This window comes from Nitratireductor sp. L15S-10, from assembly GCF_045011005.1.
GTDB lineage: Bacteria > Pseudomonadota > Alphaproteobacteria > Rhizobiales > Rhizobiaceae > Nitratireductor.
Genome location: NZ_CP120674.1, coordinates 3,551,575 through 3,665,089, shown reverse-complemented (window position 1 = coordinate 3,665,089; position 113,515 = coordinate 3,551,575). Strand labels below are relative to the sequence as shown.

At 60.6% G+C, this 113,515-nt stretch carries 104 protein-coding genes, 1 pseudogene and 1 riboswitch (2 of these 106 running past the window's edge); of the genes and pseudogenes, 52 read left to right on the top strand and 53 right to left on the bottom strand.

Translation table 11 applies throughout. The features are described from left to right. Positions 1–457, bottom strand: the 5' portion of a protein-coding gene (gene nth / locus P2W41_RS17405) for an endonuclease III (protein ID WP_404933898.1). 284 nt of this gene lie to the left of the window's left edge; only the first 457 of its 741 coding nucleotides appear in the window; its start codon is at positions 455–457; its stop codon lies off the left edge, out of view. 21 nt (positions 458–478) lie between these two features. On the opposite strand from nth, the gene P2W41_RS17400 reads away from it, so the two are divergent. The 3 genes from P2W41_RS17400 to P2W41_RS17390 all read left to right on the top strand — a co-directional run bounded on the left by P2W41_RS17400 (position 479) and on the right by P2W41_RS17390 (position 2,938). After that, positions 479–964 (top strand): DUF2244 domain-containing protein, encoded by a 486-nt coding sequence (locus tag P2W41_RS17400; RefSeq protein ID WP_404933897.1) that lies wholly within the window; start codon positions 479–481, stop codon positions 962–964. A gap of 106 nt (positions 965–1,070) precedes the next feature. Continuing rightward, positions 1,071–1,955 carry a methylated-DNA--[protein]-cysteine S-methyltransferase gene (locus P2W41_RS17395; RefSeq protein WP_404933896.1) on the top strand — a complete coding sequence of 295 codons (885 nt, stop codon included), beginning with the start codon at positions 1,071–1,073 and terminating at the stop codon, positions 1,953–1,955. 86 nt (positions 1,956–2,041) lie between these two features. Beyond that, complete coding sequence (locus P2W41_RS17390) at positions 2,042–2,938, top strand: ribokinase (RefSeq protein WP_404933895.1); 897 nt, start codon at positions 2,042–2,044, stop codon at positions 2,936–2,938. A 25-nt stretch (positions 2,939–2,963) separates the two neighbouring features. Here the strand turns inward: P2W41_RS17390 and P2W41_RS17385 are convergent, their stop codons facing one another. Then, entirely contained in the window at positions 2,964–3,905 is a 942-nt protein-coding gene (locus P2W41_RS17385) for a nucleoside hydrolase (RefSeq protein ID WP_404933894.1), read from the bottom strand. A 114-nt stretch (positions 3,906–4,019) separates the two neighbouring features. Between P2W41_RS17385 and P2W41_RS17380 the strand changes: the two genes are divergently transcribed. The 3 genes from P2W41_RS17380 to P2W41_RS17370 all read left to right on the top strand — a co-directional run bounded on the left by P2W41_RS17380 (position 4,020) and on the right by P2W41_RS17370 (position 6,117). Continuing rightward, positions 4,020–4,445, top strand: a complete 426-nt coding sequence (locus tag P2W41_RS17380) for an Hsp20 family protein (RefSeq protein ID WP_292898760.1) — start codon at positions 4,020–4,022, stop codon at positions 4,443–4,445. A 108-nt stretch (positions 4,446–4,553) separates the two neighbouring features. Then, positions 4,554–4,811, top strand: coding sequence for a DUF1150 family protein (locus P2W41_RS17375; RefSeq protein WP_292898762.1), 258 nt, complete (start codon positions 4,554–4,556; stop codon positions 4,809–4,811). Between the two features lie 250 nt (positions 4,812–5,061). Then, on the top strand, positions 5,062–6,117 hold the full coding sequence (locus tag P2W41_RS17370) for a C45 family autoproteolytic acyltransferase/hydolase (protein ID WP_404933893.1): 1,056 nt from the start codon (positions 5,062–5,064) through the stop codon (positions 6,115–6,117). A gap of 53 nt (positions 6,118–6,170) precedes the next feature. Here P2W41_RS17370 and ptsN read toward each other — a convergent pair whose 3' ends face one another. From ptsN to lptC, 6 genes are all read right to left on the bottom strand, one after another. Continuing rightward, positions 6,171–6,635 carry a PTS IIA-like nitrogen regulatory protein PtsN gene (ptsN, locus tag P2W41_RS17365; RefSeq protein ID WP_007008118.1) on the bottom strand — a complete coding sequence of 155 codons (465 nt, stop codon included), beginning with the start codon at positions 6,633–6,635 and terminating at the stop codon, positions 6,171–6,173. 70 nt (positions 6,636–6,705) lie between these two features. Next, positions 6,706–7,281, bottom strand: coding sequence for a ribosome hibernation-promoting factor, HPF/YfiA family (gene hpf, locus P2W41_RS17360; RefSeq protein WP_292898768.1), 576 nt, complete (start codon positions 7,279–7,281; stop codon positions 6,706–6,708). 223 nt (positions 7,282–7,504) lie between these two features. Further along, positions 7,505–8,998, bottom strand: coding sequence for an RNA polymerase factor sigma-54 (gene rpoN / locus P2W41_RS17355; RefSeq protein ID WP_404933892.1), 1,494 nt, complete (start codon positions 8,996–8,998; stop codon positions 7,505–7,507). 96 nt (positions 8,999–9,094) lie between these two features. Next, positions 9,095–9,829 (bottom strand): LPS export ABC transporter ATP-binding protein, encoded by a 735-nt coding sequence (gene lptB, locus P2W41_RS17350; protein WP_292900002.1) that lies wholly within the window; start codon positions 9,827–9,829, stop codon positions 9,095–9,097. Positions 9,830–9,904: 75 nt separating this feature from the next. Continuing rightward, positions 9,905–10,462, bottom strand: a complete 558-nt coding sequence (locus P2W41_RS17345) for an LptA/OstA family protein (protein ID WP_404933891.1) — start codon at positions 10,460–10,462, stop codon at positions 9,905–9,907. Between the two features lie 44 nt (positions 10,463–10,506). Beyond that, positions 10,507–11,211: an LPS export ABC transporter periplasmic protein LptC gene (gene lptC / locus P2W41_RS17340; RefSeq protein ID WP_292898774.1), complete on the bottom strand. Its 705-nt coding sequence runs from the start codon at positions 11,209–11,211 to the stop codon at positions 10,507–10,509. Between the two features lie 363 nt (positions 11,212–11,574). On the opposite strand from lptC, the gene sppA reads away from it, so the two are divergent. The 10 genes from sppA to P2W41_RS17290 all read left to right on the top strand — a co-directional run bounded on the left by sppA (position 11,575) and on the right by P2W41_RS17290 (position 21,986). Continuing rightward, complete coding sequence (sppA, locus tag P2W41_RS17335; RefSeq protein ID WP_404933890.1) at positions 11,575–12,537, top strand: signal peptide peptidase SppA; 963 nt, start codon at positions 11,575–11,577, stop codon at positions 12,535–12,537. 75 nt (positions 12,538–12,612) lie between these two features. After that, the gene (locus tag P2W41_RS17330; protein WP_007008125.1) at positions 12,613–12,903 is read left to right on the top strand and encodes an integration host factor subunit beta; all 291 of its coding nucleotides are present in this window, start codon (positions 12,613–12,615) and stop codon (positions 12,901–12,903) included. Between the two features lie 66 nt (positions 12,904–12,969). Further along, positions 12,970–13,296 carry a LapA family protein gene (locus tag P2W41_RS17325; protein WP_404933889.1) on the top strand — a complete coding sequence of 109 codons (327 nt, stop codon included), beginning with the start codon at positions 12,970–12,972 and terminating at the stop codon, positions 13,294–13,296. 99 nt (positions 13,297–13,395) lie between these two features. Then, positions 13,396–14,424 carry a class I SAM-dependent methyltransferase gene (locus P2W41_RS17320; protein ID WP_404933888.1) on the top strand — a complete coding sequence of 343 codons (1,029 nt, stop codon included), beginning with the start codon at positions 13,396–13,398 and terminating at the stop codon, positions 14,422–14,424. Next, positions 14,421–15,281 (top strand): RNA methyltransferase, encoded by an 861-nt coding sequence (locus tag P2W41_RS17315; RefSeq protein WP_292898783.1) that lies wholly within the window; start codon positions 14,421–14,423, stop codon positions 15,279–15,281. The genes P2W41_RS17320 and P2W41_RS17315 overlap by 4 nt, the downstream gene beginning before the upstream one ends. After that, positions 15,278–15,775: a signal peptidase II gene (lspA, locus tag P2W41_RS17310; RefSeq protein ID WP_404933887.1), complete on the top strand. Its 498-nt coding sequence runs from the start codon at positions 15,278–15,280 to the stop codon at positions 15,773–15,775. The genes P2W41_RS17315 and lspA overlap by 4 nt, the downstream gene beginning before the upstream one ends. 63 nt (positions 15,776–15,838) lie before the next feature. Further along, positions 15,839–16,834 (top strand): MDR family oxidoreductase, encoded by a 996-nt coding sequence (locus P2W41_RS17305; protein ID WP_404933886.1) that lies wholly within the window; start codon positions 15,839–15,841, stop codon positions 16,832–16,834. A 67-nt stretch (positions 16,835–16,901) separates the two neighbouring features. Further along, entirely contained in the window at positions 16,902–19,196 is a 2,295-nt protein-coding gene (locus tag P2W41_RS17300) for an ATP-binding protein (RefSeq protein WP_404933885.1), read from the top strand. Between the two features lie 425 nt (positions 19,197–19,621). After that, positions 19,622–20,497, top strand: a complete 876-nt coding sequence (locus P2W41_RS17295; protein WP_404933884.1) for a GNAT family N-acetyltransferase — start codon at positions 19,622–19,624, stop codon at positions 20,495–20,497. 208 nt (positions 20,498–20,705) lie between these two features. Then, a complete protein-coding gene (locus P2W41_RS17290) occupies positions 20,706–21,986 on the top strand; it encodes a hypothetical protein (protein WP_404933883.1) in 1,281 nt (426 codons plus the stop codon). Between the two features lie 157 nt (positions 21,987–22,143). Here P2W41_RS17290 and P2W41_RS17285 read toward each other — a convergent pair whose 3' ends face one another. Then, positions 22,144–24,429 carry an NADP-dependent malic enzyme gene (locus P2W41_RS17285; RefSeq protein WP_404933882.1) on the bottom strand — a complete coding sequence of 762 codons (2,286 nt, stop codon included), beginning with the start codon at positions 24,427–24,429 and terminating at the stop codon, positions 22,144–22,146. Positions 24,430–24,655: 226 nt separating this feature from the next. On the opposite strand from P2W41_RS17285, the gene mutS reads away from it, so the two are divergent. Next, positions 24,656–27,304: a DNA mismatch repair protein MutS gene (gene mutS, locus P2W41_RS17280; RefSeq protein ID WP_404935013.1), complete on the top strand. Its 2,649-nt coding sequence runs from the start codon at positions 24,656–24,658 to the stop codon at positions 27,302–27,304. A 15-nt stretch (positions 27,305–27,319) separates the two neighbouring features. Here the strand turns inward: mutS and P2W41_RS17275 are convergent, their stop codons facing one another. Further along, positions 27,320–28,279, bottom strand: coding sequence for a small ribosomal subunit Rsm22 family protein (locus P2W41_RS17275; protein ID WP_404933881.1), 960 nt, complete (start codon positions 28,277–28,279; stop codon positions 27,320–27,322). Between the two features lie 134 nt (positions 28,280–28,413). Between P2W41_RS17275 and P2W41_RS17270 the strand changes: the two genes are divergently transcribed. From P2W41_RS17270 to P2W41_RS17245, 6 genes are all read left to right on the top strand, one after another. Continuing rightward, on the top strand, positions 28,414–31,212 hold the full coding sequence (locus P2W41_RS17270; RefSeq protein WP_292898799.1) for a [protein-PII] uridylyltransferase: 2,799 nt from the start codon (positions 28,414–28,416) through the stop codon (positions 31,210–31,212). A gap of 160 nt (positions 31,213–31,372) precedes the next feature. Beyond that, a complete protein-coding gene (murJ, locus tag P2W41_RS17265) occupies positions 31,373–32,935 on the top strand; it encodes a murein biosynthesis integral membrane protein MurJ (RefSeq protein WP_292898801.1) in 1,563 nt (520 codons plus the stop codon). Positions 32,936–33,001: 66 nt separating this feature from the next. Continuing rightward, the gene (locus tag P2W41_RS17260; protein ID WP_404933880.1) at positions 33,002–34,195 is read left to right on the top strand and encodes an acyltransferase family protein; all 1,194 of its coding nucleotides are present in this window, start codon (positions 33,002–33,004) and stop codon (positions 34,193–34,195) included. Between the two features lie 72 nt (positions 34,196–34,267). After that, positions 34,268–35,335: a tryptophan--tRNA ligase gene (gene trpS, locus P2W41_RS17255; protein WP_404933879.1), complete on the top strand. Its 1,068-nt coding sequence runs from the start codon at positions 34,268–34,270 to the stop codon at positions 35,333–35,335. Positions 35,336–35,427: 92 nt separating this feature from the next. Next, entirely contained in the window at positions 35,428–35,919 is a 492-nt protein-coding gene (locus tag P2W41_RS17250; protein ID WP_007008142.1) for a universal stress protein, read from the top strand. 92 nt (positions 35,920–36,011) lie between these two features. Beyond that, positions 36,012–36,587: a NifU family protein gene (locus P2W41_RS17245; protein ID WP_229450350.1), complete on the top strand. Its 576-nt coding sequence runs from the start codon at positions 36,012–36,014 to the stop codon at positions 36,585–36,587. 97 nt (positions 36,588–36,684) lie between these two features. On the opposite strand, the gene P2W41_RS17240 is transcribed toward P2W41_RS17245, so the two are convergent. Next, positions 36,685–37,308: a L,D-transpeptidase gene (locus P2W41_RS17240; RefSeq protein ID WP_292898809.1), complete on the bottom strand. Its 624-nt coding sequence runs from the start codon at positions 37,306–37,308 to the stop codon at positions 36,685–36,687. Positions 37,309–37,498: 190 nt separating this feature from the next. Here P2W41_RS17240 and cueR point away from each other — a divergent pair, with 190 nt between their 5' ends. Next, positions 37,499–37,888, top strand: coding sequence for a Cu(I)-responsive transcriptional regulator (gene cueR / locus P2W41_RS17235; RefSeq protein WP_292898810.1), 390 nt, complete (start codon positions 37,499–37,501; stop codon positions 37,886–37,888). 38 nt (positions 37,889–37,926) lie between these two features. Further along, positions 37,927–38,427, top strand: a complete 501-nt coding sequence (locus P2W41_RS17230) for an MmcB family DNA repair protein (protein WP_292898811.1) — start codon at positions 37,927–37,929, stop codon at positions 38,425–38,427. A 3-nt stretch (positions 38,428–38,430) separates the two neighbouring features. On the opposite strand, the gene P2W41_RS17225 is transcribed toward P2W41_RS17230, so the two are convergent. The 8 genes from P2W41_RS17225 to P2W41_RS17190 form a co-directional block, all read right to left on the bottom strand. After that, positions 38,431–39,048 (bottom strand): 2-hydroxychromene-2-carboxylate isomerase, encoded by a 618-nt coding sequence (locus P2W41_RS17225; RefSeq protein WP_292898812.1) that lies wholly within the window; start codon positions 39,046–39,048, stop codon positions 38,431–38,433. A gap of 61 nt (positions 39,049–39,109) precedes the next feature. Then, positions 39,110–39,655 carry a thioesterase family protein gene (locus tag P2W41_RS17220; RefSeq protein WP_404933878.1) on the bottom strand — a complete coding sequence of 182 codons (546 nt, stop codon included), beginning with the start codon at positions 39,653–39,655 and terminating at the stop codon, positions 39,110–39,112. A gap of 153 nt (positions 39,656–39,808) precedes the next feature. Then, positions 39,809–42,028 (bottom strand): 3-hydroxyacyl-CoA dehydrogenase NAD-binding domain-containing protein, encoded by a 2,220-nt coding sequence (locus P2W41_RS17215; protein ID WP_404933877.1) that lies wholly within the window; start codon positions 42,026–42,028, stop codon positions 39,809–39,811. A gap of 22 nt (positions 42,029–42,050) precedes the next feature. Next, the gene (locus P2W41_RS17210; RefSeq protein ID WP_404933876.1) at positions 42,051–43,259 is read right to left on the bottom strand and encodes an acetyl-CoA C-acetyltransferase; all 1,209 of its coding nucleotides are present in this window, start codon (positions 43,257–43,259) and stop codon (positions 42,051–42,053) included. Positions 43,260–43,306: 47 nt separating this feature from the next. After that, positions 43,307–44,413, bottom strand: a complete 1,107-nt coding sequence (locus P2W41_RS17205; protein WP_404935012.1) for an acyl-CoA dehydrogenase family protein — start codon at positions 44,411–44,413, stop codon at positions 43,307–43,309. An 83-nt stretch (positions 44,414–44,496) separates the two neighbouring features. Then, on the bottom strand, positions 44,497–44,739 hold the full coding sequence (locus P2W41_RS17200; protein ID WP_007008152.1) for a hypothetical protein: 243 nt from the start codon (positions 44,737–44,739) through the stop codon (positions 44,497–44,499). A gap of 71 nt (positions 44,740–44,810) precedes the next feature. Continuing rightward, complete coding sequence (locus P2W41_RS17195; protein WP_404933875.1) at positions 44,811–46,607, bottom strand: acyl-CoA dehydrogenase C-terminal domain-containing protein; 1,797 nt, start codon at positions 46,605–46,607, stop codon at positions 44,811–44,813. 235 nt (positions 46,608–46,842) lie between these two features. Next, positions 46,843–47,310, bottom strand: a complete 468-nt coding sequence (locus P2W41_RS17190; protein WP_292898822.1) for a MerR family DNA-binding transcriptional regulator — start codon at positions 47,308–47,310, stop codon at positions 46,843–46,845. A gap of 437 nt (positions 47,311–47,747) precedes the next feature. Here P2W41_RS17190 and P2W41_RS17185 point away from each other — a divergent pair, with 437 nt between their 5' ends. The 3 genes from P2W41_RS17185 to P2W41_RS17175 all read left to right on the top strand — a co-directional run bounded on the left by P2W41_RS17185 (position 47,748) and on the right by P2W41_RS17175 (position 53,471). Then, on the top strand, positions 47,748–51,464 hold the full coding sequence (locus P2W41_RS17185; protein ID WP_404935011.1) for a peptidoglycan-binding protein: 3,717 nt from the start codon (positions 47,748–47,750) through the stop codon (positions 51,462–51,464). 303 nt (positions 51,465–51,767) lie between these two features. Further along, complete coding sequence (locus P2W41_RS17180; RefSeq protein ID WP_404933874.1) at positions 51,768–52,688, top strand: sulfite exporter TauE/SafE family protein; 921 nt, start codon at positions 51,768–51,770, stop codon at positions 52,686–52,688. A 3-nt stretch (positions 52,689–52,691) separates the two neighbouring features. Then, the gene (locus P2W41_RS17175; protein ID WP_292898828.1) at positions 52,692–53,471 is read left to right on the top strand and encodes a TIGR02186 family protein; all 780 of its coding nucleotides are present in this window, start codon (positions 52,692–52,694) and stop codon (positions 53,469–53,471) included. Here P2W41_RS17175 and pdeM read toward each other — a convergent pair whose 3' ends face one another. From pdeM to phnC, 9 genes are all read right to left on the bottom strand, one after another. Beyond that, positions 53,472–54,179: a ligase-associated DNA damage response endonuclease PdeM gene (pdeM, locus tag P2W41_RS17170; RefSeq protein WP_404933873.1), complete on the bottom strand. Its 708-nt coding sequence runs from the start codon at positions 54,177–54,179 to the stop codon at positions 53,472–53,474. Next, positions 54,176–56,707 carry a ligase-associated DNA damage response DEXH box helicase gene (locus P2W41_RS17165; protein WP_404933872.1) on the bottom strand — a complete coding sequence of 844 codons (2,532 nt, stop codon included), beginning with the start codon at positions 56,705–56,707 and terminating at the stop codon, positions 54,176–54,178. The genes pdeM and P2W41_RS17165 overlap by 4 nt, the downstream gene beginning before the upstream one ends. Before the next feature lie 84 nt (positions 56,708–56,791). Then, on the bottom strand, positions 56,792–57,424 hold the full coding sequence (gene phnN, locus P2W41_RS17160) for a phosphonate metabolism protein/1,5-bisphosphokinase (PRPP-forming) PhnN (RefSeq protein WP_404933871.1): 633 nt from the start codon (positions 57,422–57,424) through the stop codon (positions 56,792–56,794). Further along, positions 57,421–58,560 (bottom strand): alpha-D-ribose 1-methylphosphonate 5-triphosphate diphosphatase, encoded by a 1,140-nt coding sequence (locus tag P2W41_RS17155; protein ID WP_404933870.1) that lies wholly within the window; start codon positions 58,558–58,560, stop codon positions 57,421–57,423. The genes phnN and P2W41_RS17155 overlap by 4 nt, the downstream gene beginning before the upstream one ends. Before the next feature lie 2 nt (positions 58,561–58,562). Beyond that, positions 58,563–59,270, bottom strand: coding sequence for a DUF1045 domain-containing protein (locus tag P2W41_RS17150; protein WP_292898838.1), 708 nt, complete (start codon positions 59,268–59,270; stop codon positions 58,563–58,565). Positions 59,271–59,382: 112 nt separating this feature from the next. Beyond that, the gene (phnE, locus tag P2W41_RS17145) at positions 59,383–60,930 is read right to left on the bottom strand and encodes a phosphonate ABC transporter, permease protein PhnE (RefSeq protein ID WP_404933869.1); all 1,548 of its coding nucleotides are present in this window, start codon (positions 60,928–60,930) and stop codon (positions 59,383–59,385) included. A 2-nt stretch (positions 60,931–60,932) separates the two neighbouring features. Next, positions 60,933–61,901 (bottom strand): phosphonate ABC transporter, permease protein PhnE, encoded by a 969-nt coding sequence (gene phnE / locus P2W41_RS17140; protein ID WP_292898842.1) that lies wholly within the window; start codon positions 61,899–61,901, stop codon positions 60,933–60,935. 66 nt (positions 61,902–61,967) lie between these two features. Beyond that, a complete protein-coding gene (phnD, locus tag P2W41_RS17135) occupies positions 61,968–62,876 on the bottom strand; it encodes a phosphonate ABC transporter substrate-binding protein (RefSeq protein ID WP_292898844.1) in 909 nt (302 codons plus the stop codon). 87 nt (positions 62,877–62,963) lie between these two features. Beyond that, positions 62,964–63,806: a phosphonate ABC transporter ATP-binding protein gene (phnC, locus tag P2W41_RS17130; RefSeq protein ID WP_404933868.1), complete on the bottom strand. Its 843-nt coding sequence runs from the start codon at positions 63,804–63,806 to the stop codon at positions 62,964–62,966. Between the two features lie 210 nt (positions 63,807–64,016). On the opposite strand from phnC, the gene P2W41_RS17125 reads away from it, so the two are divergent. Further along, positions 64,017–64,424, top strand: a complete 408-nt coding sequence (locus tag P2W41_RS17125) for a GFA family protein (protein WP_404933867.1) — start codon at positions 64,017–64,019, stop codon at positions 64,422–64,424. Positions 64,425–64,446: 22 nt separating this feature from the next. On the opposite strand, the gene P2W41_RS17120 is transcribed toward P2W41_RS17125, so the two are convergent. Both P2W41_RS17120 and P2W41_RS17115 read right to left on the bottom strand, forming a co-directional pair. Beyond that, complete coding sequence (locus P2W41_RS17120; RefSeq protein ID WP_404933866.1) at positions 64,447–65,403, bottom strand: NAD(P)H-dependent flavin oxidoreductase; 957 nt, start codon at positions 65,401–65,403, stop codon at positions 64,447–64,449. A 101-nt stretch (positions 65,404–65,504) separates the two neighbouring features. Continuing rightward, entirely contained in the window at positions 65,505–66,647 is a 1,143-nt protein-coding gene (locus P2W41_RS17115) for an aminotransferase class I/II-fold pyridoxal phosphate-dependent enzyme (protein ID WP_404933865.1), read from the bottom strand. 230 nt (positions 66,648–66,877) lie between these two features. Here P2W41_RS17115 and P2W41_RS17110 point away from each other — a divergent pair, with 230 nt between their 5' ends. Next, entirely contained in the window at positions 66,878–67,876 is a 999-nt protein-coding gene (locus P2W41_RS17110; RefSeq protein ID WP_292898854.1) for a hypothetical protein, read from the top strand. 1 nt (position 67,877) lies between these two features. Here the strand turns inward: P2W41_RS17110 and P2W41_RS17105 are convergent, their stop codons facing one another. Both P2W41_RS17105 and P2W41_RS17100 read right to left on the bottom strand, forming a co-directional pair. Further along, positions 67,878–69,473 (bottom strand): cisplatin damage response ATP-dependent DNA ligase, encoded by a 1,596-nt coding sequence (locus P2W41_RS17105; RefSeq protein ID WP_292898856.1) that lies wholly within the window; start codon positions 69,471–69,473, stop codon positions 67,878–67,880. Continuing rightward, a complete protein-coding gene (locus P2W41_RS17100; protein WP_404933864.1) occupies positions 69,473–70,483 on the bottom strand; it encodes a ligase-associated DNA damage response exonuclease in 1,011 nt (336 codons plus the stop codon). Before P2W41_RS17100 ends, P2W41_RS17105 begins: the two co-directional genes overlap by 1 nt. A 112-nt stretch (positions 70,484–70,595) precedes the next feature. On the opposite strand from P2W41_RS17100, the gene P2W41_RS17095 reads away from it, so the two are divergent. Then, positions 70,596–71,570, top strand: a complete 975-nt coding sequence (locus P2W41_RS17095) for a methyltransferase domain-containing protein (RefSeq protein WP_404933863.1) — start codon at positions 70,596–70,598, stop codon at positions 71,568–71,570. An 85-nt stretch (positions 71,571–71,655) separates the two neighbouring features. Here P2W41_RS17095 and bfr read toward each other — a convergent pair whose 3' ends face one another. The 9 genes from bfr to phnG form a co-directional block, all read right to left on the bottom strand. Continuing rightward, positions 71,656–72,141, bottom strand: a complete 486-nt coding sequence (gene bfr, locus P2W41_RS17090) for a bacterioferritin (protein WP_292898862.1) — start codon at positions 72,139–72,141, stop codon at positions 71,656–71,658. Continuing rightward, positions 72,107–72,421 carry a (2Fe-2S)-binding protein gene (locus tag P2W41_RS17085; protein WP_292898864.1) on the bottom strand — a complete coding sequence of 105 codons (315 nt, stop codon included), beginning with the start codon at positions 72,419–72,421 and terminating at the stop codon, positions 72,107–72,109. The genes bfr and P2W41_RS17085 overlap by 35 nt, the downstream gene beginning before the upstream one ends. Before the next feature lie 292 nt (positions 72,422–72,713). Next, entirely contained in the window at positions 72,714–73,328 is a 615-nt protein-coding gene (locus P2W41_RS17080; RefSeq protein WP_292898866.1) for a DapH/DapD/GlmU-related protein, read from the bottom strand. Continuing rightward, positions 73,325–74,032 carry a phosphonate C-P lyase system protein PhnL gene (gene phnL / locus P2W41_RS17075; RefSeq protein WP_404933862.1) on the bottom strand — a complete coding sequence of 236 codons (708 nt, stop codon included), beginning with the start codon at positions 74,030–74,032 and terminating at the stop codon, positions 73,325–73,327. Before phnL ends, P2W41_RS17080 begins: the two co-directional genes overlap by 4 nt. Before the next feature lie 2 nt (positions 74,033–74,034). Then, entirely contained in the window at positions 74,035–74,811 is a 777-nt protein-coding gene (gene phnK / locus P2W41_RS17070) for a phosphonate C-P lyase system protein PhnK (RefSeq protein ID WP_404933861.1), read from the bottom strand. 34 nt (positions 74,812–74,845) lie between these two features. After that, on the bottom strand, positions 74,846–75,736 hold the full coding sequence (locus P2W41_RS17065) for an alpha-D-ribose 1-methylphosphonate 5-phosphate C-P-lyase PhnJ (protein ID WP_292898872.1): 891 nt from the start codon (positions 75,734–75,736) through the stop codon (positions 74,846–74,848). Further along, positions 75,733–76,848 (bottom strand): carbon-phosphorus lyase complex subunit PhnI, encoded by a 1,116-nt coding sequence (locus P2W41_RS17060; RefSeq protein WP_404933860.1) that lies wholly within the window; start codon positions 76,846–76,848, stop codon positions 75,733–75,735. Before P2W41_RS17060 ends, P2W41_RS17065 begins: the two co-directional genes overlap by 4 nt. Before the next feature lie 3 nt (positions 76,849–76,851). Beyond that, on the bottom strand, positions 76,852–77,463 hold the full coding sequence (gene phnH, locus P2W41_RS17055; protein ID WP_404935010.1) for a phosphonate C-P lyase system protein PhnH: 612 nt from the start codon (positions 77,461–77,463) through the stop codon (positions 76,852–76,854). Then, complete coding sequence (gene phnG / locus P2W41_RS17050; protein ID WP_292898876.1) at positions 77,460–77,927, bottom strand: phosphonate C-P lyase system protein PhnG; 468 nt, start codon at positions 77,925–77,927, stop codon at positions 77,460–77,462. The genes phnH and phnG overlap by 4 nt, the downstream gene beginning before the upstream one ends. A gap of 144 nt (positions 77,928–78,071) precedes the next feature. Between phnG and phnF the strand changes: the two genes are divergently transcribed. The 9 genes from phnF (at position 78,072) to P2W41_RS17005 (ending at position 88,425) form a co-directional block, all read left to right on the top strand. Next, positions 78,072–78,815, top strand: coding sequence for a phosphonate metabolism transcriptional regulator PhnF (gene phnF / locus P2W41_RS17045; RefSeq protein WP_404933859.1), 744 nt, complete (start codon positions 78,072–78,074; stop codon positions 78,813–78,815). Between the two features lie 123 nt (positions 78,816–78,938). Then, the gene (locus P2W41_RS17040; protein ID WP_404933858.1) at positions 78,939–80,165 is read left to right on the top strand and encodes an ABC transporter substrate-binding protein; all 1,227 of its coding nucleotides are present in this window, start codon (positions 78,939–78,941) and stop codon (positions 80,163–80,165) included. A 48-nt stretch (positions 80,166–80,213) separates the two neighbouring features. Beyond that, positions 80,214–81,893 carry an ABC transporter permease gene (locus P2W41_RS17035; RefSeq protein WP_404933857.1) on the top strand — a complete coding sequence of 560 codons (1,680 nt, stop codon included), beginning with the start codon at positions 80,214–80,216 and terminating at the stop codon, positions 81,891–81,893. A gap of 12 nt (positions 81,894–81,905) precedes the next feature. Then, the gene (locus P2W41_RS17030; protein WP_404933856.1) at positions 81,906–82,547 is read left to right on the top strand and encodes an ATP-binding cassette domain-containing protein; all 642 of its coding nucleotides are present in this window, start codon (positions 81,906–81,908) and stop codon (positions 82,545–82,547) included. After that, positions 82,547–85,006, top strand: coding sequence for an ATP-dependent helicase HrpB (gene hrpB, locus P2W41_RS17025; RefSeq protein ID WP_404933855.1), 2,460 nt, complete (start codon positions 82,547–82,549; stop codon positions 85,004–85,006). Before P2W41_RS17030 ends, hrpB begins: the two co-directional genes overlap by 1 nt. 38 nt (positions 85,007–85,044) lie before the next feature. Further along, positions 85,045–86,379: an ActS/PrrB/RegB family redox-sensitive histidine kinase gene (locus tag P2W41_RS17020; protein ID WP_404933854.1), complete on the top strand. Its 1,335-nt coding sequence runs from the start codon at positions 85,045–85,047 to the stop codon at positions 86,377–86,379. 53 nt (positions 86,380–86,432) lie between these two features. Beyond that, positions 86,433–86,999 carry an ActR/PrrA/RegA family redox response regulator transcription factor gene (locus tag P2W41_RS17015; protein ID WP_292898888.1) on the top strand — a complete coding sequence of 189 codons (567 nt, stop codon included), beginning with the start codon at positions 86,433–86,435 and terminating at the stop codon, positions 86,997–86,999. A gap of 155 nt (positions 87,000–87,154) precedes the next feature. Beyond that, positions 87,155–87,802: a helix-turn-helix transcriptional regulator gene (locus P2W41_RS17010; RefSeq protein ID WP_292898890.1), complete on the top strand. Its 648-nt coding sequence runs from the start codon at positions 87,155–87,157 to the stop codon at positions 87,800–87,802. After that, on the top strand, positions 87,769–88,425 hold the full coding sequence (locus P2W41_RS17005) for a thermonuclease family protein (protein WP_404933853.1): 657 nt from the start codon (positions 87,769–87,771) through the stop codon (positions 88,423–88,425). Before P2W41_RS17010 ends, P2W41_RS17005 begins: the two co-directional genes overlap by 34 nt. Before the next feature lie 24 nt (positions 88,426–88,449). Here P2W41_RS17005 and P2W41_RS17000 read toward each other — a convergent pair whose 3' ends face one another. After that, positions 88,450–90,105 (bottom strand): lysine--tRNA ligase, encoded by a 1,656-nt coding sequence (locus P2W41_RS17000; RefSeq protein WP_404933852.1) that lies wholly within the window; start codon positions 90,103–90,105, stop codon positions 88,450–88,452. Positions 90,106–90,250: 145 nt separating this feature from the next. Here P2W41_RS17000 and P2W41_RS16995 point away from each other — a divergent pair, with 145 nt between their 5' ends. Together P2W41_RS16995 and P2W41_RS16990 are read left to right on the top strand one after the other, a co-directional pair. Further along, complete coding sequence (locus tag P2W41_RS16995; RefSeq protein ID WP_292898896.1) at positions 90,251–90,664, top strand: tellurite resistance TerB family protein; 414 nt, start codon at positions 90,251–90,253, stop codon at positions 90,662–90,664. Between the two features lie 61 nt (positions 90,665–90,725). Further along, positions 90,726–91,550, top strand: a complete 825-nt coding sequence (locus P2W41_RS16990; protein WP_292898898.1) for a sterol desaturase family protein — start codon at positions 90,726–90,728, stop codon at positions 91,548–91,550. On the opposite strand, the gene P2W41_RS16985 is transcribed toward P2W41_RS16990, so the two are convergent. Next, positions 91,544–92,479 (bottom strand): transporter substrate-binding domain-containing protein, encoded by a 936-nt coding sequence (locus P2W41_RS16985; protein ID WP_292898900.1) that lies wholly within the window; start codon positions 92,477–92,479, stop codon positions 91,544–91,546. The two genes, P2W41_RS16990 and P2W41_RS16985, sit on opposite strands and share 7 nt — an antisense overlap. 73 nt (positions 92,480–92,552) lie before the next feature. Here P2W41_RS16985 and P2W41_RS16980 point away from each other — a divergent pair, with 73 nt between their 5' ends. Both P2W41_RS16980 and P2W41_RS16975 read left to right on the top strand, forming a co-directional pair. Continuing rightward, complete coding sequence (locus P2W41_RS16980) at positions 92,553–93,443, top strand: autoinducer binding domain-containing protein (RefSeq protein WP_404933851.1); 891 nt, start codon at positions 92,553–92,555, stop codon at positions 93,441–93,443. A 235-nt stretch (positions 93,444–93,678) separates the two neighbouring features. Continuing rightward, positions 93,679–95,619 (top strand): glycosyltransferase family 2 protein, encoded by a 1,941-nt coding sequence (locus P2W41_RS16975; RefSeq protein WP_404933850.1) that lies wholly within the window; start codon positions 93,679–93,681, stop codon positions 95,617–95,619. On the opposite strand, the gene ppk2 is transcribed toward P2W41_RS16975, so the two are convergent. Beyond that, positions 95,596–96,495 (bottom strand): polyphosphate kinase 2, encoded by a 900-nt coding sequence (gene ppk2, locus P2W41_RS16970; RefSeq protein WP_404933849.1) that lies wholly within the window; start codon positions 96,493–96,495, stop codon positions 95,596–95,598. The two genes, P2W41_RS16975 and ppk2, sit on opposite strands and share 24 nt — an antisense overlap. Before the next feature lie 147 nt (positions 96,496–96,642). On the opposite strand from ppk2, the gene P2W41_RS16965 reads away from it, so the two are divergent. Then, entirely contained in the window at positions 96,643–97,845 is a 1,203-nt protein-coding gene (locus P2W41_RS16965; RefSeq protein ID WP_292898906.1) for an ATP-binding protein, read from the top strand. A 105-nt stretch (positions 97,846–97,950) separates the two neighbouring features. Further along, positions 97,951–98,667 carry a phosphate signaling complex protein PhoU gene (phoU, locus tag P2W41_RS16960; protein ID WP_292898907.1) on the top strand — a complete coding sequence of 239 codons (717 nt, stop codon included), beginning with the start codon at positions 97,951–97,953 and terminating at the stop codon, positions 98,665–98,667. A 63-nt stretch (positions 98,668–98,730) separates the two neighbouring features. On the opposite strand, the gene P2W41_RS16955 is transcribed toward phoU, so the two are convergent. Further along, the gene (locus tag P2W41_RS16955; RefSeq protein ID WP_292898909.1) at positions 98,731–99,117 is read right to left on the bottom strand and encodes a RidA family protein; all 387 of its coding nucleotides are present in this window, start codon (positions 99,115–99,117) and stop codon (positions 98,731–98,733) included. A gap of 119 nt (positions 99,118–99,236) precedes the next feature. On the opposite strand from P2W41_RS16955, the gene P2W41_RS16950 reads away from it, so the two are divergent. Continuing rightward, positions 99,237–100,163 carry a LysR family transcriptional regulator gene (locus P2W41_RS16950; RefSeq protein ID WP_404935009.1) on the top strand — a complete coding sequence of 309 codons (927 nt, stop codon included), beginning with the start codon at positions 99,237–99,239 and terminating at the stop codon, positions 100,161–100,163. Positions 100,164–100,170: 7 nt separating this feature from the next. Here the strand turns inward: P2W41_RS16950 and P2W41_RS16945 are convergent, their stop codons facing one another. Beyond that, a complete protein-coding gene (locus P2W41_RS16945) occupies positions 100,171–100,686 on the bottom strand; it encodes a GcrA family cell cycle regulator (RefSeq protein WP_292898911.1) in 516 nt (171 codons plus the stop codon). Positions 100,687–101,061: 375 nt separating this feature from the next. Between P2W41_RS16945 and P2W41_RS16940 the strand changes: the two genes are divergently transcribed. The 3 genes from P2W41_RS16940 to P2W41_RS16930 are packed head-to-tail and all read left to right on the top strand — an operon-like array spanning position 101,062 to position 104,175. Then, positions 101,062–102,255 (top strand): aspartate aminotransferase family protein, encoded by a 1,194-nt coding sequence (locus tag P2W41_RS16940; protein WP_292898913.1) that lies wholly within the window; start codon positions 101,062–101,064, stop codon positions 102,253–102,255. 19 nt (positions 102,256–102,274) lie between these two features. Then, the gene (gene argF, locus P2W41_RS16935) at positions 102,275–103,192 is read left to right on the top strand and encodes an ornithine carbamoyltransferase (RefSeq protein WP_292898915.1); all 918 of its coding nucleotides are present in this window, start codon (positions 102,275–102,277) and stop codon (positions 103,190–103,192) included. Continuing rightward, a complete protein-coding gene (locus tag P2W41_RS16930) occupies positions 103,174–104,175 on the top strand; it encodes an Hsp33 family molecular chaperone (RefSeq protein ID WP_292898930.1) in 1,002 nt (333 codons plus the stop codon). Before argF ends, P2W41_RS16930 begins: the two co-directional genes overlap by 19 nt. Here the strand turns inward: P2W41_RS16930 and apaG are convergent. Next, positions 104,168–104,560 (bottom strand): Co2+/Mg2+ efflux protein ApaG, encoded by a 393-nt coding sequence (gene apaG / locus P2W41_RS16925; RefSeq protein WP_292898932.1) that lies wholly within the window; start codon positions 104,558–104,560, stop codon positions 104,168–104,170. The two genes, P2W41_RS16930 and apaG, sit on opposite strands and share 8 nt — an antisense overlap. A 191-nt stretch (positions 104,561–104,751) precedes the next feature. On the opposite strand from apaG, the gene P2W41_RS16920 reads away from it, so the two are divergent. After that, positions 104,752–105,357 carry a CDP-alcohol phosphatidyltransferase family protein gene (locus P2W41_RS16920; protein WP_292898934.1) on the top strand — a complete coding sequence of 202 codons (606 nt, stop codon included), beginning with the start codon at positions 104,752–104,754 and terminating at the stop codon, positions 105,355–105,357. A gap of 8 nt (positions 105,358–105,365) precedes the next feature. Here P2W41_RS16920 and P2W41_RS16915 read toward each other — a convergent pair whose 3' ends face one another. Then, entirely contained in the window at positions 105,366–106,556 is a 1,191-nt protein-coding gene (locus P2W41_RS16915) for an O-succinylhomoserine sulfhydrylase (protein WP_404933848.1), read from the bottom strand. Positions 106,557–106,605: 49 nt separating this feature from the next. Beyond that, a riboswitch (SAM riboswitch) is annotated at positions 106,606–106,683 on the bottom strand. Positions 106,684–106,766: 83 nt separating this feature from the next. Between P2W41_RS16915 and P2W41_RS16910 the strand changes: the two genes are divergently transcribed. Continuing rightward, the gene (locus tag P2W41_RS16910) at positions 106,767–107,858 is read left to right on the top strand and encodes a 2'-deoxycytidine 5'-triphosphate deaminase (protein ID WP_292898938.1); all 1,092 of its coding nucleotides are present in this window, start codon (positions 106,767–106,769) and stop codon (positions 107,856–107,858) included. A 9-nt stretch (positions 107,859–107,867) separates the two neighbouring features. On the opposite strand, the gene P2W41_RS16905 is transcribed toward P2W41_RS16910, so the two are convergent. From P2W41_RS16905 to P2W41_RS16885, 5 genes and pseudogenes are all read right to left on the bottom strand, one after another. Continuing rightward, positions 107,868–108,665 carry an ion transporter gene (locus P2W41_RS16905; protein ID WP_292898940.1) on the bottom strand — a complete coding sequence of 266 codons (798 nt, stop codon included), beginning with the start codon at positions 108,663–108,665 and terminating at the stop codon, positions 107,868–107,870. A 208-nt stretch (positions 108,666–108,873) separates the two neighbouring features. Then, positions 108,874–110,784 carry a PhoX family protein gene (locus P2W41_RS16900; RefSeq protein WP_404933847.1) on the bottom strand — a complete coding sequence of 637 codons (1,911 nt, stop codon included), beginning with the start codon at positions 110,782–110,784 and terminating at the stop codon, positions 108,874–108,876. Between the two features lie 154 nt (positions 110,785–110,938). After that, a pseudogene (locus tag P2W41_RS16895) lies at positions 110,939–111,240 on the bottom strand (ligand-gated channel); the annotation flags it as partial. A 63-nt stretch (positions 111,241–111,303) separates the two neighbouring features. Then, on the bottom strand, positions 111,304–112,632 hold the full coding sequence (locus P2W41_RS16890) for an aspartate aminotransferase family protein (RefSeq protein ID WP_404933846.1): 1,329 nt from the start codon (positions 112,630–112,632) through the stop codon (positions 111,304–111,306). Positions 112,633–112,645: 13 nt separating this feature from the next. Then, positions 112,646–113,515, bottom strand: partial view of a MurR/RpiR family transcriptional regulator gene (locus P2W41_RS16885; protein ID WP_404933845.1) — the 3' portion only. 15 nt of this gene lie beyond the right edge of the window; 870 of the gene's 885 nt are visible here — the last part of the coding sequence; its start codon lies off the right edge, out of view; the stop codon is at positions 112,646–112,648.

Sequence of the window (113,515 nt, the reverse complement as noted above, 5' to 3'; positions counted from 1 at the left end):
ATGACATATTCAGCACCACATTGGCCGTCTTGCGGCCCACGCCCGGCAGGGTGACGAGCGCCTCGCGGCTGTCGGGCACCTGCGATCCGTGATCGCGGATCAGTGCTTCGCTGAGGGCGATGACGTTCTTCGCCTTGTTGCGCCATAGCCCGATGGTGCGGATGTACTGCCCCACCTTTTCCTCGCCGAGAGCCAGCATTTTCTCCGGCGTGTCGGCGACCTTGAAGAGATCGCGCGTCGCCCTGTTGACACCTGCATCGGTGGCCTGCGCCGAGAGCACGACGGCCACGAGCAGCGTGAAGGCATTCACATGCTCAAGCTCGCCCTTCGGCTCCGGGCGCTGGACCGAGAAGCGACGGAAGATCTCGTGGACCTCCTCGGGTGAATAGGCGGTTCTGCGTTTGCGGGAGCGAGCGGGTTTTCGGGCCGCGGCAATTTTCTTCTTGGGCTTTTCCATGGTGCTTCTATAATCGGGATCATGGCCGAAACAAACAGTGCAGACGCTCCCGTCTTTCAGGCGTTGCTGACGCCTTATCGCTCTCTGGGTACGCGCGGCTTCACGATTCTCATGGCCGTTCTGCTGCTCGTCTGGCTGACCATCGGTGCGGTGTTCCTGAAGCTCGGCGCCTGGCCGGTGTTCGGGTTTTTCGGGCTCGATGTACTGGCCATCTATGTGGCCTTCCGGCTGAACTACCGTGCTGCCCGTGTCCGCGAGGAGGTGCGGCTGTCGCGCACCAGTCTCGATATCCGCAAGGTACTGCCCTCCGGCAAGGCCGAGGAGCACCATTTCAACCCGTTCTGGACGCGGTTTCGCATAGAACGGCACGACGAGATCGGCATTATCGACATGACGGTCGAGATGCGTGGCAAGCGGGTGGGGCTCGGCAGTTTCCTGAATCCGGATGACCGGGAGAGTTTCGCCGCCGCTTTCGGAGAGGCGCTCGCCACCGCCAGGGGCCGGTGAACTCGGCAGGAAACGGGTGGTTGACTGGCCCGAAACGCGGCATGGTCATGCTCAGGAAAAATGTCATGTGGCACCAGCGCAAAGGCGGGTGCCGGGAGTTAACACCATGAACGTGCAGACAGCCCTGTTGCAGCGCGATGTGACCCCGGAAGGCAGCGACTACGAGGTCGTGCGCCGGGTGATTGAGAAGATCAGTCTCGACTATCGGGATCAGCCCTCGCTGGAGGAAATTGCCCGGGAGGTCGGCGATACGCCGAACGGACTGCAGAAACTGTTCACCCGCTGGGCGGGGCTGACGCCCAAGGCGTTCTTGCAGGCAGTTACACTGGATCATGCGCGCCGGCTGCTCGATTCGGGCATGCCGCTGCTCGACGCGGCACTGGAGCTCGGCATGTCAGGACCGGGGCGACTGCATGACCTGTTTGTAACGCATGAGGCGATTTCGCCCGGTGAATACAAAGCGCGGGGCGCGGGCCTGACCATGCGCTACGGTTTTCATCTCTCGCCCTTCGGTCAGGCGCTTGTCATGGTCACGGAGCGCGGTCTTGCCGGGCTTGCCTTCTGCGATCCGGGCGATGAGCGCGCGGCATTCGAGGATATGGCCTCACGCTGGCCGAACGCCGATTACGAGGAAGACATGGCCGCCACCGCACCCTATGCGGCACGGGTGTTCGATCCGTCGCGCTGGCGCACGGAAGAGCCGCTGCGTGTGGTCCTGATCGGCACGGATTTCCAGGTGCGGGTGTGGGATGCGCTTTTAAAAATTCCGATGGGCCGGGCCTGCGCCTATTCCGATATCGCCGAGCGGATCGGCAAACCCAGCGCCTCACGCGCCGTTGGTGCGGCGGTGGGAGCGAACCCGGTTTCCTTCGTGGTGCCATGCCATCGCGCGGTCGGCAAATCCGGCGCGCTGACGGGCTATCACTGGGGTCTGACCCGCAAACGCGCGATCCTTGGCTGGGAAGCGGGACAGCTTTGCCAGGCCGATTGATCGAGCCTTGGATGTTGGAGTTCGAATGGATTTCACCATGCTGAAAAATGGTCTAGGTTCCCCGCGAATCTGCGTGGGAGTGTGCCTTGATCATCGTCATCGGTTCCATCAATCTCGATCTGATCGCAACCGTTCATCGCCTCCCGAAGCCGGGGGAGACGGTGCCTGGCGACACGTTCGTCACCGCACCGGGTGGCAAGGGGGCAAACCAGGCACTTGCCGCAAGGCGCGCCGGCGCGCGCACCCGCATCGTTGGGGCTGTGGGCAACGATCCGTTTGCCGGTGAGGCGCTGGAGCTTCTGAAAGCGGCGGGCGTCGATCTTTCCGCCGTACATCAGGCCGGAAGCGCCACGGGCACGGCACACATTCTCGTTGACCGCGAAGGTGAAAACACCATTGCCGTGGTGCCGGGCGCCAATGCCGACGTTCTGCCGGGGCATGTGGCGCAGGCAGCGCTCGCAGCCGGAAACCACGTGCTCCTGCAGTTGGAGGTTCCCATCGAAACCGTGGCCGCCTCAATGGAGGCTGCGCGGAAGGCGGAAGCGATTTCCATTCTCAACACGGCGCCCTATCGACCTGAGGCAGCGGGTCTTCTCACAGCGGCCGATTACGTTGTAGCAAATGAGACCGAGTTCGATCTTTATGCCGATGCACTCGACCTGGGCGGCGAAGGGCGCCGCGCGCGTATGGAAGCATTCGCGGCGAAGACCGGACGCACCGTCATTGTTACGCTGGGCGGTGAAGGAGCGTGGGCTGCCACGCCTGACAGTTTCGTGACCTGCCCTTCAATGAAAATCACGCCCGTTGATACGGTCGGTGCCGGCGATACGTTTTGCGGCTATCTGGCGGCGGGACTTTCCGAGGGACTTGACCTCGAGGCAGCGCTGCGGCGCGCAACGGTGGCCGGAGCGCTTGCCTGCCTGAAGCCGGGCGCGCAGCCGGCCATCCCGCTACGCAAGGATGTCGACGCGGCACTCGCGTGAGTGCTTTTTCCATCGGCGGCGCGGTTTATAACCGCGCGAGGCGTTCTGTCAGAAGCGTGAAGAAGCCGTCAGCGTCGATGTCGCGCATCACAAGGGCATTTTTCGGCCGGTCGGTCACCTGCCACCAGTCGATCACCGTCATGCCCATGGTGAGTTCGGAGCCAGTCTCCACGGTCACGTTGCAACTGCGTCCCTGGAAGAGCTCAGGCTTGAGAAGGTAGGCAATGACGCAGGGGTCATGCAAAGGCCCGCCATCTGTGCCGTATTTCTCTTCGTCGAAGCGTTCGAAGAACTCCAGCAATTCGGCACAGGCTTTGCCGACCCTGGTGCCGAGGCCGCGAATGGCTGCGATGCGCGCGCGTGTGGTGAGTGCCTTGTGGGTGACATCCAGCGGCATCATGACAATGGGGACGCCGGAGCGCAGCACCACATCAGCCGCATGCGGATCGACATAGATGTTGAATTCTGCCGTGGGCGTGACATTGCCACCCTCGAAGAAACCGCCACCCATCAGGACAATTTCGCGGATGCGGGAGGCGATGCGTGGCTCGCGGTTGAGCGCCAGCGCGATATTGGTGAGGGGCCCGAGAGGGCACAGGGTGATTTCGCCCTCGTCGTGAGCCATCAGCGCCTCAATGATGAAATCCACCGCATGTTTTTCCTGGAGCGGCATCTGCGGCTCGGGCAGTTCAGGCCCATCGAGCCCGGTCCGGCCGTGAACATGTTCTGCTGTTACGAGATCGCGAACCAGCGGGCGGATCGCCCCGGCGAAAACTCCTGTCTCGGGTTTGCCAGCGAGTTCGCAAATTTTGCGTGCATTCTTCTCCGTCAGGGCCAGCGGAACGTTGCCGGCGACGGCGGTGATGCCAAGCACATCCAGTTCCGGACTGCCCAGTGCCAGCAATATGGCCAGCGCGTCGTCCTGGCCCGGATCCGTGTCGATAATGATCTTTCGCGCTGACGTCATACAGAAGCTCCAAAATGCTTGAAACGCGTGTTTTGAGCGACCATATCAGTTGGGAAGAGAAAAATGCCAACCGGGTTTTTCTCTATCCACGTCGCTCTTTGAGGACTGTTTGAAATGACGCGTATGACTCCTTTTTCGAACCCGCTTCTGCTTGGGTTCGACAGTATGGAAAAAACGCTCGAGCGCATTGCGAAATCGGGCGATGGCTATCCGCCTTACAATATCGAGCGCATTCGCTCGGAAAGCGAGCAGGGCGTTAAGCTGCGTATAACGCTGGCCGTCGCAGGCTTCAGCTCAGACGATCTGGATGTTACGACGGAAGAAAACCAGCTCATAATTCGCGGCCGGCAGGCGGACGAAGGCGAACGCGAATATCTTCACCGTGGTATTGCGGCACGCCAGTTCCAGCGCATGTTTGTGCTTGCCGAAGGGATGCGTGTTCTGAGTGCCGAACTGAAAAACGGCCTCCTGTCCATCGATCTCGACCGCCCCGAACCCGAGCGGCTTGTACAAAAAATAAACATTTCCGTGAAAGACTGACATACTGGTCTTATTCGGGAGGAACCCGGGCGGGCTGACCCGTTCCGGAACCTTGGGCTCTTCAGCGGGTTGGTTTCTCAGGGAAACGCCTGCGCTAAGGAGGCTTGCATGACCGAACATGAGCATAAATTGGCAATTACTCAGCAGCAGCTTGCACACATCGGCGAAGGCGCGGTGGCTTACATGCGCGAGATGAAGGCCGAGGATTTGCAGGGCAAGTTCCCCGGGATGCCTGATTTGAAGCCGGGCACACGGTTATGGGCGCTTTTCGGTGCCGATGGCCAGCCGATCCTGCTGGCGGATGCACGCGATGCGGCGCTCGCAGGCGCGATGCAGAACGATTTGGAGACTGTCAGCCTCCACTAGAACATTTTGCAGTCAGGTGGAAACACCTGGCGTCCGCACAAATGCGGAAAATCTGATGGATAAAGCGGAGCAGCCTTTCCGTGAAACGGTGAACCGCTCCTGGGCCGGACATTGAGGACGAAGCAGGGCGCGTTGGAGACCACGCGCCCTGACGCTTGTCTGTCCCGATCGCTTCCGGGTCTTGACAGCAGAGCCAATCTTCCAGGCAATGGTGTCGCGCCTTTCGCGCACCAGAAATGGAGGAGAGGCCATGCGGGCTAGCAAGACCGGATTTCCGCTTATCGATGTTTGGGGCAGGCCGGAGGAACGCGGCCGTCAGATAGGCGGCGCCTTCGGCGAGCGTATCGACCAGACGCTTTCCCTCTACAAGGCGTATTTCGCGCGGCCCGACGATGAACTCCTGCCGGTGGCGGCCCATTTTCGCAGTGTTGTCGAAAGGTTCGACCCTCAGTACACGGCCGAAATAGACGGTATCGCCGAGGGCGCGGAGGTCGATCCTTTGTGGATTTATGCCCTCAATGCACGCAGCGAGCTTCTTGCTGCACTTTCAGCCTCAGAATGCACGGTGGTGCACTACACTGGCACACCCTTTGCCGGGCAAAACTGGGACTGGTCGGAAAAGCTCGAGGATCTGGTCGTTTTGATCCGCTCAGAAGACGAGCGGGGTCGGCGCTTTTTGACCATGACCGAGCCAGGTATCCTGGCAAAGGTTGGTTTGAATGACGCGGGCTTTTGCGTGTGTCTGAATTTCCTTCCCACGCCCAAACCAACGAACGGGCTACCCTCGCACGTGCTCTTACGCGCTCTCCTGGACGCGGGATCCTGGGCAGAGGTGGAAGAAACGCTTGAGCGTGCCGGCACCGGCCGTTCGCTGAACCTGCTGATCTCAGGTGCAGATGGACACGGTATCAACATTGAATATGAGGGTGATGCCGCGCGGCGCATGGAGGTGGGTGGCGCCGCCACGACCCACACCAACCACTACCTGACCTGTGACGCGCCTGTGGATGCCGAGTTGCTGGAAAACTCGACGGCACGGCTTGACCGCATCCGCACCCTGACGGCTCCAGGTTCGCCGACGGACCTTGCCCGGCTCAAATCGGTTCTTTCCGATCAGGAGCACCCCGAGCACGCCATCCTTGCACCCTACAGGGACAGCGAAGGGTTCCTTGGCCGCAAGGGCACGGTCTGCACGATCGCGATGGATCTGGCCGAACGGCGCATGCACATCCGCCGCGGCAACGATCCGGCCAATCCGTTTCACCAGCTTCCGGTCGTCGAAAAGGAAACGGCCCTCTCCATGTGAGAAAGCCGTCTACGAGGAGAACCAATGGTCCCGCCGCCGCAAGCGCTGAGTGTTCAGGCGGCGTTGGAGGCGGGCGTCTGCGACAGGAAGCTGTGAATGGCAGCCGCGTCCTTGGTGCCGCGTATCTTGGCCGTATTGTCGGCATCGCGCAGAACGCGCGCGATACGCGATAGCGCCTTGAGATGATCGGCTCCGGCTCCTTCGGGCGCAAGAAGAAGGAAAACGAGGTCGACGGGCTGGTCGTCGATGGCCTCGAAGTCGACAGGGGTTTCCAGGCGCGCGAACACGCCGGTGATGCGGTCGATGCCGGGCAGTTTGCCGTGCGGAATGGCGACGCCATTGCCAACGCCGGTGGAACCCAGGCGCTCTCTTTGCAAAATGGTATCGAAAACTTCGCGTTCCGGCAGGCCGGTCACTGCGGCGGCCTTTTCGGCCAGAAGCTGCAGGAGCTGCTTCTTCGAATTGGCCTTCAGGGCGGGGATCACGGCCTTCTGGTCGATCAGATCGCTCAGATCCATGTCTATGCATCCTCTGCTTTGTCTGTTCGCCGGTCATGCTGCATGACCGGCGCTGAGGCTGGCACGGAACCTATGCGCTTGCCACTGCCGATGGGTCGATCCAGCCGATGTTTCCATCGGCGCGGCGGTAGACAATGTTCACTTCGTTGTTTCCGGCATTGCGGAACACGAAGACAGGATTGTCCTTGGTGTCGAGCTCGATGACGGCGGAGGCGACAGACATGGTCTGCAGAGCCATCTTCGATTCGGCGACCACGGTGGGCGCGTAATCTTCCGGGACCTCTTCTTCATCTTCGGCCACCGGCGCCATGACGCGATACGCAATGTCCATCGGATCGACAGTCTGGCCGTTGTTGTGGGACTTCAGCCGGCGCTTGTAGCGGCGCAAACGCTTTTCGATACGCTCGGCGGCAGCATCGAAAGCGGATTGCGGCTCCTGCGCCTGGCCAGTGCCCTGCAACACCATGCCTGTGTCGAGATGGATCATACAATCGGCGGCAAAACGAGAACCCGACTTTTCAACCGTTACGCGACCGGCAAACCCACCATCGAAATACTTGTCGACGGCTTCGCCGATCCGCTCCTCGATACGCGAGCGAAACGCCTCGCCGATGTCCATATGCTTTCCGGAAATACGTAAGCTCATCTGAAAACAGACCTTTCCTGATCAGACACCGAACGAATCGAGTTTATACGTGTGGCTTGCATGTACAAGGTGCCGCGGCGGATTGTGATGTAAGTCGGCCGCGTATCCCTTCTTCGGTTGCTGGCACTGCGGACAAAAGTCGGAGGCTCTCAAGGCCTGGTAGTCCATGCGGGCGGGCTTCTAGTGGCTTCCGTCGCCCTTGTCAATTCAACCGCAGGCGCAATCAGGCGCGCGTGCCTGCAGCCGCCAGCATCTTCTTCTCGCGGCGGCGCTGCACCGACGACGGAATATTGAGCGCTTCCCGGTACTTGGCAACGGTACGGCGGGCAATGTCGATGCCTTCTTCGCGCAGCATATCCACAAGGGCGTCGTCAGAAAGCACTGCGGAGGGCGCCTCGGCATCAATAAGCGAGCGAATGCGATCGCGGACCGATTCCGACGAGTGCGCGTCACCGCCGGATGCGGAGCCGAGTGCCGATGTGAAGAAATATCTCAACTCGAATGTGCCGCGGGGGGTCATCATGTACTTGTTTACGGTCACGCGGCTTACGGTCGATTCATGCATCCCGATCGCTTCCGCGACGGTGCGCAGGTTGAGTGGGCGCAGATGGCTGACACCGTGGAGCAGAAAGGCATCCTGTTGGCGTACAATCTCGGAGGCGACTTTCATGATGGTCTTTGCCCGCTGGTCGAGGCTGCGGGCGAGCCAGTTGGCGCTCTGCAGGCATTCGTTGAGAAACTGGCGTTCGCCTTCGCGGGCGTGACGGGAAACCTTCGCGTAGTATGGCTCGTTGACGAGAACCCGTGGCAGGGTTTCAGGATTGAGCTCTACCGTCCAGCTTCCATCGCTTGCCGCCCTGACGACGATGTCAGGCACGACCGGGTCTGCGGTGCCGCCCGAGAACGCCATGCCGGGCTTGGGGTCAAGCGCCCGGATTTCCGAAAGCATGTCCGCCAGATCCTCTGCATCCACGCCGCACAGGCGCCCGAGTGTGCGAAAATCGCGCTTTGCCAGAAGCTCGAGATTGTCCACCATCGCCTTCATGGCGGGATCGTATCGATCCTGAGCGATCAATTGCAGTGCGAGACACTCCGCCAGATCACGCGCGAAGAGGCCCGGCGGGTCGAATGTCTGGCAGGTAGAAAGCGTTGCCTGGACGGTTTCAGCTGCGGCGCCGATACGCTGGGTGAGTTCTTCGATGTCAAGGGCGAGATAGCCTGCCTCATCCAGGCCATCGGCGAGTTCATGGGCGATGAGCAATTGCGCGGGGTCAGTGAAGGCCAGCGCGATCTGGCCATTTACGTGGTCGCGCAGGGTTGGGGCGGCGGCTGTTGTGCTCTCCAGGTCGAAAGCGGTGCCGCTGCTGCTTTGGAGCCCGTTGCCACTCGCCGATTTCCATTGCGCTGAGAGATCGGAGCCGATGCGCTCCTTTGTACCTGGATCATCCGGAAACAGGTTTTCCAGTGAGGAGTCCAGCTTGTCCGAAATGGATTCGGCTGTGTTTTCGCGCAGTTCCGGCTCGTTCTGCCAGGTTTCGGTGCGTTCTTCCGAATTGGCTTCGCCGCGCTCCAGCAACGGATTCCGCTCGATCTCGGAATCGAGGAAGCGTTCAAGCTCCAGATGTGTCATCTGCAGCAGCTTGATCGACTGCAGCAGTTGCGGCGTCATGACGAGCGATTGCGTCTGACGCAGATGGAGTTTTGGCGCAAGCACCATAAAAACCAGCCCCGATTGAGCCCGGCTGGGAGAGCCGGGAGAAAGCCGGATTCAATTGGCCCGACTTTTGCTTGTCAAGTTGAAAGAGGGGAATGGTTAAAGGGTGAAGCCTTCGCCGAGGTAAAGACGGCGTACATCGGCATTGCCGACAATGTCGTTGGGACGTCCGTGGGTAAGCACCTGGCCGGCATGAATAATATAGGCCCGGTCGATCAGTCCGAGCGTCTCGCGCACGTTGTGGTCGGTGATCAGGACGCCGATGCCACGGGCGGTAAGATGGCGCACGAGCTGTTGGATGTCGGTCACGGCGATGGGGTCGATGCCGGCGAACGGCTCGTCGAGCAGCATGAAGTTGGGACGGCTGGCGAGCGCGCGGGCGATTTCCAGCCTCCGCCGCTCGCCGCCGGAAAGCGCGACCGATGGCGACTTGCGAAGATGGCTGATGTTGAACTCATCAAGCAGCGCGTCGAGGTTCTTGTCGCGTTCCTTGCGGCTGGGTTCGACAACTTCCAGGATCGCGCGGATATTCTGTTCCACCGTCAGGCCGCGAAAGATCGAGGCTTCCTGAGGCAGGTAGCCGATGCCCAGCCGCGCGCGGCGATACATGGGCATTCCCGTAACGTCGTGCCCGTCGATATGGATTGTGCCCTGGTCCACTGGAACAAGGCCCGTAACCATATAGAAGCACGTGGTCTTGCCTGCGCCATTGGGGCCGAGCAGGCCTACGGCCTCGCCGGCGCGCACGCCGATGGAAACTCCGCTGACGACCTGGCGGCCCTTGTACGCCTTGGTCAGGCCACGAGCGATGAGCGTGCCCTTGTAGTTGGGCAGCTTGCCCCTGGCCGGATTCTCCGCCGCGGGCTCTTTTGCCGGCCGCTTCTTACGCAACTTGGAAATCAATGTGGGTTACTGCCTGTTCTGGGAGCCAGGGGTGAGCAGCATTTTCACACGGCCGCCAGAACCACCGCCCTTGCAGCCATCAAGCTTTGCCTGACCGCTCTTCATCTGCACTGTGAGGCGGCAACCGACGATGACGTTCTCGCCCTCCGAAAGCACAACCTCCTTGCCCGAGAGCACGAGCACCTCGGTCGCCATGTCGAAAGTGGCGCTGTCGCCGGTGGCGACCTGCTTCTCCGACTTCACGTAGACATTGCCGTCCACCTCAAGTCGGTCGATATTCGCGCTTCCGGTTGCAGCAGAGCCGCCATCTTTCAGGTAATACACCTTCATGCGCCCCGCCTTGAGCAGGGTCGGCCCCTGCACGACGGACACGTTTCCGGAGAACACCGCAACATTCTCGCTCTCGCGCACTTCAAGGCGCTCACTCTCGATCTGAATGGGTTTGTCACCGGAAAGCTGGAGGCCGGTCAGGCGACTCTGGGAATCCTGCGCAAGAGCGGCAGAGGACACTCCCGCCAGAAGAAGCACGCCAGAGGCGAGCCTGGAAAAGCTTCCGATGCGCATTGTGTTCCTCTCCATTGCCTGGTCATCGCGCCGGTGACCGTGGTTCAATTTCCCGCTGCTGCCGCTGTTTCGCGAAGCCGCGACGGGTCGATTGTAACGCGAACGCGTTTATCGAATACAAACACTTTGCCACCGTCTTCCGCTGCGAAGGAATCGGCTGCAATCTTCGTTCCTTCAAGCTCGATTTCCACCGGCTTCGAAGAGGCGAGGCTGCTGTTTTCGATATCGATTTCCGCAGAGTCCAGCGTGGCAACAATACCTGAAGTGGTGCGTAGCGAAATCTTGCTGGTGATGTCCAGACGATTATTGCTCCGATCATAGATGCCGTCACTCGCCTGGATGGTGGCGAAATTGTCGGCATCAACCGGCACATGGGCGCGAATGCCCTCAAGCTCGATGACATCCTCACCGCCCAGCTTCTGGCGTGCGCGCTCGGCTGTCATCTTGTAGGGGCGGTCGTCATTGGTGAAGCCGTTCAATTCGGGGCTGGACATGACCAGTGATCCGCCCTCGATCGATGCGCTTGCCAGATCTATCGCACCGCGCGTCCCGGAAAAGACGTAGGAATATCCGACGAACACAACGGTGATCACAAGAGCCGCTGCCGGAAGAACGCGTTTGAGAAGTCGCACACGCTGCGAATGCCGTGATGCCTGCTCGAAGGCTTCCGCACCGCGCTCGCTGCTACGGATTGCCTGCCCGCGCCCGCTCTTCGCCGCTTTGGCGCTGCTGTTGACTGATTCACTCATTCTATTTTTCCGTGTGCGCTACAGCAGACCAATCAGCCGATTAGGTCTGAGCCCTCCCGGATACTACCGATGACGATCCGATGAGGAACGCACGATCCATGAGGCGATACAACCCAACCCGGCTTCCGACCGAAACAGCGCAGCCACAAAACCCCGAGTTCCAAACTCGCCCCTTCATACTCCATTCAATCCCAATATGGCTATTTTTGGATTAACGACAATGATTTAGGCGCAATTTTTGCGCCTGTCTCGCCCATGACGTGTACTCGACGCAAAATCTTGTACAAAGGCGGTGGCTCCAGATTGGCCTTTGCACTAAAAGGCGCTTGGTTTGGACCGAAACCGGGTGAAAGCGAGGATGTCATGTCCACTCGAGCGGATGAACTGATCGACCGGCGGCGACTGCGGCGCAAGCTTACATTCTGGCGGGTTGTGGCCTTTGCCGTCATCGTGCTGGCGATCGCGTTCGCAACGCGTCAGATCATGGGAAGCGCGGTGGATGTTTCTGCGAACCATATCGCGCAGGTCAAGATTTCCGGAACGATCTTCGAAGATGACGAACTGCTGGACAGGCTCCAGCGCATCCGCGAAGCCCCATCAGTGAAAGGCGTAATCCTGACTATCGACTCACCTGGCGGCACCACGGCCGGGGGCGAGGCGATCTACGAGGAGGTTCGGCGGCTGGCCAGCGAGAAGCCTGTGGCGGCGCAGGTGGGTACGCTGGCAGCTTCGGCCGGTTATATGATCGCCAGCGCCACCGATCATATCGTCGCGCGGCAATCCTCCATCGTGGGTTCCATCGGCGTCCTCTTCCAATACCCGGATGTGAGCGGTCTGATGGACAAGCTGGGTGTAAAGCTGGAAGAGATCAAGTCATCGCCTCTGAAGGCAGAGCCATCACCTTTCAAACCGACAAGCGACGAGGCGCGCGCCATGATCCGCGCGATGATTCTCGACAGTTACGACTGGTTCGTGGGCCTGGTCACAGAGCGCCGACCCCTGTCGCGGGACGAAGTCTTGAAACTTGCCGACGGTTCGGTATTCACCGGGCGTCAGGCGCTTGAGAATAAACTGGTCGATGGGCTTGGCGGCGAACGTGAAGCAAAAGAGTGGCTGGTTTCAAAGGGGCTCAGCGACGATCTCGACGTTGTCGAATGGAAGAAGCGCGAAACGGCTGGCAGTCTCCTGCTGCCCCAGATCGCTTCCCGCTTTCTCGGAGTGCCCGAAGGCGGTGCCGACATCCTGCGTGAGCTTGGTGCCGACCGCATCTTCCTTGACGGTCTCCTGTCGGTCTGGCAACCTGAAATGAAAAGGTTGACTGACTAAAAAAGCAAACAAAATCATCTTTGTGTCACAGACACAGGGCGATAAACAGGGCAACTCAGCGGCGGAAAAGAATCCATGATCAAATCAGAGCTCGTGCAGACGATTGCCAATCGCAACCCGCATCTCTATCTGCGTGACGTGGAAAACATCGTCAACGCGATCTTCGAGGAGATCTCCGATGCGCTCGCGGAAGGAAACCGCGTGGAGTTGCGAGGTTTCGGCGCATTTTCCGTGAAGAACCGACCGGCTCGTACCGGTCGCAATCCTCGCACTGGCGAATCCGTCGAAGTCGAGGAAAAGTGGGTTCCATTCTTCAAAACCGGGAAGGAACTGCGCGAGCGACTGAACGCGGAGAAAGACCGTTAGGTCTTTCCTGAAACGTCTACCCGAAGCGTCTACCCCGAAGCGTCTACAATGTAACAGTGGGTTGAAATGGCCAACCGCATCATTCTCGTACTCGTTCTCGTGCCGTTGGCGGTAATCATCATTGCGCTGGCGGTTGCCAACCGCGCGCTGGTGCCTTTCACCATCGACCCGTTCAATCCCGGCAATCCTGCTCTCACTGTTCACTGGCCGCTTTTTACCTACCTCTTTGCCTCAGCGGTGCTGGGCATGGTGATTGGCAGCCTTGCCACCTGGTTCCGTCAGGGGCGCTATCGCCGCGATGCGCGTGAGCGCAGGAAAGAGGTCGACAAGCTGCGCAAGGCGACGCCTGCAGTCGCGAGTAATGCGCCGCAGATCAAACACTCCGCTTCGTGAACCCAGTTTAATTGAGATGAACCCGGCGGAGGCTTTGTTGCCTGTCCTGCGCTGCTATGGCAGAAGCGCGGGCATGATTGCCCAGTGTCGGAGACCCGATTGAAGCCAGCGCGCCCCAAACGCCGGAACGAAGACCGGCGCAGCCCCAGGAAGCACTCAGCGCCGGGCGAGAAGCCGCAGCGGCAACCGGCGACAAGCGCTCGTCCGGCGCCCCAGCGGCGCAGCGGTGCCCTGCCGGGTGAGCGGCTGCCCGTCATTCTCGAAGTGCTGCCCAATGAAGACTATGCGCTGCTCGATTCCGGCGGCGGGCAGAAGCTTGAGCAATACGGCCCCTATCGCATCGTGCGGCCGGAGGGGCAGGCGATCTGGCAACCTGCGCTTGGCCCGGCGGAATGGAACAGGGCGGATGCCATCTTTACCGGCGATACCGACGAAGAAGGCATGGGTCGCTGGCGTTTTCCCAGGGAGCCACTCGGCGAGACATGGCCAATGCGCCATGACGGGATCGACTATCTCGGACGTTTCACCTCGTTTCGTCATGTGGGCGTCTTTCCCGAGCAGGCGACACACTGGTCGCACATGGAAGCGCTGGTGCGCGAGGCGCGCCGCCCGGTGAAGGTGCTGAACCTCTTTGGCTATACGGGGTTGGCCTCGCTGGTTGCAGCCCGGGCCGGCGCGGAAGTGACCCATGTGGATGCGTCGAAAAAGGCGATCGGCTGGGCGCGCGAGAACCAGGAAATGGCCGGCCTCGGCGACAGGCCGATCCGCTGGATCTGCGAAGATGCGGTAAAATTTGCCGAGCGCGAGGCGCGGCGCGGCAATGCCTATGACATCGTTCTGTTCGACCCGCCCGCTTATGGGCGCGGGCCCAAGGGCGAGGTGTGGCAGCTGTTCGAGGATCTGCCCTATCTGGCCGATCTCTGCCGCTCGATCCTGACACCCAGGCCGCTGGCGGTGGTGCTGACGGCCTACTCGATCCGCGCCTCCTTCTTCGCCATACATGCCCTGATGCGCGACACATTTGCCGGCGATGGTGGCCGAGTGGAATCGGGTGAACTGATCATTCGCGAGAAATCGGCAGGCCGCGCCCTGTCCACCTCGCTGTTTTCGCGCTGGGTAGCATCATGAGCGGACATGACAATGAGCGGCGCAGGCCGGGTCAGGTGAAGGAAGTCACCAGCCTGACCAATCCGATCATCAAGGATATACGCGCGCTGGCGCAGAAGAAGTATCGCGACCGCGAACACGCCTTCATCGCCGAGGGACAGAAGCTGGTGATCGACGCTTTCGATGCCGGCTGGACGATCCGCACGCTGCTCTATGCCAAAGCGGGGCGCGGCAATGAGGCGGTGGAGCGGCTGGCCGCGCGCACCGTGGCATCCGGCGGTCTTGTTCTCATCGTCAGCGAAAAGGTGCTCTCGACCATCACCAAGCGCGACAATCCGCAGATGGTTGTCGGCGTCTTCGAGCAGAAGACGGTTAAGCTTGAAACCGTAAAGCCCGCCGATGGCGACGTCTGGGTGGCGCTCGACCGGGTGCGCGATCCCGGCAATCTCGGCACGGTTCTGCGCACCGTGGACGCCGTGGGCGCAAAGGGTGTCATCCTCGTGGGCGACTGCACCGACCCGTTTTCCTTCGAGACGGTGCGGGCGACGATGGGCTCCATATTCGCCGTGCCCATCGTGCGCTCGAGCGAAGAGGCGTTTCTCGCCTGGCGGAAGGGGTTTTCCGGCCGGGTTGTGGGCACGCATCTGAAAGGCTCGGTCGATTTTCGCACCGTCGATTACAAGAAGGGGCCGGTCCTGCTCCTGATGGGCAATGAGCAGCAGGGCCTGCCGGACCGGCTTGCCGAAAGCTGCGACACGCTCGTGCGCATCCCGCAGGCGGGGCGGGCGGATTCGCTCAATCTCGCCGTAGCAACGGGCGTGATGCTCTATGAAATCCGGCGCGAGGCGCTGCCGCTTGAAGAAAGGGCCGACGCATGAGCGCGCGCGCCATCGGGTTTTACGCGCTGCTGATCGTGCTCCTCACGGTCGCAGATCAGGTGGTGAAAGAGCTGGTCGAGACCATGATGCCGCTGCATGAGCGGATCGGGCTTCTGCCGTTCCTCTCACTTCTGCATTCACGCAATACCGGCATAGCCTTCTCCATGTTTTCCGGGATGAGCGATCTTGCGCTCAGCCTTGTGATGGCAGGTGTGATCCTGTTCATCGGGTATCTCGCACTGCGCACGGGGGCCGCGCAAAAATGGGCGCGGTTCGGCTTCGCGCTCATTCTGGGTGGGGCATTCGGCAATCTCATCGACCGGCTGACCAGCGGTTTCGTTACCGACTACATCTATTTCCACACGCCGGTCTGGTCGTTTGCGATCTTCAATCTGGCCGATGTGTTCATCACCATTGGTGCGGGACTTGTCATCCTCGACGAGTTTCTTGACTGGTGGCGCGGCCGCTCGGGCGGCCAGACGCACGCGGATTGACCTCGCGCCCGCTGCGCCGCAAAGTCTGCCATCATCGATGACCGTAACCAGCCGGAGTGAGTGATGGCGGACACGTTTCAAGCGGTTCTGATTTCGCGCGACGAGGACAAGAAGCAGTCGGTCGAATGGACGGAGCTTTCCGAAGACGATCTGATGGAGGGCGACGTTACCGTTGCCGTGGAGGCGACCACCGTCAACTACAAGGACGGGCTCGCCATCACCGGAAAGGCGCCCGTGGTGCGACGCTTTCCCCTCGTGCCGGGCATCGATTTCGCCGGCACGGTTGTGAAATCCACCCATGACGGCTGGAAAGAGGGCGATAAGGTCATTCTCAACGGCTGGGGCGTGGGTGAGACGCATTATGGCGCCTATGCCGGGCGCGCGCGGGTGAATGGTGACTGGCTGGTGCCGCTGCCCGACGGAATGAGCGCGAAGGACGCCATGGCCGTGGGCACCGCCGGCTATACGGCCATGCTGTGCGTGATGGCGCTGGAACGTCACGGCATCACGCCGGAACGCGGGCCGGTGGTGGTGACGGGGGCGGCCGGCGGTGTCGGCTCTGTCGCAATCGCGCTTCTGGCCGGGCAGGGGCATCACGTGATCGCCTCCACCGGACGCGCATCCGAAGCCGATTACCTGAAGGAGCTGGGCGCGGCGGAGATTATCGACCGGGAGGAGCTTTCCGGTCCCGCCCGTCCGCTCGGCAAGGAGCGCTGGGCCGGCGGCGTGGACGCGGTGGGCAGCCACACGCTCGCCAATGTGCTTTCCATGACCTCCTATGGTGGGGCGGTGGCCGCCTGCGGGCTGGCGCAGGGCATGGACCTGCCGGCCAGTGTCGCGCCGTTCATCCTGCGCGGCGTCTCGCTGCTGGGCGTTGATTCCGTCATGGCGCCGAAGGAACTGCGCATGGAGGCCTGGCAGCGCATTGCCAAAGAACTCGACCACAAAAAACTTGGCGCGATCGCAAGCGTCGTGCCGTTCAGCGACGTGATTTCGGCGGCAACGGACATCATCGAAGGCAGGGTGCGCGGGCGCGTGGTGGTGGAGATGCCCGGTTAAGGCTATCGCTAAAATTCAAACGACCAGCCAAAAGCTTCCGTAATTCCCGCCGCCTATTGTCTTCGCCATGACAGTTGCGGGGAAAAACAAAAGCGACCAGAAGCCGGCAAGGACGCTTTCTCCAGAGCGGCAGCCGCGCAAGAGGATCCGCATCAGGCCACCGGCGCTCGCGCCGGTGCGGCTTCCCGTGCCGACACATCATGGCGAGGTGGCAATCGGTCTCGCGATCATCCTGATTGCCGGGCTCAGCCATCTGACAGGCGCTTCACCGCTGGTCAGCATGGCGCTTCTGGGGCTGGGCGCTCTTGCGCTGGCCATCGCCTTGCGCGCCTCCAGGGCGGACCGGCGCATGGCGACTGCGCTTGCAGAATCCGAGACGGTCAATCGCGGCGAGCTCGAAGAACTGGCCGACCGCATGTGGGAGCTGCGCGAAAGCGAGGAGCGCTTTCACGGGCTGGTGGACGCGCTGGGAGACCTGATCGTCCACCGCGACCGCAGCGGCCGCATCGTCTATGTGAACCGCGTGTTCGCCGATCTTCTGGGCCGCGACCCTTCCACCCTGGTGGGCCGCACGCTGAGCCAGCTCGGCATCGACATCGGCCTCGTGCCCGATGCGGCTTTCACCGATGGCGAATGCCTGAGCTCCACCGATGTGGCGATCCACACGCGTGGCGGGGTGCGCTGGTATTCATGGATCGAGCACTCGGTGCGCGACGACAGCGCGGATTCGGTGTCGCACCGCGCCATTGCGCGCGACATCACCGCCCGCAAGCGGGCCGAGACGGCGCTGATCAACGCGCGCGAACGCGCCGAACAGGCAAGCCGCGCGAAATCGAGCTTCCTCGCCACTGTGAGCCATGAAATCCGCACCCCGATGAACGGCATTATGGGCATGGCGACGCTTCTGGCCGACACGGAACTGACGCCCGAGCAGCGCACCTATGTGGGCGCGGTATCCACTTCGGCGAGCGCGCTTGTGGCGCTGATCGAGGACCTGCTCGACTATTCCAAGATCGAGGCGGGGCGGCTGGAGCTGGAGCCGCAGGCGCTCCCGGTGAACGAGCTCGTGGAAAACGTGGTCGAGCTTCTGGCTGCCCGCGCCTTTGCAAAGAACATCGGCCTTGGCTGCTACATCGCGCCGGATGTGCCCGAAACCATCACGGCGGACCCGGGGCGCCTGCGCCAGGTGCTGATCAACCTGCTCGGCAATGCGCTCAAATTCACCGATGAGGGCGGGGTGACGGTCGCGGTCTCGCGGGCGGAGAAGAATGGCGCGCCGGCGCTTCGCATTGCCGTTTCCGATTCCGGGCCCGGGCTCGAGAAGGACGATATCAGTCGCATTTTCAAGGATTTCGAACAGGTGGACGGCAGCTCCACCCGCCGCCATGGCGGCGCGGGGCTCGGCCTCGCCATCACCAAGCGCATTGTCGACGCGATGAATGGCTCGATCAGCGTGGCGAGCACGCCGGGCGAGGGCTCGGAATTTGCCGTGCTCCTGCCGCTGGACGCGGAGGCGGAAGAGGCGGGTCGTGTCGAGCCGGTGCTCGAAGAGGTCAACGCCGTCATTCTTTCGCCCTTCGCACAGGAGGCCGAGACCATCGCCATGACCGTGCGTGTCCATGGCGGGCGCGCGGCGATCGCCGCCACTGCGGAGGATGCGGCAAGGCTCGCCGAGGAGAGCGGCCGGCCGTTCAACACGGTGCTGGTCGACGCCTCGCTTGAAAGCGACGAGGGCGCGCTGATCACCCGTCTGCACAAGCTCGGCGTGGGCGGAGACCGCGCGCTGACGCTGATCACGCCTTCCGAGCGCGGGCGGCTTCCCGCGTTTCGCGCCAGCGGATATGGCGCGTTTCTCGCGCGGCCCGTGCGTGGCAGGACGCTGCTGCGCCAGCTTTTGGGCAGCAAGGGCGAGGCCACCTGGCCGGCTGCGGAAAAGCATGATCGCACACATGACGCCGGGACCATGGGCCGGCGCGCGGGCGGGCTCAACATCCTCGTGGCCGAGGACAACGAGATCAACGCCATGCTGGCGCGCGCCACACTGTCTCGCGCGGGGCATCGGGTCACGCTCGTTTCCAACGGGCGCGAGGCGGTGGAGGCGGTGAGCGCGCCGGGCACACGCTTCGATGCGGTGCTGATGGACCTGCACATGCCGGTGATGGACGGGCTCGACGCCATCAACGCCATCCGCCGGCACGAGGAGGAAACAGGGCTGGCACCTCTGCCCATCCTCGTTCTCACCGCCGACGGGCAGGAGGAGACGCGCAGCGGCGTGCTTGCCCATGGCGCCAATGGCTTTGTCACCAAGCCGCTCGACCCGGACGAACTTCTGGCCGCGCTGGAGCTGCAGGTCACGGCCTGAAAACAGGGTGGGGGACAGACCCAGGTGCGGAATGAGCGGTTCGATTGGGCGGGTTGCGAATGCCGCTTCTCTGTGCCTTCACCCTCATCCTGCGCTTCCTGAGCCTGTCGAAGGGCGAAGGGCGCGGCTGAAGGCATGCACGACCCTCGCCACCGCCGCTGCACTCCATGCCGCCCTCGCCCTTCGACACGCTCAGGATGAGGGCTGTGTGGTCCTTCGCCCTCCAAGCACCGCGTCTACCCGGGCCTGACGCGGGACCCATTGAGAGCAGGGCCTGGTTTTGCAGAAGGCGCTGCCGGTGGAGCAGGGGCGGTGCCCGCGCCCCCACTCCCGCTTGCCGCTTACCTTCGTGTGACGGTAGTGTCATAGTTCTGTCGCAAGCGATCACTATCTGAGCGTCAACGCCAAGCGGAGGAGAATCAGCAATGCAGGGCATCACGCTGAACCGGACGCCTCTCGATGACCAGGCCGCAAGGCCGCCGCTCGTAAGCGCTGCCGAGGAGGCTCTTCTGGGCCGCATCGGCTCGCTGGAAGTGCGCCTTGCGCGCAGCGAGGAGGAGATTGCCGCGGCCCAGAGCATTCGCTACCGGGTTTTTTATGACGAGATGGGCGCAAAGGCGCCGCTCGGCGCGCTGAATGCCGACCGTGACGCGGATGCGTTCGATGCCGTGTGCGACCATCTTCTGGTGTTCGACACCGCGCTTCCGGGCGAGGATGTGGACCGCATTGTCGGCACCTACCGGCTTTTGACGCCGGAGGGCGCGCGCCGGGCCGGAAAATTCTATTCCGCAGACGAATTCGCCATCGAGACGCTGATGGCCCGCCATCAGGGCCGCCGCTTTCTGGAGCTTGGCCGCTCCTGCGTTCTGCCGCCCTACCGCACCAAGCGCACGATCGAGCTCTTGTGGCAGGGCATCTGGGCCTATTGCCGCAAGAAGCGCATCGACGTGATGATGGGCTGCGCCTCCTTCCCCGGCGTCGTGCCGGCGGCCCATGCGGAAGCGCTCTCCTTCCTCGGGCATTTCTGCCAGGTGGAGGCCGAGTGGCATGTGCGCGCCGTCGCCAGCCGCTATGCCCCGCTCGACCTGATGCCGAAGGAAGCGATCCAGACCCGTTCGGCGCTCGCCGCCATGCCGCCCCTCGTCAAAGGCTATCTGCGCCTCGGCGCACGCTTCGGCGATGGCTGCGTGATCGACCATGATTTCGGCACCACGGATGTGTTCGTCGTGCTGCCGGTGGAGGCGATCTCGGACCGGTATATCAATTACTACGGGGCAGAAGCGCAGCGTTTCGCGGCTTGAGTTTCGGATTGGCTTTTTGCCGGATAATAATATTTTGAGAACTATTATTCGCGCTTTACTTTTGCAAAGGCTGCCTTGCCGAGCGTTGAGGCAGTCTTCGCATTCTTGGGCTGCCCCTTAAAATATCAAGAAGCGCGTTTCGCTAAGGCGCTTGCGATTTTTACCCCCTCACAGCAGTATTGCGATGGGTGACCTAGGGGGAGAATTTATGAATTCCATTCCAGAATATCTCACAAAGGGCGAGAAGGCACGATTATTCCCCGTTCTTTCAGATACTTCTAAAGAAGGAAGGACGACTTCGGTTGTGCTGGCATGTTTGGCGCATATCCAAGAGTTCGGGCGCGCGATGCTCTCCACCGTCGGGCAGCGCGCGGGTTCGCGGGCTCGGGTCATTTGCTACACTGAAGTGTGTTTCAAGAAGGATGAGAAGACCAAAGGCGATAGGCCGGATGGGTTGATCGTTCTCAAAGTCGGACGTCGTGAATGGAAGGCCTTGGTCGAAGCAAAGGTCGGAAATGCGGAGCTCAACCCAAATCAGCTGGAGCGATATCTGGAGTTAGCTCGCGCCAATGATGTTGATGCTGTCATCACAATTTCAAATCAATTTACTCCTGCTCCTAACGAGCATCCAGTGCCAGTCTCAAGGCGCGCCGTGTCTAAGGTGGCACTCTATCACTGGTCTTGGATGCACATTCTCACACAGGTTGATCTCTTGCTTCAGAACGACGAGGTCGCAGATGAGGACCAGGAAGGTGTTCTCGTAGAACTGGCTCGTTTTCTAACGCATGATAGCGCTGGTGTGAAAGGCTTCGACAGTATGCCGGCCGCTTGGACTGAATTGGTGCAGTCGGTCGCAAATGGAAGTGCGATTTCACATCGCTCGCCACTTGCCAAAGAGGTCATCGATGCTTGGTATCAAGAAGCGCGAGATCTCTCATTGATACTGTCACGAAAGATCGGGGTTCAAGTCGCTACACGTCTTCCACGTGTCCACCGGAATGATAGCCAAGCGCGGCTCAAATCAGATCTTGAGGAATTGAGTAAGAACAGCGTCATACTCACTTCTTGGGATATAAGAGATGCTGCTGGAGCCTTGGATTTCTGCGTCGACCTGAAAACGAAAACAGTTACAGCTTCAATGAAGGTGCGCGCTCCAGCTGACAAGGTCAAATCTACGGCAAGGTTGAACTGGCTGTTGCGTCAGCTGAATAATAAAGCGCCTGAGGACTTATTCGTTCGTCTGCACTGGACCGGTCCAGGAGTTTATACTCAGCACGCTTTAGCGACTTTGCGTGAAAATCCGGATATAATTTCTCAGGATAGGACGAATGCTCAATTGCATACTTTGGAAGTTTGTCTCGTTCGTAACCTAGCGGGGCGGTTTGGGCAGAGGAAGAACTTTATAGTCGATATAGAAAACTGGTTCCGGAGTTCTACGAACGCGCGGGCCAACGCATCAAGGCATGGCAACCTTCTGCACCGAGGATAAGAGAAGTCTCTGCCACGGAAGATGGAATCTGCGGTGAGGGCGGTCGGATAGCTGAGGAAGAAGAGGGGGCAACTGCCGACTGAATCTCCGGTCTCATCCTAAGCCGTCTTAGGATGAGATGCGGCAGTGCGACAAAGCCCCTTCTTCATCCCCCCAATCAAACCGCCGCATTATAAGCCGCAATCGCCGCCATGTTCACGATATCGGAATCCTTCGCGTTCAGCGAAACCACCTGAACAGACTTGTTCAGCCCCACCAGAAGCGGGCCGATGACGGTTGAGCCGCCCAGTTCCTGCAGCATCTTGGTGGAGATGGAGGCGGAGTGGAAGGCGGGCATGACCAGCACGTTGGCCGGGCCCGACAGGCGGCAGAAGGGATATTGCTGCATCAGGCCCGGGTTCAGCGCCACATCGGCGGCCATCTCGCCATCATATTCGAAATCGACCCGGCGCTTGTCGAGGATCTTCACCGCCTCCTGCACGCGCTCGGAGCGTTCGCCCGGCGGGTGGCCGAAGGTGGAGTAGGCGAGCATCGCCACGCGCGGCTCATAGCCCATGCGGCGGGCCTGTCCGGCGGCCTCCTCGGCAATGTCGGCCAGCTCCTCGGAATTGGGCATGTCGTGCACCGCCGTATCGGCCACCAGCACGGTGCGCCCGCGACACAGCGCCAGCGTGACGCCGATCACCCGGTGGCCGGGGCGCGCGTCGATCACGCGGCGCACATCGTCGAGCACGGTGGAATAGTTGCGCGTCACGCCGCTCACCATCGCATCCGCATCGCCCAGGGCCACCATGGTGGCGGCGAAATGGTTGCGGTCGTTGTTGATCAGGCGCTGCGCATCGCGGAAGAGATAGCCCTTCCGCTGCAGGCGCTCATAGAGATAGTCGGCATAGATGCTGTTGCGGCGCGAAAGCCGCGCATTGATGATCTCGATGCCTGATTTGGAAAGATCGACGCCCGCCTGTCGCGCCGTCTCGCGGATCTGCTCCTCCCGGCCAAGCAGGATGGCGGTGCCGAGCTTCTGGTTCACATAGGAGGCGGCAGCGCGCATCACCTGCTCTTCCTCGCCCTCGGCGAAGACCACGCGCTTGGGCTGGCGGCGCACCCGGTCGTAGATGCGCTGGAGCGTCGAGGCGAGCGGGTCGCGGCGGGCCGAAAGCTCGTTTTCGTATTTCTGCATGTCGAGGATGGGGCGGCGGGCAACGCCCGAATCCATCGCCGCCTTAGCAACAGCCACCGGCACGGCCGAGATGAGGCGCGGGTCGAACGGCACGGGGATAATGTAGTTGGGGCCGTATTTGGGGCGGTTGCCCTGATAGGCGGCGGCCACATCGTCCGGCACGTCCTTGCGGGCAAGCTCGGCCAGCGCCTCGGCGGCGGCCACCTTCATCGCGTCGTTGATGGTGGTCGCGCGCACATCGAGCGCACCACGGAAGATGTAGGGGAAGCCGAGGACGTTGTTCACCTGGTTGGGATAGTCCGAGCGACCCGTCGCCATGATGGCGTCGGTGCGGATTTCGGCCACTTCCTCCGGCGTGATCTCCGGGTCGGGATTGGCCATGGCGAAGATGATCGGGTTTTTCGCCATGGACTGCACCATGGCCGGCGTCAGCGCGCCCTTGGCCGAAAGGCCGAAAAACACATCCGCCCCTTCCAGCGCCTCGGCAAGCGTGCGCTTGTCGGTCTCGACGGCATGGGCGGATTTCCACTGGTTCATGCCTTCCTCGCGGCCCTTGTAGACCACGCCCTTCGTGTCGCAGAGGAAGACGTTTTCCGGCGCAAGGCCAAGCGATTTGGCAAGTTCGATACAGGCAATGCCGGCAGCCCCCGCGCCATTGCAGACGAGCTTCGTCGTCTTGATGTCGCGGTCGGTGAGGTGCAGCGCGTTGATGAGGCCGGCGAGCGCGATGATGGCCGTGCCGTGCTGGTCGTCATGAAAGACGGGAATGTCCATCAGCTCGCGCAGCCGGCTTTCGATGATGAAGCATTCGGGCGCCTTGATGTCTTCCAGATTGATGCCGCCGAAGGAGGGGCCGAGCAGCTTGACGCAGTTGACGAAGGCGTCGGCGTCTTCCGTGTCGACCTCGAGATCGATGGAATCGACATCGGCAAAGCGCTTGAAGAGCACGGACTTGCCCTCCATCACCGGCTTGGAGGCAAGCGCGCCGAGATTACCAAGGCCGAGGATCGCCGTACCGTTGGAGATGACGGCCACCATGTTGCCGCGCGTCGTGTAGTCGAAGGCGCGGCTCGGATCTTCGGCGATGGCCTGAACGGGAACCGCCACGCCCGGCGAGTAGGCGAGCGAAAGATCGCGCTGCGTTGCCATCGGCTTGGTGGGGGTGATTTCCAGCTTGCCGGGCCTGCCGGATGAGTGGAAGTCCAGCGCTTCCTGCGGGCTGACGGACGGTCCCTGACGTTCGGACTTTTTATCGTTGGGCATGTCGGCTTGTTTCCTCCGGGAGACGGGCTCTGGCTTATGCTTTCTGTGGAGTTTTGCCAGTGACGGGTGCATAAGGCTACACTTTTGCCCAGTAAATGGCCAAGCAGATTGAAGCTGTTGATTTGAAGCCAGTACAAAGCCAATGCAAAGGCTGGGGGAGCCCTCCTTGAACGACGAAACGCCCATGCGCCAAAAGGCAATGCAGGCAGCCGCCGGGGCAACGCCCATGATGGCGCAATATATCGAGATCAAGACGGCCAATCCCGATTCGCTCCTGTTCTATCGCATGGGCGATTTCTACGAGCTGTTTTTCGAAGATGCGGAGATTGCCAGCCGGGCGCTGGGCATCACGCTCACCAGGCGCGGCAAGCACCAGGGCGACGACATCCCCATGTGCGGCGTGCCGGTGCACGCGGCCGACGATTATCTGCAGAAGCTGATCGGGCTTGGCCACCGCGTGGCCGTTTGCGAGCAGATGGAAGACCCGGCGGAAGCCAAGAAACGCGGCTCCAAATCCGTGGTGCGGCGCGATGTGATCCGGCTGGTCACGCCGGGCACCATCACCGAGGAAAAGCTGCTCGACCCCTCCGAGGCCAACTATCTGATGGCCCTTGGCCGGGTGAAGGGAGGGGATGAGAGCCTTGCGCTCGCCTGGATCGACATTTCCACCGGCGCGTTTCGGGTCGCACCCACGCGGCCCGACCGGCTTTTGGCCGATGTACTGCGCATCGACCCGCGCGAGCTGATCGTGCCGGAGGCCGTCTATTATGACGAGGCCTTCCGGCCTGCCTTCGATGTTCTGGGACGGGTGGCCAATCCACAGCCGGCGAACCTGTTCGATTCCGCCTCCGCCGAAATGCGCCTGACGCGCTTTTATGGCGTGGCGACGCTGGAAGGCTTTGGCCGCTATTCCCGCGCCGAGCTTTCGGCCATTTCCGGCGCGGTCGCCTATGTGGAGAAGACCCAGAAGGCAGAGCGTCCGCCGCTTGGCCGCCCGGAACGTGATGACGAGGGCGCGAGCCTGTTCATCGACCCGGCGACCCGCGCCAATCTGGAGCTTGGCCGCACCTTGTCCGGCAGCCGCGAGGGCAGCCTTGCCAAAGCCATCGACCGCACGGTGACGGGGGCGGGCAGCCGGCTTTTGTTCGAGCGGCTCATGTCACCGCTCACCGATCCGGAGGCGATTGGCAGGCGGCTCGATGCGGTGTCCTTCTTCCTGTCCGAGCCGGGCCTGCGCGAGGATATGCGCCGGCTTCTGAAGGGCGTACCGGACATTGCCCGCGCGCTTTCGCGTCTGGCGCTCAACCGTGGTGGCCCGCGCGATCTCGGCGCGCTCGCCTCCGGTTTCGAGGCAGCGCATGGCGTGGCGGAGCTGCTTATGGGTAAGGACGCGCCGGCGGAGATCGCCGGAGCGCTTTCCGGAATAGCCGGTCTTCCCATGGATTTTGCCGCCCATCTTGCGCGCGCGCTTTCTGATGAGCTTCCGCTTTTAAAGCGCGACGGCGGGTTCATCCGCGCCGGCTACAATGACGAGCTCGACGAGATGCGCGCGCTTCGCGACCAGTCGCGCCGGGTGATCGCCGAGATGGAGCGGCAGCTTGCCGAGGAGACGGGCGTCAAGTCGCTCAAGATCCGGCACAACAATGTGCTCGGCTACTACATTGAGGTCACGGCCAACAATGCCGGCGTGATGACGGGAACGGATGAGGCCAAGGCCCGCTTCATCCACCGCCAGACCATGGCCAACGCCATGCGCTTCACCACGACGGAACTGGCCGAGCTTGAAACGAAAATCGCCAACGCCGCCGACCGCGCCCTGCAGATCGAGCTTGGCGTGTTCGACCAGCTGCTGTCGGAAGCAGTGTCCGCCGCCGACCGCATCCGTGCTGCCGCCGATGCGCTGGCGGTGCTCGATGTTTCGGCCGCACTTGCCGAGCTTGCGGAAGCGGAAAACTATTGCCGCCCGCAGGTGGACGACAGTCTCGACTTCCACATTGAGGGTGGACGGCATCCGGTGGTCGAGCAGGCGTTGCGCAGGCAATTGGCCGAACCGTTCGTTGCCAATGACTGCGACCTCTCGCCGACAGGTGAAGAGCAGGCGGGCGCGATCTGGCTTCTGACAGGCCCGAACATGGGCGGTAAATCGACTTTTCTGCGCCAGAACGCGCTGATCGCGGTGATGGCGCAGATGGGCTCCTTCGTGCCCGCGTCTATTGCCCGCATCGGCGTGGTGGACCGTCTCTTCAGCCGCGTCGGTGCGTCCGATGATCTGGCGCGTGGCCGCTCAACCTTCATGGTCGAAATGGTGGAGACCGCGGCGATCCTCAATCAGGCGGGGCCGCGCGCGCTGGTGATCCTCGATGAGATTGGCCGGGGAACGGCGACGTTTGACGGTCTTTCCATTGCCTGGGCAGCGGTCGAGTATCTGCACGAACAAAACCGCTGCCGGGCGCTCTTCGCCACCCATTTCCACGAGATGACCGCGCTTTCCGAAAAGCTCGGAAGGCTCTCCAATGTCACCATGCGGGTGAAGGAATTCGAGGGTGACGTGGTGTTCCTGCACGAGGTGGGACGCGGCGCGGCCGACCGCTCCTACGGCGTACAGGTGGCGAGGCTTGCTGGCCTGCCCCATGCGGTGGTCGAACGCGCCCGCGAGGTGCTCCAGCAGCTTGAAGAGGGCGAAACCTCCGGCAATGCCTCGAAGCTGATCGATGATCTGCCGCTCTTCTCGGTGGCGGCAAAACAGGAAGCCAAGGCATCGAAGGCACCTGACCGGCTTGGCGATGAGCTGCAGGCGATCAACCCCGACGACCTGACCCCGCGCGAGGCGCTGGAGGCGCTTTACCGGCTGAAGCAGATTGCGGCGGAGAAATAGGCTGCTTGCCTCCCCCTAAAGCGCGTCGCCCCAGTCGGCTTTGCGGGCGGCCCTGAAGGAGGGGCCTTCGCGGCGGGTGACAAGGCGTTCCTCCAGAGCGCCGCTGCTGGTGCACAGTTTCAGGCGCACCATGCCGCTGGCCTTCTTTGGCGGGGCGAGCACTCGGTCGGGTCGGTCGTCGGGTGCGTGGCGAGACACCGCCAGAAAGCAGAATTTTTCATCCTCCCACGGCACCTCGCCGCCCTTGGCTGTGCGGTGCAGGCGCGAGCGGGCGACGCGGCGCGAAAAATGACACCAGTCGGGGTCCCCCACCGGGCAGGGCGCGTGATGCGGGCAGGGGGCCAGAATGTAAGCGCCGAGAGCGGTAAGTCGGACGCGTGCGGCAAGAATGCGCTGCCATCCGGCAGGGGTGCCTGGCTCCACGATCACCAGCGTGTCGGTGGTCAGGGACCAGAGGCGGTCGATCAGCGCTTCGCGCACCGCCGGGGCAAGCTCATCCAGAACATAACAGAGCGTCACGAGGTCGGCCGGCGCGATATCGGTGAGACCGCCTTCGATGCTTGCCGCAAGCCACCTGGTGTTCACGGGAAGAGCTTCAGCAAGCCTTGCGCCCGCCTCGCGCATGGCAGCGCTTGTTTCAACAAGCGTCGCCACACCAAGATGTGGCCACTCTGCATGTGCCGCCCAAAGCGCTGTGCCGGGGCCCGCGCCGACGTCGAGCATGCGCGATGGCGCAAGATCCCGACGCCGGGCCGCCGTCTCGGAAACGCACTGGCGCACCGCGGCATAAGTGGCGGGCAGACGGGTTGCCAGATAGGCTTTTGCCGCCAGCGTGTCCCCCACATGCAGGCTACCATCGCGGGTTTCGGCGCGATAGCGCTGCGACAGGCGCCGGGCGGCGTCCTGTATATCGGAAAGCGGGGTGCCTTCCAGAAATGCATCGACTGCCTGGCGCAGCGGGGCGGGAAGCTCCATTTGAAACCCGGGTGGTTGGTGTGCGAAACGGGTGCGACATAGCGGCAGGCGGTAAAACCCGCAACCGCAGTTTTTGACAGCCATTTCGCAGCGCGCGAAAACACGCTATACAGCGCCGCCAACTCGGGAAACTCATGGCCAAGGTCCCACTCAAGCTCGATCAGATCATCGATGGCGCGGCGTTGCGTGCCGAGCTATCAGCCTTTGCCGAACAGTCGAGCGGTCCAGAGCAGCGCTCGAAGGTTATGAAGGCACTGAAGGCGCGCATAGCTGAAGGCCGCAAAGTCGCTGAAACCATGCTGATGAATGATGGGGGGGGCACGGCCTGCGCGGCGCGTCTCTCGCATCTCATGGATGTGATCATCACCGAGGTGCAGCTTTTTGCGGCAACGCATGTCTATCCGACACAAAACCCTTCATCGGCAGAGCGGTTGGCGATCGTCGCGGTCGGTGGCTATGGGCGTGGCACGCTGGCGCCAGGCTCCGATATCGATCTCCTGTTTCTGCTTCCTTACAAGCAAACCCCGTGGGGCGAGCAGATCGTTGAATATGTGCTCTATATGCTGTGGGACATGGGGCTGAAGGTCGGTCATGCCACCCGCAACATCGATGAGTGCATCCGCCAGGCGCGCACCGACATGACGATCCGCACTGCGGTTCTGGAAGCGCGCTTCATTTGCGGTGAGAAGCCTCTCTACGAGGAAATGGTCGAGCGCTTCGACGAGGAAGTGGTCAAGGATACGGGCGCCGAATACAGCCAGGCCAAGCTGGCCGAGCGCGATCTGCGCCATGCCAAGGCGGGCGAGAGCCGCTATCTGGTCGAGCCCAATGTGAAGGACGGGAAGGGCGGCCTGCGCGACTTGCACACGCTGTTCTGGATCGGCAAATATTTTTACCGTGTGCGCCGCGCGGAAGACCTGGTGGGTCAGGGCGTTTTCACCCGCAAGGAATATCTCCAGTTTCGCAAGGCGGAAGATTTTCTCTGGGCAGTGCGCTGCCACATGCACTTTCTTACCGGAAAGGCTGAAGAGCGGCTGCATTTCGATATTCAGCGCGATATTGCCGAGCGGCTTGGCTATACGAGCCATCCCGGCCTGTCGGCGGTCGAGCGTTTCATGAAGCACTACTTTCTGACCGCCAAGGGCGTGGGCGACCTGACCCGCATCTTCTGTGCGGCTCTTGAGGAGGAGCAGGGCAAGCATGTGCCCGGCTTCAACCGCTTTTTCATGAATTTCTCGCGCCGCCGCAGAAAACTTGCCGGCACCAGCGATTTCATCGTCGACAATCACCGCATCAACGTGGCCGACGAAGGTGTGTTCGAGCGCGACCCGGTGAACCTGTTGCGGTTGTTCTGGTTTGCAGACCGGCACGGGCTCGAATATCACCCCGAAGCGCTGAAGCTGCTTACCCGTTCGCTCAAGCTGATCGATCGCAATCTGCGTCGCGACAAGGAGGCCAATCGCCTCTTCATGGATGTGCTGACATCCGACCGCGATCCCGCGCTCAATATGCGCCGCATGAACGAGGCAGGCGTTCTGGGCAAGCTCATCCCCGATTTCAACAAGATCGTGGCGATGATGCAGTTCAACATGTACCACCACTATACGGTCGACGAGCATCTCATCCGCTGCATTGGCGTCCTGTCCGAGATCGAGCATGGCGACGGGGAGAAGCTGCATCCGCTTTCCCATTCCCTGATGCCCTCGCTGAAACCGTGGCGCGAAGTGCTCTACACCACGGTGCTTCTGCATGACATCGCCAAGGGGCGACCCGAAGACCACGAGACGGCGGGCGCGCGTATCGCCCGCAGGCTGTGTCCGCATATGGGGTTCGATCCCAAGGAAACGGAGATGATCGCCTGGCTGGTCGAGCATCATCTCGACATGTCCATGGTTGCCCAGACGCGCGATCTGAACGACCGCAAGACCATCCAGGACTTCGCCGACATGGTGCAGTCCGTGGAACGGCTGAAGCTGCTTCTGGTGCTGACCGTCTGCGACATTCGTGGGGTAGGGCCGGGCGTATGGAATGGCTGGAAGGGGCAGCTCCTGCGCACGCTCTATTATGAGACCGAAGTGCTTCTGACCGGTGGCTTCTCGGAGGCACCGCGCTCGACCCGTGCGGATGAGGCGCGCCAGAGGCTGGCAAGCGCGCTAGAGGAGCACGGCTGGCCGAAAAAAGACATCGAGGACTATCTCGAATTGCATTATTCGGCCTATCTTTTGGCCGTCGATCTGGATGATCAGATCCGCCATGCGGATTTCATCCGGGAGGCAGACCGGGAGGAGCGCCCGCTGGCCACGATGGTGAAGCCACACACATTCGAGGCGGTGACGGAGATTACCGTATTTGCTCCAGACCACCCCCGCCTCCTGTCCATCATTGCGGGTGCCTGCTCGGCGGCGGGAGCAAACATCGTCGATGCGCAGATTTTCACCACCACCCATGGCCGCGCGCTCGATACGATCCTGATCAACCGTGAATTCGATTTCGATGCGGATGAGCGCCGCCGCGCCGAAAGTGTACGCAAGCTCATCGAGGATGTACTCTCGGGCAAATCCTATCTGCCAGACATGATTGAAAAGCGCGCAAAGCCGCGCCGCGGCACCCGTGCTTTTCGTGTCGAACCGCGTGTAGAGATTGGCAACACGCTGTCGAACCGCTTCTCTGTCATCGAGGTCAAGGGGCTGGATCGGCCGGGTCTTCTCTCGGAGGTGACCGAAACGCTGTCTGATCTCTCGCTGGATATAGCTTCCGCACACATCACCACTTTCGGTGAGAAGGTGATCGACACATTCTACGTGACCGATCTCACCGGCCAGAAGATCGTCAGCACCGATCGGCTGGACGCCATTCGCAAGGCTCTTCTAAAAACGCTGGAAAGCGGCGTGGAGCGATCGGCGAGAGGCAAGTCACGGGCGGCTGCCGAATGAGCGGAACAGCGGGGGAGGGAGTCTTGCAGGGCGGCGGCGGGAGCAGCGTTCCGGCATGGATCCCCGGGCTTGACCCGGGGATCCATGCCAGAGCATCTCAGCATTGCAATTCTATGGATTGCAGCCCCCATCCCGCTCCCGTTTTCAGGTCTTCCTAGCCATGAGTCTCATTGGAAAATTCGCCAGTGTCGGCAGCGCCACCATGGCAAGCCGCATACTCGGCTTTGCGCGTGAGGCTCTTATCGCCGCCGCGATCGGTGTCGGCCCCGTGACCGATGCGTTCTATGCCGCGTTCCGCTTTCCCAATCTCTTCCGGAGGCTCTTCGCTGAAGGTGCGTTCAACACCGCCTTCATTCCGCTGTTTGCCAAGGAAATGGAGGGCGGCGGCATCGAGGCGGCGCGGCGCTTTGGTGAAAATGTGCTCGCCGTTCTGATCACGGTGCTCTTGGCGCTGTCGGCCGCGGCCATGCTCGCCATGCCATTCCTTGTCTCCACCATCATCGCGCCGGGTTTCGCCGACACGCCGGAGAAGTTCGATCTGACGGTGATCATGACGCGTATCATGTTCCCCTATCTGTTCTGCATGTCACTGGTCGCCATGTTCTCCGGCATTCTGAATGCGATGCGCCATTATTTTCTGGCAGCATTGGTGCCAACGCTTCTCAATGTCATTCTGATCGGGGTTCTGCTTGTCGCGCTGCTATGGGAATTCGACCCACGCCAGACGGGGATCTGGCTTGCCTGGGGTGTGTTTGCTTCGGGTCTGGCGCAGCTTTTCTTTCTCATTCAGGGCGCGCGTCACGCGGGCTATTCCATGCGGTTGCGCCCGCCGCGTCTCACACCGGGCGTCAAGCGCCTGCTTGTGCTGATGGCGCCTGCGCTGCTCACCGGCGGCATCATGCAGATCAACCTTCTGGTCGGGCAGATCATTGCCTCCACGCAGGACAATGCCATTGGTCTTCTGAACTTTGCCGACCGCATCAACCAGTTGCCACTCGGCGTCATCGGCATTGCAGTTGGCGTGGTGCTCCTGCCGGAGCTCTCCCGTGCGCTGAAGGCGGGGGATCATGCCGACGCGCAACATCTGCAAAACCGATCCATGGAATTCGCGCTGGGGCTCACACTGCCAGCCGCCGTAGGGCTCATGGTGATGCCGGCTCCGATCGTTGCCATACTCTATGAACGTGGCCAGTTTACCGCTCTCGATACGGCGATGACGGCGGCGGCTCTCGCGGCCTTCGCGAGCGGTCTTCCGGCCTATGTGCTGACCAAGGTGTTTCAGCCAGCCTTTTTTGCCCGCGAGGACATGAAAACACCCATGTGGTTCTCGCTGATCACGGTGGTGGTGAACATTGCGGCGAGCCTCCTGTTTTTCCCTCTGTATGGTCATGTGGCCATTGCCGGGGCGACGGCGCTCTCTGCCTGGGTGAACGTGCTGCTGCTGGCCATTACCCTCTGGCGGCGCGGTGACTTTCGTCCGTCGTCGCTCACCCTTCGTCGCATCACCTTTATGTTGCTTGCGAGCGCAGTCATGGGAGCGGTCGTGTGGGCGCTGCTTGCTGCTCTGCCGGAGTTCGTGGGACACGATCTTCTGATCGTCCGTATTCTCACGGTTATTGCCATCGTCCTTCTGGCGGCCATTGCCTATTTTGGCGTGGCGCTTGCGACCGGTGGCATCGACCGGGCGGAACTGGCGCGTGTTCGGCGCAGACGCGGCAGATAAGTCTCCCATTAACCGAATGCGAAGGCAGGGCTGATAGCGTGCCCTTCGCTATTTCGGGGAAGAGGCATGCAGCAACGGCTCTATTACATCGATTTCCTGCGTGTCTCCGCGTTCATGCTGCTGATTGCCTACCATGCATCAGTGGCGTTCTTTCCCGACATGAAGTGGCTGATCGAAGCGCCGGAAGGCAGTGCCACGCTATCGCTTATCATGAAATTCCCGCGCGCGTGGCGGCTCGCCCTGCTTTTTTTCGTGTCAGGTATGGGGACGTGGTTCGTCTACCGGCGGTGTAGCGATCTCAGCTTCCTGAAAGGCCGCTTCAAGCGGCTTTTCCCTCCGCTGATCTTCGCCATGTGCGTCATCATCGTGCCGCAGGTCTGGTACGAGCGCATGTATGAGAATGGCTATGAGGGGTCGTTCCTCACCTTCTGGCTCACGCGCTATTTCACCGAAGGCAAGTATCCGGACGGGAATTTCACCTGGGCGCATATGTGGTTTGTTGCCTATCTGCTGGTGATGACCTTTGTCTGCTATCCGGTCTTCCGCTTGATCGACCAGCCTTTCATGAAGCCTGTGACCGACTGGTTTCAACGGATAGCCGCCTCACCCCGGGTCTATTTGCTTTTTCTCCTTCCGCTCGTGTTCAATCTCGCGCTGTCGCCCATTTTCCCGCGCCAGACCAATGCGCTTTATAATGACGGCGCATGGTTTGCGGTGTGGGCGAGCTGGTTCGGGCTTGGCTTTCTGTTTGCCCGATACCACCAGGCATTGATCGGGACCGTGGTGGGTTTGCGCTGGCAAAGTGCCGGGTTGGCAGCAGTGCTGACGCTGGCGATCTACCTTTTTTCATGGACAGGAGCTGGCGGGTTTTCCATCGGCGATTATGAAACCATGACACCACTATACAAGGCACTGCTGATGGCGCTTGCATGGACGATGATCCTGGCGCTGTGCGGGTTCGCCGCGAATCATCTGGATGCACCGAGTGCAATCGTCTCATGGCTTAATCGCAAGGTGTTTCCGCTTTACATCGTCCACCAGACCGTGGTTGTGGCGGCCCTTTATTACGTGTTGCCGCTCGGGCTTGGGGTCTGGACGGAGTATGCGCTGGTGCTGATGGCGACGTTCGCCGGCTCTTTTCTGTTCGCCATGGCGGTTGAGTTTCTGCCTGGGCGCATAGGCCTTCTGGTGGGGCTTCCGCCACGTGGAAAACCGCTGCCGGCGGGTGGCGCGGAAACGCAATCGATGCGTGGGGCTTGATTGCCGGTTTCTCGTCGTTCATAAGCCATGGCGCGCGGCCTTCGCGCTCCACAGGGCATTCAGGAAAGATCCATGAGCGAATTCAGGGAGCTCGTCTTCTCCGGCGTTCAGCCGACGGGCAATCTTCACCTCGGCAATTATCTGGGCGCGCTGCAGAAATTCGTCGCTCTGCAGGACAGCCATGAGTGCATCTATTGCGTCGTCGATCTGCATTCACTGACCGCGACCATGGCGCACGACGATCTGGCCGACCAGACGCGTTCGATCACCGCCGCTTTCCTCGCGAGCGGCATCGATCCGAAGAAGAACATCGTCTTCAACCAGAGCCAGGTGCTGCAGCACGCCGAGCTCGCATGGATTTTCAACTGCGTTGCGCGCATCGGCTGGATGAACCGCATGACGCAGTTCAAGGACAAGGCCGGCAAGGATCGTGAAAACGCATCGCTCGGTCTGCTTGCCTATCCGAGCCTCATGGCGGCCGACATTCTCGTCTACCGCGCCACCCATGTGCCGGTGGGTGACGACCAGAAACAGCACCTTGAGCTGACGCGTGACATTGCGCAAAAGTTCAACAACGACTTTTCCCAGCGCATCGCCGAACTGGGCTATGGCGTCGAAATGGAGGTGGGCGAGGAAAAGGTGAACGGCTTCTTCCCGCTCACCGAACCGCTGATCGAAGGCGCTATCACGCGGGTGATGAGCCTGCGTGACGGTTCCAAGAAGATGTCCAAATCGGACCCCTCCGACCTGTCGCGCATCAACCTGACGGACGAGGCCGACGCCATCGCCAAAAAGATAAAGAAGGCGAAGACCGACCCCGAGCCACTGCCCTCTGAAGTGGGCGGCCTGGCAGAGCGCCCCGAGGCGCAGAACCTCGTTGGCATTTATGCCGCGCTTTCCGGTGTCACCAAGGCGGATGTTCTTGCAGAGTTCGGTGGACGCCAGTTCTCGGAGTTCAAGCCGGCATTGGCGGAGCTTGCAGTCGAGAAGCTATCCCCGATCGCAGGCGAGATGCGCCGTATCATCGCCGATCCCGCCTATATCGATGGCGTTCTGCGCGAGGGTGCGGGACGGGCACGCGAGAAGGCGGAAGCGACCATGAAGATGGTGCGCGAAATCATCGGGCTCATCGACGGGTGACCCCGATGAGCGCCCCGTCTTGCCGAAAGCCCTCTGCAATGGCAGATTGCGCGGAATTGGCGGGGCACTCGCCGGCGAAACAGGACGTGTGAATGGTCTCCAAGCGACTGATCCGCGAGGCGGGGCACCGCCGCAAATTCCTTGCCATCATTGATGACACGCCCGAATGCGAGCGGGCGGTTGCCTATGCGGCCCGGCGTGCCCAGTCGACGAACGGCGTTCTGGTGCTTCTTTTCGTGATCGAACCCGGGGACTTTCAGCATTGGCTGGGGGTTGAGCAGATCATGCGTGAGGAAGCGACGGCAACCGCCAATGCGGCACTCGATACCCACGCGACCAAGGTCCGCGAGACCATCGGCATCGAGCCGGAGCTCGTCGTGCGCGAAGGAAAATCCGCTGACGAGATTCACAAGCTGATCGAAGAGGATCAGGACATCGCCATTCTGGTTTTGGCGGCGGGCAGTTCCAAGGAAGGGCCGGGGCCGCTTGTCTCGTCCATTGCCGGTAAGACGGCCGCTTTTCCCATCCCCGTCACCGTCGTGCCGCAGAATCTGAGCGACGAGGAAATCGAAAGCCTGGCATAAGCGCGCGGTGCTCCCCATATGTGCGCTTGAACCGTCGAACGATTCCGCCTATTTTAGAATCATTCCAATAAACGCCAGATCGGAAAACCACAATGTTCATTCAGACCGAAGCGACCCCCAATCCCGCGACGCTGAAATTCCTGCCTGGCCGAGTGGTTCTGGAAGAGGGCACTGCCGACTTCCGCGAGGCAGAGTCCGCGGCGGAGACATCGCCTCTGGCCGAGCGGCTTTTTTCGGTCACAGGCGTGTCCGGTGTCTTTTTCGGTTATGACTTCATTACGGTCACCAAAGAGGATGGGCCAGACTGGCAGCATTTGAAGCCGGCCATTCTCGGCACCATCATGGAGCATTTCATGTCGGGGCAGCCCGTCATGGCGAAAGCAGGGTTAGGCGGGCTTCCGGTTTCGGAAGACGGAGAGTTTTATGACGAGGCCGACGAGCAGATCGTTTCGACCATCAAGGAACTGCTCGACACCCGTGTGCGTCCCGCAGTCGCTCAGGATGGTGGTGACATCACGTTCCGAGGCTATGAGAAGGGCACGGTCTTTCTGCATATGAAGGGCGCCTGCGCTGGCTGCCCGTCCTCCACCGCCACTTTGAAGCACGGCATCCAGAACCTGCTCCATCACTTCGTGCCGGAAGTACGGGAAGTCGAACAGGTGCTCTGATCGCTCCCGCAACAGGATTTAGGCAAGAAAAAACCGGGCTCTTAGGCCCGGTTTTTTTCAGGGTCGGAACAAAAGACCCTGGTCGCTGAGACGGTTTCTACCGCTTAACGATTACTTTAGCACCAACTTCGGTACGGTTGTAAAGGTCGATTATGTCCTGATTCATCAATCGGATGCAGCCCGAGGACATTGCTTTGCCGATGGAGCGCCATTCCGGCGTGCCGTGCAGGCGATAGCCCGTATCGCCACCGCGGTTGAACAGATAGAGCGCGCGTGCGCCGAGCGGATTGGACAGGCCGGGCGGCATGCCGCGGCGCCATTTCGCAAGTTCCGGCTGACGGCCGATCATTGCAGAGGGCGGCGTCCAGGTCGGCCATTCGCGTTTCATCGCAATGCGCGCTGTGCCCGCCCATTCAAAACCCTCACGACCAACACCGATGCCATAGCGCATCGCCTTGCCGCCATCCATCACCAGGTAGAGAAACTTGGCATTGGTGTCGACAATGATGGTGCCGGGCTTTTCCTTGGTTTCGTAAGAAACAATCTGACGATGATACTGGCGGGGAACTTCGTTGATCGGGATCCGTGGCAATTGATAGCCAGCGTCTTTCACTGTGCCGTAGTCGGAGGTGAATACCTTGAAAGGTCCGTCCGTCGTACAGCCTGCGAGTGCTGTTGCGAATCCCAGTGCCGCAGCGACGGCGATGGCCTTGAATCTCATGTGTTCCCCCAACCCGGATACCTTAATTGTGCCTGAAGCGTATCGCAATTTGAGCACCATTGTTAAATTCTTGGTTAATGAATTGCCAAGGCTTCCGCCGCATTGACGTTGCGTAAGCCTGTTATTGACTCCGATTATTGCAAACAGGCAACACAATCCCCAGTTTCGATGAAAGCGCAGGAGCTGCATCATGAATGTTGGACAGGCCGCCCGCCGTTCGGGATTGCCGGCTAAGACGATTCGCTATTATGAGGAAATCGGCTTGATAGCGCCGCAGCGTGCGGGCAATGGCTATCGCGCCTACAGCGACGAAGATCTGCATTTCCTCACCTTCCTGAAACGAGCCCGGGGGCTCGGCTTCTCAATCGACGAGTGCCGGCAACTCATGGCGCTTTATCGCGACAGGGAACGGGCAAGTCAGGACGTGCGCGATATCGCCGTGTCCCACGTGGCGGCAATCGACGAGAAGATTGCCGAACTCCAGTCCATGCGCGCGACCCTGAATAAGTTGATCCTCGCCTGTCGCGGCGATGAACGCCCCGATTGTCCGATCCTCAACGACATTGCCGGAGCGCGCTGAGGCTTCAATCAGACGTGCGGGAATGGCATAGTCTCCAGATGCCTATCATCTCTCCGATTCCCCTTAATCCTCTGGCCGATGGGCGCCAGTCTGACCGGGCCATGGTTATCCGCCGCGGTGTCCAGCGGCTGCTCATGACCATGGGGGCCGTGGTTCTGCCGGAGTTGACGCTTGCCACGGGCCGCCGTGCCGACCTCGTGGCACTGACGCTGAAGGGCGACATCTGGATTATCGAGATCAAGTCCTCGGTCGAGGATTTCCGGGTGGATCGGAAATGGCCGGAATACCGCCAGCACTCCGACCGCTTCTTTTTTGCAACCCACCCGGAAGTACCTGCAGAAATTTTCCCCCAAGAGTGCGGTTTCATCCTGTCTGACGGTTATGGGGCAGAGATCCTGCGTGAACCGGATGAGCATCGGCTCGCCGCCGCGACGCGCAAGGCGATGATGCTGCGCTTTGCGAGGGCGGGAGCGGCACGTGTCACCGCTGCCGAGCTCGCGGGGATTGAAGTCCCGCTGGCAGACGATGAAGCAGGTTGAGACTCAGGCTTTGATGGGAGCGCGGCCCGTTGCCAGCGCGTGGTCGAGATACTCCACGCGGTCCTGCCCAAAGAACGCCTCACCATTGAGCACGTAAGTCGGCACGCCGACCGCGTCGGCTTCCACGGCATCTTTGGTGTTCTGTGCGCGAATCGCAGAAATCTCTTCGCTCTGCGCCATCTCCAGAATGGACGCGGCGTCGAATTTTTCCAGTTCGAGATATTTCGCAAGTGTATCGGGATCGGCAATGTTTTCTTCATTCGCCCACACGGCGGCGAAGACACGCTCCATATAGCTCATGGGGTCGCGCCCCTCAGCGACGAGTGCTGCGATCACATGGTCGGCAAGAGCCGGATCGACCGGCCAGTGCTTCGGCGTCTTGTTGATGGGCATGCCACGGAAATCCGCGATGCGCTGGAGTTCCACCAGACGCAACCGCTGCCGCACTGGAGGGCGCTTGGCCGGTGGAACCGCTCCGGAAACCTCCCAGATACCCATGAGGTTGATCGGCTTCACCCGCACATCCACACCGTGTTTCGAGAGCACCGCGCGCAGGGGCTGGTGCCCCAGATAGGTGAAGGGCGATGCGGATGTGAAATAATAATCTACGGTGGTTGTCATCGATGTCTCCGGTTTGATCTAGGGGCCGAAACTATCGAGGCCGAGGGTGGACCGATAGGCTTCAGGACAACACTTTTGCGCGAGCACGCATGCCTTGATGTGAAGCCATGAAAGCGCGCTCTTCATCGTTAGGTGCCCGCGGCGCAGCGTTCACGCCAAGAGCCTTCATCACTTCTTCAACAGGGACGAAGCGTTTCCCACGATAATCGTAAACACCACCGGTGGTGAGGATCATGGCGGCGACACGCCCGTCCTTGAGCACGAAACGGTGCTGGCCGATGATCTGCGTTCCTTCCCAGGTCTCGATGGTCGATATAACGTCGAAACGCTGCCACAGGCGAACCTCGCGCACATAGGCGGTCTGCAGTCCACCGAGCAACGGGGCCCAGCCGCGCTGGCGTGCGGCACCGATCAGCCCGCTGCGCAGGAAAATGTCGATCCGCCCCATATCCGCCAGCATCATGTAGCGAGCGTTGTTGAGGTGGGTGTTCATGTCGATGTCGGTGGGCAGGCAGCGGAAGGAGAGCTTGCTCTCATCGCCCAGCCGATAGACGCCCCGGCTCTTGCGTGTAGCGGCCACGCGAAGAAGACGCATCCAGACATACATGTTTTCTTATCCTGATCGGGTTGGCGTTGCGGTCGCTGCCTCTCCTAACGCTTAAGGCGTTTTTGGGAAACAGCGATCTGAGTTGCCGCCGTATCCACCGCCCCGGATGCGGAACGCTCCCGGGACGGGGTTTTTCATTTCAAGCGACCTGCCTCAGGCAGCCTTCTTTTCCGTCGCCTTTTCAGGCGCAAAGCGCTGGTAGAATGTTTCACCGCTCTCAGCCATGTCGAGAAGAAGCTTCGGAGCCTTGAACTGCTTGCCATACTTCTTCTGCAGACGCTTGGTCATGGCGACGAAGGCGTCCGCACCCATCCCATCGATGTAGGACAGCGCGCCGCCCGTATAGGGTGCGAAGCCGAAGGCGAGGATGGAGCCGACATCCGCCTCGCGCGGATCGACCACAATGCCTTCCTCCATGATGCGGGCCGCTTCCAGCGCAATCGTGGCAAGGAAGCGCTCCTGCAGTTCCTCGACATCGATCTTGTCCGGGTTCTTCTGCGGATAGAGATCCTTCAGGCCGGCCCACAGATGCTTCTTGGCGGGCTTTGCCGGATAGTCATAGAAGCCCTTGCCGTTCTTGCGGCCCAGGCGCCCATGCTTGTCGACCAGCGTGTCGATCAGCTCCATGTGGCGCGGGTCGACGGCCTTGGGGCCGAGATCGCGCACCGTCTGCTTCATGATCTTCTGGGCGAGATCGACAGCCGTCTCATCGGTGAGGGCGAGCGGGCCAACCGGCATGCCGGCCATCTTCGCCGCATTTTCCACCATCGGGGCGGGAACGCCTTCGATGACCATGGAGAAGGCCTCCTGCATGTAGCGCAGGACGCAGCGATTGACATAGAAGCCGCGCGTGTCGTTGACGACGATGGGCGTCTTCCTGATGGCGCGCACATAGTCCATCGCCATGGCAAGCGCCTTGTCGCCGGTCTTCTTGCCCATGATGATCTCGACCAGCATCATCTTGTCGACGGGCGAGAAGAAGTGGATGCCGATGAAGTTTTTCGGGCGTTTGGAGTTCTTCGCAAGGCCCGAGATCGGAATGGTCGAAGTGTTGGAGGCGAAAACGGCAGACGGTTTGAGAACGGCCTCGGCCTTCTCCGTCGCCGTCTTCTTGATCTCCGAATCCTCGAACACGGCCTCGATCACCAGATCGCAGCCTTCAAGCTCGGCATAATCGTCGCTCGGCGTGATGAGCGAGAGGAGCTTTTCCTTGTCCTCGGCGGTAGCGCTGCCCTTTTTGATGGCCTTGTCCATCAGGTCGGCGGAATGCGCCTTGCCCTTCTCGGCGGATGCCGTGTCGCGGTCGATCAGAACGACCGGAATGCCGGCCTTCGCCGTCACGAAGGCGATGCCCGCGCCCATGAAGCCGGCACCGAGCACGCCGATCTTCTTGAACTTTTTGGTTGGTACATCGTCGGGGCGACGAGCACCCTTGTTGAGCTCCTGCAGCGAGACGAAGAGCGAGCGGATCATCATCTTCGCTTCGGTCGTCTGCATGATCTCGGTGAAATAGCGCTGCTCGATGGTAAGCGCCGTGTCGAAGGGCACCAGCATGCCCTCATACACGCATTTCAGGATCGCAGCCGCCGCCGGGTAATTGTTGTAGGTCTCGCGGCGCAGGATGGCGATTGCCGGCGGCCAGAGGTTTGCGCCCGCCGCCGAATAGACCGGACCGCCGGGCAGTTTGAAGCCCTTCTCGTCCCAGGGCTGAACCGGGCTGAGACCGTCGAGGATCATCTTCTTCGCGGTCTCGACCAGCTTTTTCGGCGCCGCGATCTCGTGGATCAGTCCCATGGCCTTCGCCTTTTGCGGCGAAAGCGTCTGGCCGGTGGTCAGCATCTGCAGGGCTTCCTGCGGCTTCGCCAGACGCGGCACGCGCTGGGTGCCGCCGGCACCGGGGAAGATGCCAACCTTGACTTCTGGAAGCGCCATCTTGACCGCCGGACTGTCGGCTACAACACGGCCATGGCAGGCAAGAGACAGCTCGAATGCGCCGCCCATGCAGGTGCCGTTGATCGCCGAGACCCACGGCTTGCCGGAGGTTTCAAGCTTGCGCCAGAGCCAGCCCATCCGGCCGGCATTGTCGAACAGAAGCTTGATCGCCTTCTTACGGTCCTTGGCCTTTTCCTTCTCGAACTGGCCGAGCATCTTCTGCAGCATGGTCAGGTCAGCACCACCGGAGAATGTTTCCTTGCCGGAGGTGATGACAGCGCCCTTGATCTCGTCATTGCTGGCAACGTGATCGATGATCGCGTCCAGCTCGTTCATCACGTCTTCGGTGAAAACGTTCATGGAGCGGTCCGGCATGTCCCAGGTGACGAGCGCGATGCCATCTGCGTCCACGTCAACGGTAAAGTTCTTGTAGTCGGTCATGGTCTGATCTCTCCCCGACAGCTCAAACGCGTTCGATGATGGTTGCGGTGCCCATGCCCGCGCCGATGCACAGCGTCACGAGCGCCGTGTTCAGGTCGCGGCGCTCAAGCTCGTCGAGAACCGTGCCGAAAATCATCGCGCCGGTCGCACCCAGCGGGTGGCCCATGGCAATCGCGCCGCCATTCACATTGATCCGGTCATGGTCGATTTCGAAGGCCTGCATGTAGCGCAGCACGACGGAAGCGAAAGCCTCGTTCAGCTCGAACAGGTCAATGTCCGAAAGCTTCATCCTGGCTTTCTTCAGGAGCTTCTCCGTGACGTCGACCGGGCCGGTCAGCATGATTGCCGGCTCTGAACCGATATTGGTGAAGGCGCGGATTTTCGCGCGTGGCTCAAGCCCCATGGTCCTGCCCGCCCTGCGCGAACCGAGCAGCACGGCGGCAGCGCCATCGACGATGCCCGAAGAGTTGCCAGCGTGGTGTACGTGGTTGATGCTCTCAAGCTCCGGGTAACGCTGCACGGCCACGGCATCGAAACCACCCATTTCGCCGGGCATCACGAAGGAGGGGTTGAGCTTGCCGAGCGCCTGCATGTCGGTGCCGGGGCGCATGTGCTCGTCATGGTCGAGAATGGTCAGCCCGTTCTGGTCTTCCACCGGGATCACGGAGTTCTTGAAATAGCCCTTGTCCCAGGCATTCTTGGCGCGCTTCTGGCTTTCCACGGCATAGGCATCCACGTCGTCGCGTGAAAAGCCGTATTTCGTGGCGATCAGATCGGCGGAAACGCCCTGTGGCATGAAATAGGCGGGGATGCCGACCGAAGGGTCCATGAACCATGCACCGCCGGACATGCCCATGCCGACGCGCGACATGCTTTCAACGCCGCCGGCAATCACGATCTCGTCGGAGCCGCCGGCAATCTTGGCCGCACCCAGATTGATGGCGTCGAGGCCGGAAGCGCAGAAGCGCGAGATCTGCATGCCAGGAGCCGCGTTTGCGTAGCGCGCCTCGAAGGCGGCCGAGCGCGGGATCACGGAGCCTGCCTCACCGACCGGATCGACGCAGCCGAAAATGATGTCGTCTACTTTGGCCGTGTCGAGCCCGTTGCGGTCGCGCACGGCTTCGAGAACTTTCGCGCCAAGGCGCACGGCGGGCACCTCGTGCAGCGAACCGTCCTTCTTGCCGCGTCCGCGCGGCGTGCGCACGGCATCATATACATAAGCGTCAGCCATATCGGTCTCCCTGCTTTACCGACCCAACGCGGGGTCGTGCGATTGGTTCAAAGGGTTCTGGCGATCACCAGCTTCATGATCTCGTTGGTGCCGCCATAGATGCGCTGCACGCGGGCGTCGCGGTACATGCGCGCGATGGGATATTCGTTCATGTAGCCATAGCCGCCGTGGAGCTGCAGGCATTCATCGACCACTTTGCACTGCAGGTCGGTGAGCCAGTATTTGACCATGGAGGCGGTGGCGGTATCGAGATTCCCGTCAAGGTGGCGTGCCACGCAATCATTGTAGAAAACACGGCCGACCGTTGCCTCGGTTTTCAATTCCGCCAGTTTGAACTGGGTGTTCTGAAAGTCGATCACATTCTGGCCGAAGGCCTTGCGCTCCTTCACATAGTCGATGGTGACAGCCAGCGCGCGCTCGATCATGGCTATCGCCTGAGCGCCGATCAGAAGCCGCTCCTGCGGGAGCTGCTGCATAAGCTGCACAAAGCCCTGACCTTCCTCATGACCGAGAAGGTTGGCGGTCGGCACACGCACATCGTTGAAGAAGATTTCCGAAGTGTCGTTGGACTTGAGGCCGATCTTGTCGAGGTTGCGACCACGCTCAAACCCTTCGGCCTCGTCGGTTTCGACCACGATCAGGGATGTGCCCTTCGCGCCCTGGCTCGGGTCCGTCTTGGCCACCACGATGACGAGATTGGCTAACTGCCCGTTGGTGATGAAGGTCTTGGACCCGTTGAGACGGTAATGGTTTCCGTCCTTCTCCGCCCGCGTTTTCACACCCTGGAGGTCGGATCCGGCACCGGGCTCGGTCATGGCGATTGCGCCGATCAGCTCGCCGCTTGCGAGCTTCGGCAGCCACCGCTGCTTTTGCTCTTCCGAGCCATAGTGGAGGATGTAGGGCGCGACGATGGCATTGTGGAGCGCGATGCCGAAACCATCAACGCCCACATGGCTGATCGCTTCGATGATCGCACTTTCATGGGCGTAGGTGCCGCCCGCACCGCCGTGCTCCTCCGGCATCGAGGCGCAGAGAAGGCCTGCCGCTCCGGCCTTCTCCCAGCTTGCGCGGTCGAAAATCTCCGCTTTCTCGAACGCTTCATAGTGAGGCGCAATCTCTTCCGTCAGGAAGCGGCTCGCCATGTCATAGAGCATCGCGACGTCTTCGCCGGCCCAGTCGGGCCGGGAAAGGCCAAGTACGGACTGTGGATTACTAGTCATGGAACATCCCTTCTGGGCTATTCACTTAAGGTCCATTTGCCGCGACGGTCGTCGTTAGCAGGGAGCATCACGCCCCGTCTGCGCAGTGTATTAGCGGCCCAACGCATGTCATATTGCCAAGTAAAGAAGAGATCGCTTTTGCGGAGCTCGAGTTCGTAATTTTCCCAGATGTACTTGGCGACGTACAATAGAGATGCAGAGCCTCCGGCGGATTTAAGAGCCGCTTGAACCCAATCCACTAAATCACCTTTGGTTGCCAAGTTTCACCTCCCAGAGCTCTCTCAACGGATGAGATGGCATTACGCTAGAACGAGCACGGCTTTCATGCCAGTCAAAACGCCTCTTCCGGCAGTGCCATCATCGCGTCGGCGCCGGTGGAGATACGGGCAAGATGCGCCGCCGTTTCGGGCATGACGCGTTCCATGAAATATCGGCCGGTGGCGATCTTGGCTTCAAGGAAGGAGGCGTCGCCATTGGCACCGGCGGCAATCTGCTCCTGCGCTTTCTTGACCATTTGGCCCCACATGTAGCCGAGCGCCACAAGGCCCATCAGATGCATGTAGTCATGGGAGGCCGCGCCCGCATTGTCAGGCTTCTGGACGGCGTTCTGCATCAGCCACAGCGAAGCGGCCTGCAGGTCGTTGAGGCCTTTCTTGAGCGCCTTCGTGAAGGGGGCCATCGCCTCGTCTCCACGATGGGTCTCACAGAAATCGCCCACCTCCTTGAAGAAGGCCTGTGCGGCGCGGCCACCCTTGGCTGGAAGCTTGCGGCCCACCAGGTCCAGCGCCTGAATACCGTTCGCGCCTTCATATATCATGGCGATGCGTGCATCGCGCACGAACTGGCTCATGCCATGCTCTTCGATATAGCCATGACCGCCGAAAAGCTGCTGCGCCATGACGGCGTGCTCGAAGCCCTTGTCGGTGAGAACACCTTTGATCACGGGCGTCATCAGCGCCAGGAGGTCGGATGCCGCTTCGCGATCCTTTTCGTCTTCCGACAGATGCGCGATATCGGACTGGAGCGCTGTCCACAGGATCAGCGCGCGGCCCGCTTCGTTGAATGCACGCATCGTCATCAGGTTACGGCGCACATCCGGGTGGACGATGATCGGATCGGCCTTCTTTTCCGGCGCTTTCGGCCCGGTGAGCGAGCGGCCCTGAAGCCGTTCGCGCGCGTATTCCACCGCGCTCTGATAGGCAGCCTCGCCGACGGCGTGGCCCTGAAGGCCGACGCCGAGGCGCGCCTCGTTCATCATCGTGAACATGGCTTTGAGGCCGCCATGCTCCTCGCCAAGCAGATAGCCGGTGGCGTCGTCATAATTCATGACGCAGGTGGCGTTGCCGTTAATGCCCATCTTTTCCTCGATGGCCCCGCAGGAAACGCCGTTACGCGCACCGGGCGTGCCGGCATCGTCGACCATCACCTTCGGCACGATGAAGAGCGAGATGCCTTTCACGCCGGCGGGTGCGCCCTCGATGCGGGCCAGAACCAGATGGATGATGTTTTCCGAAAGGTCGTGTTCGCCGGCGGAAATGAAAATCTTCTGGCCGGAAATTTTGTATGTGCCGTCGCCATTCGGCACGGCTTTGGAAGTCAGGAGGCCGAGGTCGGTGCCGCAATGGGGTTCGGTCAGGTTCATGGTGCCGGTCCAGCTGCCTTCCACCATCTTCGGCAGCCACTTCTGCTTCTGCTCCTCGGTCCCATGCGCAAGGATCGCCGCGATGGCGCCCTGCGTGAGGCCGGGATACATCATCAGCGCCATATTGGCGGAAACCAGATACTCGCTGACGGCCGAGTGCACCGTGTAGGGGAGGCCCTGGCCGCCATATTCTGCAGGCACGGAGAGACCGAGCCAGCCACCTTCGCAATATTGACGGTAGGCCTCGTCAAAACCCTTCGGCGTGGTCACGGAGCCATCGTCATGACGGGTGCAGCCTTCCACGTCGCCAACCCGGTTGAGCGGCTGCATGACGTTTTCGGCCAGCTTGGCGCCTTCGCTCAGGATCGCTTCGACGATGTCCGGCGAGGCATCGGAAAAGCCCGGCAGATTGTCGTGATTGCCATAGCCAAGAACATCGTTGAGCACGAAAAGCGTGTCGCGTACGGGCGCCCGGTAGGTCGGCATGAGACTCCTCCAGCTCTCGGAATTCGGCGCGAACAGAACTTTCGCGCAGCGTTCCAGGCGCTTTAGCAAATTTTGACGTTTGCGTAAACGTCAAAAACGACGCATGGCGTGATTCAGCCCCGCGCGGAGTTGTGTCGGCACGGTCTGTCCGGCAATGAACGTGGAGCGGAATGTGGAGCGGTGTCTGCCCGAGTTTGGAGCGCTTCGTCCCCGCAGCCTGGATGCCGTGATGGAATCAGCCGGCTGTACTGAGAGCCGAAGTGCTTTCCAGTCGTCCCGTCACGTCCGCAATCAGCTTCTTGAGCTCGGAAATCGCATCTTCGATGGAGCGCTGCTGCTTTTCGAGCCTCACCATCTGGCGTTCAGATTTTCTGAGCACGAGCTTCAGCTGTTCGACATTGCCTGCCCCGCGGTCCTTTGCGGGATCGTGCAGGTCCAGGACTTCCTTGATGTCGCTCAGCGAAAAGCCGATCTTTCGGCCAAGCAAAATTTGCTGCAGGCGGAGTTTGTCGTTGCGGGAGTAAAGGCGCGAGGTGCCGATTCGCTCCGGCGTCAGAAGGCCCTTGTCTTCGTAGAACCGCAAGGCGCGAAGAGTGACGCCGAACTCGCGCGCCATCTCGCCAATGCGGGTGTAGTCTTCGGACTGATTGGGAGAATCATTTCCCTCGGCTGTGTTTTCAACAGCCTTTGCAATGTTCGTCATGATCACTGTTCCGTATCGAATGAACACTCCGGTGAGGGCCCGGAATGGTGCCATACCTGTTGGTCAAGCTCCGCTGATGGCGGAGAATGCACCACGCAGACATGTTTTGAAGGCGGGCTTATGCGTTGCAGAATGCGGCATTACAAGGGCCGCAAGCCAAATTGTGAACGGCTTGCCAACAACCTTTTCGATGGATTTCCGCGCGTATGATTAATCGCCGGTAAGAAATATTAACTCCGTGTTTACCATGATCGGGGAATTGTGGGTTCGTCAGTAGACCGTGCCCGTTGGCTTTTGTCGCCTCGGGAATGGCAGCCTGACCGTGGGTATCTTTGCAGCGTTTGTCTTCTGCCGTCCCGGCGTTCCAAAGCTCAAGGGCCCGCGTGGCAAGAACTATCGATGGCCAACCGGCAACCGGTGGAGAGGCGGGCGTTCCGATGAACAACAAGCGTTCCTATCTGGAAAACATAAATGCCGGTCGTCGGCGGCGACCAGGGGCGAACGCGTCTCTTGATGAGATAAGCCGAACGCTGGAAGAAATGGAGCATCGCCTCGGGCATGCAACGGGCCGTTTCGACCATAACGCCGAAGAGAATGAGGTTGCCCGCCGTATCCAGGAACTTTCCGAAACCGTATCGCAGACCTATGCCCGACCGATGGAGAGGTCAGCGCCGCACAGACGCAAAGCGCCGCCGCATACGTCCTTCGAGCGCGCTGCACACGAGCTTGAACGCAGCCATAGGCAGGAACGTGAAATCGCTTCGATCGGAAGCATTGCAAATGAGCTCAAGACACTACGCGCGGATCTGCATGATGCGATGCGTTCCGGTCTGAACGACGAGTTCTCGGTTTTGCGCCGTGAGTTGGCTGGCATCATGGCTTCCGTGCCCAACGCCGCGTTGAGCCGGGAGCTCGTGGTTGAGTTCGAGCGCCTGTCCAATGCCATTGGTCAGCTTGCAGAACGCAGCGACGACAAGAACGTCAAGATGCTGCGTTTGGAAATGGAAGAGCTGAAATCGTCCATCTCCAAGCTTGCGCGTGAAGAGACACTGCGTGCGGTCGATCAGCGCTGGGATGCCCTCGATGATCGCTGGAGCGCGTTCGAGGACCGTGTTTCCAGTGACATTCGCAGGAGCGACCCGGCGATCGAAATGCTGCATCAGCGCATCGAAGAAATTGCCCATGCGGTAAACAATCTGCCCGAGTCCCTTTCGATCCAGTCTCTTGAGGACCGTGTGCGTACACTGGCCGGTGCGCTTGACCAGCTGCTTGAACGCAAGCAGCAAAGCAATCCCGAAATCTATGCCGCGCTTGACGAACGTCTGGACGAAATCAGCAGGGCAATCGCGGCTTCGGCCCCGAAAGCGCAGGCCGCAAGCTTTGATCCGCAGCCGTTTGAGCGCATTGAGGCCCGCATTTCCTCGCTTGCAAACCAGGTGTCGGAACTGCTCGCCGAGCGCGGAGGTGGCGAGGCCGTCGGGCAGCTCAGCGATCAGCTCTATTCCTTGTCGCAACGGGTCGACGATATCGCCCGTCGTATCGATATGCCCGAACAGACCGTGGAGCGGCTCGCCGGGCAAATTGCCGGTATTGCAGAGAAACTCGACAACACGCCGCAGCCACAGATGGCTGAGCATATGCTGCGTGGCATCGAGGATCGTTTCGCGCACCTTTCCCAAATGATCGAGCAACGACAGGGAGATGTGGTCGAGCAGAGCCGAACGCTCGTCGACGAGCTGGAACGTCGTCTGCAGGAAATTTCTGCCAGGATCGATGAGAGGTCCCATCCTGTTCAGGACGAGGCGGGGATCATGGCGACGATCGATGCCCGTTTCAACGAACTGGTCGCGCGTCTCGATACGGGTGCCAGTGCTGGAAGGGCTGACAGTGACGCGCTCCGAGCACTGGAAGCTCGGCTCGATGACATCTCGGGGCGCCTGCAGGCATCCTCGGCAAACGCCTCCTCTGTCGATCCCGACGTGATCCGGGATCTCGAAGCGCAGGTCCGCAGTCTTTCCGAACATCTGTCGCGCCCGGGCGCCGATCTGCCGGAATTCGAGGACCTGGCCCCGCGTCTGGAGAACATCGAGCGTTCTATTCACGAGAACCGCGCCGCTGTCGTTGAAGCTGCACGTCACGCTGCCGAACAAGCGATCGGCGCTCTCGGAAGCACTCCGCAAGCCGAGGCTTTCGACCGCGAACTGCGGGCGGAACTGCGGGCTCTTGAGGAACTCACGCGCAAATCGGACGAACGCAACACCAAGACGTTTGAAGCCATCCACGACACGCTTCTCAAGATTGTCGATCGGATCGGCGCAGTAGAGGGGACCGCGAAAGCCGGAGGCCGTGGCGATGCGGCGAAAATTGCCGTTGCGGCCGCCCCGTCGATTTCGCCTGTTGAAGACGAACCCGCCTCTAAAGGGGTTGAGGACTATGAGCCCGCGCCCAACCGCTCACCCGCCGAAGCCGCCGCCGCCGCCGCGCGCGCAGCTTTGGATGAGGACGGTGAGAATGAGCAGGCAAAACCAGGTCGGACATCCCTTCTCGGAGGCCTGTCCCGTGCATGGGGTGCACGCGGCGATAAACAGAAAACCGAGATCGCGGAGGAAGAAGGCGGGGAGATCGATTTCGAAGTCGATGCAAGTCTCGACGCCGTGGAACTTGACGCTGAACGTATCAATCAGCCGCTGGAACCAGGCTCGGGGGCCCCGGACCTCAATGCGATCCTGCGCCGTGTGCGCGACGAAAAGAAAGCACCCGCACGCGCGGAGACAGACGACGCGGCGAAATCCGACTTCATCGCAGCGGCAAGAAGGGCGGCGCAGGCAGCCGCCGCTGAAGCGGAGATCCTCAAAAAGCGCAGGGGCGAGGCGACAGAGGAGCGCGGCGGCTTCGGTCTCGGCCGCCTTCTCAAACGCAGTAAGAAACCTCTTATGGTCATGCTCGGAGCCGGTATCGTGGTCGCCGGCGGCTACCAGATGAGCAAGGCTTATCTGTCGAGTTCGACCTCTATTCCGACGCCGGTCGCAAGCCACAGCCTGACGTCAGAAACGGCACCCGTGTTGGCCAAAGCCGAGGAACGGCCTGTTCGCATTCTCGATGAACAGCCGCTGGAAGAAGTGGCGTTTGATGACACCTCGGACGAGGCGGTGGACACGCTGGCCTCCATGCCGGAGATGGATGGGCCTGCCGAAGGAAAATTTGAAGAGCCACTTCCGGTCGCGGAAGCAGAGAACACCCCCGAGTTGCCGATTTCGGAAGTCGTTCAGCCGGTTTCGCTTGATGAGATCCCCATGGATGCCGGACCGGTGCCGCTCCGGGAAGCGGCTGCTGGGGGAGACCCGAAAGCGTATTTCGAAATTGCCAGCCGCTATGCGGAAGGGCGCGGAACGACTGCGGACATTTCAAAGGCTATCGAATGGTACACAAAGGCCGCTGAAGCCGGTTTTGCTCCGGCTCAGTACAGGCTCGGCGATCTTTATCAGAAAGGTACCGGCGTCGAGCGCGACGCAGCCAAGGCGAAAATGTGGTTCCAGCTTGCGGCACAGCAGGGCAATGCCGGCGCGATGCACAATCTGGGTGTCCTCTATGCCATGGGCGCCGACGGACCGGCCGACAATGCCTCCGCGGCCCGCTGGTTTCTGGAAGCGGCTGAACATGGCGTCAGGGATAGCCAGTTCAATCTTGGAATTCTCTCTGCCAAAGGCATGGGCGTGCCGCAGGATCTGACGGAAGCCTACAAATGGTTCGCCATCGTCGCCAATGGCGGGGATGCGGATGCCGCCGGCAAACGCGATGAAATCGCTGCTGCCCTTTCGCCAGACAAGCTGGAACAGGCAAAGAACAAGACGGCTCTGTGGAAGGCCAAATCAATCGATCCCGCCGTCAACATGGTGGATGTTCCAGAATCCTGGCGCGAGAGCCGCGAGCTGACGGCAAGCGTGGACATGAAGAAGGCGGTTACAAACATTCAGCTGATCCTGAATCAGCAGGGGTTTGATGCAGGCAAACCCGACGGGATCATGGGTGCGAAAACGAAAATGGCGATCAGCGCCTTTCAGAAGGCCAACGGCATGACGCCGACCGGAGAAGTGGATGAAGCGCTGGTGCGCGCCCTTCTGGAAAAGAACAAGGCGGCAGCGGCGGCCCAGTAAGAAGGCTGGGCGTTTCATAGACAGGCGGCTGCAAATCGCGTGTGGGTGAAATCGCCCGTAACGGCGAATGTCCGCCGCATCCTTCCGTTCGTGCGGGGTGCATCGTGGAAGGCTGCCTGTCCGCCCCGGTGTGTCAGAATGGCCGCACTTCACTTTCGCCGGGCAAGTCGTTCAAACTTTTCCCGATTTCGTGACAACTCGGTTTGACTTCGTGACCGCCAGAGCGCAGAACGGAAGCACGCATAATGCTTCCACATCTCGCCTGGCGTCGTCGCCGGGCAAACAATTATTCGGGTGCCGCGGGTGGGTATTTATCTCCCAATCGCCGAAATGTCCGTCAACGTGTTCGTGCTGCTGGCCATGGGCGGCGCGGTCGGCTTTCTCTCCGGCATGTTCGGCGTCGGTGGCGGATTTCTCATCACGCCGCTCCTGATCTTCTACAATATTCCCCCCGCCATTGCGGTTGCCACCGGCGCCAACCAGGTGATTGCATCGTCGTTCTCGGGTGCACTGGCGCATTTCAAACGCAAATCTCTTGACCTGAAGCTAGGCACCGTATTGCTGGCCGGCGGTATAGTTGGTGCATCTCTGGGTGTCTCCGTCTTTGCTTATTTAAGGCGTCTGGGGCAGCTCGATCTGATCGTCTCACTGCTCTACGTGGCATTTCTGGGCGTGGTCGGTGGGTTGATGCTGATGGAAAGCGTGCGCGCCATCAGGCGGTCCCGCGGTGGCCAGACGGTCACACTGCGCAAGCCTGGCCAGCACAACTGGATCCATCGCCTGCCGCTGAAGATGCGCTTTCGAGCCTCGAAGCTATTTGTCAGTGTCATCCCAGTTCTGGCGCTCGGAGCATTCATCGGTTTTCTGGCATCGATCATGGGTGTAGGCGGCGGCTTTATTATGGTTCCGGCGCTTATCTATCTCCTCAAAGTGCCGACGAATGTCGTGATCGGTACATCGCTGTTCCAGATCATCTTCGTGGCCGCTTTCACGACGATTATCCATTCGACGGCAAACCAGACCGTTGACGTGGTGCTCGCTTTTCTTCTCATGGTGGGTGGGGTTGCCGGCGCGCAATATGGCGCAAGGGTGGGGCAAAAGCTTCGCGGCGAGCAATTGCGTGCGCTTCTTGCACTGCTCGTTCTGGCGGTGGCGCTTCGTCTTGGGTTTGACCTCTTCGTTCGTCCCGAGAGCGTCTACTCGCTCTCACTGGCGGGAGGTTGAGCGATGCGGTTTGCCCTGTTCTTCGCCCTCATCCTGTTGACGTCCTACTCGGCGGTGCAGGCACAGGATCGTATTCCGGAGAATATCCAGATTGGTCTGTCTACAGATCAGGTTTCGATCACCTCCGATTTCAGCGGCGCCGAACTCACCATCTTTGGCGCACTCGACAATGCAGATCCGTTGATTGCCCGGCAGGGACGTTACGACGTGATCGTGGTTCTGGAAGGGCCGCCGCGCCCCGTGACGGTCCGCAAGAAAACCCGCGTCGCTGGCATGTGGATCAATACCGAATCGGTGATCTTCCGCGATGTCCCCGCCTCCTATTCCATGGCGCTCACGCGCGCGCCGCAGGATATCACGGCCCCTGATGGCTATCGGCAATTGGCGCTGGGTGCGGACAATCTTCATCTTCAGCCACTCGATGCGGATGGCGATCCGAAAACGATCGAGGAATTCACGCGTGCGCTGCGCGAACGCAAGGAGGCCGAAGGCCTTTACTCGACGCGGCCAGGGGCGGTGCGGTTTCTCTCACAAAGCCTTTTCAGAGCCTCGCTCAGGCTCGCCCCCAACGTCGCAGTCGGCACGCATAGAGCTCGTGCCTTTCTGTTTCGCAACGGCATGTTTCTACGTGAAACCTCGGCTCAACTCACCATTCGCAAGGCTGGGCTTGAGCAGCGCCTCTATCAGTTCGCGCATCAGAACAGCATGCTCTATGGCATTCTTTCCGTGCTGATCGCGATTGTGACAGGCTGGCTTGGGCGGCTGTTTTTCCGCAAGGACTGATCATCGCAACATGCTTCCGGCAATGGCGTAGATACCCTGTCGGCCAAGCATGTAGGCTGTCAGCCTTTCACGCTCGAACAACCCGCTGAAAGCGCGGTCGAGCACATTGAGCGCGCCCGTCAGGCTGCCAAATGCCGGCATGATGAGCCGGCTTCCGTCACACGCGAAACAGGCCCGTCGCACGCCACGTCCGCGTCGCACGATGCGCGCCCCCGGATGCAGGTGCCCGGCGATTTCACCCGGGCCCGCAGTGCGGGCGGGTTCGTGTCGAAAGGTGAGGCCATCAATGGCGATTTCCCGTGCGCAGTGGCCGGGCAGGTCCGGAGGAGGTCCCGGATCATGATTGCCGGCAATCCAGTGCCAGTCGCGCTTGTCGATGATTCGGACAAGATGTTCGCGGAAAAGCGTGGGCATTTCGGCTGCACCCTCATCATCGTGAAAACTGTCGCCGAGGCTGATGACCATCTCGGGGTCGTAATCTGCCAAAACGCCTTCCAGCCGCTTCAGGGTTGCAGCGGTGTCATAGGGCGGCAGCATGCGGCCGCGCCGGGCGAAGGCCGCACCCTTTTCCAGATGCAGGTCGGAAACGACCATCAGGCCCATCGCCGGAAAGAACAGCACACCGCGCCAGTCGCACACGGCTTCGTGCCCGGCAATGCGCACGGTCAGCGCTGTGCTTGCATCGGTTGCGGGTGCCAGGCTGTTCATGCTTCGAGGGCCTCCTGCATCAATTCCTCGCCCGAAAGTCGCGAAGCTTCGCCAAGCAGCGCTTCGTTTGCGTCACCGGCCACCGCTTCCTTGCCGATTTCGAGCATGATGGGCACGGCGAGTGGCGAAATGCGTGTCAGCGCCTTATGCACGATTCGTCCGCGAATGCGCGACAGCATCTCGCCCAGTCTCCTGACATCAAGCAGCCCCTGCGCGGCGTCCGCCCATGTGGCCTGCATGAGAATGTGGTCGGGTTCATGGGCCCGCAAAACGTCGTAAATCAGGTCGGCGGAAACGGTCACCTGCCGGCCGGTCTTTTCCTGGCCGGGATGGCGTTTTTCCACGAGGCCGGAAATCAGCGCGCAATTGCGGAAGGTGCGTTTCAGAAGCCAGCTATCGGCAATCCATGCTTCGAGGTCATCGCCCAGCATGTCCTCGTCCATGAGCGCGGCCAGGCTGAGCTTGCTGCTTTTCAACATGGCGCTCATATCGTTGAGGCCCCATACGGCAATGGCATAGTCATTGGCGACGAAGCCCAGCGGGTGTGCGCTGGCGCGCTCGAGCCGGCGGGTGAGAAGCATGCCGAGCGTCTGGTGCGCGAGCCGTCCTTCAAACGGGTAGAGCACCATGTAGAAACGGTTGCCGCGTGGAAAGGTCTCCACAAGAAGGTCTTCGCGGCGCGGCAGGATGGATTTGTCGTGCTGGATGGAAAGCCACTCGGCCACCTGCGGCGGCAATGCCTTCCACCGTTTCGGGTCCCCCAGCATGGCGCGAACCTCCGACGCCAGATAGGTGGAAAGCGGGAATTTTCCGCCCGCATAATAAGGCACCTTGGCGTCCTCGCCGCCGCCCACCGAGACAAGACACTCATTCTCGCGAATGCCCTCGAAGCGCAGCACACGGCCTGAAAACAGGAAGGTGTCGCCCTGTGTCAGGGTTTCGAGGAAATACTCCTCTACCTTCCCAAGAACCGGTCCGCCGCGCGAGGCGCTGCCGCGCCCAGGCCGCACCATGCGGATATTCAGCATCGGCGATTCGACGATGGTGCCGACATTCAGACGGTATTGCTGTGCGATGCGCGGGTTGGCGATGCGCCAGAGCCCGTCCTTCGTCTTGCGGATGCGGGCATAGCGCTCATAGCTTTTCAGCGCGTAGCCGCCCGTCGCTACAAACTCGACAATACGGTCGAATGTCACCCGGTCCAGCCCGGCATAGGGGGCCGCACTCGCCACCTCGTCATAGAGGAGATCGGCATCGAACGGCGCCGCACAGGCCGAACCCAGCACATGCTGAGCCAGCACATCGAGTGCGCCTTCCACCAGTGGCGGTGTGTCCTGCGCGCCAAGATAGTTTGCCTCAAGCGCCGCGCGGCACTCCATCACCTCAAAGCGATTTGCCGGCACGAGAATGGCGCGGCTCGGCTCATCCATGCGGTGGTTGGAGCGGCCGATGCGTTGCGCCAGCCGGCTCGCTCCCTTCGGCGCGCCCACATGGACGACGAGATCCACATCGCCCCAGTCGATTCCCAGATCCAGCGTCGACGTGGCGACGATGGCCCGGAGGCTGTTGGTCTCCATCGCTTTTTCCACCTTGCGCCGCTGGCCGACATCCAGCGAGCCGTGGTGCAGCGCAATCGGCAGATTGTCTTCATTGGCGCGCCACAATTCGCGAAACAGAAGCTCGGCCTGGCTTCGCGTATTGACAAAAAGCAGGGTGGTCCGATGCGCCTTGATCGCCTCATAGACCTTCGGGATGGCATAGAGCGCGGAGTGTCCGGCCCAGGGCACGCGCTCGTCCGTTTCCAGAATGGTAATGTGTGGTTTTGCGCCGCCGGACACGGTCACGATGTCGGCCATGGCGTCGGGCCTGTCCTGCGGCACCAGCCAGCGGCGCAGTGCTTCAGGCTCGGCAACGGTCGCAGAAAGACCAATGGTCTGCAGCTCCGGCCGCAGGCGGCGCAGCCGCGCAAGGCCGAGTGAGAGTAGATGTCCACGCTTGGAGATCACCAGCGAATGCAATTCGTCGAACACCACGAATTTGAGGTGCGAGAAGAAGCGCTCCGCATCGGGGGACGCGATAAGAAGGGCAAGCTGTTCGGGCGTGGTGAGCAGAATGTCGGGTGGCGCATGCTTCTGCCGCTGGCGCTTGTGGGTGGGCGTATCGCCGGTGCGTGTCTCCATGGTCACCGGCAACTCCATCTCGGCCACCGGCATGTTGAGATTGCGCTGAATGTCGACGGCGAGTGCCTTGAGCGGCGAAATGTAGAGCGTGTGCACCCCGCGTCGCGCTTCGCCGGGGCGAGGTTTTGGCCGGTCCGCGAGATCGGTGAGCGTTGGCAAAAAACCGGCGAGCGTCTTGCCGGCACCCGTCGGCGCTATCAGTAGCGCGGAGCGACCGGCCTGCGTGCGTGCCAGAAGCTCCAGCTGATGCGCACGCGGCTGCCACCCACGCGTGGCGAACCATTCGCTGAAGGGCGCTGGCAGGGTGGGCGCGGCAATGCCGTCAATAGGGTGCGTCCGGTGTTCCAAGATGCGTTAGAACTAAACCAGAACAGAGGGCGCGCCAAGAGGTGCTTTTGGCGTCTGCCCGCATCTCTGGAGCAGGGAAGGGGATCAGACGCTGTCGCTCACCGCGCTCCATGCGGCGGCACGACGCAGAATGTCCTGAAATTTTTCGCCCGCCTCCTCCAGCGAACCGGAGTTATCGATGATTGTTGCGTCTTCCACGGCGAGCTCCTTCGCGTGCGCCCGTTCAAGACGCGCCAGCACTTCCTCGCGGGTTTCGCGACCACGACGAGAAAGCCGCTCGGCAAGAACCTCGCGCGATGCCGTCACGATCACGGCAATCACATTGCCATAGCGTTCACGCAGCAGGGGGATCACCGCGCGTGAAACGTTGGCGACTGCCACATGGCCTTCACGCACGATTTCGTCGACGCTGGCGGGCAGTCCGTATTTCAGACCGTTCGCCTCCCAGCTCACCGCGAATGCACGCTCGCGCTCCGCTTCTTCGAACTCCACCCGAGTGAGGCAGTCATGCGCCTCGCCGGCTCCGTCCATCTCGCGCGTGATGACACGGCGGACAAAGGTCACATCGCTGTCCTGCGGACCGAGCCGCCGGCGCGCATAGTCCATCACCGAATCCTTGCCGGCGCCCGAAGGACCGGCCACTGCAATGAAAACGCCGTGCCGGATCGGGAAATCCTGCTCGTCGAGAATGCGCTCCAGCGTGGCCGATGACCTCATGCCACCCGCGCTCCTTCGCGCCAGACTGAGCGCACGATCGGCACATGCTCGTCTACCCGCACCCGGATCACGTCACCGCGGCGGCCCTGTTCAAGAATGCCGCGATCATCAAGGCCGACAGCTTCGGCCGGGTTCTTGGAAACCATGGCCACGGCCTGTGGAAGCGAAATGTGCTCAACCGTCTCGCCCAGTGCAAAGGCGGCCTGAATGAGGCTGAACGGGATATAGTCGGACGACAGAATGTCGAGCGTCTTGCCTTCCGCCAGACTGCGCGCGGAGACATTGCCGGAATGCGACCCGCCACGCACCACGTTGGGCGCGCCCATCAACACCTGCATGCCGGCCTCTCGGGAAGCCCTGGCAGCTTCCTGCGTGGTCGGGAACTCGGCGACACGTACGCCCTGCGTTGCAGCTTCGTTCACATGCTCCATCGTGGCGTCGTCATGACTTGCCAGAATGATGCCCTTTTCCCGACAGATGTCGGCAATGGCGTTGCGATGCCTGTTCGAATAGGTCTGCGACTGGGTGACGCGCTTTTCACAGAACTGGCGGAAATCCTCTTCCGTCATGCCGGTCTTGTTCATGTAGTAGACCTTGTAGGTCTCGATGCTGGTGAACTGGCGCTGGCCAGGGGAGTGGTCCATCAGCGACGCGAGCTTCACCCGGCTGTCATTCCTGAATAGTTCGAACCCTTCCAGGCAATCGGGCGCGGAGACCTCGCATCGCAGATGCAGGAAGTGGTCGGCGCGTAACCGACCGGCTTCCACGCTGTTCTCGATCGCGTGGCCGAGCTCGCGCATTTCCGGCGCGCCAAGATTGCTGTCTTCATCAAGGCCGATCCGCAGCGCGTCGAACACGGTGGTGATGCCGGAAGCGGCAATCTGCGCGTCATGCGCCAGCACCGAGGCGATCGGGTTCCAGCGCACTTTCGGACGCGGCGCATAGTGACGCTCCAGATGATCCGTGTGCAATTCTACAAGGCCCGGCAGGACGTAATCGCCCTCCATATCTTCACCGCTAGAGGCATTGCCGGCGGCAATGTCGGTGATGCGCCCGTCGCGTATCGAAATGCTGCCTTCGATCACTTCATCCGGCAGCACGATGCGGGCGTTTTTCAGGACCAGTTCGTTCGTCATTATCAGGCGGTCTTTCTTGTCTTGTTCCAGCCAAGCGTCTGGAAGGATTTCACCTGGAACGGCGCACCCGGCTCCGACTCGATGAACAGAGCCAGCGAGCCGATTTCCAATGGTTCCGACAAAAGCGGCCCGAAGAAGGCATCGATGGCGCGTTCCATGCGCGGAGCCTCTTCCTGGGGCACGCGTCCGGTCAGGGTCATGTGGAAGCGAAATTCCTCGAACACATAGGGGTAGCCCCATTTGTGCAGATTCTTGAGCTGCGCCGGCGTGAGGTTTTCCGGATTACGCCGTTCAAGCTCCCCGGCGGTCAGCGGAGCGCGAAACGCTTCAAAGCTCTCCACGATACTGCCGGCCAACGCGTCCAGCCGTTCGGAGCGCTCTTCGGGAACAAGCGCGAAAAAGCCGTCCAGCCTGCGCACCACCGCGCGCGGGATCGTTACCGGCTCCATCTGTGCGCAGAACTTTGCCAGCGCCTGGATCAGCGCCTGCTCGCTCTGGCCCTCGGCTAGCCGGAACGGGGCCTTGAGCGTCGCATGAAATCCGTAGCGGCGTGCCGCAGCCGTGTGAAACGAGATCTCCGCCGCCGAAAAGGGCCCGGCATCCACCGGCGTGAGCGATGCGCCGGTAAAGGCATCGCGTCCCAACCAACGGGCGGCGGCCCGCGTTAGCGGGTCATCCTGTTCGGGTGTGAAGTAGATTGCGTAGCGCATGAGCTTTTCCTCGCCGATTGCGGTGCAATAGGCGATTTGTGTGACAGGTTAACGAATCCCTCGAAAGGACCACAGAAGCTATCAGCCAAATTCCGTCGCGTCATCATCCACCTCATTGCCTGCCGATGAGACGCTGACGCAGCGCGTTGGAGATGTTGTCGAAGATGAAAACCACCAGCAGGATCAGGATGACCATATATGCAACGTTTTCCCAGTCCTGATTGGTCCGCATGGCCTCCCAGAGTTTGAGGCCGATGCCGCCTGCACCCACTGCGCCGATGATGGTGGCAGAGCGCGTGTTGGACTCCCAGAAATAGAGGGACTGGCTCAAAAAAACGGGAAGGACCTGGGGCACGACGCCGAAGCGTTGCACGGATGACGGCGAGGCGCCGACGGAGCGCACGCCCTCCCGCTGCTTGTCATCGATGTTCTCGAGCGCTTCCGAGTAAAGCTTGCCGAAGGTGCCGGTGTCGGTGAAGAAGATCGCCGAAATGCCGGCAAGCGGTCCCGGCCCGAACGCCCGGGTGAAGAACAGCGCCCAGATCAGCATGTCCACCGAGCGTAGAAAATCGAAAGAGCGCTTCAGAAGATGGTTGACGAAGCGATTGGGCATGATGTTGCGCGCGGCCGCAAAAGCCAGCGGAAAGGCCAGAAGCGAAGCAAACACAGTGCCGGCAAATGCCATTACGATTGTTTGCAGTAGTTTCAGCCAGACATCGCCATGCTGCCAGTCGGCATTGTTGACGATGTTGTCCCAGGCGATGGCCAGATTGGAGCACCCTTCCTCAATGCGCTCACCGAAAAAGATCGTCCCCAGAACTTCGCTCGTCGACATGCCCCAATAGGGCGAACGCGTGTCGAAGAAGAAGTTTTCCCAGCCGAGAAAACGACGGCGCACCTTGACTTCATCATCCTCGATTTCCGCACGGCCGGCAAAGCCGAAGCGTACGATCACCTTGGCACCGGGCGCGCGCTGGCTGGCCCAGTCGGGCAGGGGACCGCGCGCATGAACGGCTTCCCTCTCTTCTATATCGAGTTCCAGTACCTCACCATTGTACGCGACAGTCACGAAGCCTGGCTGAACGCGTATATGCGTGTCACCACCGAAGGAAATATCGGCGCTCACAATGGCTTCCTCCCGGGTTACCATCGGCTCCGCCGGTGCGGGTTTTGCGGTCGGTGCTTCGGTTGGCGCGGAGGGAGAAGGCATGGCACCGAGGAAACCACCATCATCTTTCGCAGCCGGCTTCGTGTCGAGCGCACCGAGAAAACCTGCGCCACTGGTTTGGCCGCTGCCGGTGTCTGTGGCTTGAGTGGTCACTGCGCGACGGCGTTCGACAATTGCTGTTTCCGTTGCCAGCCAGTCAGGTTTCGGATTGTCCCCCAGCGGTGAGAAGCGGGGGAAAGAAATCTCCAGCGCATCGCCGTCATACTCGATGTCAGGGCGGATTTCATACGAAACCCAATCGGCCAGATAGCTGCCTGCAATATCCCAGTTGCCGTTGGAGACGACCTGCCCCACGGCAAAGAGCCACCAGGCAAAGACCATGTAGAGCGCGACTGCGCAGATGATGAGCAAGCCCCGCAGGCGCTCCATCACTGGCCGATGAAACACGTCCGCATGGCGCGCGGCAATGGCGTTGGCTTCGGTTTCGGTCATGATCAGGCTCCCCGGCCGAATTCAAATGCCTGCTTGCCGACAAGGCGACCGCGCAGCCAGGCCGAAAACTGGTCGACAGCGACGATGGTGCAGAACAGGAGAAGGATGATGGCGAGCGTCTTTGCCTCATGTGTGCGGCTGATCGAGAGGCGCAGCGCCTCGCCGATGCCGCCGCCGCCTACCGCGCCGATGATCGTGGAGGCGCGCACGTTGATCTCAAACCGCAGAAGAGCGTAGCTCAGAAAGTTCGGCATGACCTGTGGAACGATTGCGAACCACACCCGCTCCACCCAGTTTGCGCCGGCAGCGCGCAGGCCTTCTTCAGCCTTCATATCGGCGTTCTCGACTACTTCGAAGAACATCTTGCCGAGTGCGCCAATCGTGTGGATGGAGACCGCGATGATCGCGGGGACTGCGCCGAGCGAGAGGATGGCGAGAAAGAAGCCGGCGATCACGATCTCGGGGAAAGCGCGCAGCACTTCCATGAAGCGGCGTACGAAGAAACGCAGCCAGCGTCGCGTGGTCAGGTTCGATGCAGCGAGGAAGCACAGCACAAAGCCCAGGCCGAAACCGATCAGCGTGGAAACCAGTGCAATGTTGATGGTCTCCAGCATCTTGTAGAAATACTCGGGCAGATAAAAGGTCTCGGTGAAATAAACCCGCCCTTCGGGATAATTGTATTTGAGGCTCCCATCGTCATAGGGCGATGGCAGGTCGAACAAGGCGCGCCATATTTCCCACCCATCGCGCGGCAGCATCTGGCCTACGAAATCGAACAGGTAGGGAAGCCGGTCGAAAAATTTGCCGGCGTTCGATTCATTCGCAAACCAGAGCGAACCGCTCATGGCGAGAACCATGAACACGATGCCGCCAATGGTATAGAGCCGCCGGCGTCCGGCCAGTTCGCGCCAATGGCGCTCCACGGCCTCGCCGGCTTCGGAAAGAAGCGGGGAATGGGTCGTTGCTGTCATGTCTGGCACGCCTGTGCAACAACGCCGCCGGCGGGGCCGGCGGCGCGTCAGATTACGGGAAAGGGATCAGGAACCGATCTTGGAGCGACGGGCGTCGATGATCGGCTCGTAGAATGCCGGCGTCACTTCGGTGTAGCCCTTGTAGTCGCCGCCCTGGATGGCGGAGAAACACTCGGGATCCGTCTCCGGGAGCTCCATCATGAAGGTCTTGAACTTGGATTTCATGTCGGCGTCCATGGAGGTGCGCACGACAACGGGGCCGTTCGGGATCAGCGGCGATTTCCACAGTTCCACCAGATCGTCCATGTCGAGAATGCCCTTCTCGACCATCTTGTGCAGATTGCCGGAGGTATAGCCGTCGGAGAATTCCCCAACACCGGAAGCCCAGGTGGTGCCGGCATCAAAGGTACCCTTCACCACTTCGAGAACGAGGTTTTCGTGGCCGCCGCCGAATCCGGTCTCGCCAAAGAATTCTTCAACCGAAGCGCCGATGGCCTTGGGGAGCGTTACGGCAGGCACGAGGTAGCCGGAGGTGGAATCGGGGTCGGCAAAGCCGAGCTTCTTCCCCTTCATGTCTTCCAGCGAGGTGATGCCGGAATCCTTGCGGGCCACCATGACTGAATGATAGCCGGTGGAGCCATCGGTCTGGACCGTCGTCAGGATAGGCTCCACGGCCTCGGCGTTTTCCAGATAGACTTTTGCATAGGCGGAAGCACCGAGTTCGGCATAGTCGAGGGTGCCGCCAAGAAGCCCCTGGATCACGCCGTCATAGTCAGCCGCAGGAAAGAGTGAAACCTTCTCGACGCCGATTACCTCGGGAAGTTTCTCGGAAATGCAGGCAAAATTGCGCAGGCGGTCGGCTTCGTTTTCGCCGCCGAGAATGCCGATGCGGAATTCCTTCAGGTCTTCGGCCTGTGCGCCGCCTACCATCAATGCAGTGAGCGCGACGGCGCCCATAAGAGCTTTCTTGAACATGACGTCTCTCCGTTTGGATGCCGGCTCTTGCCGCCGGCGGGTTTTCAGGCAGAACGGCCCGTTACGCGGGCCAGGCGATCCCGTGGGTCAGACGACGGCGAGTGCCGGTTGGGCCTGACCCGTCGATTTTTTCGCTGGCTGGGGAGCCGGAACATTGATGCTGGTGGAGGTGATGGCTTCCGAAAGCTCCGCACCTTCCTCACCACCATAGATCGTGCGCACGGCGTCGCCCGTCAGCGCTTCCGGTGGGCCGTCGAACACCACTTCGCCCTTCGCCATGCCAATGATGCGATTGCAATAGGCGCGTGCCGTGTCGAGCGTGTGCAGATTGGTGATGACCGTGATGCCTTCGCGAGCATTGATGTCAGAGAGTGAATCCATCACCACCTTGGCGTTGAGCGGATCGAGCGAGGCGATCGGCTCGTCGGCGAGGATCACCTTCGGCTCCTGCATGAGCGCACGGGCAATCGCGACGCGCTGTTGCTGGCCGCCGGAAAGCGTGCCTGCGCGCTGCAGGGCAGTCTGCGCAATGTCGAGGCGCTCCAGTGCGGCGATGGCGCGGATGCGCTCTTCTCGGGTGAACATGTTCATCAGGTTCAGAACGGTGGAGCGGTGGTTGAGCCGCCCAAGCAGGACATTGGTCAGCACGTCGAGGCGCGGCACAAGGTTGAACTGCTGAAAGATCATCGCACAGTCGCGCTGCCAGCGGCGCAGCTCCGCCCCACGAAGCGCGGAGACTTCCTTGCCGTGGAAGAAGATCGAGCCTTCCGAAGGATCGATCAGCCGGTTGATCATGCGCAGAAGCGTCGATTTTCCGGCACCGGAACGGCCGATGACACCGACCATCTGGCCCTGTTCGATTTCCAGTTCCACATCGCGCACAGCCGTGTTCGGACCGAAGCGTCGGGTGACCTGTCGAATTTCAAGCATTTGCTTATCCCGTTAAGCGCCTTGTTGCGGCTCTCCCGCAGGCTTTTCGCCCTTGTTGCTCATTCGCCTAATGGGTGTGGATGAAACCTGCATGTCGACTGGATGACGGTTTCTTGACAGTCCACATTGCTGCCGCGCGCAGGGTTGCGTCGTGGCGATGTGTCTTCTCCCGGGATGTGCTAAGAGGCGTCATCTTTGAGGAGATGATCAATGGGTACGAAGCATTCCGGCGCTTGTCTGTGCGGGACGGTAAGATATGAAATCTCAGGTGCGTTCGAGCGGTTTTATCTCTGCCACTGTTCGCGCTGCCGCAAGGGGTCTGGCTCGGCCCATGCGGCCAATCTGTTTTCGAGCGAGGCAGAGATTACCTGGCTTTCGGGGGAAGAGAGTATAGCAAGCTACCGTGTGCCGGGGGCGCGGCACCGGAGGAGCTTTTGTCAGACCTGTGGCTCGGCTTTACCGAGATCGGAAGCAGGCGGGGCGATGGTTATCGTTCCCGCAGGGTGTCTTGATACACCGGTTTCAACACCTCCGACCGCACATATCTGCATGTCCAGTCGTGCCGACTGGGACGAAGGATTGAGCGAAATTCCCCGGCTGGAGGGCCTGCCGGGGTGAAGTGCGGTGAAGTGCGGAAGGGTCAGCGCGGCGCGCAGACCCGATCCTTCGCTCTGGCATATTCGGTCGCAAGACGATCCACCAGAGCGCCCGTGCTCGCAATCTCGTTCACTGCGCCAATGCCCTGACCGCTCCCCCAGATATCCCGCCAGGCCTTTGCATCGGCGCTGGCGAAATTCATCTTGGAGGGGTCGGCTTCCGGCAGATTGTTGGGGTCCATGCCGGCCTTGACGATGGAGCCCTTCAGATAGTTGCCGTGCACGCCCGTGAAGAGGTTTGAATAGACGATGTCGGCAGCACGCGAGGAAACGATCATTTCCTTGTAATCGTCGGTGGCGCGCGCCTCCTGAGTGGCGATGAAGGGTGAACCGATATAGGCAAGATCCGCTCCCATTGCCTCGGCCGCCAGCACCGCGCCGCCATTGGCGATGGCCCCTGACAGAAGCAGCGGCCCCTCGAACCATTGCCGGATTTCCTGAACGAGAGCAAACGGGGAAAGCGTACCGGCATGTCCGCCGGCCCCCGTGGCCACGGCGATGAGCCCGTCCGCGCCCTTCTCGACAGCCTTTCGCGCATGGCGATCGTGAATGATGTCGTGCAGCACGATGCCACCATAGGAATGGACGGCCTGGTTCACCTCCTCTACAGCCCCGAGCGAGGTGATGACGATCGGCACCTTGTGGTCCACGCAGACCCTCAGGTCATGCTCCAGCCGATCATTGGAACGATGGACGATCTGGTTGACGGCAAAAGGTGCAGCTGGCCGGTCCGGATTTTGCGCATCATGCGCGGCCAGTTCCTCCTTGATCTGCGATATCCATTCGTCAAGTTGCTCTTTGGGGCGCGCATTGAGTGCTGGAAAGGAGCCCACAATCCCGGCTTTGCATTGTGCGGTCACCAGAGGCGGATGCGAGATGATGAACAAAGGCGCGCCGACGACGGGCAAACGCAAGGTGTCGAAAACGGCCGGAAGCGCCATGTGATTTCCCCTAAATTGACGTATTCGTAAACGTCAAAACTTTTACAGCATCTTGGTCCCGGTTGAAAACCTCCATCGCCACATTTTGCGCGCTTCTTGTTTCAACCGGGTTTAATGTCGTTGTGCCGCCGCCCGAGAAAGTCTCGCATCGCGGCAAGCCCGGCATCAATCCCCTTGCGCCCAAAGCCGATGCGAAAGCGCCCTGCTGGGGTCTCCATCAGTTCCGAGCGATAGACCGAGGCGGGCAACAAAAGAACACCTGCCTGTTCCACGAGATCGTGACAGAACCGTTCGACCCCATCCCGCCCGTTATAGCGCGGATAGGCAACACAGCCGCCATCCGGGCGCTTCCAGTCGAAGAGATCCGGGTATTCGGCAAAGAATGCGTCCATTTTCTCCAGGTTCTCCGCGATCAGCGAGCGGTTCCGCGTAAGAATGCGGTCGCGCACTGAAAGCGCCATCACCGCCAGCCGCTCGCTCGGGGCAGAGTTGCAGATGGACAGGTAATGCTTGTAGCGCTCGAGCTTCTGCAAAAGCGCCGTGTCGCGGCAAGCGATCCAGCCGATCCGCAGGCCCGGCAGACCATAGGCCTTGGACATGACATTGAGGGAAATGCCCTTTTCATAGGCTTCGGCGGCCTGCGGCAGGCGCTTGTTTTCATCGCTTTCTAGCAGCCGATAGACCTCGTCGCTGAACAGGTAGAGATCGTGCTCGCGACAGAGCGCAACGAGCGCGGCGAAATCATCCTGGGGCATCAGCGCGCCGGTCGGATTGTTGGGCAGGTTGACCGAGATGAGTTTGGTGTTGGGGCGGATTGCGGCACGCAACGCATCCAGATCGAGCCGCCAGTTGTCGTTTTCCAGAAGCGGAACGCCGGTCACAGCGCACAGCCCGAGCGGCACGGTTTCTGCAGCCTGGTAGTTTGGAACAGAAACGATGGCGTGATCATCGGGCGAGAGCATCACCCGCATGGCCGCATAAATGCCTTCTTCGGCACCGGCGAAGCAAAGGACGTCGCGCGCGGAAAGACCGTGATAGGTGGCAGCAATGGCCTCGCGCAGGTCCGGCGCACCCCAGGTTTCCGTGTAGCCGAGCCACAGCCTGTCGAGCTCTTCGCGCGCGGAAGGCCCGGCCATCTGCGTCAGTTCGCCCAGCGTCATGCTCTCCATATCGGAAGCTGTCATGTGATGCCGGGCATTGAACTCCCAGCGCGAAAAGTGAACCTCCAGGGCGAAATCCCGCATTCTGAACTCCTCGGGCGTGGTTAGGGTGGAGAAAAACCAGGCTACCCCTCATCAGGGCGCGAATAGCCGATTGTTCACACCTTGTTATGACCGTTGATTGCATACTCACCAACGGTTAACCATGTGACAAAGACAGGCAAAGAGGGCAGCCAGCCTTGGACGCGATAGAAAATGCGATAAGAAAGGCGTTCGAAAAGGGCGACGCTAGCAAACGGCCCTTTCGTGAAAAGGTGTATCGTTCTGCCTTCGCTGCGCTTGAGCGCACGCTCGAAGCGCGCGACGATCTTTCCGAGGAAGCAAAACTTGCCAGGCGCGAGAACCTGAAGACAACGATCACCGAGATCGAGACCGAATTTGTTCCCGCCGCACCTAAAGACAGGGTCCCTCCGGTTTCAAAGCCTGCGCCGCGAGAGCGGCAGGCTCCCTCGCCACAAGTTGAACCTGAGGCGCGCGGCGTGCCACGCCCCAAGCAGAAAAACGAGGGATTCGCTCCACAGATCGACCCGCGTGACCGCGGCGGCTTGTCGGACGAGCCCTCACCGGAAGAGGCAAAGCGCCGTATCCGAGCCGCCTTGCCACGGCAACGGCGTTCTTACGCCATGCTCTTTCTGGTCGCGACAGTCGTGGCATTTCTTGGCATGGGGCTCTGGTGGACCATGTCCAGTGGGATTCTGATGTCCAGCGATGAAAGGGACACCAGCGTGCGCAATCCGCCGCTTTCCCTGGAGGAGGACAATTTTTCGGCTGAAGACGAAACGCCATCCTCCGGGCCCCGCGGGAGCCGCGCGGAGGGCGAATGGATCACGATCTTTGACCCGAGCGACCCGACCACCGTTTCGGCGCCGGATGGCGGCAACATTGACGTGATGCGCAACGATGATCAGGTTTTTCTCAAGGTCAGCACGTCCGGTGGGGCAGGGATTTCCTTTGATGTCGGGCGCGGCGTTCTGGAGACGCTCGCCGGACGCAACGCCATTTTCAGCATCGAGGCGAGAGCGCAGGACGGGGAGGAGACGCAACTTTCGCTCTCCTGCAACTTTGGCGCCCTTGGCGGTTGCGGCCGCACCCGCTACGTGGTCGGGCCCACGCGTTCAGACTATCTCTTCGAGGTCGAATTGCCCAATCAATCGCCCGGCAGCGGTGGAACGATCACCATTATTCCGGATGCCACCGGCGAGGGTCATGCGCTTGACGTCTTCTCCATCCGCGCGGCCATTGCGACGCAATGACCTAGCTATCGAGCATTGAGGTCAGGGTTTCAAGCCGGTCCGCTTCCGCTGCCGGCTTGTCCCAGCGCAGACGGGAAATCCGCGGAAAGCGCATCGCCACGCCTGACTTGTGTCGCGTTGAGCGATTAAGCCCCTCAAATGCGATTTCGAGAACAAGACCGCGATCGCGCTCGGCGCGGACTGATCGGACCGGACCGAAACGCTCGATCGTGTTGTCACGCACATATTTGTCGATCTGCTTCAGTTCCTCATCGGTAAAACCGAAATAGGCCTTACCGACAGGGACGAGCTCGGGTGCGTCTTCGGGCCCGGTCCATACACCGAATGTGTAATCGGAGTAATAGCTCGACCGCTTGCCGTGACCACGTTGCGCATAAAGCAGCACTGCATCGATGATGAACGGATCACGCTTCCATTTGAACCATGGGCCTTTGGGGCGGCCGGGAACATAGGAGGAATCGCGCCGCTTCAGCATGACCCCTTCAATCACCGGATGCGGAGGCGCGCGGCGTTTGGCGTCCAGATCTTCCCAGCTTGTGAAATCGACGAGCGGGGACAGATCGAAACGATCCTGCGACAGCCCCGATATCCGCTCCTGCAGTGCCGCCCGGCGCTGGATGAAGGGGAGGGCGCGCAGATCTTCTCCTTCCGCCTGGAGCAGATCGTAACAGCGGAGGAAGACCGGGTACTCGCCAAGCATCTTCTTCGAGACCGTCTTGCGGTTGAGGCGCTGCTGCAGGTCCGAGAAGGTGCCGGTTCGTAAATCCGGTTTTCCGACCAAGAGCTCTCCATCCAAAGTCATTTCGGCTTCGAACGATGACAGGAGGTCCGGAAATGCACCGGATATGTCGTCGCCTGTGCGCGAATAGAGCCGTTTGACACCGTCTTCGCACACTGCCTGAACGCGGATCCCGTCCCATTTCCATTCGGCCACGTAGTCGGCAGGGTCCAGCTTTGAAAGCTCCCCGTCGCCGACGGGATGGGCAAGCATGACCGGCCGGAACAGCGCTTTTGCTGTACTGACAGGCTTTTGAGTTTTGCCTTCCAGCCACGCGAAGAGCGTTTCATAGGGCGGTTCGAGCCCGTGCCAGAGTTCTTCTATCTCGCTGATGTCCCTGTCGCCGAACCTTGCCAGGGCCTGCTTCGCAAGTCGTGCCGAGACGCCGATCCTCAAGCCGCCGGTGGCCAGTTTGATAAGTGCGAAACGGGCTGCGGGATCGAGCCGGTCAAGGAGGCCCGCCATGACGGAAGGGGCCTCGGCTCGACCGAGCCTTGAGAGCGTTTGAACGATTTCGGAAAGCGGCGGCGGGGTTTCCTCTTCCAGGGTGGTCGGCCAAACGAGCGATATGGTCTCGGCGAGATCTCCGACATAATCGTAGGAATAGGCAAAAAGTACCTCGTCCATGCGTTCGCCGATCAGCGTCCGCAGCATGGCGGGTTTAACGGCGGGAAAGTCGAGTCCTCCAGTCAACGCAGCTAGCGCGTAGCCGCGATCAGGGTCGGGAACGGCTTTGAAATGATCTGTGAGCAGGCGGATTTTTCCATTCCGGGACGGGGTCAGGACGAGACGGTCGAGCAGATCGGCAAAGTTTCGCATCACTCGGCCTCGTCTTCATAACCGACAAGGTTGAGCGGGCGGGCCTTGATGCCGTTCAGTTCACACCAGCGCACGATGGCTTCCTCGCGACCGTGTGTTACCCACACTTCGCCTGCCTCCGTTTCTCGGATAGTGGCGATCAGCTCATTCCAGTCTGCATGGTCAGAAAGGATCAGGGGGAGTTCGACACCGCGCTGCTTCGCCCTCTGGCGGATGCGCATCCAGCCGGAGGCAAAGACGTTGAGCGGATCGGCGAAGCGCCGCGTCCAGCGTTCGCCGAACACGGATGGAGGTGCGACAATAACGCGACCCGCAGCGCGATCGGCAAGGTCTTTCTCAACAGTTGCGGGTTCGAGTTCGCCAAGGTCGATGCCCTGCCCCTCATAATAGCGACAGAGTTTTTCCAAGGCGCCGTGAATGAGGATCGGCGTATTGTATCCCGCTATACGAAGGAGTTTGATAACGCGCTGCGCCTTGCCGAGCGAGTAAGCCCCCAGAATGTGCGCACGCTCAGGAAACTGCATCAATGACGCGGTCAGACGCCGGATCTCCTGCGAGGGGTCTGGATGAACGAAAACAGGCAGTCCGAAGGTCGCCTCGGTAATGAAGACATCACAGCGCACGGGCTCGAAGGCCGCGCAGGTCTGATCGGGATGGCGCTTGTAATCGCCCGAGGCGACGATGCGCAGGCCGCTTTTCTCAACGGCGATCTGTGCCGAACCCAGCACGTGGCCAGCCGGATGAAAAGAGACGCCCACACCATCAAGCGTTAGCGTTTCGCCGTAACTGATGGCCTGCCGGCTCCGGGCGAAATTTGTCCCATAACGCAGCGCCATGATGTCGAGCGTTTGTTTGGTCGCCAGAACTTGCCCATGCCCGGCACGTGCGTGATCGGCATGCCCGTGCGTGATCAGGGCCCGCTCCACCGGGCGCACAGGATCGATGTAGAAATCACCGGGCGGGCAATAAAGTCCCGCCGGGCGCGGCTGGAGCAGGTTCTGCGGCTTCATGACGTAAGAAGATAGGTCATTTTTCAGGCAACGAAAGTCCGACTTGTCAGGAGAGATTTCCGGGAGCATAAGCGCTCACCGCCCGCATGCGGGCTTCCTGGAAAAACACTGCATGAAGCCGATCTTCTTCACTTCGGGTGATCTGCTCGCCGATCGCCGCGCTGACTATGCCGAGATGCTGTTCGACAGTGGGGAGTTCAAAGCCGCGGCAGACCTGATGGGTGAGGCGCTGGCGCGTGCGCCGGATTGGGCGGCAGGACATTTTCGCCACGGTGAGATGCTGGCAGAGGCAGGCGAGGTCGCAGCCGCGCTGGACGCCTGGCGAAATGTGCTCAGGCTCGATGAAATGGATCGGCTGGGTGCGGCGTTGAAGCTGGAGCTTTTCGGTGCGCTCGATGGTCTTGGCGCCGTTCCATCGGCTTTCGTCGAAACCCTGTTCGATCAGTATGCCGAAACTTTCGACACGGCGTTGGTGGACAAGCTCGGTTATCGCGTACCCGAATTGCTGGAGGAAGCGCTTCTGCGGATCGGAAAACATGCTTTCGCTCATGCCGTCGACCTTGGATGCGGCACTGGCTTGATGGGCGAGCGACTGAGAGCCCATGTCAGCTTTCTTGAAGGGATCGATATCTCGGCAAAAATGCTGAAGCGTGCGGATGACAAACAGATCTACGACCGGCTGGAACGGGCCGATCTCTCCGCACTCACCAAGCTGCCCCGCGAGGCCGATCTGGTGACCGCGGCAGACGTTTTCATGTATCTGGGTTCGCTCGACCGGCTTTTTGCAGTGGCCGGAGCCTCGCTTGCGCCGGGGGCCCTTTTCGTTTTTTCAGTCGAACATCATGCGGGACCGGAGGCAATGGTGCTGCGTCCCTCGCGGCGCTACGCTCATTCCGAGGCGCATTTGCGGGCGGTCATGGGAGATGCGGGATTTGAACCGGTACTGCTTGAAAAGGCAGTGATCCGCCGGGATCGTGGCGAACCTATTGAAGGATTGGTGGTCGTTGCTGAACGGGCCGGGACCGGGGCTGCAACCGCCAAAGTTGCGATCACGCCCCACCGCAAAGAGCGGCCCGAGGCCCATTAGGCAATCCCGCGTGTCCTGGATTTGTGCCAGATCGCGACGAGAGGTGGCCGGATCAACATTTCAACCGGCCATCCCAGAGGCTTGATCAATCGGCTTCGTCGGCCGGGCCGGCATTGAGCTGGCCGTACTTTTCCACGCCGATTGTTTCAAGGAGTTCAAGCTGCGTTTCGAGGTAGTCGATATGACCTTCCTCGTCGGCCAGCAGCTCTTCGAAGAGTTTCATGGAAACATAGTCGCCCGCATCGTGGCAGTCGTCGCGCGCTTCCTTGTAAAGCTTGCGGGCGTCATGTTCGCCAGCAAGATCGGCCTCAAGCACTTCCTTGATGTTCTGGCCGATGCGCAGCGGGCCAACAACCTGAAGGTTGGGATGACCTTCGAGGAAAATGATGCGCTCGACGAGCTTGTCGGCGTGGTGCATCTCCTCGATGGATTCTTCGCGCTCCTTCTTGGCGAGCTTGGTGAAACCCCAGTCCTCAAGAAGGCGATAATGCAGCCAGTACTGATTGACCGCGCCGAGCTCGTGGGTGAGCGCCTCGTTAAGCCGCTCGATGACCTTTTTGTCGCCTTTCATTGAACTTCCTTCCAAAACGCTCGCGCAACGCGCGTACCTGATCAAGATAGGTCACGGTAGCAGCATTCTGGGCAGCATCAAGGCGTGCATGATAGGCTTCGGTGACACGGATGATTGTTTCCACGACATTCGGAAAACAGCCGCAACACCGTCCGCGCTTGGACATGGTGTGATAGACCTTTGCCGGAACAATCAATTGCCAGGGATCCTCATCCAGCATGGAGACGATCGTATCCTCGACCTCCTTCTGGGTGATCAAATTGCACTGACAGACGAGCATGGCGACGTCGGAACTCCGTGGCTTTGCAAGGTCGGTCCCGGATGCAGAACCAAAACCCTGTTGCCGGAGTTTGTCGGAAGAAGCGCCCAGCAATCACAATGCCATGCCGTCGGATGAGACAGCACACAAATCAGCGGGCAACGACAGACGTCCTGCGATCGAAAGGGTTAAAGGCCCAGACATCATGGACGCATCGCGCGGATGCAGGATCATAAAAACCGCAGGTCTTTGATCCTGTCAATAAAAACCTGACGATTATATTCAGGGAAAGTTGCGACGTGATGGCGCGGGTTCAGATCTCGTGTTTCTCCAGAAACGCTTCCGCATCGAGTGAGCGGAAATCCTCCAGCGCGCCGCGCAGCCTGTCATGGCTCCAGTCCCACCAGGCAAGTGCCTGATAACGTTCGGCGGTTTTTCGGTCGAAGCGCTCCCGGATCGGACGCGCGGGCACCCCGCCGACAATCGTGTAGGGCGCAACGTCCTTCGAGACCACGGCACCTGCACCGACGACGGCGCCATCACCAACGGTGACACCGGGCAGGATCGTGGAGCCATGACCGAGCCAGGTGTCATGTCCTATCCTGACCATGTTGTCCCGCCGCCAGTCGAAGAACGCGCTGTCATGTTCAGCATCCGGCCAATAGTCGGCGGAGCGATAGGTGAAATGATGCAGGGTGGGACGCCAGGTCGGGTGGTTCGTGGCATTGATGCGCACGGCGGCGGCGATATTGGAGAATTTGCCGATGTCTGCGCACCAGGCGCTGCAATCCTGCATCACATAGGAATAGTCGCCGAGCGCCGTTTCATGAAGGCGCGTGCGCTCGGCCACTTCGGTGTAGCGGCCAAGCGTTGTGCCATTCACCTCTGCGGTCGGATGAATACAGGGCTCCACGGAGAGCTTCCTCATGCCGCTTTCCTGTTCGGTGCAAATTCGGTGACGTCGATGATCCGGTCGGCAACCACATCGCGCACATCCTGATCGTGGAAAATGCCCAACAGCGCCACGCCCGCCTTCTTTTTCTCGCCGATCATGGCAATTACGATTTCGCGGTTGGCCTTGTCGAGAGAGGCGGTCGGCTCGTCGAGAAGCAGCACCGGATGATCGGTGATGAAGCCGCGGGCGATGTTCACGCGCTGCTGTTCGCCGCCGGAGAAGGTGGCTGGCGGCAGGTCCCACAGGCGTTCGGGCAGGTTGAGGCGTTCCAGCAGAATTTCCGACCTGCCGCGTGCGGTTTCCAGAGCTTCGCCGCGTGCAATCAGCGGCTCAGCCACCACATCGCGCGCGGAAACACGCGGCACGGCGCGCAGGAACTGGCTCACATAGCCAATCGTATCGCGACGGATGGCGATGATGGTGCGTGGGTCGGCGGTGGCGAGGTTCACCAAATTGCCGTCATGGGTGACGATCACCTGGCCGCTGTCGATGGCGTAGCTGCCATAGATCATCTTGAGGATGGAGCTCTTGCCGGCGCCCGAGGGGCCGCCAAGCACGGCGCATTCGCCGGCGGAGAGCGAGAAGGAGACATCGGTCACCACGGGGAGGCGAATGCCGCCCTGGAGATGCATGGTGAAGCTCTTGCAGACTTCGGAGACGACGAGGGGCGTTGCCATGATCACACCTGCAAAATGGAGGAAACGAGAAGCTGGGTGTACGGCGCCTGCGGATCGTCGAGCACCCGGTCGGTGAGGCCGCTTTCGACCACGTGACCGTCCTTCATGACGATCATACGGTGGGAGAGAAGGCGGGCGACCGCGAGGTCGTGGGTGACGACGATTGCCGAGAGGCCCAGTTCGTGAACGAGGCCGCGCAGGAGATCGAGCAGGCGGGCCTGCACCGAAACATCGAGACCGCCGGTCGGCTCGTCCATGAAGACGAGGCGCGGACCGGTGACGAGGTTGCGGGCGATCTGCAGACGCTGGCGCATGCCGCCGGAAAAGGCGCGGGGCTGGTCGTCGATACGATCCTCGGAGATTTCCACGCGGCCCAGCCAGTCGGTGGCGGTGGCGCGGATATTGCCATAATGGCGCTGGCCCACGGCCATCAGCCGCTCGCCGACATTTGCCCCCGCCGAGACCGTCATGCGCAGACCGTCCGCGGGGTTCTGGTGGACGAAGCCCCAGTCGGTGCGCATCAGGAAGCGGCGTTCGGCTTCGCTCATGCGATAGAGGTCGTGAAAGTCTCCGTCGCGCATGCGGTAGGAGACAGTGCCGGAGGTCGGCAGGAGGCGCGTCGACAGGCAGTTCAGCAGGGTGGTCTTGCCCGAACCGGATTCGCCCACCACAGCCAGAACCTCACCCGGCCACAGGTCGAAGGAGATGTCGTTGCAACCGATACGGTTGCCGTAGAATTTCGAGATGGAGCGAACGCGAAGCAGCGGTTCGTCGGTCATTGGATTTCTCCGCGAATTTTCAGAAGTTTGCGCATCAGACGGTTGCAGCCTCTTCGCCGGACAGATGTCCGCGATGGCCCTCGGCGCGGCGCGCCTCGCAATTGTCGGTGTCGGAGCAGACGAACATGCGCCCGCCGCGATCATCGAGAACCACTTCGTCGAGATAGACATTCGTGCCGCCGCACAGCGCGCAGGGCTCATCGAAGGTCTGGATCTCGAAGGGGTGATCCTCGAAATCGAGACTTTCGACACGGGTGTAGGGCGGCACGGCGTAGATGCGCTTCTCGCGGCCTGCGCCGAAAAGCTGGAGCGCCTTCGACATGTGCATTTTTGGATTGTCGAATTTCGGCGTCGGCGACGGGTCCATCACATAGCGTCCTTCGACCTTGACCGGATAGGCGAAGGTGGTGGCGATGTGGCCGTGCTGGGCGATGTCCTCGTAGAGCTTCACATGCATGAGGCCGTATTCCTCAAGCGCATGCATCTTGCGCGTCTCGGTCTCGCGCGGTTCGAGAAAACGCAAGGGCTCGGGGATCGGCACCTGATAGACGAGCACCTGGCCGGATTTCAGGGGTTCTTCGGGAATGCGGTGGCGCGTCTGGATGATGGTCGCGTCCGCAGTGTGGGTGGTCACCGCAACATTGGCGACCTTCTGGAAGAAGGCGCGGATGGAGACGGCGTTGGTGGTGTCGTCGGCACCCTGATCGATGACCTTGAGCACATCGTCCGTTCCAATTATCGATGCCGTCACCTGCACGCCGCCAGTGCCCCAGCCATAGGGCATCGGCATTTCGCGGCTGGCGAATGGCACCTGATAGCCGGGAATGGCGATGGCCTTGAGGATCGCACGGCGGATCATGCGTTTGGTCTGTTCGTCCAGATAGGCGAAGTTATACTGGGCGATGTTGTCGGTGTGGGCGTTCATTCGGCGGCCTCCCGGCGCTCGGTGTCTGCGGCTGCGCCCTCTTGGCGCTCCTCGTATTCGCGGCGCATCTGGCGGACCAGACCAAGCTCGGCCTGGAAGTCGACATAATGCGGTAGCTTCAGGTGCTCGACGAAACCGGTCGCCTGCACGTTGTCGCAATGCGAAATGACGAACTCCTCATCCTGCGCCGGTGCGGTGATGTCTTCATCCAGCTCGTTGGCGCGCAGCGCCCGGTCGCACAGTGACATGGCCATGGCCTTGCGCTCAGACTGGCCGAACACCAGCCCATAGCCGCGGGTAAACTGCGGCGGTACCTTCTTCGAACCCTTGAACTGGTTGACCATCTGGCATTCGGTGACGCGGATGCGGCCGAGCGTGAGCGGGAAGTCGAGTTCCGGCACGTCGATCTCCACATCCACCTCGCCAATGCGGATTTCGCCGGCGAAGGGGTGGTTGCGACCATAGCCGCGCTGGGTGGAGTAGCCGAGCGCCAGCAGGAACCCCTCGTCACCGCGCGACAGGGCCTGAAGGCGCTGGTCGCGCTCCATGGGAAATTCCGGCGGCTCGCGGGTGATGTCGCCGGGCTCGCGGTCTTCCGGCAGCGAACCGTCTTCCTCGATCAGGCCTTCATTGGCGAGAATGTCGGACACACGAGGCATGGCCTCTTCCGCTTCGCTGCGCGCTTCAGGCGCTGCCGGCTCGGCGTCTTCAGCCAGTTCCGGGTCAAGCAGGCGGTGCGTGTAGTCGAAGGTGGGACCCAGAAGCTGCCCGCCGGGCAGATCCTTGTAGGTAGCGGAAACGCGTCGCTCGACCAGCATGGCCGCCGTGTCGACGGGGCGCGAATAGCCGAAGCGTGGCAGGGTGGTGCGGTAGGCGCGCAGAAGGAAGATCGCCTCGATCATGTCGCCGCGCGCCTGCTTGACGGCAAGTGCCGCAAGGCCCGTGTCGTAGAGCGAGCCCTCGGACATGACACGGTCGACGGCGAGCGAAAGCTGACTGGCGATCTGTTCGAGTGTGATCGAGGGCAGGTTTCGGTCGCCGCGCCGGCGATCGGCCAGAAGCCGGTGTGCGTTCTGGATGGCGGCTTCACCGCCCTTGACAGCTACATACATGGCTCAGGCCTCCTGGCTGGAGATGCGGGTGGAGCGGGGCAGGGCAGCAAGGCCCTCGCGGCTGACCAGAATCAGATCAACGCCACGGGGAAAGCGCGCATGGTTCTGTGCCCATTGGCGGATGAAATGACGCGGCAGTGGTCGCGGCGCCAGACGCGCCACGCTCTCAATGCCGGGGCCCTTGAGGGTCAGTTCCTCGCCGCCCGAAAGATCGCTCACCTGAAGCACGAGCGTGGCCGAGCGGTCAGGGTATTCCTGCGATCCCTGAGCGAAGTTCTCCAGACCGATCAGGTGTTCCGGGTCGGCGGAGAACGCAAAATGCGCATCGGCTGGCGTGTTGGCGAGTGGTGCGCCGGTGTGAAAAGCAAGCCAGGCGCGGACGGCCTCTTCGGCGGCGAGTGCCGGATCGAGCCAGACTGGTGTGTCCTGGTCGCAAAGCGCCAGGGCGACAGCGGCTGCCTCCGGTGTCAGTGGTGCGGGTGGTTTGGCAAGCGCCATTCCCCGGTGGATCGTGCCCGGCTCCGCCATGGCCTGCATAACTGCGCGAAAAACGGTCTGCGCGTCAAAGACCGGCTTCTGGAAGCCACCTTCGATGGCGATGGAATCAAGCATCAGTCTTCTCCCCGAACCATGGTGAAGAAATCGACCTTGGTGGCAGCCGTTTCTGCGCGGCGTGTGGCGTCGGCCTGAGCCTGGCGCGCACGCAATGGACCGAGGATCTTGTCCTCGATTTGGTCCTGCAGGTCCGGCTTCTGGCGCAACGCATCGATGAGAGCAGCGACCCGCACCTTCATTTTTTCGCGGCCGAGTGCATAGGCATGCCCAACTTCTCCTGTGGGTAGCTTGACGGTGGCGCGTGTGACGGTGGCTTCGCCAAAATTGAACGGCGCGCCGCCACCCCCCATGCGACCGCGGACAGTTACGAGCCCGGTTTCCGGGCCGCGAAGGATCTTGGCGTCATCCGGCAGCCCAGCCTCGTTCCAAAGCGCAAGCAGATCACTTCCATTTGCCTTTGCCAGCACTGCCATTGCCTCACGGCGTTGCTCGTTGAGGGCCTGTCTTTCCTGTCGTGAGACCATGATGGCTCCATTCTCGTCGACATTAAATTTGTCTATTGTTCTAGACAACTAAACATATTATGACTTCTGCCTACCGAGTGTCCATGACGTGTTGATGACAATGCGGGCGAAGCAGATAGAAAAGCGGTGTAGATGGCCGAAACGATGATTGAAAGGCGCAGCGGTGTAGCTCTGTGGCGGCAGATCGCCGACCGTATGCGACGCGAGATCGGTGAAGGCGCGATTGGCAGTGATGGGCGTATGCCCCCCGAGATGGCTTTGGCCGAGCGCTTTGGTGTCAATCGTCACACGGTGCGCACGGCCATCGCCGCGCTTGTTCAGGAGGGGGTGCTCAGAGCCGAGCAGGGGCGAGGCACCTTTGTGGAAGGGCGAAAGCGGCTTGCCTATCCCATCCGCAATCGCACGCGCTTCTCCGAGGGATTGGCCGGCCAGTCGCGCGGGCTTGCGGCCGACCTCCTCGCCCATGCGGTCGAAGCGGCGCCGATTGATGTCGCGCGCGCTCTGATGCTTGCTCCCGGCTCCCCCGTGATCCGGCTCGAAACACGCTCGCACGCTGACGGACGGCCCGTTTCCCGGGCCCGAAGCTGGTTTGATGCGCAACGGTTCTGCGGCATGGCGGAGGCATTTGGGCGCACGCACTCGATCACCGCAGCCTTCAGGGAACTGGGGCTTGCTGATTATCTGCGCCAGAGCACGACGGTAACGGCACGGCACGCCGACGCCGGTGACCTGGGAGACCTGAAGCTCTCGCCCGGCGCAATCGTCCTTGTCACCATCGCCATCAATGTGGATACCGAGGGCTCACCGGTGCAGTATTCCGAGACCCGCTTCGCTGCCGACCGGATCGAATTGCACATCCCTGGAGCGGGTACGGAGGCCGCCGGCTGATACTTCATTTCACCTGACGCTCACCGTGAAGTGACCGTAGCGCGAGGTGGTTTGCGTTGATTTGCGAAGTCACGGCGTGCTCTATCGTCGAGATTTCAATTCTGGGCGAGTCAGGGGATTTGCGTGAGGTCACTTGTTTTTTCGACGGCCATTCTGGCGCTCGGTGCCGTTTCCGCAAGCGCTGGTCAGGGCGGGCCCAATCCCGATGACTGGGCGTCTGTTCTGGAAGATGCGCGCGGGGAAACGGTCTATTTCAACGCCTGGGGCGGGTCGCAGAACATCAATGCCTATATCGAGTGGGCCGGTGCGGAACTGAAGGAACGCTACGGCGTCACGCTCAGACATGTGAAGCTTGAGGATACCGCGAGCGCAGTCGCCACCGTGGTCGCGGAAAAGGCGGCGGGCCGCGATGAGAGCGGGACGGTGGATCTCATCTGGATCAATGGCGAGAACTTTGCAGCCATGAAACGGCAGGGGTTGCTCCTATCTCCCGGCTGGGCGGAGAAATTGCCCAACTGGGCCTATGTGGACGTCGAAAACAAGCCGACCATCCGAACCGACTTCACCGTTCCTGTCGAAGGGCTGGAAAGCCCCTGGGGCATGGCGAAGCTCGTGTTTTTCTACGATTCCGCGCGTACGCAAGTGCACACCCTGCCGCAGGACGCGGACAGTCTGCTGAAATGGGCAAAGAAAAATCCGGGACGTTTTTCCTATCCGCAGCCGCCGGACTTCATAGGCACTTCGTTTTTGAAACAGGTGCTTGCCGAAACTGTCGAAAATCCCGAAATGCTCCAGGTGCCGGTCGATGAAGACACTTTCGATCAGGTAACCAGGCCCCTGTTTGACTATCTCGACGCGCTCAACCCGGTGATGTGGCGCTCGGGCCGTGCCTATCCACAGAATTACCCGGCGATGAAGCAGCTTCTGGCCGATTCAGAGCTCGACATCATCTTTGCCTTCAATCCAGCGGAAGCCTCGAATGCCATTGCCAATGGCGAATTGCCGGACACGGTGCGCTCCTTCACCTTTCCCGAAGGCACGCTTTCCAACACGCATTTTCTGACCATCCCCTACAACGCTACGGCCAAGGCGGGTGCGCTGGTTACGGCCAATTTTTTCCTTTCACCGGAGGCGCAGGCCCGCAAGCAGGATCCGGCGCGCTGGGGTGACCCGACGGTCCTTGCGCTCGACAAGCTGGAACCGGAAGAGCGCGCCCGCTTCGATGCCATCGACCTTGGCGTTGCGACATTGCGGCCGGATGAACTTGGCCCCGCGCTGGACGAGCCGCATCCAAGCTGGATGGAGCGCATCGAATCCGAGTGGAAACGCCGCTATGGGGTTGGCAATTAACCTGGTTGCTACGCGGGTGTTTCGGTTGCATTTCAAGCCTATGGCCCCATGCTGACGCGCCTCGGTCCCATTCTCGCCATAGGACTCCTGACGGTCCCGGTCTTGTCCGGCCTGGCCGGCACCATCCTGCCTGCCTTCGGCTATCTGCCAGCCTTGGGCGGAACGTCGTTTAACCTTGCACCATTTCAGAGGCTGTTTGCCGAACCGGCCATCTTTATGTCGGCGCTGATGAGCCTTGCGGCGGGGCTCGTCACAGCTGCGTTTTCACTCCTGACCGTGATGCTTTTCACGGCCGCATGGGGCGGCACACGCATTTTTGTGCGCATACAGCATCTCTTGTCGCCACTTCTGTCAGTGCCGCATGCGGCCACGGCATTCGCGCTAGCTTTCCTCATCGCGCCTTCCGGCCTGATCGCACGCATGATCTCGCCGGAACTGACTGGATGGCAGCGGCCGCCGGATCTCCTCATCATACATGATCCCCTCGGCCTTTCGATGATGGCGGGGCTGATCGTGAAGGAGATACCATTTCTACTGCTCGTCACGCTGGCAGCCCTGCCGCAGGTCAAGCCGGCGCGCATGCGGGCTTTGATCGCATCGATGGGATATGGGCGCATTTCCGGCTTCGTGTTTGGCCTCTGGCCCTCGATCTATCCGCAGATCCGCCTGCCGGTCTTCGCCGTCATAGCATTCGCCACCTCGGTGGTGGATGTCGCAGCCATACTGGGCCCCACAACGCCGGCGCCGCTCGCGGTGCGGCTTGTCAACTGGATGAACGACCCGGACCTGTCCATGCGCTTCCTCGCCTCGGCAGGTGCCATTCTGCAACTGGGCGTGACGGCGGCGGCAGTCGTCATCTGGATCGGATTGGAGAGGATTGGCGCGCGAGTGCGCGAGCGTCTTGCCTGTGCCGGGCGCCGGTTTCGGCGCGACGGCGTCCTGAGGCTAGGCGCGCTGTCCGTGATGCTCGCTTCGGCGGGAGCTATCTTTGCCGGCATGACGGCGCTGGCGCTGTGGTCTGTCGCGGGCCTCTGGCAATACCCCGACGTGCTGCCGGCGCGGTTCGAACTGCGCAACTGGATGCGCGTCCTGCCCAACCTCATGGAACCGCTGGCGACCACGTTGTCAGTTGCACTCGTCTCGACGGTGATCGCCGTGGTGATCGCCATACTCTGCTTCGCACGAGAGGACCAGACCGCAAGACCGCCGGGGCGCGGAGCGCTTACGGTGCTCTATCTGCCGTTGCTCGTGCCGCAGGTGGCCTTTCTGTTCGGGCTTCAACTGCTCTTCATTCTCGCCGGCATGGAGGCCACGTGGACAGCGCTTGTCTTCGCCCATCTCGTCTTCGTGCTGCCCTATGCCTGGCTCAGCCTGAGGGACCCGTGGCGTGCCTTCGACCGCCGTTATGATCAGATCGCGGCGGGCCTTGGGAAAGGCCCGGTCCGGCGCTTCTTTATCATCCGCCTGCCGATGCTGGCGCGGCCGCTGCTTGCGGTTGCAGCCATAGGGTTTTCCGTTTCGATCGGGCTCTATCTTCCTACGGTTCTGGTGGGCGCCGGCCGGCTGACCACCATCACCACGGAAGCGGTGGCGCTGGCTTCTGGCGGCAATCGCCGCGTGATCGGAATTTATGCCTTCATGCAAATGCTGTTGCCGGCCGCGGGCTTTGCCGTTGCCACCATTGTGCCGGCGCTGATATTCCGCCGTTATCGTGACATGCATGTTTGAACGGAAACGGATTTGACTGATACCGGACTCTTCATCGATGGGGTGGCGATCACACTCGAAGGACGCGAGATTCTCTCACTCACCAGGAAGGTTGCGCCCGGTGAAGTCCTGACCGTGATGGGGCCGTCTGGAGCGGGGAAATCCACACTGCTCGCCTATATCGGAGGGTTTCTCGATTCGGTTTTTTCAACCACGGGCCGGGTCTTCGTGGATGGTGTGGACGTGACGGCGCTCAAACCCGAAGACCGGCATATGGGCGTGCTGTTTCAGGATCCACTTCTGTTTCCGCATATGAGTGTCGGCGGCAATCTGATGTTCGCGCTGCCCGAGGCAGTGCGCGGCCGCGCTAAACGTGCAGCGCATGTTGCTCATGCATTGGAGGGTGTCGGCCTTGCAGGGCTTGAAAATCGGGATCCGGCCACGCTCTCCGGCGGGCAAAAAGCGCGGGTAGCGCTGGCTCGGGTGCTGGTTTCCTCGCCCCGCGCACTGCTTCTGGATGAACCTTTCTCCAAGCTTGATGCAGATCTTCGTGCGCAGACCCGTGAACTCGTCTTTTCCAAGGCGCGTGACAGTGGACTACCAGTGCTCCTCGTCACGCATGACGAGGCAGACGCAGAGGCCGCATGCGGTGACATCGTGCGGATTGGCGCGTGATGGAGGGGCTGAAACTGCCCGATCTGCCGGTAACGGAAGTGCTGCCGGCGCTCACTACCGAACTGAAGACCCGTGGCAAGGCAGTGCTCGTTGCACCGCCCGGAGCCGGCAAAACGACGCTTGCGCCATTGGCGCTTCTGGACGCCCAATGGGCATCGCGCGGGCGCATTGTGCTCCTTGAACCTCGCCGGCTTGCCGCGCGGGCGGCCGCCCGGCGAATGGCGGCACTCCTTGGCGAAGAGCCGGGTGAGACCGTCGGCTATGCCATGCGCATGGAGCAAAAGGTCTCTGCCAGAACCCGCATTCTCGTGGTGACGGAAGGCGTTCTTGTCCGCATGATCGTCGATGATCCGGAGCTTTCGGGGATCTCCGCAGTGCTGTTCGACGAGTTTCACGAGCGCTCGCTGGATGGCGATTTCGCGCTGGCGCTGGCGCTTGATGCGCAGGCTGCTCTGCGGCCGGATCTGCGGCTTCTGGTGATGTCGGCCACGCTTGATGGCGCGCGGGTCGCAGCGCTTTTGGGTGATGCGCCGGTGATCGAGAGCGAAGGGCGCAGTTTTCCCGTCGAACTGCGCCATGCGGAACGCCCTTCAGGCGAGCCCATCGAGGACACCATGGCGCGGGCGGTGCGCACGGTTCTGTCGGAGGAGGAGGGCAGCGTGCTTGCATTCCTGCCCGGTCAGCGCGAGATCGAGCGGACGGCCGAGCGTCTTGCCGGACGGCTGCCCGCCGATGTGGACATCACGCCACTTTATGGCGGTCTCGACGGGCGTGCGCAGGATGACGCCATCCGGCCCGCCGCCCAAGGTCGGCGCAAGGTGGTTCTGGCCACGGCCATTGCGGAAACCTCGGTGACCATTGACGGCGTTCGGGTGGTGATTGACAGCGGCCTGTCGCGCCTGCCGAAGTTCGAGCCCTCAACAGGCCTTACGCGGCTGGAAACAGTGCGCGTTTCGCGCGCTTCAGCCGATCAGCGCGCTGGCCGTGCGGGACGCACCGCGCCCGGTATTGCGCTTCGCCTCTGGCGCGCGGAGCAGACAGCGGCGCTGCCGGCGTTCACGCCACCGGAAATCCTGGAAGCGGATTTGTCGGGCCTGCTCCTCGACTGTGCCGCCTTCGGCGTCAGCGATCCAGCATCTCTTTCCTTTCTCGATGTCCCGCCGGCTCCGGCGCTTGCCGAAGCGCGCGGTCTTCTGCGCCGACTTGGCGCACTGAACGAGAGCGGTCGCCTCACACCGTCGGGCGAGGCGATGCGCCGCCTCGCCCTGCCGGTGCGGCTTGCGCATATGGTGGCGCGCGCGGCTGAAGATGGTCATGCGCTTGCCGCAGCCGAACTGGCCGTTCTCCTGTCGGAACGCGGGCTGGGTGGCCGGTCCGTCGATCTGGATGACCGGTTGCATCGCTTCCGCCGGGAGAAGGGCGCGCGGGCGGAAAAGGCACGTCATCTCGCAGAGCGGCTCGCCAGGACCGCAGGTGGCGCACGATCCGGTGAGGTACCGCAGGCGGGGGCTCTGCTGATCCACGCATGGCCGGACCGCGTTGCCAAAGCCCGCGGCGCACACGGGCATTTCGTGATGGCCAATGGGCGCGGCGGCGTGGTGGCACCGGAAGAGCGGCTTTCCGGCGCGAATTATCTCGTGGTGGCGGATCTACAGGGCCGGGCGCAGAACGCACGCATTGCCCAGGCAGCGGCCATCGGTGAAGACGACATCATTGCCGCACTCGGGGATCAGATCGAGGAAAGCACGGAGACGCGCTTCGATCGTGCTTCGGGATCGGTGCGACAGCGGCGTGTTCGCCGTCTTGGCGCGCTGATTTTGGCCGAGCAGGGGCTGCCGCCGCCATCAGGGCTCGAAGCCGACCGTGCACTAATCGATGCTGTCAGGGCGCACGGACTTTCGCTCCTGCCCTGGGACAGGGAGATGAACGCCCTGCGGGCCAAGCTTGCGTGGCTTCACGCGGCAAAGGGCGATCCCTGGCCGGATGTTTCGGATGTGGCGCTTCTCGAACGGCTGGATGATTGGCTTCTGCCATTTCTGAGCGGCGAGGCTTCACTTTCAAAACTGGCACCTCACAGCTTGCGTGGAGGGTTGACCGCACTTGTCCCGCACCAGTTGCAAAGGCGCATCGACCAGATGGCGCCCACCCACTACGATGCGCCTTCGGGCAGCCGTGTGCCCATCCGGTACGAGGCGGAGGGGCCGGTGCTGGCAATCCGCGTGCAGGAGCTTTTCGGCCTGACAGAGCATCCAACGGTCGCCGATGGCATCCCACTCAAACTGGAGCTTCTGTCGCCTGCCCACAGGCCAATCCAGACCACGCGCGATCTGCCGGGTTTCTGGGCCGGCTCGTGGGCGGATGTGCGTGCCGATATGCGTGGACGCTACCCGAAACATGTCTGGCCGGAAGATCCGGCCAGCGCAGCCGCGACACATCGCGCCAAACCACGCAGAAAATAACGCTTGGAGTGGGGGCGGACTTCCCCCATAACCCCGCCATGCTTGAAGACATCAGGGCCCACGATCCGAGCCACGGCCTGCGGCTCAACACTTTGATCAAGCTGCGATGGCTGGCGATTATCGGCCAGAGCGCGGCCGTGATCGTTGTCGCCTTCGGGCTCGATTTTCCACTGCCGGTCGGCCTTTGCTTTGCGCTGATCGCGGCTTCCGCCTGGCTTAATGTGCATCTGGCCATTCGCTACTCTGCGGCGCACAGGCTGGCGCCTGCGGCCGCGCTCGGCATTCTGACCTTCGATGCTTTGCAGCTTGCCGGTCTTCTTTTCATGACGGGCGGGTTAACCAATCCGTTCTCGCTCCTCATGACAGTACCCGTGGTTATCTCGGCCACATCACTACCGCTGCGCTGGACTGCGCTTCTTGGCTTTCTGGTGGTTGCCCTGACCACGGCTCTGGCCGTCTTTCATCGCCCGCTTCCATGGTTCCCCGGCACCGAGCTGGTAATGCCTCTTGTTTACATTATCGGCGTTTGGATCGCGGTGGTCTCAAGCATCGCCTTCACAGGGGTTTATGCCTACCGGGTCGCAAAGGAAGCTCGGCTTCTGGCCAACGCGCTTGCCGCGACCGAACTGGTGCTACAGCGCGAGCAGCACATCTCTGCGCTCGACGGACTGGCGGCAGCCGCTGCTCACGAACTTGGCACTCCCCTTGCGACCATCGCGCTGGTGGCGCGCGAGATGGAGCGTGCGCTCGGCAAGGACGAGCGGTTCAGCGAGGATGTGACGCTGTTGCGCACACAGAGCGAACGGTGCCGGGAAATCCTGCGCCAGCTGACCAGCCTGTCGTCGGAAGGCGAGGCCCATATGGCGCGGCAGCCCTTTACCTCCCTGATCGAGGAAACTGCGGCCCCGCACCGTGATTTTGGTATCGATATCCGTCTGGAGCCAGGCGCGACGGAAGGGCCGGAACCAGTGGGGCGGCGCAATCCGGGGGTCATCTACGGGCTTGGCAATCTGGTGGAGAACGCGGTGGATTTCGCACGCGAAAGCGTCACGATCCGCTGGCACTGGGATGCAGACACCGTCGGGCTTCTTGTGGTCGATGACGGCCACGGCTTCCCCGCCGAAATCCTGGATCGGATCGGTGAGCCCTATATGTCAAAGCGCTCGTCCGATGGCAGCAGTGGCGGGGGGCTCGGGTTGGGACTTTTCATTGCCAAGACGCTCCTTGAGCGTTCCGGCGCGCAGATCCGCTTTGGCAATCTTGCCGAAAAGGGCAAGGGTGCATTCGCGGAAGTCATCTGGCCGCGTTCGATCTTCGTCGTGCCTGAGGATAATCTGGATTCAGGCGAAAAGAGTCCTAAATTGGAAAGCTGACGGATTTAGGTTAGAAAGATTCCAGGAAAATTAATGTGCTGAACGTGCCGGATATGACAAGCAACACCGTGGAAGACCCGGAGGCGGCCCTGGGTGAAGACCGTTCCCTTCTCATTGTCGATGATGACAAACCGTTTTTGACGCGTTTGGCTCGGGCGATGGAGAGCCGTGGCTTCACGGTGGAAACAGCTGAAAGCGTGGAAGAAGCCATTGCGCACGCCAAAGCGGCTCCGCCGGCGTTCGCTGTTGTCGATATGCGGCTTGCCGATGGCAATGGCCTCGACGTGGTGGCCACCATACGCGAAAAGCGCAAGGATTCCCGCACGATCATCCTCACCGGCTACGGCAATATCGCCACCGCGGTCACCGCGGTAAAGCTTGGCGCGATCGATTATCTGGCCAAACCGGCAGATGCAGACGACATCTACGCGGCACTCACCCGGCAGGCTGGTGAGAAAGTGGCGCCTCCTGAAAACCCCATGTCCGCCGACCGGGTGCGCTGGGAGCATATCCAGCGGGTCTACGAAATGTGCGATCGCAATGTTTCGGAAACCGCGCGCAGGCTGAACATGCATCGGCGCACCTTGCAGCGTATTCTTGCCAAGCGTGCGCCGCGCTAGGGCTTTTTGGGTCAATTCGGACGCCGGCCCCGAAGCTGAGCCCGGGATTTTGCGTCCCGTAGGCTAACATGGGTTTATGGACAAGTTTCATAGCCAGCGTTAAAACAGGAAACAGGTATTTTTTCCTGTTTCACGGTCCCGGAAGGATGAGTAGCGTGCTCTCGCACGACAAGGTTTGGGCAGCCATAGACGCACTGGCTGTGCGTCACTCGCTTTCCGCCTCCGGCCTGGCCCGGAAGGCAGGCCTGGATTCGACTGCCTTCAACAAGTCCAAACGGCTTTCGGCGGACGGCCGGCCACGCTGGCCTTCTACAGAATCTCTTTCGAAGATCATGGAAGCGACCGGCACCACGATCTGGGAATTTGTCGCGCTGTTGCAGCACGATGGCAAACCATCCGAACCCTATGAACAGCCTCCATCGAGCGTTCCGCTGATCGGCTTTGCCCAGGCGGGAGCTGGTGGTTTCTTTGACGATGCGGGTTTCCCGTTGGGAGAAGGATGGGAGCACGTCGATCTGCCAGGGCAGGCGCATGAAGGCGCATATGCGCTTCAGGTGCAGGGGGAGTCCATGATGCCGCTGTATCGTGATGGCGATACGCTGATCGTGGACCCGACCGCGCGCCTGCGCCGCGGTGATCGTGTGGTGGTCAAGACTGCGGGTGGCGAGGTAATGGCAAAGGTTCTTTTGCGTCAGACGAGCCGGCAGGTAGAATTGCTTTCCCTCAACCCTGACCACCCCAATCGCGTTCTCGAAAAGTCGCAGATGGAGTGGATGGCGCGCATCATCTGGGCAAGTCAGTGATGCGCGGGCACCTGCGCCGCAGCATTTGGCTTCTGGCCGCCGCCGCGATGTTCGCGTCCTCTGGGTTCGGCCCTGCTGTAGCTCAGGACAGGCGGCAACCCCGCATCATCGCGCCTGAGCTCGTGGCGCCCCCGCCAATCGATGCCACCGGGTTGAAGCGCGCGGATCCGCGCATACCGTTGAGCGAACTTGGTGCGCCCGCGCCCGAACCAAAGCCTCAGGACACGCTCTACTACCGACCGATCGCAATCGCCGCGGGCATGTTTGAATCCGAGGGGCACACCATCACCGTTGCGGGTATCCGCGTCATTGCTCCCGACAGGGTTTGTGATGCAACTGATGGCGGTGCGTGGCCCTGTGGCAAGCGTGCCCGCACGGCGTTTCGGTACTGGTTGCGCGGGCGCGCAGTGGAGTGCCACGTTGAGGAGAAGACGGACAAGGCCGCTGCGGAACAAGCGGGCGACAAACCGATGCGCTGTTCTCTTGCAGGCTATGATGTCGGGACGTGGCTGGTCGAAAACGGTTGGGCGCTGTCCGAGACCGGAGGCCCCTATACGGAGGCAGAAAAGGCGGCCCGCGATGCCGGCAAGGGCATATTCAGTGGCGGGCCGTCTGGTTCATGATCAAACGCTGAATACGGCTTGGCTTCAGAGTTTGCCGGTGAGCGCTGCGGTGATCAGGGCGCGGGTTTCCGCGATCCCGTAAAGCGCTGCAAAGGAGCCGAAACGTGGGCCCCGTTCCTGTCCCAGAAGCACCTGATAGAGCATCTGGAAAAATGCCACCGAAACGCCCGGCCCCCCATTCGGGCTCTTGCGCTTGTGATCCTGATAGCGCTCGATGCCGCGGGCCACATCCAGAATGGCATTCTGGATCGCTTCGCCATCGGCATCTGCCGGCAGGGCATCAAGTGCATCGTTGATGCCGGCCAGCGCCTCGCGTTCGACCTCGTCGGGGGTGCGGAATGCTTTGGATGGCTTTACGAAATCCTCGAAATAGCGCAACGCGTAGCCGGTAAGACGGTCGAGCTCGGGATGTGTCTGCGGTGTGACACCGGGCGCATAGCGCGAGATAAAACCCCAAAGAACGTCCGTGTTCTGCGCGTTGGATGCGCTGACGAGGTTGAGCAGCAGCGCAAACGGCACGGGAAGTTCGGTGGCCGGCGGATTGCCGTCATGAATGTGCCAGACCGGGTTGCCCAGCCGGTTCTTCCAGTCCTGGCGGTCATAGGCCGACAGGAAGGTGTAATACTCGTCAACCGCACGCGGTATGACATCGAAATAGAGCTTCTTGGCCGCCTTCGGCTTCTGGAACATGTATAGGGAAAGGCTCTCCGTCGGCGCATAGGCGAGCCATTCGTCAATGGTCAGGCCATTGCCCTTGGATTTGGAGATCTTCTGGCCGTTCTCGTCGAGGAACAGCTCGTAGTTGAACCCTTCCGGCGGCTCTTTGCCGAGCGCCGTGCAGATCTGCGCCGCCAGCTTGACACTGTCGATCAGGTCCTTGCCGGACATTTCATAGTCGACGCCAAGAGCTGCCCAGCGCATCGCCCAGTCGGGCTTCCACTGCAGCTTGCAGTGCCCGCCGGTCACGGGTGTCTCGAACATTTCGCCGCTCTCGGGGTCACGCCAGACGATGGTGCCGGCGTCGACCTTGCGTTCTTCAAGAGGCACCTGCATCACCACGCCGGTTTTCGGGTGGATCGGCAGAAAGGGCGAATAGGTCTGCGCACGCTCCTCGCGGAGAGATGGCAGCATGATGTCCATCACCGCGTCATAGCGCTCCAGCAGCGTGCGGAGCATCTCGTCAAAACGGCCCGAGGCATAATACTCGGTCGAGGAGGCAAATTCGTAGTCGAAGCCGAACTGGTCAAGAAACGCTCTCAACCGGGCATTGTTGGCCGCGCCGAAGGAAGGATACTCGTTGGAGAACGGGTCCGGCACCTGTGTCAGCGGCTTGCCAAGATGGGAGCGCAGCATCTCCTTGTTGGGCACATTGTCGGGGACCTTCCGCAACCCGTCCATATCGTCTGAGAAGCAAAGAATCCGGGTTTTGACCCTGTCCTCGGTGAGCACGCGAAAAGCATGCCGCACCATGGAGGTGCGCGCCACTTCGCCGAAGGTGCCGATATGGGGCAGACCGGAGGGACCGTAGCCCGTTTCAAACAGAACGGTGTCGGGGAAGGCGCCGCCCTCGTAGCGTTTGACGATTTTGCGCGCTTCTTCGAAGGGCCAGGCCTTGCTTTCGGCTGCGGCCTCCATCACTTCGGGCGTCAATTCAAGCGCGTCTCGGCTTGCCGTCGTCATGTCGCTTTCCAGGGTTTGGGTTTCATCAAAAGCAATGCCTGTAAGGCGGCTCAGGCGGTGCGTCAATCGAAGCGGCGATTTTTCATTGCGACATGACGCCCGGCTACCTACTTTCAGGCTCCATTGTTTGCCAGCGGAGATTGAGATGGCCGAGCCGACCGCCCACGAAGCCCTGATCTATTTGATGGTTGTCATGTCGGCCGCTGACCGGGACATGACCGACGCGGAGCTCGCCATAATCGGAGACACGATTCGTTCCTGGCCGGTGTTCAGGGAATTCGATGACAACCGCATTATCGAAGTGGCGCGTCAGTGCCAGCAGATCCTTCAGGAAGACAGCGGTCTCGAGCGCATCCTGAGTGCCGTGCGCGACACCGTGCCGGCGAAACTGCACGACACGGCCTATGCACTGGCGGTCGAGGTCGCGGCTGCCGACATGCATGTCGAGCCTGAAGAAAAGCGCATGCTTCATATCGTCCGAAGCCGGCTGCATCTCGAGCCTCTCGTGGCAGCGGCCATTGAGCGAACAGTTCAGGCCCGCAAACGTACACTTGCCTGATCGGGTGCCCGCTCAAGCGCATGTGACTGGCGTTTGATCGGCATTGCGGAATAATGGCGCCATGACCTCGTTTCTGTTCTCCGAAGCGGCAATCCGTCTCTTCGCATTCATCGGCATATTTGCAGCCATGGGGCTATACGAACTCTGGTCGCCACGTCTGGAGCGACCGGAGATGACCGGTGCGCTGAAATCGCGCCGGTGGTTCGCAAATCTTTCCATGGTTTTGATTTCATCGGTAATGCTCAGGGTGGTTTTCCCGGCGGCCGCGGTGGGAGCTGCGCTTTGGGCCGAAGCACGTGGCTTTGGGCTCTTCCACGGCGTGGGCGTCGATCCGCTTCTCGCGGGACTGGTATCGTTTGTCGTGCTTGATTTCGCGGTCTGGCTCGAACATCTGGCAAGCCACAAGATTCCGGTCTTGTGGCGCATTCATCGCATGCATCATGCCGACAATGGTTTTGACGTGACCACAGGTCTGCGTTTCCACCCACTCGAAATTCTTCTTTCGATGGCATGGAAGGCGGTTATTGTCGTTCTTCTCGGCGCGCCGGTTTTATCCGTTCTGTTTTTCGAGATTGTCCTGAACGGTATGTCGATGTTCAACCACTCGAATGTGAGGCTTCCGCTCGGGCTTGATCGAGTGCTCCGGCTGCTTGTGGTGACCCCGGATATGCATCGCGTCCATCATTCCACAATAAGACGGGAGACGGATTCCAATTACGGCTTCAACTTTCCGTTTTGGGATCGTTTGTTCGGCACCTATATCGCCCAGCCGAAACTGGGCCATGAGGGCATGGACATCGGCTTGTCCGCCTATCGCGGCACCTTTACGGCAACGCTTCTTTGGATGCTGGCCCTGCCATTTCGCTCGTTGCGACGGGATCAGTAGAAACCAATGGGAAAATAACGCAGGTAAATATCCGTGAAACGCCCGCCTGTGTCGATGTTGTGAAGGGCGAAATCGATCGCCTGCGCAAGTTGGGGCATATCGCGCGGTATGGCGATTGCCAGACCCTGCCCCAGATATTCTGGCGCCAGATAAGGTCCACCTGCGAAAGCGCAGCAGTTTTCGGAGTCCCGGCCCGCAAGCCAGAAGCTCAGTTTCACGCCATCGCCGAAGATGCCATCGATCCTGCCCGACTTCAGGTCGTCGAAGAGCCAGTCGGTCCGGCTATACACAACGCTTTGCGCCCGCGGGAAGAGATCGCGCAACAGCATTTCGTGGGCGCTGGCGCCGATGACGCCAATCCGTTTGCCGGCGATATTTGCGTGAAGCGGTTCAGAAAGCTTCCCTCCGCGTCGGGTAACAAGCCGCGCAGGGAAGCGTAGATAAGGACGTGAAAACAGATAGCGCTCTCGGTTTTCAGCCGTGATCGCCATCCCCGCGATGATCGCCTCGCCCTGGTTGTTCTCAATCGCTGGGCCGAGTTCATCCCAGGGCAAAGCCTGCACCTGGCAACGTTCCATCATCTCAAGCTCAGCGCAAATCTCCCGCGCAAGATCGATATGGAGGCCGCTGAGCCGGTTCTCAGCGTCCAGATAGTTGAACGGATAGAAATCGACCGTGGTCAGAAAACGCAGTCTCGCCAAAGCGGAAAGGTCTGGCTTTGATTGCCGTTGCTTGGGTTCCCAAAAGCCCGGAGGAGCTGTGTCCTCTGCGATAGTGATCTGCGTGGGATAGAAGAAGAACAGGGCAATTGCAATTTGAAGAATGGGCAGTTTCATTGCTTTTAACGCATAGCCGGCAAATATTTTGCAAGTTGGCTTGATGAAAAGTTTTGTGGGCTGTTCTTCAACATTTTTAAATTCTTGCTTCATCGCGGTATATAGTCGTCAGATGACGCGTGAAAATTCTGCGCGCGGGGCGGCATGACGGCGGGGACGAATACATATGTTCGATTTTGTGAGGACACGGGCCTTTGTTCAGCAAATTCAAGAGGCCCGGAGCCCGCTCGCCATTTGTAGTACACTCATTTCGTTTACTGAAAACTACGGTCTTCATGCTGTTTGCGCCGGCACACTTCCCGCGAAGGGCAGTACACCTGGCGATCAGGTCGGGCATATCGTGCTCAGCAGCTGGCCAGCGGAATGGATCGACCGCTACGTTTCGTGCAACTACATCTTTCATGATCCAATCGTAGACCATATGCGCCAAAGCGGGAATGCCATTTTATGGCGCGATATTCTGAAAACACATGACGCCTCGCGCAAAGCCTCAAAGCTTCTGAGCGAGGCACGTGATTTCAGGCTGGCCGACGGCATTGCCATGTCGTTCACCACTCTTGAGGGCGATCTGATCGTCATGTCTTTTGGCGGTGAGCGGGTTGAACTGTCTGCGTCCGAGCTGCAGATGATCTGGTTCGCTTCGTCCTACGCGATCGGGCACGCACTGAATTTACGCGGCAAGGATCGCTTTACAGAGCTTGAAGGTCTCGAAAAGGAATGTTTGCAACTCGCGGTCCGGGGTCGGTCGATTGCGGAAATCGCTGAGCGGCTTGCCATCACGGAAGATGACGTAAGAGGCGAGCTTCAACGCGCCAGACAGAAAGTCGGTCCCGGTCATGCGTCGTATCGACAGAGCGAGTTGCCACGTTTGACGCCGCGGGAGAAGGAATGCCTGCAGTGGGCGGCGTTTGGAAAATCGGAATGGGAAGTCTCGCAGATACTTGGGATCTCCGAGCATACGGCGGAAAAACACCTTCTCAACGCAAAGACAAAACTGGGCGCTTCAAATCGTGTGCATGCAGTCGCCGAAGCCATTCGGTGTGGCGTTCTTGATTGAAGGCCGAGAACGGGGGGGTGGTGTCAATTTTAATATATTCTTACATAAGTTGCAGAGGATGGATTATTGTGCTGCTATAGTTGAAGTCTGGCGGGGGAGAGATTTATGAAGTATGTTTTACAACTATCGCGCGCATTTTTTGATGCCAACTCGCGTTTTATTGGCGGCTATGCTCTTGTCCAGAGAGGCTTGAGCGAAAAGAAGAGTCTGGCATATAGACAGGTCGCCTGATGGGATGGTGGATCATCTCGTCGAAGGTCGGACGATCGTAGACAAATCCGGGGAAATCAGCGAGGAAGAGGGGTTACCAGACGTAGCTGTCCCGTCTGCCGTTGCGGACTGGCTGCCGATCCTCAAAACCCTCTCAATCCCTGAAGACGAAGCGCACCGCGTTGACGCGCGGGCCAGGATGGCCGGGGTCTGGTTTCAGACGGAGCTTCTGTCGTCCGGCCTCGTGTCCGAACGGGCTTTGTTCATTGCTCTTGCGCAGCATCTCGGATTGGCCTTCGTCTCCCGGGTGGATCCCGACGCGCTTGTCATGCGTGAGAAACAGGGCCTGGCCGCGCTTGGACGTCGCGGAGGAGCGCGCGTGAGCCTGATTGTAGACGAGCCCGGGCTGTCTGTAGTGCTCATTGCCCCGGACAAGCTCAACATTCCGGCTTTAAGATCGTTTGTGCAACGTTATCCGCGCGCCTCCACACGGATTCGAGTCGTGCAGCCCACCGTATTGCGAGATGCGATTTCGTCGCGGTCTCAGAACGCGCTTATGCGTATTGCCACGGAAGAACTGTTTTCGATCGCACCGGAGATGTCTGCGCGCTTTGTCGCCAATGCATGGCAGGGAGCAGTGCTGGGGGCCGGTCTTGTTTCTTTGGCCTTTGCTGCCCTCTTTTCGCCTTGGCTGACACTCCTGGTGCTGCACGGATTGTTTTCTTTGGCTTTTTTCTCGTGCGTCCTTTTAAGAGTCATCATTCGGATGAGTGGATGCCGGCCGTCGCAGCCGTCTATCACAACCGTCCGTCCGGCAGAGATGCCTGTCTATTCGGTGCTGATCGCGCTCTACAGGGAGGCGGAGATCGTTCCCGATCTGCTGGTCGCGCTTGGCAAGATCGTCTGGCCACGTGCCAAGCTTGAGATCAAGCTGGTCTGCGAACAGGATGATGGCGAGACGCTGGCAGCCCTGCGCGCACAGGAATTGCGACCTTATATCGAGGTCATTGAAGTGCCTGCGGGCGGGCCGCGCACCAAGCCGAAAGCCCTGTCATACGCACTCCCGATGACGTCGGGAACCTTCGTTGCCCTCTATGATGCGGAGGACCGTCCACACCCGTTCCAGCTCGTCGAAGCCTGGCATGCCTTCCGCAACGCGGATGAGCGGCTTGCCTGTGTCCAGGCGCCTCTGAGCATCTCCAATCGACGTGAGAGCTGGGTGTCGGCGATGTTCGCGCTCGAATACGCAGCACTCTTCCGTGCGGTGCTGCCATGGTTGGCGCGGCGCGGTTTAATGATGCCCCTGGGTGGCACCTCGAACCACTTCCGCCGGTCTGCGCTTGAGGACGCTGGCGGGTGGGATCCCTACAATGTGACGGAAGATGCGGACCTCGGCGCTCGCCTTTGTCGGTTCGGGTATCGGACGGACGTGATCTGCAATGCCACGCAGGAGGATGCTCCGACAGATATTCGCACCTGGCTGCCTCAGCGCACCCGGTGGTTCAAGGGATGGGTTCAGACCTGGCTTGTCCATATGCGAAACCCCTTCGCAACGGCTCGCGAAGTTGGGATGCCATCTTTCTTGATCATGCAGGTGTTGTTCGCAGGCATGGTGCTGTCGGCACTGGCCTATGGTGTGTTCTGGGCGACCACTCTTGGGATCGGCATCTACTGGATTTTCGGCGGCGTATTCAGACCTGTGGAAGGTCTGTTGTTGCTCATCGATACCGCGAATGTGGTTTTGGGCCATGCAGCGTTTTTGATGCTGGGCTGGTCGACGCTCCACAAGACCGAAAGATCGGGCTTCTGGAAGCGCGTTCTGTGGACCCCGGCTTATTGGTGTCTGATGTCGGTCGCCGCGTGGCGTTGCGTCTGGCAACTCTACTGGAATCCCCATCACTGGGAGAAAACGCCACACAAAAGACGCCATCAAGTCCGGGTTTCAATCCAGAAACCCGGGACCTGAACCGATGATAAGCTGATCTTCCTGGCCGATGGCCTCAAGGTCGCGGCCGTCATAGGCAATTGACAGAAGCATCCGGCGAATGACCGCGAGGCGTGCCCGTCGCTTGTCATTCGCCCGCACGATCGTCCACGGCGCATGGGCGCTGTGCGTGCGCTCGAGCATGAGATCGCGCATACGGGTATAATCATCCCATTTCTTTATGCCGGCGACATCCATCGACGAGAATTTCCAGTATTTAAGCCGGCTGTGTCGACGGTCATGAAATCGCCCGAGCTGCGTTTCCTGGCCGATATTCAGCCAGAACTTGAAGAAATGAATGCCGTCATTGACGATGGCGCGTTCGAAATCCGGGGCTTCATCCAGGAACTGCTCGTGTTGCGCAGGCGTACAGAAACCCATTACGGGCTCGACGCCGCCCCGATTGTACCAGGACCGATCGAAGGTGACCAACTCCCCACTGGTTGGGAAATGTGCCACATAACGCTGAAAATACCATTGGCCCCGCTCGGTTTCGCTGGGCTTGGGCAAGGCAACATTGCGTGCGCTGCGTGGGTTGAGGTATGCGCGAATGCGCGAAATCGTACCGCCCTTGCCGGCGGCGTCCCGGCCTTCAAACAGAGCCGTGACGCGGGCACCGCTTTTCTGCATCCAGGCCTGGAGTTTGACGAGTTCAACCTGAAGTGCCTCTAGCTGCTCTTCATAATCGTCCCTGTCGAGCTTTTCGTCATAGGGATATCCGCCCGCCGTCAGTTCCTTGTCCTTGATCCAGTCTGGAAGGTCCGGATCGTTTATGTCGAACTCCCTTTTCTTGCCAGCCAGGGACAGCTTGATGGGTTCGATTTTTTCCAGGGCGGGGTTTTCCAGAGGCTTGTTCATAAAATCGATCCTGAACCGTGGGAGTGTCCATGCTATTTGCAGCTTGATACAAGGTCCAGCGGCGAAGGCAAAGCAACAACAGGTCTTCATGAAACGAACCCGGGAAACTGCGTGCTGGCGCCCACGGGAATAAAGTTGGTTGGCGGTATGAAAGATGAAAAGCGGGAAGCAGGGCAGCGAAAGGTTCTGCAGCGTATCAGGCAGCGCGGAACACCGCTTGTGCGGGCCCTCCATGCTTTTGTGAAGCGCGACACTCCGGACGAAGACAGCGGGCAACGCCCGACAGCGCGGGGCGACATTGACTCGCTGCCTGCCGTTTATCTGGCTGCGGCGGTACTCGATCCGCTTTATATTTTCGACGCTGGCGGAAGCATTCTCTACTCCAACGAGGCCGCCGACCTTGCATTTGGCCCTGTCACAAAGAACGTATCCCTGCGGCTGAAGTTCCGCGCACCCGAAATGCACGAGCTTGTCAGTCGTGTCATATCGGGCGAAGAGGAATCGACTGCGATCAACTACGCTGAGCGCGTGCCGGTGGAGCGGGCCTATCGTGTGGTGGCGAGCCGGATCGGAAACGACACCGGTCTCTATGTGCTGATGTTCAAGGATCAGAGCGAGGCGCGTCGGATCGACCGGATGCGGGCGGACTTCATCGCGAATGCGAGCCATGAGTTGCGAACGCCGCTCGCGTCCGTTGCAGGCTTCATCGAAACATTGCGCGGCCCGGCCCGCGATGATCCTGCGGCACGGGATAACTTCCTGCAGATCATGCAGAACCAGACGCAGCGAATGGCCCGCCTGATCGATGATCTGCTTTCGCTTTCACGCCTGGAAATGAAGCCCTACCAAAAACCGAACGTTCAGATCGATGTGGTGGCGCTGGTAAAGGGGGTGATCGAATCCATGCGGCATATCGCCAGTGAGAACGGGGTCGACATCGTCTCCGAGCTCGGCGACACGCCGCTTTTGGTGGCCGGTCATTCCGATGAGCTGGTTCAGGTTTTTGAGAACCTGCTGGAGAACGCCTGCAAATACGGCAGCTCAGGCGAACGGATAATCGTCTCTGCGGATCAGGCAAGCCCCATGGACGAAGTGCGTGTCACGGTGCGGGATTTTGGGCCTGGCATTCCTGAAGAACATATCCCCCGCATCACCGAGCGCTTTTATCGCGTCGATGTGGAAACCAGCCGCACGCAGAAAGGCACGGGTCTCGGCCTGTCCATCGTCAAGCACATATTGACGCGGCATGACGCTCGATTGTCGGTCAAGTCCGGATCCGGCCAGGGGGCGGCATTCATGGTGCACTTTCCACCGGTTCCACCGTCTGCATCCGTTGGCGAGCGCACCTGAAGGCGCGCTTGCGCAGGGTTGCGCGACTTTCATTTTCCCGCCATCACAATCACATAGTAAGGGTGGGAAACAGCGAGGCCGGTTTGGCTGAAGAGGAATGATATCATGCAGAACCAGCACACGATGCGGTCCTTCGACGATGAGTTGAACTACCTGTCGGACCAGATCGCAGCGATGGGTGGGTATGCTGAGCGCATGGTCGCAGAATCCGTCGCGGCGCTGGTGCAGTCAGACTCAGGTCTTGCCCGGAAGGTGGTGGAAGACGACGCATTTCTCGACGCCAAGGAGCGGGAGATCGGCGAGCGGGCCGTCATCATCATCGGCAAACGGCAGCCGGTTGCCGATGACCTGCGCGAGATTGTCGGCGCGATCCGCATCTCTTCGGACCTGGAGCGTATCGGCGACCTCGGCAAAAACATCGCAAAGCGTGTCGTTGCCGTGACTGAGGGCAAACAGCCGGTTCGTCTCTTTCGCGGATTGGAGGCACTTGCCGGCCTGGCGCTCACCCAGTTGAAGGAAGTGCTCGACGTTTATGCGTCCCGATCCGTTGAGCGGATCGGTTTCGTTCGCGACCGGGATGAGGAAATTGATGCGATGTACACGTCGCTCTTCCGGGAACTTCTTACCTACATGATGGAAGACCCGCGCAACATCACCGCCTGTACGCATCTTTTGTTCTGCGCCAAGAACATTGAGCGTATCGGTGATCATGCGACCAACATTGCCGAGACCGTGCACCACATCGTGACAGGACGCCAGTTGCCGCTGGAGCGTCCAAAGGAAGATCAAAGCCACAGCGTCATTGCGGAACCCGAGGCGTAGGAATCTCTTGATCCCGGAGAACGCGGTCCAGCGCACGCCGGAGCGTGCGCCAGAAGGCATGCGTCATGCGTTTGCGATAGCGATGGCCTCGATTTCGATCATTGCTTCTGGGGTGTAGAGAGCCTTCACCTCAAGAATGCTGTCGGCGGGGTAGGGTGCGGAAAAGAACTCCCGCCGCAACGTGACCACGTCAGCGAAATTCTGCATGTCGGTCACGAAAATGGTCACCTTGGCGACATCGCGGAAACCCAGCCCTCCACTGTTGAGTGCGCGTTCCAGGTTTTTGAAAGCGCGGCGCCCCTGGGCCAGAAATCCACCTTCAACGATCTGACCATCCTCGTCATATCCGGCCTGGCCCGAAATGAATACAAGATTGCCCGCCTGAATTCCTTGAGAAAGCAGGTAAGGGGCATAAGGGTCAGGTTCGGTGTGGATCTGCTTGAGTGTCATGGCTGTTCTCCATTTGAGTTATAAATCAGCTATGACGCAGCTACCCCGCTGTGACAAAAGGTGAATTCTCAGCATATAAATGAATTTTGTTCATCCATATGGAGGTCGCCTTGTCCTGGATGCCGTTGCCCGCGCTGCGCACTTTCGTCGAGGTGGCGCGTTGGGGAAGCTTTAAAAAAGCGGCCCATATGCTCAATGTGACACCGACAGCCGTCAGTCATCAGATCAGAAAGCTGGAAGAGCAATTGGGTTGCGACCTCTTCGAGCGCCACGTGCGGCGCATCCTGTTGACCCGGGAAGGCGCTCGTCTCTATCCGATACTGGAGGATGCATTCGGGCGCATTGGCGATGCATTGGATGCGGTCCGGCGCGATTTTTCTCAGAGCTCGCTGGTGGTTTCGGCGACCATGGCCGTCTCGACGTTCTGGATTGCGCCGCAGGTGCGTGCGTTCCGTACTGCGTTCCCTGAGCTGGGCTGCCGTATTCTTGCCTCCGATGATGTGGTCGATCTGGGGAGCGGTGATGCCGATCTTGCGGTTCGGTTCCAGCGGGATATCAATCCTGGCCTTGAAAGTCTCGACCTTGCCCCCGGGAGATTTGCACCTGTGGCGGCTCCATCTCTTGCCCGCTTGTCCGTCCGCGACGCGCCGCTTCTGGCGTTTGAATGGATGTCACCCCACCCCGAAGCGCCTGATTGGGAAAAATGGTGGCGGGAAGCCGGCTTTGGGGCTCTCGATACGGGGCGGATTGCGTGGTTCTCGGATGAGGCCCATGCCGTCCAGGCGGCAATAAGCGGGCAGGGAGTCCTTCTCGCGAATGTAAGCCTGCTTGGGCGGGAGCTGGCTACGGGTCTTCTGAAATGGCTGGATGGGCCGATATTGCCTTATGGGCAGTTCCGCCTGGTTCGTTCCCGAAAACGACGGAGCGCCATCGAGGACGCCGCCTGGCAGTGGTGGTGTTCGGCACTTTCGAGAGCGGCTTCACCAATCGACAAAGAAAACCCGGCCGCGGTAAACCTTGGCCGGGTTAGTCCAGAGGAGACATAGGATAGGTTCAGCGGCTCCTGCGCCGCTCCGATGCGGGCTGATAGGCAAGACGTGAATGATAGGTGCAGTAAGGGCCGTTCTCGCCCGCTTCATTGCCGCAGAAGCTGAAGTCTTCAGAAAGAGGGTCGCCGTTCGGCCATTTGCAGGTGGTCTCGGTGAGTTGCACCAGCTCAAGCTTGCGTGAGATCGGGACCACCACATTTTCCGTCGGGCGAAGATAGGTCCGGGCTACCGGCTCCTCGTCAAACTGAGCCTGCAGTGCTGTTGCACCCACGCTGACCGTGGTTGGCCGGGTATTGCGGGGTCGGCGCGACGTCGTCGTGCCCTGTGCCGCGGGGGGCGCCTTTTTCTGGCGGGTGCGCGGGCTGGTGGCGCGGCCCCGGCTGGACAGCTTGAGGCGGTGGACCTTTCCAATCACGGCATTGCGGCTGACGCCGCCAAGCTGTGCGGCGATCTGGCTTGCGCTCAAGCCCTCCGCCCACAATTTCTTCAAGGTTTCGACTCTTTCGTCAGTCCAGTTCATCGGGACACGCTCCTGTCCAAGCGTGCGGAATCCGAATCCAGTCTCGCTCAGCCAAAGCTGAGGGAGCACCATATGATCATGGTAGATGTGGTCCGCCGCACAAAATGTAGTCTTTTTGCTTGGGCTGAAACTACCTTATCGCGAGACTCCGTGACAAGAGTCCTTACCGTAAGCTGATTCGCTTTTTGGGGTTTTCCCCAATTTGCTGGTTTTTGCTGTCACTGAGCTGTCGTGCCCGCGTGCGTTGACAGCCAAGCGGAAACAACCGATAAATCGCACGAGTGCCGCCCCTTGGGCGGCATTTTGATTTCATTCGTCCGTGCCCGTACTTGTTCGGAGCGGATACCAATCTCAGGCTCAGCGGAGACCGTGTGGATGCGTGAATCTGCGCTTTATGGAACTTATGCTCGCCAGCCACTGGCGTTTGAACGAGGCGAAGGATGCTGGATAGAGACCGCTGAAGGCGAGCGCTATCTGGATTTCGCAGCCGGAATTGCAGTCAACTCGCTGGGTCATGCCCATCCGCATCTTGTCGCTGCGTTGACGGAGCAGGCCGGCAAACTGTGGCATGTCTCTAATGTATACGAGATACCCGGCCAGGCTCGGCTCGGAGAGCGGCTGGCTGAAAACAGCTTCGCCGACAGGGTGTTCTTCACCAATTCCGGCGCAGAGGCGCTGGAGTGCGCCATCAAGACGGCGCGGCGCTACCACCATGTGAACGGGCAGCCCGAACGCTATCGCGTGATCACGTTCGAAGGCGCGTTCCACGGCCGTACGCTCGCAACCATCGCCGCCGGCGGACAGGCGAAGTATCTCGAGGGTTTTGGCCCGAAAGTCGACGGCTTCGATCAGGTTCCGTTTGACGATACCGAAGCGCTTCTGAAAATGATTGGCCCCGAGACGGCCGCGATCCTGGTCGAGCCCATCCAGGGCGAGGGCGGGGTTCGCCCGATCCCCAACGCATCATTGAGACGTCTACGCGAAATCTGTGATCGCCACGGGCTGCTGCTCATCCTTGATGAGGTGCAGAGCGGCGTTGGACGTACCGGCAAGCTGTTTGCACATGAATGGGCAGAGATCACTCCTGACCTCATGGCTGTGGCGAAGGGGATTGGCGGCGGCTTTCCGCTGGGCGCCTGCCTGGCGACGTCGGAAGCCGCCAAGGGCATGACCCCCGGCACCCACGGCACAACCTTTGGCGGCAATCCGCTCGCAATGGCTGTGGGCAATGCGGTTCTGGATATCGTTCTCGCTGATGGCTTCATGGAAAGCATCAGCAGGAAAGGGCTTCAGTTCAAGCAGAGCCTTGCTGCCGTCGCGGACGAGTTCCCGGACATTATCGAGGGCGTCCGCGGCGAGGGCCTCATGCTCGGCATCAAATGCAAGGTGCAGAATCTGCGTCTGCTGGAGGCGCTGCGCGATCAGAAGATGCTCGTGGTGCCGGCTGGTGACAACGTACTTCGGCTTTTGCCGCCATTGATCATTACCGAAGACGAGATCCGCGAGGCGGTAAAGCGCATCCATGATGCCGCCGCCGCGGTGAGGGCGACCGAAAAAGCCGATGCTTGAGAAAACCAGGGAGACGGGCATGGCCAGTGGTCTGCGCCACTTCATTGATCTTTCGACCGTTGATCCGCAGGATCTGCGTTTCATGCTCGACGATGCACGAGCACGCAAGGCGCGGCTGAAGGCCGGCGAGCGCGAAAGGCCTCTGGAAGGCAAGGCGTTGGCGATGATCTTCGATAAGCCGTCGACCCGTACCCGCGTTTCCTTTGATGTCGGCATGCGTCAGCTTGGCGGTGAAACGATCATGCTCACGGGCGCGGAGATGCAACTCGGCCGCTCCGAGACCATCGCTGATACGGCAAAGGTGCTCTCGCGCTATGTCGATGCGATCATGATCCGCACGACAGCGCATGAGCGTCTTGTCGAACTGGCGGAGAATGCCACCGTTCCGGTGATCAACGGGCTGACGGATGACACGCATCCGTGTCAGATCATGGCCGATATTCTCACCTTCGAGGAGCATCGGGGTCCGGTCAGGGACAGGCTCTTTGCATGGACAGGTGACGGCAACAATGTGCTGCATTCGCTGATCGAGGCATCTGCACGCATGGAGTTCCGGCTCAACATCGCGGTGCCCCCCGGCAGCGAGCCTATGGCACGGTATGTCGACTGGGCGCGTGCGAATGGCGGGCGGGTCACTTTCATGAAAACCGCCGAGGAAGCCGTGGCCGACGCCGACTGCGTCGTAACCGACACCTGGGTGTCGATGGGGCAGGAGCATCGTGCGCGCGGCGACAATGTCTTCAAGCCCTTCCAGGTGAATGAGGCGCTGATGAAGCACGCCAAATCCGACGCACTGTTCATGCATTGCCTGCCGGCTCATCGGGGCGAGGAAGTGACTGACGAGGTCATCGACGGGCCGCATTCGGTGGTGTTCGATGAGGCGGAAAACCGCCTTCATGCACAAAAGGCAGTTCTTGCATGGTGTCTCAACAGGTGACAGGCGAAACAAGACAATTGGGCGAGTTTGGCTTCGCCGGCGACGACCACGTCGTTCCTTTCGACGTCGATCCTCTGGATGTGCGCGGTCGCGCGGTTCAGCTCGGACCGATGCTCGATCAGATCCTTGCACGCCACACCTATCCCGAGCCGGTTGCCCGTCTGCTGGCAGAAGTTATCGTTCTCACCGTGCTTCTCGGGAGCTCGCTCAAGTTCGAGGGCAAATTCATCGTCCAGACCCGCTCCGACGGGCCGGTCGACATGCTGGTTGCCGATTTTTCCACGCCGAGCTCCATGCGGGCCTATGCGCGTTTTGACGAGACACGTCTCGAAGAGGCGATTGCAGCCGGCAAGGATGCTCCGGAGGATCTCCTTGGCGCCGGTGTTCTGGCTCTGACCGTGGATCAGGGGGCCGACATGCAGCGCTACCAGGGCATCGTACAACTCGACGGAGCCACGCTGGAGGACGTCGCGCGCACCTATTTCCGCCAGTCCGAGCAGATACCGACCGAGGTTCGTTTGGGCGTGGCCAAGATGGTTTTGCCGGGCGGTGAGAGTGGAGAGGAACATTGGCGGGCCGGCGGTCTGCTTCTGCAGTTCCTTCCCAGCTCGCCTGAGCGTATGCGCGGCCTGGACCTTCCCGGCGGCGACGGTGACGAGGGGCACGAAGGGTCCACCCATCCCGAAGACGACGCATGGCAGGAAGCGCGTATGTTGCTTTCCACTGCTGAAATGACGGAACTCGTTGACCCCACGGTCGGAGCCGAACGCCTGCTTTATCGCCTGTTTCACGAGCACGGTGTGCGCGTCTATGAAGGCTCTGACGTGCGCGATGACTGCTCATGCTCGCGAGACAAGATCAAGGCCGTTCTGGATGGCTTCACGCCGGAAGAGGTGGCTGACAGCACCGAGGATGGCGTCATACGCGTCACCTGTGAGTTCTGTTCAACCGAATACGTCTTCGATCCGACGGATTTCAGTTGACCCGGGCTGAGGCGCCGGGAAGATCGAGTGAGAAGGCGGGTATGTCGATCTCGAAAAGCGCTCCGCGCGGTCCTCGCATCGTGTAACGCCCCACCATGATGCCGGATGGAGCGGTTAGCGGGCACCCGGACGTATATGTGTAGCTGTCGCCCGGTTGCAGGACCGGCTGCTCTCCCACCACACCTTCTCCGCGCACCTCCTGAACCCGTCCCGTCTCGTCGGTGATGTGCCAATAACGCGCGACGAGTTGAACAGTCTCGGGCGAATGGTTCGTGATTGTGATCCGGTAAGCCCATACGAAATGGCCGCTTTCCGGGTCCGATTGTGCGGACAGATAGCTCGGTTCGGCGCTCACTTCGATTGATTGGGTAACAGCTCTGTACATGGCTCAAACTCACATTGCGCGCACTCGACGCAGGAAGGATGGAGCCTTCCCGTGAAAGATCAAGAGCATAGCAGAGATGAGATGGCGGATCATGCATGAGGTTCGGTGATCTTTCATGACGCCATTGTGAGCGGCATGAGAGGTCGAATGGCGATAAGCATGGGGCAATGAGAACAACTTGCTGGTGAAACATGCTTGACGGTTGGGCACACCGAAAGATCGACCCCGGGTTATCGGCCATGGCCACCCGTCTTGCGGCAGCGGGGGTGCGCGCCAATGCCGTCACCTATGCCGGGCTTGTTCTGGGGGTTGCCGCCGCCGCTCTCATAGCATGTCAGGCATTTTGGGCAGGGCTCGCCCTTATTCTGGCCAGCCGCTTATGCGACGGGTTGGACGGGGCCATCGCCAGAATTCACGGCAAGACCGATTTCGGCGGCTATCTCGACATCGTTCTGGACTTTGCCTTCTACGGCGCGGTGCCGCTCGGCTTCATCGTCGCCGATCCCGATGCGAATGCGATCGCCGGCGCAGTGCTCCTGCTGGCGTTCTACGTCAATGGCGCCAGCTTTCTCGCCTACGCGATCATGGCCGAGAAACACCGACTCAAGAGCGATGCCCGGGGCGAGAAATCGCTGTTCTTCACCACGGGGCTTGCCGAAGCGAGTGAGACACTGGCTGTATTCGTGGCCATGTGTCTCTTACCGTCGTGGTTCTCCATGCTTGCCTACGGTTTCGCCGCGCTTACCGCTTATACCACCGTTTCACGCATTGTTCTGGCGGGCAGGCGGTTCAGCTGAAATCTCGGCTAGATCGCGTCCAGCGCCCGTTCGATGTCGGCAAGAAGGTCGTCGCAATCCTCCAGACCGACCGACAGGCGCAGCGTGCCGTCACCAATCCCCAGCTCTGCACGGGCGTCATCCGACAGATTTTTGTGGGTGGTCGTTGCCGGGTGGGTGATGAGGCTTTTGGCATCGCCGAGATTGTTTGAAATCTGGAAGATTTTTAAAGCGTTCTCAAAAGCGAATGCGTCCTTCTTGCCGCCTTTCAGCTCAGCGCAGATAAGCGTCGAGCCGCCTTTCATCTGCCGGGCGATAATGTCGGCCTGTGGGTGATCCCTGCGACCCGGATAGATGACGCGGGCGACCTTGGGATGGGCAGCAAGCAGGTCGGCGATGCGGCCGGCGCTCTCGGTCTGCTGGCGCACGCGCAGCGGCAGTGTTTCCAGCCCCTTGAGCAGTGTCCATGCGTTGAAGGGTGAAAGACTGGGCCCGGTGTGGCGGAAGAAGTCCTGCAGATGCTCGTCCACCCATTCCTTATCCGACAAGACGACACCGCCCAGACATCGGCCCTGACCGTCAATGTGCTTGGTAGCGGAATAGACGACCACGTGCGCGCCCAGTTCAAGGGGCTTCTGCAGGAGAGGGGTGGCGAAAACGTTGTCGACAACCAGCCGGCCACCGATCTCTTTGGCAAGGGCGGCGACACCGGCAATGTCAGCCACCTCCAATGTCGGATTGGTAGGGCTTTCAAGAAAGAACAGCTTTGTGTTGGGGCGTATGGCCGCTTTCCAGTTTTCGAGCTTCGCGCCGTCGACAAGCGTTGTCTCGATCCCGTAGCGAGGCATCAGTGTCTCGACCACCCAGCGGCAGGATCCGAAAAGCGCGCGACCGGCCACCACATGATCACCTGCTTTGAGCGAACAAAGGAGCGCAGCGGTGACAGCCGCCATGCCGGAAGACATGGCCCGCGCCTCTTCCGCACCTTCCAGCGCGCACATGCGGCGCTCGAACATGTCGACGGTTGGGTTGGCATAGCGGGAATAGACGAAGCCCGGTTCCTCACCCTTGAAACGGGCTTCCGCAGCTTCCGCGCTGTCATAGATAAAGCCCTGCGTCAAATAGAGCGCTTCGGAGGTCTCGCCAAACTGTGAGCGGGTGACCCCGCCATGGACAAGCGCTGTCTGTGGTTTCCAGTCGTTCTTGGAGTTGTCTGTCATCGCTTCTACACCCAACAAAAAACCGGCCGCGAGAAGCCGCATGCCGGTCCGGTGATCGAGCGCGGCCTTTTAGCGACTTCTTTAACGTGGCTGCAAGCCGACCGGCCAAATCACCACGGGATAAAGCTCCATTACGCCTTCAAGCGCCTTGCGTCAACGACAAGCGGCGCTAAACCTCGTTCAATCAAATCCTGTGCAAGGAGAGGGGCGTTGGCAAAAGCGGGAATTCTGCCGGACAAGGATATTGCGGCACTGTTCGACAATGGAGCGCTCGCCTCGGCCCGCCCGCTGGATCACGATCAAATTCAGCCGGCCAGCCTCGATCTGCGACTTGGCACCGTCGCCTATCGCGTGCGCGCCAGCTTCCTGCCGGGGCCAAACCACCGCGTTTCGGAAAAGCTTGAGAAACTCAAGCTGCATGAGATCGCGCTTGGTGAGGGTGCAGTTCTGGAGACAGGCTGCGTCTATATTGTTCCACTGCTGGAGGGGCTCGATCTGCCAGACGGAATTTCCGCGTCGGCCAATCCGAAAAGCTCCACCGGACGCCTCGACATCTTTACCCGCGTGATGACCGATAACGGACAGGAGTTCGACAAGATCCCCGCCGGCTATTCCGGTCCGCTCTATATGGAGGTGAGCCCCCGCACCTTCCCGATCGTCGTGCGCACCGGCTCGCGTCTTTCGCAAATCCGTTTCCGCACTGGCAAGGCGCTGCTCGATGAAAGCGCTCTGGCGGAACTGCATGCGCGCGAGACGCTTGTTGCTTCGGAAGATCCCAACATCACCGGCGGTGGTATCGCGCTTTCGGTCGACCTGAGCGGTGGCAGCAACGGGTTGATCGGCTACCGCGCTAAACACCACACGGCGCTGATCGACGTGGACAAGCGCGATCAGCACGATATCGCGGACTTCTGGGAACCGCTGGCCGGCGATGGTGCGGGCGGCCTGATCCTCGATCCCGACGAGTTCTACATTCTCGTGTCGCAGGAAGCGGTGCATGTGCCACCGCACCATGCCGCCGAGATGACGCCCTTCGATCCATTGGTGGGCGAGTTCCGCGTGCACTATGCGGGCTTCTTCGATCCCGGTTTTGGCCATTCCTCCGCCGGAGGCACTGGCAGCCGCGCGGTTCTGGAAGTGCGCAGCCATGAGGTTCCATTCATTCTCGAGCATGGCCAGATCGTCGGCCGCCTCGTCTACGAACGGATGCTTTCACGCCCCGGAGCGCTCTACGGTGCGGATCTCAAATCCAATTATCAGGGCCAGTCGCTCAAGCTTTCCAAGCACTTCCGCATGGGCTGACCGCGAAGGTCAGCGCTCTTCTCGCACCTTTTCCGCGGCCATTGCCTGCACTTCTTTGCGCAGGGCTCGAATCTCGTTGAGGATGATCTCCTGCTCGGCCTGCAGGGCGGTGCGTTCGGCCGATGCCTCTTCATCATGCTCGGCCTGCATGGCCGAGACGATGATACCGATAAACAGGTTCAGCACGGTGAAAGTGGTCGAGACGATAAACGGAATGAAGAAGAGCCAGGCAAACGGATAGACTTCCATCACCGGACGGACGATCCCCATCGACCAGCTTTCCAGCGTCATGATCTGGAAGAGCGAATAGGCGGAAAGGCCTATCGTACCAAACCAGTCCGGAAAGGACGCACCGAACAGCTTCGTGGCCATGACAGCGAATACATAATAAACCAGCCCCAGAAGCAGCATGATGGAGCCCATGCCGGGCAGGGCTGAAATCAGTCCGCCGACCACACGCCGCAATGACGGCACCATGCTGACGAGCCGCAGAACACGCAGGATGCGCAGCGCGCGCAAAACCGAGAGCCCGGCGGTCGCCGGAACAAGTGCAATCCCCACCACCACAAGGTCGAAGATGCGCCAGGGGTCGCGGAAGAAGTTTTGCCGGTACACGGCAACCCGCGCGAGAAGCTCGGCGACGAAAACGCCCAGAATGGCCTGGTCCAGTGTTTTCAATAGCGGGCCAAATGCATCCATGGCCCGTTCAGAAGTCTCAAGACCCAGCGTGATCGCATTGACGACGATAAGGGCAGTGATGACCGCTTCGAAGCGGCGGGATTCGATCAGGCTTTTGAGCGCTTGCACGTTTGGAAGTCCGGTTGGTGTTTTGCAGCTTGGCGGCAAACAGGTGGGATGGATTTGGCGAAACGTCAAGCCGTTCGCGACAGTTCGGCCATAACGCGGCTGCGGCGCGGTCACCCGAGAAGTGGGAGCATCGTGCTCATTTCCCCCTGAACGAAACGAGGCAGGAAGCGTGGCTTCCTGCCTCGTTCATCAATTGCAGCGGTTCGAGCTAGCCGATGACTTCACCGTCTTCCCGCCAGACGGAGATCACTGCCGAGCGTGGCTTTCCATTGCCGTCCGGCCAGTTGCCGCCCGGATGCTGGATGCCGACGAACGCAACCTTGCGATCTGCCGACCAGGTGAGACCGGTCACTTCTGCGCCGTTCGGAGCTGTCAGGAAGCGGGCGATTTCACCGGTTTCGGGGTTGCCGACCAGCATCTGGTTGTTCCCCTGTCCTTCAAACTCGCCCTCATTGCTGTCATCACCATCGGTCTGGATCCACAGCAATCCGTCGGAAGAGAAAGCCATGCCATCGGGGGAATTGAACATGTTGCCTTCGTTGATGTTGTCCGAGCCGGCATAGACATTGTTGTAGGCCTTGGGGTTGCCGGCCATGACATAGAGATCCCAGGTGAACGTGTCGGCGCCGTGGTCCTCTCCTTCCGGCCGCCAGCGAACGATCTGGCCGAAATTGTTGGTCTCGCGGGGGTTGGGGCCACCCACGGGCTGTTCATCGCCGCCGGCATTGGCTTTCACACCGCGGTTCTTGTTGTTGGTCAGGGCGCAATATGCCTCCACCCGCAACGGGTTGGCGGCAACCCATTCCGGACGATCCATTGTGGTAGCGCCGACCTTGGAGCCAGCGATACGGGAAAAGACAAGAATCTCCTCAATGGTCATGCCGGTGGACTCTGGCGTCAGGGGCAGCCATTCGCCGGTCATGTCATCGTTGAACTTGGCGACATAGAGCGTGCCGTCGGAAAGCAGACCGTCCCCCGGCTGGCCTTCGGCCCAGGTGCCGTTCGACACATATCGATAGATGAACTCGCCACGCTCATCATCGCCCATATACACCACGACGCGCCCGTCGGCCGCCTGCACCATCTCGGCGTTTTCATGTTTGAAGCGTCCGAGCGCGGTGTGCTTGACAGGTGTCGATTCCGGATCGAGCGGGTCGATTTCAGTCACCCAGCCGTGACGGTTCGGCTCATTGGGCTCTTTGGACAGATCAAATCGTTCGTCAAATTTTTCATAGGCGTAACGGCCTTCGCCGCCGATGCCGTAGCGCACCTCGCCTTCCGTGGCTTCGTGATCCGGGACCTGACCCTCGGTGGTTTCACGTCTGGCCGTCGTGCCGAAATAGCCGTTGAAATTCTCTTCGCAGGTCAGATAGGTGCCCCAGAGCGTCTTGCCGGAGCCGCAATTGTTCATGGTTCCTTTCGGCGAGAGGCCTTCCGGATCGGCATTCGTTTTTACCAGATCGGAGCCCGCCGCCGGGCCATCCATGGTCATGGGTGTCTCATGCGTGATGCGTCGGTTATAGGGGCTGTCCAGCACCACGGCATAGCCATCGCCATTGTCGGCGATCTCCATCACGGTCACGCCCTGCAGGTTCTTGAGGAGTTTCACCTCGTCCGCATTGCGGGGCATGCCTTCTGCTTCGGCCGGGAGGTTGATCTCCGGGTTCACATATTCGGAGTTGATGGCGAGGATCGTCTTGTCGCCGTCTATGAAAGTCTCCATGCCATCGGTGTTCTCGCCGAACACCTTGTCCGAGAACTCGACAGGAACACCCCTTTCAGGCGAGTAGGCGCCTTCCGCATCCTTGAAAAGCGGGTCGCCCCAGCGAACAAGTGTTTTCCATCTATATCCTTTGGGGACGTGAATTTCGTGATCGGTCGCGATCCCGATGGGCTCAAACCTGAATGCCGCGCTTTCCGCCTTTGCAGTTGAGATGGAAGAAAGAACGCCGGACCCCATAACTGCGGCAGCGGAACCGAATGCGAGAACACCACCCAGAAAGCCGCGACGCGAGATGGCGCGCTCCACCACGGCGTCAAAACCATTGTCCTCAGGGCGCGGATCGCGCATTTCGTCGAATTCGTCCCATGACAGGCGAACGATATCCTGCTTGTTCATGACGGCAGTCCTCTGGCTGTTTGGCTGGATTGAGCCGCCGATGGCGGCATCTGCCGTTACCCGTAGCGAATGCATGCGACAGGATTTTTACAGGACTGTGTCCGGCGGGTCGAACTTAAGGCCGAAAATGAAAAGGGCCGACCATCGCGTTGGCATCCCGCATGTTAGTGGAAGCCGTTATGGTGTGTTTCATTCAAGGCATACCGCGCCACTTCGAGTGGGTGCAGAGTATCGCCGGCCAGACCCATGTTCATCTTGATCGGCGATCAGCCTTATCGCGACTGCGCTCATAGCCGAGTTCGAGGCGATGGCCTCCTGCTTCATGGCCGAGTTTGGCGAGAATGTTGCGCACCGCCGGCCCGGTGCCAGAATTTTAGGCCCGTCACCGCGCTCGTAAATCTTGCCGGTTGCGCCGTTCGTACCGTAAGAAAGACCGAGCCGAGACCCGATCATTTTGTCATGGAGCATTAGTCCGCGGTCGCCATGCGGGGCGTTCCAAAACTCGGGGACATTCTAATACTATTGTCCTCCGAGCGCGGCGTCGACGGCGTGGCCCAGTTTCTCGACGATCAGATCAATGGTTTCCCCGTCGACATTGTAAGGCGGTGCCAGGAGAATGTGATCGCCGGAGGCTCCGTCGATCGTGCCGCTCCCCGGGTAGATCAAAAGCCCCATATCCATCGCGCTTTTCTTGATCGCAGCGCTGATTTTCCGGCCAGGTGAAAAAGGCTCTTTGGTATCGCGATGCTCGACCAGTTCGATGGCCTGCAGCAGGCCGCGCCCGCGCACATCCCCGATATGCGGGTGATTGCCGAACCGGGCGAGCAGTCGCTCGCGCAACTGAGCGCCGCGCGCAACCACATTGTCGATGAGGGAGTCGTCACGAATGATCTGCTGAACGGCAAGCGCCGCAGCGCAGGCCAGTGGGTGGGCCGAATAGGTGTGCCCATGAACGAAACTGCCGCTGCCACCGGTGATGGTCTCGTAGACATCCTTTGAGCACATGACGGCGGCAATTGGCTGGTAGCCGCCGCCCAGCCCCTTGGCGAGTGTCAGAATGTCTGGCACCACATCGTCTTGTTCGCAGGCCAGAAAGCTGCCGGTTCTGCCGGAGCCGCACATCACTTCGTCGAGAATGAGGAGCACGCCGTAGCGATCACAGATTTCCCGGATTTTCTGAAAGTAGCCCTTTTCGGCGGCAACAGCGCCTGCGGTCGCTCCCACCACTGTTTCCGCCAGAAAGGCGATGACATTTTCAGGGCCGAGTCCCCTTATCTTGTCTTCGAGAAGGTCGGCAGCACGGTTTGCATAGTCATCCGCGCTCTCACCGGCGTGGGCATATCGGTAGGCGAAGCAGGGCTCGATCTTGGGTTCTTCGAGCAGGAACGGCGCATAGGGTTTTCGCCGTGGCGGATTGCCCCCGACCGAGAGCGCGCCCAGCGTGTTGCCGTGGTAGCTCTGGTGCCTGGAGATCACCAGCCTGCGCGAGGGCTCACCGCGCTCGACATGATATTGACGCGCCATCTTGATCGCGGCTTCGATGGCTTCGGAGCCGCTGCCGACGAGATAGACCCTGTCGAGTGGAAGCGATGTCGCCGCGCACAGATGATCGGCGAGTGCCTCGGCCGCGTTCGAAGTGAAGAAGCTGGTATGCGCATAGCTGATCTGTGTCATCTGCTGCTGAATAGCCTCAAGAACACGCACATCGCCATGCCCGATGCACGATACGGCAGCGCCGCCGCAGGCATCGATATAGCGCTTGCCGGTCTCGTCGATGATGTAGGCGCCGTTTCCCCCGACAGCGACCGGAAGCGGGTTGCGGGGGGAGCGGTGAAAAACATGGGTCATTCGGAGGTCTCTGTTATCGTGCGCGCCGGTGCGCGTGGTAGGAGCCGGAGGCGTAAAGCTGTTCTTCGATGGTGCCGATCCGCTCCATGGCGGTGTCCTGAAGCTCTGTCAGCATGGCAGCGGCAAGCCCTTCGACAACGCCGACAGCCGAAATCACCGATGGAAAGAAGGACGGGCTTTCGGCTGAGAAGAGCAGGCTGGTGGATGCATGGGGTTGCAATGGTGTGGCGCGGCTGTCGCTCAGTGAAACCAGTTTCGCGCCGGAATTGCAGATGCCCTCAGCCACCATGTCGATCTCGCGTGCATAGGGCTGGAAATTGATGGACAGAACCGCATCGCGCTCCGTCAGCATGGCAAGATCGGCCACCAGCGAAGAACCCTCGCTGCCGAGAAGCTCCACATTGGGCCGCAGCATCTTGCACAGATAGGTGAAGGTGAGCCCCGGCCCACGGCAGCTCATGAAGGCGGCAACGTAAAGCCGCTCGGCATGTGCAAGCGTTTTGGCGGCGGAAGCGATATCTGCGGTCGAATTGATCTCCAGCGCATAGGCAAGGCTTGCCTCCTGCGCCTTGAAGGTCTCGGCCAGAAGGCCGCTGCCCTTGTCCTGTTTGACGGCCGCCACAGCCTTGTCGGCATAGCGTGCGGGTCCGGTCCTGAAGCTGTCCGCATAAACGGCACGCAATTGCGACCAGTCGGCAAAATCCAGCGTGCGCGCCAGGCGCACGAGGGTGGCTGGCGCAACGCCGGCGCGGTTGGCGATCTCGCGCATGGAGAGCAGCACGACGTCGTCCGGGTGATCGATCAGGTAGCGGGCTCCATCGGCAAGCCGGCGGGGCAGCGTTTCAATTTGCGAGATCATGCGCTGTGTCAGCGCTTCAAGGTC

Bases quoted from the DNA above. Each gene is read 5' to 3' on its own strand.
- P2W41_RS17400 (WP_404933897.1), top strand. From the start codon at position 479: ATGGCCGAAACAAACAGTGCAGACGCTCCCGTCTTTCAGGCGTTGCTG.
- P2W41_RS17395 (WP_404933896.1), top strand. From the start codon at position 1,071: ATGAACGTGCAGACAGCCCTGTTGCAGCGCGATGTGACCCCGGAAGGC.
- P2W41_RS17385 (WP_404933894.1), bottom strand. From the start codon at position 3,905: ATGACGTCAGCGCGAAAGATCATTATCGACACGGATCCGGGCCAGGAC.
- P2W41_RS17380 (WP_292898760.1), top strand. From the start codon at position 4,020: ATGACGCGTATGACTCCTTTTTCGAACCCGCTTCTGCTTGGGTTCGAC.
- P2W41_RS17375 (WP_292898762.1), top strand. From the start codon at position 4,554: ATGACCGAACATGAGCATAAATTGGCAATTACTCAGCAGCAGCTTGCA.
- P2W41_RS17370 (WP_404933893.1), top strand. From the start codon at position 5,062: ATGCGGGCTAGCAAGACCGGATTTCCGCTTATCGATGTTTGGGGCAGG.
- ptsN (WP_007008118.1), bottom strand. From the start codon at position 6,635: ATGGATCTGAGCGATCTGATCGACCAGAAGGCCGTGATCCCCGCCCTG.
- hpf (WP_292898768.1), bottom strand. From the start codon at position 7,281: ATGAGCTTACGTATTTCCGGAAAGCATATGGACATCGGCGAGGCGTTT.
- rpoN (WP_404933892.1), bottom strand. From the start codon at position 8,998: ATGGTGCTTGCGCCAAAACTCCATCTGCGTCAGACGCAATCGCTCGTC.
- P2W41_RS17345 (WP_404933891.1), bottom strand. From the start codon at position 10,462: ATGCGCATCGGAAGCTTTTCCAGGCTCGCCTCTGGCGTGCTTCTTCTG.
- lptC (WP_292898774.1), bottom strand. From the start codon at position 11,211: ATGAGTGAATCAGTCAACAGCAGCGCCAAAGCGGCGAAGAGCGGGCGC.
- sppA (WP_404933890.1), top strand. From the start codon at position 11,575: ATGTCCACTCGAGCGGATGAACTGATCGACCGGCGGCGACTGCGGCGC.
- P2W41_RS17330 (WP_007008125.1), top strand. From the start codon at position 12,613: ATGATCAAATCAGAGCTCGTGCAGACGATTGCCAATCGCAACCCGCAT.
- P2W41_RS17325 (WP_404933889.1), top strand. From the start codon at position 12,970: ATGGCCAACCGCATCATTCTCGTACTCGTTCTCGTGCCGTTGGCGGTA.
- P2W41_RS17315 (WP_292898783.1), top strand. From the start codon at position 14,421: ATGAGCGGACATGACAATGAGCGGCGCAGGCCGGGTCAGGTGAAGGAA.
- lspA (WP_404933887.1), top strand. From the start codon at position 15,278: ATGAGCGCGCGCGCCATCGGGTTTTACGCGCTGCTGATCGTGCTCCTC.
- P2W41_RS17305 (WP_404933886.1), top strand. From the start codon at position 15,839: ATGGCGGACACGTTTCAAGCGGTTCTGATTTCGCGCGACGAGGACAAG.
- P2W41_RS17300 (WP_404933885.1), top strand. From the start codon at position 16,902: ATGACAGTTGCGGGGAAAAACAAAAGCGACCAGAAGCCGGCAAGGACG.
- P2W41_RS17295 (WP_404933884.1), top strand. From the start codon at position 19,622: ATGCAGGGCATCACGCTGAACCGGACGCCTCTCGATGACCAGGCCGCA.
- P2W41_RS17290 (WP_404933883.1), top strand. From the start codon at position 20,706: ATGAATTCCATTCCAGAATATCTCACAAAGGGCGAGAAGGCACGATTA.
- P2W41_RS17285 (WP_404933882.1), bottom strand. From the start codon at position 24,429: ATGCCCAACGATAAAAAGTCCGAACGTCAGGGACCGTCCGTCAGCCCG.
- mutS (WP_404935013.1), top strand. From the start codon at position 24,656: ATGATGGCGCAATATATCGAGATCAAGACGGCCAATCCCGATTCGCTC.
- P2W41_RS17275 (WP_404933881.1), bottom strand. From the start codon at position 28,279: ATGGAGCTTCCCGCCCCGCTGCGCCAGGCAGTCGATGCATTTCTGGAA.
- P2W41_RS17270 (WP_292898799.1), top strand. From the start codon at position 28,414: ATGGCCAAGGTCCCACTCAAGCTCGATCAGATCATCGATGGCGCGGCG.
- murJ (WP_292898801.1), top strand. From the start codon at position 31,373: ATGAGTCTCATTGGAAAATTCGCCAGTGTCGGCAGCGCCACCATGGCA.
- P2W41_RS17260 (WP_404933880.1), top strand. From the start codon at position 33,002: ATGCAGCAACGGCTCTATTACATCGATTTCCTGCGTGTCTCCGCGTTC.
- trpS (WP_404933879.1), top strand. From the start codon at position 34,268: ATGAGCGAATTCAGGGAGCTCGTCTTCTCCGGCGTTCAGCCGACGGGC.
- P2W41_RS17250 (WP_007008142.1), top strand. From the start codon at position 35,428: ATGGTCTCCAAGCGACTGATCCGCGAGGCGGGGCACCGCCGCAAATTC.
- P2W41_RS17245 (WP_229450350.1), top strand. From the start codon at position 36,012: ATGTTCATTCAGACCGAAGCGACCCCCAATCCCGCGACGCTGAAATTC.
- P2W41_RS17240 (WP_292898809.1), bottom strand. From the start codon at position 37,308: ATGAGATTCAAGGCCATCGCCGTCGCTGCGGCACTGGGATTCGCAACA.
- cueR (WP_292898810.1), top strand. From the start codon at position 37,499: ATGAATGTTGGACAGGCCGCCCGCCGTTCGGGATTGCCGGCTAAGACG.
- P2W41_RS17230 (WP_292898811.1), top strand. From the start codon at position 37,927: ATGCCTATCATCTCTCCGATTCCCCTTAATCCTCTGGCCGATGGGCGC.
- P2W41_RS17225 (WP_292898812.1), bottom strand. From the start codon at position 39,048: ATGACAACCACCGTAGATTATTATTTCACATCCGCATCGCCCTTCACC.
- P2W41_RS17220 (WP_404933878.1), bottom strand. From the start codon at position 39,655: ATGTATGTCTGGATGCGTCTTCTTCGCGTGGCCGCTACACGCAAGAGC.
- P2W41_RS17215 (WP_404933877.1), bottom strand. From the start codon at position 42,028: ATGACCGACTACAAGAACTTTACCGTTGACGTGGACGCAGATGGCATC.
- P2W41_RS17210 (WP_404933876.1), bottom strand. From the start codon at position 43,259: ATGGCTGACGCTTATGTATATGATGCCGTGCGCACGCCGCGCGGACGC.
- P2W41_RS17205 (WP_404935012.1), bottom strand. From the start codon at position 44,413: ATGCTCTATGACATGGCGAGCCGCTTCCTGACGGAAGAGATTGCGCCT.
- P2W41_RS17195 (WP_404933875.1), bottom strand. From the start codon at position 46,607: ATGCCGACCTACCGGGCGCCCGTACGCGACACGCTTTTCGTGCTCAAC.
- P2W41_RS17190 (WP_292898822.1), bottom strand. From the start codon at position 47,310: ATGACGAACATTGCAAAGGCTGTTGAAAACACAGCCGAGGGAAATGAT.
- P2W41_RS17185 (WP_404935011.1), top strand. From the start codon at position 47,748: ATGAACAACAAGCGTTCCTATCTGGAAAACATAAATGCCGGTCGTCGG.
- P2W41_RS17175 (WP_292898828.1), top strand. From the start codon at position 52,692: ATGCGGTTTGCCCTGTTCTTCGCCCTCATCCTGTTGACGTCCTACTCG.
- pdeM (WP_404933873.1), bottom strand. From the start codon at position 54,179: ATGAACAGCCTGGCACCCGCAACCGATGCAAGCACAGCGCTGACCGTG.
- phnN (WP_404933871.1), bottom strand. From the start codon at position 57,424: ATGAGGTCATCGGCCACGCTGGAGCGCATTCTCGACGAGCAGGATTTC.
- P2W41_RS17155 (WP_404933870.1), bottom strand. From the start codon at position 58,560: ATGACGAACGAACTGGTCCTGAAAAACGCCCGCATCGTGCTGCCGGAT.
- P2W41_RS17150 (WP_292898838.1), bottom strand. From the start codon at position 59,270: ATGCGCTACGCAATCTACTTCACACCCGAACAGGATGACCCGCTAACG.
- phnE (WP_404933869.1), bottom strand. From the start codon at position 60,930: ATGACCGAAACCGAAGCCAACGCCATTGCCGCGCGCCATGCGGACGTG.
- phnE (WP_292898842.1), bottom strand. From the start codon at position 61,901: ATGACAGCAACGACCCATTCCCCGCTTCTTTCCGAAGCCGGCGAGGCC.
- phnD (WP_292898844.1), bottom strand. From the start codon at position 62,876: ATGTTCAAGAAAGCTCTTATGGGCGCCGTCGCGCTCACTGCATTGATG.
- phnC (WP_404933868.1), bottom strand. From the start codon at position 63,806: ATGCTTGAAATTCGACAGGTCACCCGACGCTTCGGTCCGAACACGGCT.
- P2W41_RS17125 (WP_404933867.1), top strand. From the start codon at position 64,017: ATGGGTACGAAGCATTCCGGCGCTTGTCTGTGCGGGACGGTAAGATAT.
- P2W41_RS17120 (WP_404933866.1), bottom strand. From the start codon at position 65,403: ATGGCGCTTCCGGCCGTTTTCGACACCTTGCGTTTGCCCGTCGTCGGC.
- P2W41_RS17115 (WP_404933865.1), bottom strand. From the start codon at position 66,647: ATGCGGGATTTCGCCCTGGAGGTTCACTTTTCGCGCTGGGAGTTCAAT.
- P2W41_RS17105 (WP_292898856.1), bottom strand. From the start codon at position 69,473: ATGCGAAACTTTGCCGATCTGCTCGACCGTCTCGTCCTGACCCCGTCC.
- P2W41_RS17100 (WP_404933864.1), bottom strand. From the start codon at position 70,483: ATGAAGCCGCAGAACCTGCTCCAGCCGCGCCCGGCGGGACTTTATTGC.
- P2W41_RS17095 (WP_404933863.1), top strand. From the start codon at position 70,596: ATGAAGCCGATCTTCTTCACTTCGGGTGATCTGCTCGCCGATCGCCGC.
- bfr (WP_292898862.1), bottom strand. From the start codon at position 72,141: ATGAAAGGCGACAAAAAGGTCATCGAGCGGCTTAACGAGGCGCTCACC.
- P2W41_RS17085 (WP_292898864.1), bottom strand. From the start codon at position 72,421: ATGCTCGTCTGTCAGTGCAATTTGATCACCCAGAAGGAGGTCGAGGAT.
- P2W41_RS17080 (WP_292898866.1), bottom strand. From the start codon at position 73,328: ATGAGGAAGCTCTCCGTGGAGCCCTGTATTCATCCGACCGCAGAGGTG.
- phnL (WP_404933862.1), bottom strand. From the start codon at position 74,032: ATGGCAACGCCCCTCGTCGTCTCCGAAGTCTGCAAGAGCTTCACCATG.
- phnK (WP_404933861.1), bottom strand. From the start codon at position 74,811: ATGACCGACGAACCGCTGCTTCGCGTTCGCTCCATCTCGAAATTCTAC.
- P2W41_RS17065 (WP_292898872.1), bottom strand. From the start codon at position 75,736: ATGAACGCCCACACCGACAACATCGCCCAGTATAACTTCGCCTATCTG.
- P2W41_RS17060 (WP_404933860.1), bottom strand. From the start codon at position 76,848: ATGTATGTAGCTGTCAAGGGCGGTGAAGCCGCCATCCAGAACGCACAC.
- phnG (WP_292898876.1), bottom strand. From the start codon at position 77,927: ATGGTCTCACGACAGGAAAGACAGGCCCTCAACGAGCAACGCCGTGAG.
- phnF (WP_404933859.1), top strand. From the start codon at position 78,072: ATGATTGAAAGGCGCAGCGGTGTAGCTCTGTGGCGGCAGATCGCCGAC.
- P2W41_RS17035 (WP_404933857.1), top strand. From the start codon at position 80,214: ATGCTGACGCGCCTCGGTCCCATTCTCGCCATAGGACTCCTGACGGTC.
- hrpB (WP_404933855.1), top strand. From the start codon at position 82,547: ATGGAGGGGCTGAAACTGCCCGATCTGCCGGTAACGGAAGTGCTGCCG.
- P2W41_RS17020 (WP_404933854.1), top strand. From the start codon at position 85,045: ATGCTTGAAGACATCAGGGCCCACGATCCGAGCCACGGCCTGCGGCTC.
- P2W41_RS17015 (WP_292898888.1), top strand. From the start codon at position 86,433: ATGACAAGCAACACCGTGGAAGACCCGGAGGCGGCCCTGGGTGAAGAC.
- P2W41_RS17000 (WP_404933852.1), bottom strand. From the start codon at position 90,105: ATGACGACGGCAAGCCGAGACGCGCTTGAATTGACGCCCGAAGTGATG.
- P2W41_RS16995 (WP_292898896.1), top strand. From the start codon at position 90,251: ATGGCCGAGCCGACCGCCCACGAAGCCCTGATCTATTTGATGGTTGTC.
- P2W41_RS16990 (WP_292898898.1), top strand. From the start codon at position 90,726: ATGACCTCGTTTCTGTTCTCCGAAGCGGCAATCCGTCTCTTCGCATTC.
- P2W41_RS16985 (WP_292898900.1), bottom strand. From the start codon at position 92,479: ATGAAGCAAGAATTTAAAAATGTTGAAGAACAGCCCACAAAACTTTTC.
- P2W41_RS16980 (WP_404933851.1), top strand. From the start codon at position 92,553: ATGTTCGATTTTGTGAGGACACGGGCCTTTGTTCAGCAAATTCAAGAG.
- P2W41_RS16975 (WP_404933850.1), top strand. From the start codon at position 93,679: ATGGTGGATCATCTCGTCGAAGGTCGGACGATCGTAGACAAATCCGGG.
- ppk2 (WP_404933849.1), bottom strand. From the start codon at position 96,495: ATGAACAAGCCTCTGGAAAACCCCGCCCTGGAAAAAATCGAACCCATC.
- P2W41_RS16965 (WP_292898906.1), top strand. From the start codon at position 96,643: ATGAAAGATGAAAAGCGGGAAGCAGGGCAGCGAAAGGTTCTGCAGCGT.
- phoU (WP_292898907.1), top strand. From the start codon at position 97,951: ATGCAGAACCAGCACACGATGCGGTCCTTCGACGATGAGTTGAACTAC.
- P2W41_RS16955 (WP_292898909.1), bottom strand. From the start codon at position 99,117: ATGACACTCAAGCAGATCCACACCGAACCTGACCCTTATGCCCCTTAC.
- P2W41_RS16950 (WP_404935009.1), top strand. From the start codon at position 99,237: ATGCCGTTGCCCGCGCTGCGCACTTTCGTCGAGGTGGCGCGTTGGGGA.
- P2W41_RS16945 (WP_292898911.1), bottom strand. From the start codon at position 100,686: ATGAACTGGACTGACGAAAGAGTCGAAACCTTGAAGAAATTGTGGGCG.
- P2W41_RS16940 (WP_292898913.1), top strand. From the start codon at position 101,062: ATGCGTGAATCTGCGCTTTATGGAACTTATGCTCGCCAGCCACTGGCG.
- argF (WP_292898915.1), top strand. From the start codon at position 102,275: ATGGCCAGTGGTCTGCGCCACTTCATTGATCTTTCGACCGTTGATCCG.
- P2W41_RS16930 (WP_292898930.1), top strand. From the start codon at position 103,174: ATGGTGTCTCAACAGGTGACAGGCGAAACAAGACAATTGGGCGAGTTT.
- apaG (WP_292898932.1), bottom strand. From the start codon at position 104,560: ATGTACAGAGCTGTTACCCAATCAATCGAAGTGAGCGCCGAACCGAGC.
- P2W41_RS16920 (WP_292898934.1), top strand. From the start codon at position 104,752: ATGCTTGACGGTTGGGCACACCGAAAGATCGACCCCGGGTTATCGGCC.
- P2W41_RS16915 (WP_404933848.1), bottom strand. From the start codon at position 106,556: ATGACAGACAACTCCAAGAACGACTGGAAACCACAGACAGCGCTTGTC.
- P2W41_RS16900 (WP_404933847.1), bottom strand. From the start codon at position 110,784: ATGAACAAGCAGGATATCGTTCGCCTGTCATGGGACGAATTCGACGAA.
- P2W41_RS16890 (WP_404933846.1), bottom strand. From the start codon at position 112,632: ATGACCCATGTTTTTCACCGCTCCCCCCGCAACCCGCTTCCGGTCGCT.